92 protein-coding genes (1 of these 92 running past the window's edge) are annotated in these 115,343 nt (G+C 53.1%); 42 read left to right on the top strand and 50 right to left on the bottom strand.

Annotated elements, in window-relative coordinates:
- Positions 1-381: 381 nt before the first annotated feature.
- Both F7231_RS08570 and F7231_RS08575 read left to right on the top strand, forming a co-directional pair.
- Positions 382-1,635 (top strand): exonuclease SbcCD subunit D C-terminal domain-containing protein, encoded by a 1,254-nt coding sequence (locus F7231_RS08570; protein WP_166691620.1) that lies wholly within the window; start codon positions 382-384, stop codon positions 1,633-1,635.
- Positions 1,607-4,693 (top strand): AAA family ATPase, encoded by a 3,087-nt coding sequence (locus F7231_RS08575; protein WP_166691621.1) that lies wholly within the window; start codon positions 1,607-1,609, stop codon positions 4,691-4,693. Before F7231_RS08570 ends, F7231_RS08575 begins: the two co-directional genes overlap by 29 nt.
- An 82-nt stretch (positions 4,694-4,775) precedes the next feature.
- Here F7231_RS08575 and F7231_RS08580 read toward each other — a convergent pair whose 3' ends face one another.
- From F7231_RS08580 to F7231_RS08595, 4 genes are all read right to left on the bottom strand, one after another.
- Entirely contained in the window at positions 4,776-5,582 is an 807-nt protein-coding gene (locus tag F7231_RS08580; RefSeq protein WP_085410655.1) for an enoyl-ACP reductase FabI, read from the bottom strand.
- A 129-nt stretch (positions 5,583-5,711) separates the two neighbouring features.
- Positions 5,712-6,617 (bottom strand): hypothetical protein, encoded by a 906-nt coding sequence (locus F7231_RS08585; protein WP_085410656.1) that lies wholly within the window; start codon positions 6,615-6,617, stop codon positions 5,712-5,714.
- A 49-nt stretch (positions 6,618-6,666) separates the two neighbouring features.
- On the bottom strand, positions 6,667-7,674 hold the full coding sequence (locus F7231_RS08590) for an alpha/beta hydrolase (protein ID WP_166691622.1): 1,008 nt from the start codon (positions 7,672-7,674) through the stop codon (positions 6,667-6,669).
- A 125-nt stretch (positions 7,675-7,799) separates the two neighbouring features.
- Positions 7,800-9,212: a methyltransferase RsmF C-terminal domain-like protein gene (locus F7231_RS08595; RefSeq protein ID WP_166691623.1), complete on the bottom strand. Its 1,413-nt coding sequence runs from the start codon at positions 9,210-9,212 to the stop codon at positions 7,800-7,802.
- 114 nt (positions 9,213-9,326) lie between these two features.
- Here F7231_RS08595 and F7231_RS08600 point away from each other — a divergent pair, with 114 nt between their 5' ends.
- Positions 9,327-9,833 carry a KdsC family phosphatase gene (locus F7231_RS08600; RefSeq protein WP_085410659.1) on the top strand — a complete coding sequence of 169 codons (507 nt, stop codon included), beginning with the start codon at positions 9,327-9,329 and terminating at the stop codon, positions 9,831-9,833.
- A 2-nt stretch (positions 9,834-9,835) separates the two neighbouring features.
- On the opposite strand, the gene F7231_RS08605 is transcribed toward F7231_RS08600, so the two are convergent.
- Positions 9,836-12,061: an efflux RND transporter permease subunit gene (locus F7231_RS08605; protein WP_166691624.1), complete on the bottom strand. Its 2,226-nt coding sequence runs from the start codon at positions 12,059-12,061 to the stop codon at positions 9,836-9,838.
- Between the two features lie 100 nt (positions 12,062-12,161).
- On the opposite strand from F7231_RS08605, the gene F7231_RS08610 reads away from it, so the two are divergent.
- Genes F7231_RS08610 through F7231_RS08620 form a run of 3 tightly spaced genes read left to right on the top strand, consistent with a single transcriptional unit; the run spans position 12,162 to position 16,686 of the window.
- A complete protein-coding gene (locus tag F7231_RS08610; RefSeq protein ID WP_166691625.1) occupies positions 12,162-13,070 on the top strand; it encodes a UbiA prenyltransferase family protein in 909 nt (302 codons plus the stop codon).
- On the top strand, positions 13,067-15,640 hold the full coding sequence (locus tag F7231_RS08615) for a PEP/pyruvate-binding domain-containing protein (RefSeq protein WP_166691626.1): 2,574 nt from the start codon (positions 13,067-13,069) through the stop codon (positions 15,638-15,640). The genes F7231_RS08610 and F7231_RS08615 overlap by 4 nt, the downstream gene beginning before the upstream one ends.
- Entirely contained in the window at positions 15,637-16,686 is a 1,050-nt protein-coding gene (locus F7231_RS08620) for a hypothetical protein (RefSeq protein WP_166691627.1), read from the top strand. The genes F7231_RS08615 and F7231_RS08620 overlap by 4 nt, the downstream gene beginning before the upstream one ends.
- 13 nt (positions 16,687-16,699) lie before the next feature.
- On the opposite strand, the gene F7231_RS08625 is transcribed toward F7231_RS08620, so the two are convergent.
- The 4 genes from F7231_RS08625 to F7231_RS08640 are packed head-to-tail and all read right to left on the bottom strand — an operon-like array spanning position 16,700 to position 21,269.
- Positions 16,700-17,869 carry an aminoglycoside phosphotransferase family protein gene (locus tag F7231_RS08625; RefSeq protein WP_229369807.1) on the bottom strand — a complete coding sequence of 390 codons (1,170 nt, stop codon included), beginning with the start codon at positions 17,867-17,869 and terminating at the stop codon, positions 16,700-16,702.
- Positions 17,859-18,977: a DUF3419 family protein gene (locus F7231_RS08630; protein ID WP_166691629.1), complete on the bottom strand. Its 1,119-nt coding sequence runs from the start codon at positions 18,975-18,977 to the stop codon at positions 17,859-17,861. Before F7231_RS08630 ends, F7231_RS08625 begins: the two co-directional genes overlap by 11 nt.
- Positions 18,978-20,411 carry an AMP-binding protein gene (locus tag F7231_RS08635; protein ID WP_166691630.1) on the bottom strand — a complete coding sequence of 478 codons (1,434 nt, stop codon included), beginning with the start codon at positions 20,409-20,411 and terminating at the stop codon, positions 18,978-18,980.
- A 33-nt stretch (positions 20,412-20,444) separates the two neighbouring features.
- Positions 20,445-21,269, bottom strand: coding sequence for an aminotransferase class IV (locus tag F7231_RS08640; protein WP_166691631.1), 825 nt, complete (start codon positions 21,267-21,269; stop codon positions 20,445-20,447).
- 258 nt (positions 21,270-21,527) lie between these two features.
- Here F7231_RS08640 and F7231_RS08645 point away from each other — a divergent pair, with 258 nt between their 5' ends.
- Both F7231_RS08645 and F7231_RS08650 read left to right on the top strand, forming a co-directional pair.
- Positions 21,528-22,004: a YsnF/AvaK domain-containing protein gene (locus F7231_RS08645; protein ID WP_166691632.1), complete on the top strand. Its 477-nt coding sequence runs from the start codon at positions 21,528-21,530 to the stop codon at positions 22,002-22,004.
- A gap of 41 nt (positions 22,005-22,045) precedes the next feature.
- The gene (locus F7231_RS08650; protein ID WP_166691633.1) at positions 22,046-23,122 is read left to right on the top strand and encodes a YsnF/AvaK domain-containing protein; all 1,077 of its coding nucleotides are present in this window, start codon (positions 22,046-22,048) and stop codon (positions 23,120-23,122) included.
- 70 nt (positions 23,123-23,192) lie between these two features.
- Here F7231_RS08650 and F7231_RS08655 read toward each other — a convergent pair whose 3' ends face one another.
- Together F7231_RS08655 and F7231_RS08660 are read right to left on the bottom strand one after the other, a co-directional pair.
- Positions 23,193-23,966, bottom strand: a complete 774-nt coding sequence (locus F7231_RS08655) for a LytR/AlgR family response regulator transcription factor (RefSeq protein WP_166691634.1) — start codon at positions 23,964-23,966, stop codon at positions 23,193-23,195.
- 42 nt (positions 23,967-24,008) lie between these two features.
- Positions 24,009-25,094 carry a sensor histidine kinase gene (locus F7231_RS08660; RefSeq protein ID WP_085410671.1) on the bottom strand — a complete coding sequence of 362 codons (1,086 nt, stop codon included), beginning with the start codon at positions 25,092-25,094 and terminating at the stop codon, positions 24,009-24,011.
- A gap of 263 nt (positions 25,095-25,357) precedes the next feature.
- Here F7231_RS08660 and F7231_RS08665 point away from each other — a divergent pair, with 263 nt between their 5' ends.
- Complete coding sequence (locus tag F7231_RS08665; RefSeq protein ID WP_085410672.1) at positions 25,358-27,931, top strand: TonB-dependent receptor; 2,574 nt, start codon at positions 25,358-25,360, stop codon at positions 27,929-27,931.
- 202 nt (positions 27,932-28,133) lie between these two features.
- Positions 28,134-30,485 carry a T9SS type B sorting domain-containing protein gene (locus F7231_RS08670; protein WP_166691635.1) on the top strand — a complete coding sequence of 784 codons (2,352 nt, stop codon included), beginning with the start codon at positions 28,134-28,136 and terminating at the stop codon, positions 30,483-30,485.
- A 34-nt stretch (positions 30,486-30,519) separates the two neighbouring features.
- On the opposite strand, the gene F7231_RS08675 is transcribed toward F7231_RS08670, so the two are convergent.
- Complete coding sequence (locus F7231_RS08675) at positions 30,520-32,388, bottom strand: ABC transporter ATP-binding protein (protein WP_085410674.1); 1,869 nt, start codon at positions 32,386-32,388, stop codon at positions 30,520-30,522.
- 290 nt (positions 32,389-32,678) lie between these two features.
- Here F7231_RS08675 and F7231_RS08680 point away from each other — a divergent pair, with 290 nt between their 5' ends.
- From F7231_RS08680 to F7231_RS08690, 3 genes are all read left to right on the top strand, one after another.
- Entirely contained in the window at positions 32,679-34,028 is a 1,350-nt protein-coding gene (locus F7231_RS08680) for a thioredoxin family protein (protein WP_166691636.1), read from the top strand.
- A 105-nt stretch (positions 34,029-34,133) separates the two neighbouring features.
- Positions 34,134-35,528 (top strand): thioredoxin family protein, encoded by a 1,395-nt coding sequence (locus F7231_RS08685; RefSeq protein WP_166691637.1) that lies wholly within the window; start codon positions 34,134-34,136, stop codon positions 35,526-35,528.
- Positions 35,529-35,652: 124 nt separating this feature from the next.
- On the top strand, positions 35,653-36,894 hold the full coding sequence (locus F7231_RS08690; protein ID WP_166691638.1) for a BamA/TamA family outer membrane protein: 1,242 nt from the start codon (positions 35,653-35,655) through the stop codon (positions 36,892-36,894).
- 12 nt (positions 36,895-36,906) lie between these two features.
- Here F7231_RS08690 and F7231_RS08695 read toward each other — a convergent pair whose 3' ends face one another.
- The 4 genes from F7231_RS08695 to purE all read right to left on the bottom strand — a co-directional run bounded on the left by F7231_RS08695 (position 36,907) and on the right by purE (position 41,479).
- Positions 36,907-37,950 carry an adenylate/guanylate cyclase domain-containing protein gene (locus tag F7231_RS08695; protein WP_085410678.1) on the bottom strand — a complete coding sequence of 348 codons (1,044 nt, stop codon included), beginning with the start codon at positions 37,948-37,950 and terminating at the stop codon, positions 36,907-36,909.
- A 249-nt stretch (positions 37,951-38,199) separates the two neighbouring features.
- Entirely contained in the window at positions 38,200-40,032 is a 1,833-nt protein-coding gene (htpG, locus tag F7231_RS08700) for a molecular chaperone HtpG (RefSeq protein WP_166691639.1), read from the bottom strand.
- Between the two features lie 232 nt (positions 40,033-40,264).
- Positions 40,265-40,981 (bottom strand): LysM peptidoglycan-binding domain-containing protein, encoded by a 717-nt coding sequence (locus F7231_RS08705; protein WP_166691640.1) that lies wholly within the window; start codon positions 40,979-40,981, stop codon positions 40,265-40,267.
- A gap of 18 nt (positions 40,982-40,999) precedes the next feature.
- Positions 41,000-41,479, bottom strand: a complete 480-nt coding sequence (gene purE / locus F7231_RS08710; protein WP_166691641.1) for a 5-(carboxyamino)imidazole ribonucleotide mutase — start codon at positions 41,477-41,479, stop codon at positions 41,000-41,002.
- Positions 41,480-41,703: 224 nt separating this feature from the next.
- Here purE and F7231_RS08715 point away from each other — a divergent pair, with 224 nt between their 5' ends.
- Positions 41,704-42,798: an endonuclease/exonuclease/phosphatase family protein gene (locus tag F7231_RS08715; RefSeq protein ID WP_166691642.1), complete on the top strand. Its 1,095-nt coding sequence runs from the start codon at positions 41,704-41,706 to the stop codon at positions 42,796-42,798.
- Positions 42,799-42,838: 40 nt separating this feature from the next.
- On the opposite strand, the gene F7231_RS08720 is transcribed toward F7231_RS08715, so the two are convergent.
- Positions 42,839-44,320, bottom strand: a complete 1,482-nt coding sequence (locus F7231_RS08720) for a tetratricopeptide repeat protein (RefSeq protein WP_166691643.1) — start codon at positions 44,318-44,320, stop codon at positions 42,839-42,841.
- Between the two features lie 213 nt (positions 44,321-44,533).
- On the opposite strand from F7231_RS08720, the gene F7231_RS08725 reads away from it, so the two are divergent.
- Entirely contained in the window at positions 44,534-44,743 is a 210-nt protein-coding gene (locus tag F7231_RS08725; protein WP_166691644.1) for a hypothetical protein, read from the top strand.
- 2 nt (positions 44,744-44,745) lie between these two features.
- Here F7231_RS08725 and F7231_RS08730 read toward each other — a convergent pair whose 3' ends face one another.
- A complete protein-coding gene (locus F7231_RS08730; RefSeq protein ID WP_085410685.1) occupies positions 44,746-45,588 on the bottom strand; it encodes a DUF481 domain-containing protein in 843 nt (280 codons plus the stop codon).
- A gap of 69 nt (positions 45,589-45,657) precedes the next feature.
- Here F7231_RS08730 and F7231_RS08735 point away from each other — a divergent pair, with 69 nt between their 5' ends.
- The gene (locus F7231_RS08735) at positions 45,658-46,653 is read left to right on the top strand and encodes a Gfo/Idh/MocA family protein (RefSeq protein ID WP_085410686.1); all 996 of its coding nucleotides are present in this window, start codon (positions 45,658-45,660) and stop codon (positions 46,651-46,653) included.
- A gap of 83 nt (positions 46,654-46,736) precedes the next feature.
- Here the strand turns inward: F7231_RS08735 and mscL are convergent, their stop codons facing one another.
- Complete coding sequence (mscL, locus tag F7231_RS08740) at positions 46,737-47,117, bottom strand: large conductance mechanosensitive channel protein MscL (protein WP_166691645.1); 381 nt, start codon at positions 47,115-47,117, stop codon at positions 46,737-46,739.
- Between the two features lie 216 nt (positions 47,118-47,333).
- Here mscL and F7231_RS08745 point away from each other — a divergent pair, with 216 nt between their 5' ends.
- Positions 47,334-48,521 (top strand): AIR synthase-related protein, encoded by a 1,188-nt coding sequence (locus F7231_RS08745; protein WP_166691646.1) that lies wholly within the window; start codon positions 47,334-47,336, stop codon positions 48,519-48,521.
- Positions 48,522-48,580: 59 nt separating this feature from the next.
- Positions 48,581-49,855, top strand: a complete 1,275-nt coding sequence (locus F7231_RS08750; protein ID WP_166691647.1) for a T9SS type A sorting domain-containing protein — start codon at positions 48,581-48,583, stop codon at positions 49,853-49,855.
- Between the two features lie 2 nt (positions 49,856-49,857).
- On the opposite strand, the gene F7231_RS08755 is transcribed toward F7231_RS08750, so the two are convergent.
- The 5 genes from F7231_RS08755 to mdh all read right to left on the bottom strand — a co-directional run bounded on the left by F7231_RS08755 (position 49,858) and on the right by mdh (position 56,274).
- A complete protein-coding gene (locus tag F7231_RS08755; protein WP_166691648.1) occupies positions 49,858-51,300 on the bottom strand; it encodes a S41 family peptidase in 1,443 nt (480 codons plus the stop codon).
- A gap of 96 nt (positions 51,301-51,396) precedes the next feature.
- Positions 51,397-51,852: a hypothetical protein gene (locus tag F7231_RS08760; protein ID WP_085410691.1), complete on the bottom strand. Its 456-nt coding sequence runs from the start codon at positions 51,850-51,852 to the stop codon at positions 51,397-51,399.
- A 123-nt stretch (positions 51,853-51,975) separates the two neighbouring features.
- Positions 51,976-53,295, bottom strand: coding sequence for a signal recognition particle protein (gene ffh, locus F7231_RS08765; protein ID WP_166691649.1), 1,320 nt, complete (start codon positions 53,293-53,295; stop codon positions 51,976-51,978).
- A gap of 644 nt (positions 53,296-53,939) precedes the next feature.
- Positions 53,940-55,130, bottom strand: a complete 1,191-nt coding sequence (locus tag F7231_RS08770) for an aldose epimerase family protein (protein WP_166691650.1) — start codon at positions 55,128-55,130, stop codon at positions 53,940-53,942.
- A gap of 214 nt (positions 55,131-55,344) precedes the next feature.
- On the bottom strand, positions 55,345-56,274 hold the full coding sequence (mdh, locus tag F7231_RS08775) for a malate dehydrogenase (protein WP_085410695.1): 930 nt from the start codon (positions 56,272-56,274) through the stop codon (positions 55,345-55,347).
- A 196-nt stretch (positions 56,275-56,470) separates the two neighbouring features.
- On the opposite strand from mdh, the gene F7231_RS08780 reads away from it, so the two are divergent.
- Entirely contained in the window at positions 56,471-57,103 is a 633-nt protein-coding gene (locus tag F7231_RS08780) for a peptidoglycan DD-metalloendopeptidase family protein (protein WP_166691651.1), read from the top strand.
- A gap of 95 nt (positions 57,104-57,198) precedes the next feature.
- On the opposite strand, the gene F7231_RS08785 is transcribed toward F7231_RS08780, so the two are convergent.
- Positions 57,199-58,386: a phosphoglycerate kinase gene (locus tag F7231_RS08785; protein WP_085410697.1), complete on the bottom strand. Its 1,188-nt coding sequence runs from the start codon at positions 58,384-58,386 to the stop codon at positions 57,199-57,201.
- A 139-nt stretch (positions 58,387-58,525) separates the two neighbouring features.
- Between F7231_RS08785 and F7231_RS08790 the strand changes: the two genes are divergently transcribed.
- Positions 58,526-58,912, top strand: coding sequence for a nuclear transport factor 2 family protein (locus F7231_RS08790; RefSeq protein ID WP_085410698.1), 387 nt, complete (start codon positions 58,526-58,528; stop codon positions 58,910-58,912).
- A gap of 228 nt (positions 58,913-59,140) precedes the next feature.
- On the opposite strand, the gene F7231_RS08795 is transcribed toward F7231_RS08790, so the two are convergent.
- The 3 genes from F7231_RS08795 to F7231_RS08805 form a co-directional block, all read right to left on the bottom strand.
- Complete coding sequence (locus tag F7231_RS08795; protein WP_166691652.1) at positions 59,141-60,202, bottom strand: hypothetical protein; 1,062 nt, start codon at positions 60,200-60,202, stop codon at positions 59,141-59,143.
- 221 nt (positions 60,203-60,423) lie between these two features.
- Positions 60,424-61,599, bottom strand: coding sequence for a hypothetical protein (locus tag F7231_RS08800; RefSeq protein WP_085410700.1), 1,176 nt, complete (start codon positions 61,597-61,599; stop codon positions 60,424-60,426).
- A gap of 36 nt (positions 61,600-61,635) precedes the next feature.
- A complete protein-coding gene (locus tag F7231_RS08805) occupies positions 61,636-62,604 on the bottom strand; it encodes a DUF2157 domain-containing protein (RefSeq protein WP_085410701.1) in 969 nt (322 codons plus the stop codon).
- 128 nt (positions 62,605-62,732) lie between these two features.
- On the opposite strand from F7231_RS08805, the gene F7231_RS08810 reads away from it, so the two are divergent.
- Positions 62,733-64,412 carry a VRR-NUC domain-containing protein gene (locus tag F7231_RS08810; RefSeq protein ID WP_085414976.1) on the top strand — a complete coding sequence of 560 codons (1,680 nt, stop codon included), beginning with the start codon at positions 62,733-62,735 and terminating at the stop codon, positions 64,410-64,412.
- A gap of 48 nt (positions 64,413-64,460) precedes the next feature.
- Positions 64,461-64,868 (top strand): PaaI family thioesterase, encoded by a 408-nt coding sequence (locus tag F7231_RS08815; RefSeq protein WP_085410702.1) that lies wholly within the window; start codon positions 64,461-64,463, stop codon positions 64,866-64,868.
- A gap of 63 nt (positions 64,869-64,931) precedes the next feature.
- Here F7231_RS08815 and F7231_RS08820 read toward each other — a convergent pair whose 3' ends face one another.
- Together F7231_RS08820 and F7231_RS08825 are read right to left on the bottom strand one after the other, a co-directional pair.
- Positions 64,932-65,675 (bottom strand): class I SAM-dependent methyltransferase, encoded by a 744-nt coding sequence (locus F7231_RS08820; protein WP_166691654.1) that lies wholly within the window; start codon positions 65,673-65,675, stop codon positions 64,932-64,934.
- A 39-nt stretch (positions 65,676-65,714) separates the two neighbouring features.
- Entirely contained in the window at positions 65,715-66,632 is a 918-nt protein-coding gene (locus F7231_RS08825; RefSeq protein WP_166691655.1) for a cation diffusion facilitator family transporter, read from the bottom strand.
- Positions 66,633-66,698: 66 nt separating this feature from the next.
- On the opposite strand from F7231_RS08825, the gene F7231_RS08830 reads away from it, so the two are divergent.
- From F7231_RS08830 to F7231_RS08845, 4 genes are all read left to right on the top strand, one after another.
- The gene (locus F7231_RS08830) at positions 66,699-66,968 is read left to right on the top strand and encodes a hypothetical protein (RefSeq protein ID WP_157510525.1); all 270 of its coding nucleotides are present in this window, start codon (positions 66,699-66,701) and stop codon (positions 66,966-66,968) included.
- Between the two features lie 134 nt (positions 66,969-67,102).
- Positions 67,103-67,489, top strand: a complete 387-nt coding sequence (locus F7231_RS08835; RefSeq protein ID WP_085410706.1) for a hypothetical protein — start codon at positions 67,103-67,105, stop codon at positions 67,487-67,489.
- Between the two features lie 135 nt (positions 67,490-67,624).
- The gene (locus tag F7231_RS08840) at positions 67,625-69,955 is read left to right on the top strand and encodes a TonB-dependent receptor (RefSeq protein ID WP_166691656.1); all 2,331 of its coding nucleotides are present in this window, start codon (positions 67,625-67,627) and stop codon (positions 69,953-69,955) included.
- A 5-nt stretch (positions 69,956-69,960) separates the two neighbouring features.
- Positions 69,961-71,169, top strand: coding sequence for a sialidase family protein (locus F7231_RS08845; protein ID WP_166691657.1), 1,209 nt, complete (start codon positions 69,961-69,963; stop codon positions 71,167-71,169).
- 96 nt (positions 71,170-71,265) lie between these two features.
- On the opposite strand, the gene F7231_RS08850 is transcribed toward F7231_RS08845, so the two are convergent.
- Positions 71,266-72,645 (bottom strand): M20/M25/M40 family metallo-hydrolase, encoded by a 1,380-nt coding sequence (locus F7231_RS08850; protein WP_166691658.1) that lies wholly within the window; start codon positions 72,643-72,645, stop codon positions 71,266-71,268.
- 245 nt (positions 72,646-72,890) lie between these two features.
- On the opposite strand from F7231_RS08850, the gene F7231_RS08855 reads away from it, so the two are divergent.
- Positions 72,891-73,745 (top strand): SdiA-regulated domain-containing protein, encoded by an 855-nt coding sequence (locus F7231_RS08855; protein ID WP_310589296.1) that lies wholly within the window; start codon positions 72,891-72,893, stop codon positions 73,743-73,745.
- A 91-nt stretch (positions 73,746-73,836) separates the two neighbouring features.
- Here the strand turns inward: F7231_RS08855 and F7231_RS08860 are convergent, their stop codons facing one another.
- Complete coding sequence (locus F7231_RS08860) at positions 73,837-74,379, bottom strand: hypothetical protein (RefSeq protein ID WP_157510526.1); 543 nt, start codon at positions 74,377-74,379, stop codon at positions 73,837-73,839.
- 118 nt (positions 74,380-74,497) lie between these two features.
- Here F7231_RS08860 and recO point away from each other — a divergent pair, with 118 nt between their 5' ends.
- Together recO and F7231_RS08870 are read left to right on the top strand one after the other, a co-directional pair.
- Positions 74,498-75,190 carry a DNA repair protein RecO gene (gene recO / locus F7231_RS08865; protein ID WP_085410710.1) on the top strand — a complete coding sequence of 231 codons (693 nt, stop codon included), beginning with the start codon at positions 74,498-74,500 and terminating at the stop codon, positions 75,188-75,190.
- Between the two features lie 111 nt (positions 75,191-75,301).
- A complete protein-coding gene (locus tag F7231_RS08870; RefSeq protein WP_166691659.1) occupies positions 75,302-76,096 on the top strand; it encodes a hypothetical protein in 795 nt (264 codons plus the stop codon).
- Positions 76,097-76,194: 98 nt separating this feature from the next.
- Here the strand turns inward: F7231_RS08870 and lptB are convergent, their stop codons facing one another.
- Both lptB and recJ read right to left on the bottom strand, forming a co-directional pair.
- The gene (gene lptB, locus F7231_RS08875) at positions 76,195-76,929 is read right to left on the bottom strand and encodes an LPS export ABC transporter ATP-binding protein (RefSeq protein ID WP_085410712.1); all 735 of its coding nucleotides are present in this window, start codon (positions 76,927-76,929) and stop codon (positions 76,195-76,197) included.
- 130 nt (positions 76,930-77,059) lie between these two features.
- A complete protein-coding gene (gene recJ, locus F7231_RS08880) occupies positions 77,060-78,829 on the bottom strand; it encodes a single-stranded-DNA-specific exonuclease RecJ (protein ID WP_166691660.1) in 1,770 nt (589 codons plus the stop codon).
- 63 nt (positions 78,830-78,892) lie between these two features.
- Between recJ and F7231_RS08885 the strand changes: the two genes are divergently transcribed.
- The 5 genes from F7231_RS08885 (at position 78,893) to F7231_RS08905 (ending at position 84,531) form a co-directional block, all read left to right on the top strand.
- On the top strand, positions 78,893-79,309 hold the full coding sequence (locus tag F7231_RS08885) for a DUF2141 domain-containing protein (protein ID WP_085410714.1): 417 nt from the start codon (positions 78,893-78,895) through the stop codon (positions 79,307-79,309).
- Positions 79,310-79,402: 93 nt separating this feature from the next.
- A complete protein-coding gene (locus F7231_RS08890; RefSeq protein WP_166691661.1) occupies positions 79,403-81,424 on the top strand; it encodes a M1 family aminopeptidase in 2,022 nt (673 codons plus the stop codon).
- A gap of 78 nt (positions 81,425-81,502) precedes the next feature.
- Positions 81,503-82,486: a 3-dehydro-L-gulonate 2-dehydrogenase gene (yiaK, locus tag F7231_RS08895; protein WP_166691662.1), complete on the top strand. Its 984-nt coding sequence runs from the start codon at positions 81,503-81,505 to the stop codon at positions 82,484-82,486.
- Between the two features lie 106 nt (positions 82,487-82,592).
- On the top strand, positions 82,593-83,045 hold the full coding sequence (locus tag F7231_RS08900; protein ID WP_166691663.1) for a VOC family protein: 453 nt from the start codon (positions 82,593-82,595) through the stop codon (positions 83,043-83,045).
- A 295-nt stretch (positions 83,046-83,340) separates the two neighbouring features.
- Positions 83,341-84,531, top strand: a complete 1,191-nt coding sequence (locus F7231_RS08905) for a glycosyltransferase family 1 protein (protein ID WP_229369750.1) — start codon at positions 83,341-83,343, stop codon at positions 84,529-84,531.
- 81 nt (positions 84,532-84,612) lie between these two features.
- On the opposite strand, the gene F7231_RS08910 is transcribed toward F7231_RS08905, so the two are convergent.
- On the bottom strand, positions 84,613-86,244 hold the full coding sequence (locus F7231_RS08910) for an NFACT RNA binding domain-containing protein (RefSeq protein ID WP_166691665.1): 1,632 nt from the start codon (positions 86,242-86,244) through the stop codon (positions 84,613-84,615).
- 79 nt (positions 86,245-86,323) lie between these two features.
- Here F7231_RS08910 and F7231_RS08915 point away from each other — a divergent pair, with 79 nt between their 5' ends.
- Positions 86,324-86,560 (top strand): hypothetical protein, encoded by a 237-nt coding sequence (locus F7231_RS08915; protein ID WP_166691666.1) that lies wholly within the window; start codon positions 86,324-86,326, stop codon positions 86,558-86,560.
- An 87-nt stretch (positions 86,561-86,647) separates the two neighbouring features.
- On the opposite strand, the gene F7231_RS08920 is transcribed toward F7231_RS08915, so the two are convergent.
- Positions 86,648-88,897, bottom strand: coding sequence for a S9 family peptidase (locus F7231_RS08920; RefSeq protein WP_166691667.1), 2,250 nt, complete (start codon positions 88,895-88,897; stop codon positions 86,648-86,650).
- A gap of 22 nt (positions 88,898-88,919) precedes the next feature.
- A complete protein-coding gene (locus tag F7231_RS08925) occupies positions 88,920-90,017 on the bottom strand; it encodes a cytochrome-c peroxidase (protein ID WP_166691668.1) in 1,098 nt (365 codons plus the stop codon).
- Between the two features lie 265 nt (positions 90,018-90,282).
- Between F7231_RS08925 and F7231_RS08930 the strand changes: the two genes are divergently transcribed.
- Positions 90,283-90,705, top strand: a complete 423-nt coding sequence (locus tag F7231_RS08930; protein WP_085410723.1) for a LytR/AlgR family response regulator transcription factor — start codon at positions 90,283-90,285, stop codon at positions 90,703-90,705.
- 84 nt (positions 90,706-90,789) lie between these two features.
- Here F7231_RS08930 and F7231_RS08935 read toward each other — a convergent pair whose 3' ends face one another.
- A complete protein-coding gene (locus F7231_RS08935; RefSeq protein WP_166691669.1) occupies positions 90,790-92,484 on the bottom strand; it encodes an AMP-binding protein in 1,695 nt (564 codons plus the stop codon).
- A gap of 265 nt (positions 92,485-92,749) precedes the next feature.
- Between F7231_RS08935 and dinB the strand changes: the two genes are divergently transcribed.
- On the top strand, positions 92,750-93,805 hold the full coding sequence (gene dinB, locus F7231_RS08940; RefSeq protein WP_208295568.1) for a DNA polymerase IV: 1,056 nt from the start codon (positions 92,750-92,752) through the stop codon (positions 93,803-93,805).
- A gap of 92 nt (positions 93,806-93,897) precedes the next feature.
- Entirely contained in the window at positions 93,898-94,161 is a 264-nt protein-coding gene (locus F7231_RS08945; RefSeq protein ID WP_166691671.1) for a hypothetical protein, read from the top strand.
- Between the two features lie 18 nt (positions 94,162-94,179).
- Here the strand turns inward: F7231_RS08945 and F7231_RS08950 are convergent, their stop codons facing one another.
- The 9 genes from F7231_RS08950 to F7231_RS08990 all read right to left on the bottom strand — a co-directional run bounded on the left by F7231_RS08950 (position 94,180) and on the right by F7231_RS08990 (position 103,735).
- Positions 94,180-94,881 carry a VIT1/CCC1 transporter family protein gene (locus F7231_RS08950; RefSeq protein ID WP_166691672.1) on the bottom strand — a complete coding sequence of 234 codons (702 nt, stop codon included), beginning with the start codon at positions 94,879-94,881 and terminating at the stop codon, positions 94,180-94,182.
- A 43-nt stretch (positions 94,882-94,924) separates the two neighbouring features.
- The gene (locus F7231_RS08955) at positions 94,925-95,398 is read right to left on the bottom strand and encodes a hypothetical protein (protein ID WP_166691673.1); all 474 of its coding nucleotides are present in this window, start codon (positions 95,396-95,398) and stop codon (positions 94,925-94,927) included.
- A gap of 116 nt (positions 95,399-95,514) precedes the next feature.
- Positions 95,515-96,366: a TIGR01459 family HAD-type hydrolase gene (locus F7231_RS08960; RefSeq protein ID WP_085410729.1), complete on the bottom strand. Its 852-nt coding sequence runs from the start codon at positions 96,364-96,366 to the stop codon at positions 95,515-95,517.
- A gap of 117 nt (positions 96,367-96,483) precedes the next feature.
- Positions 96,484-97,524: an aminoglycoside phosphotransferase/kinase family protein gene (locus tag F7231_RS08965; RefSeq protein ID WP_166691674.1), complete on the bottom strand. Its 1,041-nt coding sequence runs from the start codon at positions 97,522-97,524 to the stop codon at positions 96,484-96,486.
- A 110-nt stretch (positions 97,525-97,634) separates the two neighbouring features.
- Positions 97,635-99,011: a glutamine synthetase family protein gene (locus F7231_RS08970; RefSeq protein ID WP_166691675.1), complete on the bottom strand. Its 1,377-nt coding sequence runs from the start codon at positions 99,009-99,011 to the stop codon at positions 97,635-97,637.
- 137 nt (positions 99,012-99,148) lie between these two features.
- Complete coding sequence (gene sppA, locus F7231_RS08975) at positions 99,149-100,936, bottom strand: signal peptide peptidase SppA (protein ID WP_085410732.1); 1,788 nt, start codon at positions 100,934-100,936, stop codon at positions 99,149-99,151.
- Positions 100,937-101,126: 190 nt separating this feature from the next.
- Positions 101,127-101,768: an inorganic pyrophosphatase gene (locus F7231_RS08980; protein WP_085410733.1), complete on the bottom strand. Its 642-nt coding sequence runs from the start codon at positions 101,766-101,768 to the stop codon at positions 101,127-101,129.
- Positions 101,769-101,952: 184 nt separating this feature from the next.
- A complete protein-coding gene (locus F7231_RS08985) occupies positions 101,953-102,927 on the bottom strand; it encodes a glycosyltransferase family 2 protein (RefSeq protein ID WP_085410734.1) in 975 nt (324 codons plus the stop codon).
- 64 nt (positions 102,928-102,991) lie between these two features.
- Positions 102,992-103,735: a tRNA1(Val) (adenine(37)-N6)-methyltransferase gene (locus tag F7231_RS08990; RefSeq protein ID WP_310589297.1), complete on the bottom strand. Its 744-nt coding sequence runs from the start codon at positions 103,733-103,735 to the stop codon at positions 102,992-102,994.
- 423 nt (positions 103,736-104,158) lie between these two features.
- On the opposite strand from F7231_RS08990, the gene F7231_RS08995 reads away from it, so the two are divergent.
- Positions 104,159-105,058, top strand: a complete 900-nt coding sequence (locus F7231_RS08995; RefSeq protein WP_166691676.1) for a type III secretion system effector protein — start codon at positions 104,159-104,161, stop codon at positions 105,056-105,058.
- A 64-nt stretch (positions 105,059-105,122) separates the two neighbouring features.
- Here F7231_RS08995 and F7231_RS09000 read toward each other — a convergent pair whose 3' ends face one another.
- Entirely contained in the window at positions 105,123-108,602 is a 3,480-nt protein-coding gene (locus F7231_RS09000; protein ID WP_166691677.1) for a methylmalonyl-CoA mutase family protein, read from the bottom strand.
- A 172-nt stretch (positions 108,603-108,774) separates the two neighbouring features.
- On the opposite strand from F7231_RS09000, the gene F7231_RS09005 reads away from it, so the two are divergent.
- A complete protein-coding gene (locus F7231_RS09005; RefSeq protein WP_229369753.1) occupies positions 108,775-109,683 on the top strand; it encodes a TraB/GumN family protein in 909 nt (302 codons plus the stop codon).
- Between the two features lie 112 nt (positions 109,684-109,795).
- Here the strand turns inward: F7231_RS09005 and F7231_RS09010 are convergent, their stop codons facing one another.
- Together F7231_RS09010 and F7231_RS09015 are read right to left on the bottom strand one after the other, a co-directional pair.
- Positions 109,796-111,040 (bottom strand): ABC transporter permease, encoded by a 1,245-nt coding sequence (locus F7231_RS09010; protein WP_166691678.1) that lies wholly within the window; start codon positions 111,038-111,040, stop codon positions 109,796-109,798.
- Positions 111,041-111,164: 124 nt separating this feature from the next.
- Entirely contained in the window at positions 111,165-111,740 is a 576-nt protein-coding gene (locus F7231_RS09015) for a DUF4136 domain-containing protein (protein ID WP_085410739.1), read from the bottom strand.
- A gap of 292 nt (positions 111,741-112,032) precedes the next feature.
- Here F7231_RS09015 and F7231_RS09020 point away from each other — a divergent pair, with 292 nt between their 5' ends.
- Positions 112,033-115,017: a TolB-like translocation protein gene (locus F7231_RS09020; RefSeq protein ID WP_166691679.1), complete on the top strand. Its 2,985-nt coding sequence runs from the start codon at positions 112,033-112,035 to the stop codon at positions 115,015-115,017.
- Positions 115,018-115,252: 235 nt separating this feature from the next.
- Positions 115,253-115,343, top strand: the start of a protein-coding gene (locus tag F7231_RS09025) for a PepSY-like domain-containing protein (RefSeq protein ID WP_166691680.1). Its footprint extends 734 nt past the window's final position; only the first 91 of its 825 coding nucleotides appear in the window; the start codon lies at positions 115,253-115,255; its stop codon lies beyond the right edge, outside the window.

A 115,343-nucleotide genomic window follows, 5' to 3' on the forward strand; every position in this document is an offset into this window, starting at 1 on the left:
TTTAATTTTTGTACTCTGCCGGGATGCTGACCCTGTGCCGTCCTCAGTAAAAGCGGCGATTTTGCTGTTGCTCCACCGCCGTTGTTCCTGATTGGGACTGCAAAAGTAGGGCAACATTTGCCCCGTGTCAAGACCCTGTTGAAAGTTTTTTCATTGAATAGAGGCTGCAAAAGCCTAATTGACTGATAAACAGAGAAAAAACGACCGAAAAAAGTTTAAACTATTTATTCACGTCGCTTTTGGTAGTTAGAGTTACCTACAAAAATTGTACTTTAGCTAGTAACACCTGACAGGAAGTATCATTGAAACGGCCAGCCTACAGCTGTCCTTTATGTGGGCTAGACATTATATAACAAAAGAAAGTTAGCCCCCTTATTCATTATGCGGATCTTACACACAGCCGATTGGCATCTAGGCAAACGATTATACCGTTCCGACCTTCGCGAAGACCACACATTGTTTCTTAATTGGCTTATTGAGGAGGTGGAACGCCGTGAGATCGACGTATTGCTGATTTCTGGCGACATTTTCGATACAACCAACCCAAATGATGGGTCTATGCAGTTGTATTACCAATTCCTGACCCGATTGCTTCCGTTATCTGTCAGGATTGTCATTACGGGCGGCAACCATGATTCGGCTACCAAACTCAACGCTCCCAAAGAACTGCTCCGGCATCTCAACATCCATGTGGTAGGCTGTACGAATGGGAACTGTCCCGATGAAGTGATCCGGTTTGCCAATGGCTCCTCTGACCTATTAGTAGCAGCAGTGCCTTATCTGCGCGATGCTGACCTGCGTCAGTCTATTTCCGGACAAACCTATGAAGACCGGGTAGAGGCACTACGAATGGGCATCCGGAACCACTACGAGCGAATCGTGGATCATTGTCATAGCGAGTATAGAGACGTACCCGTACTGGCGATGGGTCACCTCTATGTAAATGGAGCGTCGGTTTCGGAAAGCGAACGCGAGATTCACGCCGTAGGTGGTCAGGCGGCTTTTTCGAGCGAACACTTCCCCGAGGGCTTTACCTACGTAGCGCTTGGTCATATACATGTACCGCAACGGGTGGGCGGCAGCGAGGCAGTACGTTATTGTGGATCGCCTATTCCGTTAAGCTTCGCTGAGCGTGATAATGCGCATCAATTACTGCAGCTGACCGTAGAGAACGGGCAACTCGTGGCAATTGAGTCGGTACCGGTACCGCAGGCCCGTCCGTTTCGGCATATAACCGGTACACTCGACGAGGTGCGGGAACGGCTAAACCAATTGGAGATGACGCACGCCTTGCCTGCCCTGGTGGAAGTACTGGTAGAAGAGGATGCCGAAAGTCTTAGCACGCGCATGCATTTCGACCAGTTGCAGCGCGACTATAAAGATGCTCCGTTTATCCTGACCAAAACCCGGCTTCTGTTTCGGAATAAGCGGAAGAACCTGGAATCGTTGTTCGATGCCGATACCCATCTGGCCGACCTGACGTACCTGGATGTTTTTGCGCAACGGCTGGTGATGGCGCAGGTAGACGATACCCAGCGCGACCAGCTTATTGATACCTACCAACAACTTTATACAATGGTTACGGAGCAGACGGCTCCGCTACAGCATGAAAATTCGCCAAATCCGGTTTCGTAATATCAATTCGTTTTATGGCGAACACGAGCCTATTCAATTTGCCAGCGGCCTCCTCGGCGACACCGGTCTTTTTGTGATCTCTGGCCCAACGGGCGCTGGCAAGTCGACGCTGCTCGATGTGATGACCCTTGCTTTGTTCAACCGGCTTCCCCGATTAAATGGGGCTATCTCGGGCACGGCTATTACTGACGATGGCCTGATAGTAAACCGGCAGGCGGCGGCAGAGCCTAATACGAGCGCTTATGCCGAAGTAGAATATGAAGTCGATGGCAACCGGTACCGGTCGCGCTGGTCGATTCGCAAAAACAGGAAGAATAACTGGAACAACTACGAAATGGAAGTTGCCCGACTGGCCGACGATAAGCCAGAGGGTATTCTGTTTCCTATTAAAGACCTCCGCGATTTTCCGAAGAAGAACGAAGAATTGATTGGCCTTTCGTATGAACAGTTCATTAAGTCGATTGTGCTGGCACAGGGCGCATTCGACCAGTTTCTGAAATCGAAGGCATCGGAACGGAGCAAGATGCTCGAGCAATTGACCGGTACGGAAATCTACCGGCAGTTGAGCCGCAAAGCCTACGAGCATACCAAGTACCTCGACGAACAGATTGATATTAAACGGGTGGGCATCGGCTCGATCAGGATGCTGAGTCCCGACCGGGTGACCGAGCTGACCGATCAACTAGTGCTGGCCGATACCCAACTGGCCGAGGTAAAAGCGCAGATCAAGCTGTTTGAAGCCGAGAAGAAGTTTGTCGATGACGCCGAACGGGCCGAGAAGGTCTTGGCAAGATTAGCCGCAACCGGCGAAAAACTGGCCGAACGAACCGCTTCCTTTACCCCCGACCGCGACCGCCTGCTGCTGCACAACAAGGCCACGCCGCTGGCTGGCCTGCTTACCGAACTGGCCGGGGCCGAACGCGCTATACTGAAAGCACGCCAGGATCGGGCAACCGTAACAGCTGAATTAAACCGGCTGTCTGAACGGCTCAACAACCTGGTGGCCGAGGCAGTCGCGTTTGTGGGTACGCCAGGATTAACCTCAACTGCGGCCGGTGCAGCTATCGACGCATTTCGGGAACGGCTAACCACCTTACAGAATCAGCTTACCGCCGAGCAAAACGCCGCTGCACCCCTGCTTCAGCGCATTCGGCAACAGGCAACCACTGAACCGGAACTGCGTAGCAGTCCACTACATCAGCTTACGCTGGACAATGTGGCTAGTTCTCTGGTCGACCTGCAGGCAGACCGGGCAGGCGTGCAAACACGGATTGACACCCTGTTGGAAACGTACCCGGACGTTACACCAGCTACCCTTCCCGAGCGTAGCCAGCAGGCTATTGACCGCGACAAGGTGCTGGGCACTTTGATTCTGTTGGAAGAAGAACAACGCGACCGGATTCTTAAAGGGCAGAAGCTGGCCGAGCCGATTGAGGCATTGAAAAGCCAGATTGAATTGCTCCTGCCGTTGCTGGCCGCGGCCCGCGAGCGCGAGCGCAGTGCCGAAGAAACCGTCAACCAGCTCGACGCTGAACAACGTCGGTTAAGTGCCGAGGTGAACTTAACGGAATTGCGCGAAGCTCTGGTCGATGGTGAACCTTGTCCGCTATGTGGCTCACCGGAGCACCCCTATGCCACCCACTACATCAATCAGCTGGGTACAGTAGCCGCCAGGCTACTGCTGGTGAAGGATGAGTTTCAGAAAGCCCGAACAACCACGAGGGGGCTGTCGGATAAGCTGATTGCGCAGGAGGCTCAACTAGCCGAGGCAGAACGTACCCAGCAAACCCTTCGCGATCAGTTTCGGGGAAAGCGTGATGAGATCAACGCACTGCGCGAAGCTAACCAACTGGCCGAAGACGCAGGGCCGGAATTGCTCAGGAGCGAACAACGGGAGTTAGCCACTACACAGGCCGACCTGAAAACGCTGCGTTCGCTTTGGGAGAAACAACGCACCATCGATCTCCTGATTCAGCAACTGACCGAATTGCAACAGCACCAACAAGCGATCAACTCCCTCACGCAGCAGAAACAGGCGCTCTATGCCAGTGATGACTGGCCGCAGCGGGCAGGTACGTTGCTGAAGAACCTCGCCGATGTGCAGAGCCGCATAGCCACACAGACCGGACTTCAGCAGAAGACGGAAGAGGATGAACAGGCAGCCCTAACCGACGAGCGGCGCATTAGTACAGCACTCGTGCCGCAACTGAAAAAACAGGGCTTCGATTCAGCCGACGTGGCCCGGCAACTGTTACTGGACGTACCCACTTCGCAGAAGCTTCAGAAACAACGCGACGAACTGGACCGCGATCGAATAGAGCTCGACCAAAGCATTGCCGACGAACAGAAACGGCTGGATGCCGCTCATAAGGCCCGCAAGACAGCGTTGACGCCCGATGAGGTAAAAGCCACGTTTGATACGGCCCGAAAGAAACACGAGAAACTGTTGACCGACTCTGGCTACGCACGTAGCGAACTAGACACAAACAAGAAAAGCGTGACGGCGCATCAGAAAGCCATTGCCGAGCTGGCGAGGATGGAGGCGGACGTGATGCCCTGGAAAGAGCTCACCAAACTGATTGGCAGTGCCAAAGGCGATTCATTCAGCAAGTTTGCCCAGAGCCTGACACTGGCCCAGTTGATTGGCCTGGCCAACCGGCGGCTGAAAAACCTGACGGATCGCTACCTGCTGCTGTCGCCCCGCGAAGAGCAGGACGAACTGTTTGTGGTGGATTTGTATCAGGGACAGGCCGAACGAACAATCACCAGTCTGTCGGGCGGCGAAACGTTTACGCTTAGTTTGGCACTGGCGCTGGCCCTGTCTGATCTGGCGTCGCAGAACGTGCAGATCGATAGCCTGTTTATCGACGAAGGGTTCGGGACACTGGACCCGGAATCGCTCGATACGGCGATTGTGATGCTGGAAAAGCTCCAGCAGGAAAGTCAGAAAACGATCGGCATCATCTCGCACCGGCACGAGATCAAGGAACGCATCACCGTTCAAATCCAGGTTGAACGGGGCATCGACGGGAATAGCCGGTGCTACGTAGTCAGCTAAAAGGTTCTCCGTCTTCTGTTGCGCTGCATGCTACCGGTGGGTACGTTGCCTGGCAATGCGACAGAAGACGGAGAACTTCGTTTTATCGTCCTTCCATTACTTCCATCGACACGCCGGTATTGACGAAGCCGCCGTCGTGGAAGAGGTTTTGCATGGTCACCATGCGGGTCAGGTCAGAGAACAGCGTGAGGCAATAGTCGGCGCACTGGTCGGCTGAGGCGTTGCCTAGTGGCGCCATTTTGTCGGCAAAATCATAGAATTTATCAAAGCCACCAATGCCCGATCCGGCGGTGGTGACGGTGGGCGACTGTGACACGGTGTTCACCCGCACTTTCCGGTATTTACCGTAGTGATAACCGAAGCTACGGGCAATCGATTCGAGCATCGATTTTGCTTCGGCCATGTCGGTATAGAAGGGGAACGTACGCTGAGCGGCCATATACGTCAGGGCCACAACCGAACCCCACTCGCTGATGGCATCCTGCTTATAGGCCGTTTGCAACATCCGGTGCAATGACAGCGCCGAGATATCGATGCTCTGCTTGAACCATTCGTAGTTCAGGTCGGTGTAAGCGCGGCCTTTCCGGATGTTGGGGCTCATGCCGATGCTGTGCAGCACGAAGTCAGCTTTTCCACCCAGAATTTCCTGCGATTGAGTAAAGAGTTTCTCCAGATCTTCGGTCGATGTAGCGTCAGCGGGGATGATTTCAGCGTTGCAGTGTTGGGCCAGCTCCTTGATAGCACCCATCCGCATGGCGATTGGCGCGTTGGTGAGCACAAACGTGGCACCTTCTTCGTGGGCTTTAAGCGCCACTTTCCAGGCGATTGATTTTTCGTCGAGGGCACCCGAAATGATGCCGCGCTTTCCGTTAAGGAGTCCGTAAGCCATAAGTTAGAATAAAAAGAGTAGAATGAGAATGACCAATGAGGCGCCTAACAAACCGTACCGTCTGCTGATTATACTGTCGGCAGTAGCCATTCAGGGAGCGCAAAAGTAACTTAATTCAGTATCTACAGGCTACCTCTGTTGGGTGCTGACCCCAAATTCTGTTTCCAGATACTGCCGGGCAATCTCTTCTTCCGCATCGTAAATGGTACGGTCGGATAGCGCCCGATGGCCATTATTTAGGGCATTAACCCAGCTGTGCCGGGCATATGGATCATAATCAAAATTCACGGGGTGTTGCCCACGCTGATTGACAGACCGAAACCAGTCGGTGTTGAGGTCTATGTAGCCAAACAAACAAAAGGGAAGTGCTTCACCTTCAGGCATAGTCATTGGACGGGCCACGTCGAGATTCACCATACAGGCGTACTCATTGAGCCGACATTCGGGCAAAGGCCATCCTTTACCATCACTGATCATATTCCGGTAGTTGCCACCGCGCGGATCGCCGTGTTTCTGATAAAGTGCTTCTACTTCAGCGGCCTCTGGGCGATATGTCTGATAGCGATCTCCATCACACAGTCCTTCTTTGTAAGCAGGGCAGTTCCAACATTGGCCTACTTTACCAATACCAATGGCATCACCTATGTTTTCAAGGTATGCCTTTACTAGATCATCGGTATAAAGCACATCGTTATGCGTGACGAACAGGTATTTCTTATCCGATTTCTCCCAAGCGTATTGGTATCGTACTGACTGCCGAAATGGGGGTATAGCCAACAGATGCCGCCGTTTATCGGTTCTCATGTTCCGATAACCATAGTGAATCCAGGGACGGTAATAAATCGTTTTATAGGGCTTAAGTAATTCTCGGAGCGGCTCTAAATCGGTGTTGGCTGGCTGCTCACGCTCTTCAATAAAATAAATCGTGTCGATCCACTGACCAGATTGTTTCAGTAACGAAAGCAGAGTGACAGCCGTTAAATACGGCTTTCCATAAACACTGATGGCTACATCAACGGACTTAGGTTGAAGCATTTTTGATTGAATTAATGAAGTAACAAAACTACACCAACTTAATTGACCATCAACGTGCCCGACGCCGTACCAATCGTATGGTGTTGGTCAGGAACTGCTCGGTAGCCCGATACACGCCGTCGAGATCACCCGAGGTGAAGTGCGACGCAATCACGTGCTCGCCCGCTTTCGGGAAAGCTACCTTCTCCTTTTTATCGGCCAACGTACCCAGTTGCTCATACATCGTCAGCATGGCCGCTACCGACACGACTTTGTCCTGATGGTCTTCGTCTTTATAGTAATAGCCCATAAACAGGGGCTGCTTCACCTTCGCAAATTCGTCGGGCGTCATATACTCGTCCAGCATCGTTTGCAGCGTAATCAGGCCGTTGATATGGTACCTCGTTAGCCAGTACTGCGCGCGATCAGGTTTGTAGGTAGTCACCGTCACGTGTTCACCGTTTAGCACCTGCTTCATGATCTGCGCGCCCCAGGGCCTGGTCGCCAGTTTCAGCGCCGGATTGGCCACCTCAATACAGGGCGAGTACAGCACCAGTCCAGCAATTTCCGGGTGGCGTTGGGCCAGATAGAGCGTCAGCATTCCGCCCGCTGAAGTGCCGATTACCACAACCCGATCGCCCAGGGCTTTCCCGATGGCCAGCGCCCGCTCAGCCGATGCCTTGTACTTGTCGGGCGTGAGGCCTTTGAAGGCGTCGGGCGAGGTAAGGCCGTGTTCTTCGGGGCGGGCCAGATAGAGATTGCAGCCAAAGTGTTTCGCCAGCTTTTTATGAATCGGATCGCCCTCGGCCCAGGTTGCCCCAAAGCCGGGGATGTAGACCATACTGACGGGTGTCTTTACTTTCCGGGTACTATCGGCCCAAACAATGCGCGCTTCATTGTCGGGCTTCAACCCCGCCCGCTTTTCCGACTCGGCGATGGTTTGTTCGAGGGTAGCCAAATCAGTTACCGGCAATTCTGTCTGAGCAGGCCCGAGCGCAAATTGATGCCGGGGACCGAGTGCATACCCCAATGCCAGCACCGCCAGTAGACCCGTTACCGATACTAAAATTCGTTTCATAGGATAGTGGGAATAGGCTGTAAAATGAGCAGGTCAGGTTAATTTACACAAATTCGCTACTTCCTCTTTCGTTGTCATTCACCTTCCCGAAATCAGGCTCAATCAGCTTGATTTGCCTGCCCCCATCAAAATTCGGGAATTTCCATGCGGATGCGCCAATCTTTCGGCAGGTAATTGTTAATGCGCGACCCGACACCTTTCATCCAGCCCAGTGGCAAGCCTTTGTAGCGAGCCAGTAGCCACCCTCTGGGTACGTCGGGTAATACCAGGTTTTCCTTTTTGAAATAGCGAAGGGCATCGTCCAGACTTAGCTCTACACCCGGCAGATCGGTAGCCAGCTCGGTGCTTAACGCCAGGGCATGGGCAGGCATGAAATCGGTCCCTTTGAACACGCCAAGATCTAACCCGAAGCCCTTGTTGCGCAAAACGGTATCAATCAGCACCAGTTCTTTTTCTATGCCCAGCGGAACCGCAATGACATCGCCATTGGGTTTTTCCCAGTACGAAAACGCATCCGGGTTTTTCAGGAACGGCCGCAACGTACCCAGTTGTTTGCGGTGCACCGGCCGGGCCGATTTGAAGCCCCGGTTTCGGGTGACGGGGGCCGTAGCGGCTGCTTTTCGACGGAACACGCTGATGAAGAAGCCCTCGCCACGTACCCGGTGCGGATAGCACTGGTACCCCACGGCATCGCCAACGGTACGGGTTTCAACACCCCAGTCAGCGGGCAGGTCGAGCGGGCGGTTCGTAAATCCGTTTTCGCTCAGGAAACGGATCATTTCCAGATTTTCGGCGTCATTGTAGGTACAGGTGCTGTAGATGAGCCAGCCACCATCGGCCACGAGCGGGGCTGCTGCCGATACAATACGTTTCTGCCGCAACGAACACATCTGGACGTGATCGGGCGACCATTCATTCACGGCGGCGGGGTCTTTACGGAACAGCCCCTCACCCGAGCAGGGCGCATCGATCATGACCAGATCAAAATAACCGGACAGGGGCGCAAACTCGTCAGGATCGTGGTGACTGACGACGACATTGGCATAGCCCCATTTATCCATGTTCTCGCGCAGGATGGGTATCCGGGTACGTATCACTTCGTTGCACACCAGCAAATTTGGCTCAGGTAAAGCAGACGCCAGCAGGGTGCTTTTCCCGCCCGGCGCGGCACACAGATCAAGCGCTCGAACAGGAGGCTGACCAGCATAAGGCTTACGTTGCCCAATTGTTTGCCGAACGGCCTCGGCCAGGAGCATCGATGAGGCTTCCTGTACATAATAAGCGCCCGCCTGAAATAGTGGATCGAGCGTAAACACAGGTCGTTCGGGTAAATAGTAAGCGCCATCGCACCAGGGTACAGGTGTAGCCTGCTCCACCATCGTGGGGCTGCTGGCTACGTCGAAACCGGGTTTACGCGGATTCAGGCGAATGCTTACAGGGGGCGACGTACTCAGTGCCGCTTCAAAAGCGGCAAATTCAGCACCGAGTTGCTGTTGCATCTGCTGCCGAAAGGCCTCAGGCAGTTGAGTAGGATTCATACTGTAAAGGTACAGGTGAGTTTGTGGTTTACTGTTGCTCCACAATTTGACAATTCCGGCAGCGCCGCAGTAGACCACAACGTCAAACCACAAACCTACCTGTACCTTTGCGGTATGACAGACCGTTTCAAACAGATCAAAACCTTTATTTTCGATGTCGACGGCGTAATGACCGATGGCAGTGTCAACGCGCTGGCTTCCGGCGAAATGTACCGGACGTTCAACATCAAGGATGGCTACGCGATTGAGCGGGCTATCAAGTCGGGCTATAACGTGGCCATTTTGTCGGCTGGCAACCAGGATGGGGTACGTAAACGACTGGCTTTCTTGGGCATCAAAGACGTTTTCATGGGCGGACCAACCAACCACAAACTCGATGTTTATCTGGGCTTCCTCAAGCGCGACAATCTGGTTGAAGCGGAGATCCTGTACATGGGCGACGACCTGCCCGACTACCATATTCTGAGCCGGGCCGATCTGCTAAGCACCTGCCCCGCCGATGCCGTCGACGAAATTCAGGCTGTCTGCAACTACATCTCGCCTAAAACCGGTGGCCACGGAGCCGTTCGCGATGTGATCGAGCAGGTCATGCGCGCACAGGGAACGTGGATTATTCCGTAGCACTACGCTTCCCGGTCAAACCGCTCCAGCACAAGTGGAAAGATAACGAGTTCGCCGTAGAGCGCCCCGACGATAGACACCGCCGTTAACAGACCCCACAGTTGAACGGTCACCAGCGAGCCAACTATCATCAGGATGTAACCCGAAAATAGCACGAAGGCGGTCAGTACAATGGCCGGGCCGACATGCGTTATGGTAGCCAACCGGGCCAGGTCGGGGCGTTTCCCGGCCTGGCGGTTTTGCCGGTACTTGTAAATGAAATGAATCGAGTCGTCGACGCAGAAACTTAGTACGATAGCGCCGATACTGGCCGTAGCTGTGTCGAGGCGAATACCCAGCCAACCCATTATGCCCATCATCACCACGACCGGAAACAAATTGGGAATAACCGTCAACGCCGCCAGTTTAACATCGCGGATAAACAGCCAGACCAACACGAATATCAGCCCAAACGACATCAGCAGGCTATTGACCTGCGACTCGGCCACGTAGTTGACAATACCGGCATACATGGGTTGATAGCCCGCTGGTTTCACGCTGGCCACGCGCCCCAGCGTGGCGTCGGCTATGCGCATCAGCGTATCCATTTTACCGGTTAGCTCGCGGGCAGAAAGCATAGTCCCTGACACGGTAACCCGTCCGGTATGTGAGGGGTCGTGGATGAACATACGGGCCAATTCAGGGGACCGGTTCGCCAGTTGTTCGTTCGCCAGTTTCAGCGCAGACCGACTTTTTAATGCGTTGCGACTCTTGGCCCCGAATTGTGCCTCGAAAACACTTTGATACAGTGAATAGAAGCCGAAGACCGGCCCCACGCCCGGCAGCGTTTTGGCCGAATCAGAAAAAGCCACCGCTGCCTGCACCACAGCAGGACTGAACAGCGATTGACCAGCTCTGGGCTCTACCAGTAATTCAAGCGGCATATACGGTCCCCAGGCAGCTTCCATGCCGCGATGATCCTGCACGACCGGGTGACTGTCGGGGAAATAACCGAGCGTGTAGGTATCCGTTTTCAACTGGGTTATGCCTAAGCCGAAGACGAGAACAAGCGCCCCCGAAAGCAGCTGAAACCAGGATTTCTTCGCCATAATCCGCCCCAGCAAGTGCGCCAGTCGATCTCCGGTCAGCGTTGTTATTGTCCGGGACGGCTGAGTTAGAGGCAGGAGTATTACCCCAAGCAGATAGGTGAAAAACAGGCACAGCCCGATCCCGATAGCGGCGAAAAGGCCAAAATTCTTCAGAATAGCCATCGGACTGGTTTCCAGTGCCAGAAAACCCGCCGCGGTCGTAAATGTCGTGAACAGACACGGTTTGAACACTGCCGCCAACGCCTGTAGGGCACTCTCGCGGTTATCTGCTCCTGCTTCACTGAGCTGGTTTCGCTCATTGATCACGTGAATGGCGTCCATGATACCCAGCAGCACAATAATGATCGGCAGCAGCACCGTCATCAGGTTGATACGATAGCCACAGGTACCATACAGACCAAGCGTAAAATAGGTTGACAGGGCCACCAGACCGATGGTATATAGCAACAACAGGGGCTTGCGATAAATCCACCAAAGCAACACGACCATGATCAGGTAACCGACGCCCAGAAAGAATCCGAAATCCTGTTGCGACAGGGCATTCAGCCCGGCGTAAATAATACCGACGCCACCGAAAAAGACCCGTTTATCTGGCAACTGTTTTTCTACCGTTGCTTTGATCGTGTCCAGCACCTCAGCTCGCCGCAAATCAAAATCGGGCCTGTTTTTCAGCGTAACCAGAAACCGGGCAGTGCTATAGTCATGGCTGAATAGCTGCTCGCGGATTGTTGGTTGAGCAGCCAGCCTGTTTCTAACGTCGGTAGCGGTCGTATTGGCTGCGAGCAGGGGAATCAGGTCCATGCCCAGGGGCGATTTTGTGGGGATGTTTGTGTTGCCTGGACCAATGACGCCCGCCACATCAGGCAAGATCTCCAGGGCATTGGTGACCGCCGTGAAAGAGGCAAAATAAGCCGGATTCAACAGGCCCTGTGCATCGTTTACCATGACAATGACCACTTCATCATTACCAAAACGCGCCTTAAACTGCTGGTAGGTGACCAGCGCAGGATCGTCGTCCAGAAACCAGACGGTTAAGCTGTTATCAACCTGTAGCGCTGTTTGCACACCCGGCCATAGGAACGTACCCAGCACTACCGTCAGGAGCAGCAGCCAATACCTGGCTTTGTAAAGAATGGTCATCCAGTAAGGTATACATAAACAGGCGGTTGATGTCTACCAAAAAATCAATCCAACTGCATAAACGTATCTGCTTAGCAGGTATTTCCGCTATTTTCGGCGCATGAACGTACCCAGTTTTATCGCTTACCTGAACCAGCGGTTTCCCGTCGTAAATATGGCCCTGTTTGCGGTTCTTTTTCTGACGGTTTACTCAGTGGCGACATACACTTGGCCAACGTTCACCACGGACACCTTCAGCTGGCGCGATAGCCTGGGTATCATAGCGGTCATTTCCTTCTTTTTCCGCCTGCGGGTGTTCGACGAGCATAAAGACTACGCGCTGGACGCCATTAACCATCCGGAGCGGGTCTTGCAATCGGGCCGGGTCACACTGAGCCAACTTCACTATACCTCACTGACTGGCGCTGGTATCGAACTGGTCTGGTCAGTGCTGATGGGCGTACCTACGCTGGTTTGCTGGCTGCTGGCGGTGGGTTACAGCTTACTGATGCGCTACGAATTTTTTGTCGGCAACTACCTGAAAAAACGCCTGCTACTCTACGCTATCACCCACATGCTCATCATGCCGCTGGTCATTGCCTGGATCTGGTCGGCTTATGTACCAGCCTATGCTCTATCGGGTGGGTTTTACTTACTGGCGGCGCTCAGTTTACTCGGTGGCTTTGCGTTCGAGATAGCCCGTAAGCTACACGTACCCGAGGCCGAGCGCCCCCTCATCGATTCGTATTCGAAAGCAATGGGGTACGTACCTGCCATCACCACTGTCATGCTGGTGCTGCTCGTTAGCGTTCTGGTACAGGGCTACCTGCTTCATGAGCTAAATGCGGGCTTGTTTCCGCTCTGCCTCATCGGTTTGTTGTACTTGGCCACCGTTGGCATTTACCTTAGTTCGGTGACCAACCCGCGGGAGAAAACCCTGAAAGTAGCCGAGTTACTGGTTTCACTCGCCATGCTGGTCAGCTATCTGTCCATCATTCTGGTTGTCAATTTCCGAATCGGTACGCGATGATCTGCTACGGCCCTCATGCCCCCAAAACCGGCACCATTGGCGGCAAAGCAGCCGGCCTATATCGGTTGCAAACGCTGAACATAGCCGTTCCCCCGTTTCTGGTTATTTCTGCCGAAACGTTTGACCCCGTCCTCGCCGGATTACCAGCCGATGAAACCGCAGTCGCGCTTCGCCGACAGGCCTTATTAGGTACTAGCCTGTCAGCAGCCGATCAGGTAGGTATTGCCCAGATTCTGGCCGAGTGGGGCTTTCCCGCGCAGGCAGTGGTGGTCCGTTCATCAGTAGCCGATGAAGATGGTATGTCCCACGCTTTTCCCGGCATGATGGACTCCTTTCTGAATCTGACTACCCTGAGCGATATCTACAGCGCCGTATTGAGCTGTGCGGCCAGTGCCTATACCGATCGGGCTATAGCCTATCGAAGGCAAAAAGGGCTGCCCCTCAACGCCCGGCCAGCCGTCATTATTCAACAACAAATTACCCCCGTAGCCAGCGGCGTGCTATTCACTACCTCTCCCGATTACCCGCAGGAGATGGCGGCTCATGCGCTGTTCGGTTTCGGCGAAGGAGTAATGACCGGTGGGCTGGATGCCGACGAGTTTTACTGGCTGAAACAGTCAGCGCAGGTTCATCGGAAGGTCATTGTCCATAAAACACAGCAGCTGGTCCCCGGTAACGGACCTGGCCTTTACCAAACACCGATTAGCCCGGACAAACAGGTAATTCCCTGCCTGACCGACAGCCAGTTGAATGAACTTTTTCAGGTAGGCACATCGCTGGAAAAAGCGTTTGGTGGCCCGCAGGATGTCGAGTTTGTGGTGACGGATGACCAGCTTTTTGTGGTGCAGTCGCGGCCCATCACCCAGGCAATCCCAGACGTGGTGGTGTACGATAATTCAAACATTCAGGAGAGTTATTGCGGCGTGACGACCCCACTCACATTCAGCTTCGCCAGCCGTGCCTATGCCACCGTGTACCGCCAGACCATGCAGACGCTGGGGTTACCCAAAGCCACGATTCAGGCCCACGAAGCAACGGTCACTCAGTTGCTTGGTCTGGTGAAGGGACGCATTTACTATAACATCAACAACTGGTACAGGGGACTGCAACTCCTACCGTCGTTCAGGCAGAACAAAGCCGATATGGAACGCATGATGGGTCTCGACGAACCCGTCGAATTTGTGCAGGATACCAAGAAAACAACGCGCCAGAAACTGGTCATGCTGCCCCGGTTGGTAGTCAACCTCGCTCGGCTGTTGTGGGCTTTTTCACGATTAGGCAGGTACGTACCTGCTTTTCATACCCATTTCCTCAACCAGTATAACCGCTTTTACGGGCTGGATCTCAATAAATTAACCAGTACCGAGCTGATGCGGCAGAAGACGACACTCGACAACGAACTACTCGGTAATTGGACCACGCCCATCATCAACGATTTTTACGTAATGATGACCAATGGCAGTGTGGTCAGGAAGTTAACGCAAGCAGGCGTTGCCCAACCCGATGAGTTTTTGAGCCGATACCTGTCGGGCGATAAGCAAATCGAAAGTACGCAGCCCGTCAGGGCCATGATTCGGCTGGCCGGTCAGGTACGTCAGCAGCCAGATTTGCGGGCGCTGATTCTTGCCAATCCGGCCGATTTGCCTGCTCAGGTACACGCCAAATTTCCAGCCTTCTATGCAGCTGTTCACCAATTTATCGATCAATACGGCGATCGGACAGTGGGTGAGCTGAAACTGGAAACCGTCACGATGCGGCTTGCTCCTACCGTCTTTTACCAATACCTGCGGAATTACCTCACGGCCGATCTGATCACCAGCGCGCTGACCGAAACGACTACCACATCGCACACAAACGCCGCCGCCGAACTAACGCAAGTGCTGACAAGCCAATCAGCCTTTTTTCGACGGTCAGTTTGGCGAAAATTAAGGCAATTGCAGCAGGCAATCCGTTACCGGGAGGCCCTTCGGCTCGAACGTACCCGGCTCTTCGGCATGTACCGAAGCCTGTATCTTGCCCTAGGCAGCAAACTGGTTATGGCCAACAAACTGACCAGTCCACGAGACGTTTTCTTTCTGACAGAAACCGAACTTATGGCCACCGCTGGTACCGCTAACGTACCTGATCTTATTGAACTCGTAGCAAACCGACAAGCCGAATTTGCCCGATACGCCACCGAAGACGTACCCAGCCGGGTAGTTATTCCATCGCCGCCAATGACAGACCTCCCCCCTGCTGTGCGTCAAGACGGGGTGTTACAGGGAACAGGCTGCGTACCGGGCGAGGTAATGGGCGAGGTCATTGTCATCACTGACCCACGCGACAACCTCGACGTGACCGGCAAGATCGTGTGTGCGTTGCGAACCGATCCGGGCTGGGCGGTGCTGTTCCCAACCTGCCGGGCGGTGCTCATCGAAAAAGGGTCGTCGCTTTCGCATTCCGTCATTTTGCTGCGCGAACTGGGCATTCCAACCATCATTAATGTGCCGGGGCTAACCAAGCTGATTGAAACCGGGCAGCGGATCACTATGAACGGACGTACCGGCGAAATTCAGTTGCAAAATCCATGACCTTGATTGACCGGATTCCTTACGATGGCCCGCTGCCAGATCGCTTCTTCTCCGTTGCCTCTGCCAGCGATGACGATCCTGCCCTAATCGAACAGCTTTTTCAACTGGAAGCCGACCGGAACGAGATCATTTTGTATATCGGCGAGCCGACCATCAGGCTGGTCGGTATCTTTCCCGAGCGGTCCAACGAAGCCTACTTTGGTTTCTGGGAAACGACCAATGACCTTGCTCTGAATCAGCAGGCATTTACGTTGCTCTATGCCGATGCCCGGCAACGGGGCAGACAGACCATAGTGGGGCCGCTGAATTTTAACACCTTCCACAACTACCGGCTACGCCTGCATGAACCGCCTTCGTGGGGCCGATTCGACCGGGAGCCCGTCAACCCGACGTATTACCCCCGACTGCTCGAGCAACTGGGTTTTAGTGTCAGAAGCCAGTTCGAGAGTCGGCTCATTCGCCACAATGACATACCGATTGCCTACATCGATAAGCAACAACTCCTGGCTGGGCTGTCGCACATCCCGTTTGATTTTATTCCGCTCAACCCCGACACCTGGCTACAATATGAAGATGAACTGGCTGACCTGGTTCATCAGGTTTTCAGCGCAAATCCGGCTTATAAGCCCATCTCCAGGGCTCAGTTCCAGTTGCTGTATAATAAGCAGTTCGCTGAAAAGCTGTGTCCACATTCGTCGGTGCTTTTCCGCGACCGACAATCGGGGCAGTTGGTGGCCATGAGCTTCTGTATGCCTAATTACCAGTCGCTGGCGTTGGCTCCTGGCGAAACGCCCAAGTTCGTCCGTGATTTTCCTCGCCTTGACAGAAAGGTATTGCTGGTTAAATCGGTGGGTGTTCATCCATTGTATCGAAAGCAGGGCTTAATGTCTTACATCGGCGCTTATGGCATGCTGCGCTTTCAGGAATTTTACGATGACGTTATCTTTTGCCTGATGCGCTCCGACAATTTTTCACTGCATTTCTCCGACACTCTCCCCCACGAAACCGCCCACTATGCGTTGTTCGAGAAGCCGGTTACGGATTAAAACTTGCTTCGGGTTAACCCGACGCAAATGACAGCGTATCGAAATAACTGTTCACCACGCGGGGGAGAAACGGATAGGGGCTAATCGTGTGTGCCATCATGTACAGGCCGAGCCGATGCAGCCCGAAGTCGAACGCGGCCAGTTCGAACCCACACCGAAACGCTTGCGCGTCGGCGTAGTGGCCAGTCAAGCTATGCAAACTGTGTTGGTAATAATCCAGGTACGTTTGGCGCAGGGCATAGCGATCTTCATCCAGCACAAAACACAACAGTTCCACGACATCGTACTGCGGTATATGAAACGTAGCCAGCTCCCAATCATACACGCACAAAGACAGCCCACCGGCTACGGTCTTGAAGCAGGTGTTCCGGGGATTGAAATCGTTGTGAACAAGCGTTTTAGGCAGCCGCTCCAGTTCTCGCCAGTAGTCTGGAATAGCTTGAATCACTTCCGCCAGTGTGGCTACCCGTTTGGGTGTATACAAATCAGGAAAAGATTCGGCCGCATTGTGGAGCAATGCCTTCCACAACGGCGTCAGCTTCAGCATATAGTCTCGCGAAGGGGCATCTGTCCAGTAAACGGTATTAATCGGGAGTTGCCTGTTCAGGTGCTGGGCGTGCCAACCGGCGAGTTGGTCAAGCGCCTGCCTGATAGGCTCGTCTGTCCAGGATTCGGGCGACATCACCGAGTTCAGCAGCGTTACCTCGTCGAGGTATTCCATTAGAATCAGGTACGTTCCGTTCGGCTCGTCAGCATAGACGCCGAAAATGTCGGGCTGAATATCGGCAGGTACGTGGCTGTATATCTCCAGCTCACGCCCGTGCGAATGGTAAAAGCCAGTCAGTTCGGCATAGGCTGGATAGACTTTGGCCAGTTGACCACCACAGGCTACGGCCAGCCCATACAACATAGCGGCCACCTCGCCACCGTGTGGCTTTATCTTCATCACCATCTTCCGGGTCTGACGTTGTCCATCTATGTCGACGTCGACGGTTAGGCCAAAATGCCCAATCGGCTTGTCGGAGACACCAGCAGTTAACACAGCCAGAATACTGGCCGAATTATCAATGCTGAATGGCTGGCAGTCGAACACCTGAATGGCTTTTTCAGGCGCATGCTGTTGCATCAGGCGCTCAACGAAAGGCGGGCTGAAATAGGTCGAGACAGTCATCTTAAACAGCATCTGGCGCACTAAAGCGCGTGTTTATTGGCTCCATCACGCGTACCGATTTAAAATAAAAGCAGGCGGTATCCGTCAATGACTGGTCGGTAATCTGTGCGTTTGGCCACGCGTCAGTAGCTGCTCCCTGCTCCTGAAGCAGATTCCAGAACACAAAACGGAGCGGTATTCGGTTGCTGCTAGCCGTCAGCAGACTACCCACCCGCCTAAACTCTTCCTGACTGGTATATTCGAAAATATTCGACATACTGGCTTTCGTGATCACTTGCCCCTCCTCCGACAGCAGGTACTCAACCGCCTCCCCATCAATACTGGTCAGCTTGTGCAGATTAGCACGCAACTGCGCGTAGTGTACCTCGCGGTAACAGGGAGGCAAAATTGCTTCAGGTAGTTGTGATGGCCCGAAAAAGAAAAAGCGGAAGAAGAAATTATGCCGTACCGGCGTGGTGGCAATCTGGCGACACAAACGGTTATAAAACGCCTCTCCCCCCGACTCCTCGGCATAGGTGAACAGCCTGGGGTCGCGACCTTTGCTGAGGTTAGCCTCGTCGAAATAGTGAATGAATTGTTCCTGAAAAGATGTATCGTGCAACTGATCGCCAAAAAACGCCCATTGCGCGCCGACGTGGTCAAACTGCACAAGCCGACGTAGTTTCTGCTGCGTATCAGCATCCAGCGTGTCTAGAAAGCCCGTTATGTACGCTTCCAGCTTTCCAGCCAACAGAATACCTTCGGGGTGACTGTCGAAAAACGTGCGCCAGTATCCCAGATCGTCGGCGGGCAGTGTCGTACGGAGTTCGGCAAAAGCCTTGACTACACTATCAGGGCCATCGAAACCCAGCAAGCCCCGAAAAGCAGCATGGTCATGGTGCCGAATGACATGCATTTTCAGTCGCAGCAACCTGTTTTGCACCGGATTCAGATCAATGGCGACAACCCGTCGGGGATTTTTCAGGAGCATATTGAGGGCATTGCAGCCCGCTGAGGTAATCACCAATACCTCATCGTCTGGCTGCACATCAAGGGCTGTGCAGAGCGTCACGCTGTCTTCCCAAACAAGCGAATAGCGCAGGCGATCCAGCGCCACAGTATAAAACTCGGATTGCATCATCTAGGAGAGCTGTTCGTAACGAATTTTCGACAGGTGACGGGCATCAACGGGTAGTTCCGCCCTGAACTGAATGGTGGGACAAATACCGGCCGGGAAATGCTGATCCAGCACGTACCTGATGGCTGCTTCGGTGGCAGTTCCCTGCACGTAAATCGTAAAGTAATTTTCGCCGGAACGAGCCGCCACGCGTTCAACACCAGTGACTGCTGATAGCATGTGTTCGATCTGGTAATGCTGCACCCCCTGATGAATGCGCTCATTTCCCCGACGGCCGGTAAGGATGAACTGATTAGTTTCGTCGATATACCCAAAATCACCTGTCGCCAGCCAGTCGTTTCCGTTACTGGCCACATGATCACCTCGTACCTGGATTTCACCGACAGTATAAGACGTACCATTGGGCAGCGTAAGCAAGCCTTCTGGTCGGATAGTAACCTGGATGGCCGGATGTACGGTACCCACCGGATAGCCCGACCGGGGCGTTACGGACTGCTGCCGGGTATTACGGACAGCGATCGGTTCTGCCTCCGACGAGCCATAGATAACAAATAGGTCGGCCGCAGGAAAGTAGGGTTGCAGGCTATGTATCAACGTGTCGGGAACAGGTGACCCACCGATGCCAACAGCCCGGACATGAGTTATTTGCGCTGGATGGTCATTTAAGTAACGCAATAGATGCTGGAAGTAGTAAACATTTCCAGTAAGCGTATGTACCTGCTGACGAACCAACTGCGCCACAATCCGGGCCGGGTTCATCCGAGCCAGGCTGAACCCCGGCAAATCGGGCAGCACACTGACCGTACCAACCGCCAGGTTATGCAACAGAATATTGGGAAATAGGGGAAAATCACGCTGACCGACCCAGGGTGGAAACGACGCACTCAGGGCGTGATGTTGGGCCGTCAGGACTCGATGGCTCCGCCGAATTGCTTTCGGTTTGCCGGTTGACCCCGAACTATGTGAAATCAGTGCGGGTTGCTCGGGATCAACCAGTTGCGGCGGCAGGTACGTACCTGACCATGCCTTAAGCGGCGCTACCGGCACAAGTTGTAGCCGCAACAGCCTGGCCAGCCCGGCTAATAAAAGACCGGGCGCTTTTTGCACCATCACGCCCCTGATACCCGTCTGTTTCAGCAATGAAACAAGGTCGAACCGGGAAGCGTTGGCGGGCGGCAACACGGGAACAGCACCCTGCGCCATGATGGCCAGCAGACTACAGATCAGGTCGAAGGATACGGGCATAGCCAGCATCACGGACTGCCCCGGATGGATTCCCCGCTCCGTCAACTCATGACGAATCGCCGAAACACGCTCCAGTAGGGCGGCGCCCGTGTAGGTACGGGCCGACCCGCCTGCTTCAGTCCAGACGATCAGCTCCTGCGCGGCGTTTTCCAGCAGCTTGTCGTACAGGCACCCAAAAAAATTAGTTATCATCACGGCCGGGTTAACCCTGGTACTGAACAACGCCTACTGCTTACCGGTAAACGCGTGGAAGCGGGCCAGCAGCTGCTTCGATACAGGCCCTACCTGTCCGTCGGCAATTTGCAGATCACCGATATGCACAATGGGGAGCACTTTTTTATTAGTGCTGGTAGTGAATACCTCATTCGCTTCGTACAGATCAGAGAGCAGCACGGGGCGCTTTTCAAGCTGAAAATCAGCTTTGGCCAAGTCGAGGATTGTGCGGCGGGTTACACCATACAAAATGTTCCGGTTTGGCGTAACCAGCCGATTTCCTATGACCAGGAAGATATTGCTGCGGCTTAATTCGCTGATCTCGCCGTCTTTATGATACAGCACATCCTGCGCCCCCGCTTCCCGAATCGTACTGTTCAGCAGCATTACCCGCTTGTAGTCCGTCGATTTCACTTCGGCCATTTCACGCACGTACTCATCCAGAATTACCCGGATACCGCGTTCATACTGCCAGTCGGGCGTGGGATGAATGGGCTCCGAGAGAATAAGCAAGTTCGGTGTAACAATACTAATGCTGTCGGGCGCATAGCCACCCGTCATCAAAAACCGAAAGGCCACGTCAGGTTGCCCCGAACGCGCCAGCAAATCCATCAGGATGGGGTACGTCTGTTCTTTCGTTAAAGGCAACGGCAAGTTCATGCGCTCGGCCGACCGCTGAAACCGTGCCCAATACAGATCCCATTGAAAGGGTTTTCCACCATAGGTCAGAAAATAGTCGAACAGACCGTAGCCTCGCAATAAGCCGAGATCCGTAACGCCTACCCCAATCTGGTCGACGGGCGTAATGACTCCATTAAAGTAACCGTAGTAAGGCATCAGACAGGTAGGTTTGGCGCAGCGGACAAGAGCTGTTTTACACGACCAAATATAGATAGATGCACGGAGTAGCCAATTTTGGCCCACCGATAAACAGTGGATACCGGTATTTCACAAAAATTTAACGTTTAGTCAATACGCAATCAATCAATCGATTATCATATATAAGCCACCGTGATTCTGTAGCCTAGCCTGTATTTTAATAACTATCACAGCAATCGACTGTTATTAACACTAACTCTATCGAATTAATAGTTAATGTTCCCAACGAACTCATACACCACTCCGACGACTAAGCCATTGGTTGATGACGGGCCCCTGGCAGCTTCATCATCGACGGTTGTTATTCCAATCATCGAGGAGCAACTACAGGTCCGCACCGAGTGGGTTGAGACGGGACGGGTACGAGTTAGTAAAGAGGTGCACGAAGAGGTGCAAACTGTTGACGTGCCTGTTACACACGAAGTTGTTGATGTGCAGCGCGTGCCCATTAACCGGGTAGTCGACGCGGTACCTCTTTCCCGGCAGGAAGGCGACACCTTGGTATTACCAGTAGTTCGGGAAGAAGTAGTGACCAGCATTCGGCTTGTCCTGGTTGAGGAAGTTCGCATCACTCGCAAGCAGGAGCAGACTACAGACCGACAAACCGTTACTACGCGACAAGAGACCGTATCAGTCCATCGAATTAGGGGCGAAACGACCACCGATTCCGCACAAACAAAAGAGATTACCTAACGCTTTATCCAATTTTTCTTTTCATTTAACTCAACCCGATTATGGCACTCACAGTAGTAGGCGTATTTGATAGCACCAGCGATGCACAAGATGCAGTAGAGGCGCTGGTAAGCGACGGCTTTTCGCGCAACAGTATTGACCTGTCAACTGCCAGGGATGATAGTTACACCGACGGAAACTATGCGTCGAACACGGGTGATACATTTCCGGATCGCCACCAGAATACGAGCGGCACAGTTGCCGAAGAGGTGGTCGATGATACCAGAGATGTGACCTCACGAGTAGGAAACAGCATTCCCGACCGGCACCGCAATACCAGCGGTACCGCGGCCGAAGAGGTTGTTGATGATACCAAAGATGTTGGTAGCAGCATTGGCAATTTTTTCAGTTCACTGTTCGGTGGCAACGATGATGCCGACCGGTACTCTCGAGTTGCTGAGCGGAGTTCGATCGTCACGGTTCATGTTCAGTCGGAAGACGAGGCAGAACGAGCTGCCGATATTCTGGACGACAACGGTGCCGTTGATGTTGATGAGAAAGATGCCCAATTCAGTAATTCATATACGGGTCCTACCGACTATAGCGGTGCCTCTACAGTTGGCAATGGCTTAGGTGTAGCCGACCCAACCCTAACCACAGGTCGTGTCTCAGACGATGTGGTTCGTGACGGAGAGACCCTGTCTGTACCCGTTATTGAAGAAAACCTGCGAGTTGGTAAAGAAACCGTCGAAACAGGAGGTGTCCGGGTACGTAGCCGGATTGTTGAACGCCCTGTAGAAGAAAACGTACGGCTTCGTACCGAGCGTGTAGTTGTACAACGTAACCCGGTGGATCGCGCCGCGACCGATGCTGATTTTACCGCCTTCAAAGAGGGTGAAGTTGAATTGACTGAACACGCCGAACGCGCTGTGGTAGCTAAAGAAGCCCGCGTCGTGGAGGAAGTGACCGTTGGCAAGACTGTCGACGAGCACGACGAAGCGATCCACGACACCGTTCGCCGCACCGACGTTGAAGTTGACCAGTTGAATCCAACGTCAACGGATACCTACAGAACCACGGACGCGAACACGTCGGATCTGAATACTACGCACCGTGACAATGACGTTCGTACTTTATAATGCCGGATTTCGTATCCAAACCGTAATGCAGCCAGCCTCACTTGTGGGGTTGGCTGTCTTTTTTTTAAGGCTATTGCACCCCGTACTGCCGTTCAAACTCATCGACATAACTGCTGCCCACCGGTATTTCCTGCGTACCGATGAAGAGCCGGGTACGTTGAAAAGCGGTGATTTTAGGCAGTGCCACTATGAAGGATTTATGTACGCGACAAAAGAGTTTCTCAGGCAGTTTGGCTTCAATAGCTTTAAGCGTCAGGCGGCTTAAAATAGGCCGTGCCTGGGTAGTTGTGTAAATTTTCACGTAATCTTTCAGCCCCTCCACGTACAGCACATCGTCGTAAAAAATACGGATCTCCTGGTATTCAGAAAAGACGAAGAAGAAGGTTTGCTCAGGAGAAAGTGCCTCCTCAGCCGGTTCTTCTACGACCTCTGCTACGGCAGGCGGCTCAACAGGTCGATCCTGATGAACAACCTGGGTACGTCCCTGTCGCAGCAAAAACAGATCATATGCTTTAGAAACGGCCTTTATGAACCGTTCGAACGGAATCGGCTTCAGTAGGTAATCAACGACATCGAAGGTATAACCGTCCAGGGCATATTCTTCGTAGGCTGTCGTTAAGACCACCATCGGCGGGTTAGTCAGGGTGCGGAGAAACTGCAGCCCAGTTAACGTAGGCATTTGAATATCCAGAAAAATCAGGTCGACCTGACCCCGACGAATCAGGTCATAGGCGTCGAGCGGATTGCTGAACTGCCCCACCAGATTCAGAAACGGGATCTTCCGGATATCGTCGGCAATCAGTTCAAGCGCGAAGGGTTCATCATCAATGGCAATACAGCGCATTTTCAACGGTCAGTTAGGGGGTTGACTCCGTAAAAAGCGAAGCTACTTAAATACGCTGTAGTTTACGGCCGATGTGGCTTTTGCCTGATGCAGTTGCAGCACGATATGGACATGGAACTTCCCATCTTTGACCCCATACTCCAGCGTATGTCGATCCGGGTAGTGCAGTGCCAGCCGCTGTTTTACGTTGGCGATACCGATACCTGAATCTTCTGATGAGGCACCTGACGCCGCAAAAAGCGGGTTTACGACCGAGAACGACAGCGCAGATTCGCTTACATCCAGATCGATCTGAATGTGGCTGGCTTCCTGCCCGTGCAGTCCATATTTAAACGCATTCTCAACGAACGGAATGAAGAGCAACGGTTCAATCAATAAGCCATTTACCGGGCCATCGACGGTAAAATCGACCGTTTGCCGGTCGTTCAACCGCATTTGCTGGAGATCGATGTAATGGTGCAGATGCTCGATCTCTTTGGTCAGCGATACGTGGTCGCGCTGCGCCTGATAAAGCATGTACCGCAACAGTTGCGACAATTTCACTACGGCCTCCTCAGTCTGATCGGCCTTTTTGCGGGCCAGCCAGCGAATGTTGTTCAGTGTATTGAACAGAAAATGGGGACTAACCTGTAGTTTAAGCATGGCTAGCTCGGCCGATACTTTACCGAGAATCATTTGCTGCTGCTGGTCACGTACCTGGGCATGGTGCCGTCCCAGCGCAATGAGTGAGCTGAGCAGCATGACAAAACCAAACGACATAGACGCACTGAGCGCACCCGGCCAGGGACTGAATGACCGGCGCCGACCCTTGGGCGAATAATGAACGCCTGTATAGAAGGTATAAAAACAGGCCAGCTTCACGAGCACTACTACGAGTAACATAGCCAACAGTGTTACTACGAAGCGATTTACCTCCTGTTTGTTCAGCAGATTGGGCGTCAGTCTGTGCAGGTTATAGTAGAAGCAGCAGGCGATAACAATACCGGTCAGTAATTGAGACGTGCCAATACTAATGAGGTCTTGCTGATTCCAGAGGAAAGAGGGTAACGTAAGAAATGGCAGGCCAGCAAAGATGGCCCAACCTAATGCATGGAGCCAACCCTGATGATAGCGTTCGAGAACTTTCATAACGGAAGGTACACGTTTCTAATCAGTTAAATAAGAGCTGTCGACGTAGCGGTTTGATGTGCCGACAAGACGTACCTCACCCACGGTTGCGCTCCCGCGAAATGGGGTGCAATGGGCCGCAATCTGGTTACTACAGTACATTGCAGGGCAGGGCTGGGTGTTCGTTTGTCTTGTCGGCACAATACGGCTTTGTCTCTACACTCCTTTTTTGTAGTCAATTCGTGTAGCAACCTTTGTTGCATCAATTACACAATACGTTGACTATGAATCGTTTTATACATTCTCTCTTACTTCTCGGGATCCTTTCGCTCCCAACGCTATCAAATGCCCAGTTCGGCCCACCGGGTGGCGGCGGCATGGGCGGCGGTATGGGTGGCTGGGGAGGAGGCCAGCGCGGACAGCAGGACGACCGTAAAAAGAAAGAATTTGTACCGGGTGCCGACACTCCGGAAGCACCGAAGGGCTCAGGTAAAGTGAGCGGCGTACTAACCGACTCCACTACCGGCCAACCCGTTGAATATGCCACCATAGCCCTGATCAACGCTACAACCGGTAAGCCTGTTGATGGTGCCATCAGCGATGGTCGCGGTAAGTTCACGCTGAAGAATTTGCCCGAAGGCGAGTTCAAATTACAGTATTCATTTATTGGTTACCAGACGCGCAACTCAGCTCCGATCAAACTGGCCAAAAATGCCGACCTGAATTTAGGATCGGTGGTGCTGGCTCCCGACGTGCGGCTGCTGGGTGAAGTGACAGTAACGGGCCAGCGCGCCATGATTGAAGAAAAAGTGGATCGCCTGGTGTACAATGCCGAAAAAGACCTGACCGCACGGGGTGGCGACGCAGCCGATATTCTCCGGAAGGTGCCCATGCTTTCGATCGATCTCGATGGCAACGTGAGCCTCCGTGGCAGCAGCAATATTCGCGTACTCATCAATAACAAACCCAGCACGATCGTGGCGGCCAGCGTAGCCGACGCCCTCAAGCAACTACCCGCCGACCTGATCAAAAGTGTCGAGGTAATTACGAGCCCTTCAGCCAAGTATGATGCAGAAGGATCGGCTGGTATCATCAACATCGTTACCAAGAAAAATACGCTACGCGGCCTCACCCTTACCGGCGACGTCGGGGGCGGCACCCGGGGGTCGAACCTGGGGCTGAACGGATCATACCGGCAGGGTAAACTTGGCCTCACGCTGGGTGCCTACGGACGGGCTATGTACAACCGGGCCTCATCGACGCTTGACCAGACGACGCTGACCTCAGCGGGCCTGCAACGTACCATACAGCAGGGCAGCGCCAATGACCGCCCTCTGTTTGGTTCTTATTCGCTGGGTGGTGATTACGACCTGAAACCAAACGAATCGATTTCGGCCAGCCTCCGTTTTGGCACCCGGAATTTCGTGCAGGATCAGAATCAGCTCACCGACATGTACCTGAACAACGTGTACATGAACCGCACCAACCGCGATGTATCAAGCAAAAACCTGTCGAGCAGCATCGACGCTAACCTGGATTTCCTGCATACGTACAAACCGCAGCAGGAGCTGAGCCTGTCCGTACAGTTTAGCACGGCCGACGTAACTAATAACTTCACGGCCAACTTCCTGAACAGCGGCAACGAAATTCTGCGTAGACAGCGAAACCTGAATGACAACACCAACAAGGAAATGGTGTTCCAGGCCGATTACCAAACCCCACTGGGAACTCGTCAACTGTTGGAGATGGGCGGTAAAGCCACCATTCGTCAGGTCGACAGTGAGTTTGAGTACCTGGCCGCTACGGGCAACAGCGATGTATTCATCCCGGTATTGAACAACCCGGCCGGCTCACTCAATTACCAGCAGGCCGTTGAAGCCGGTTATTTCTCCTATACCTACGCCAGCCGCAGCAAATACACGGTAAAAGCAGGGGTACGTTACGAGCACACGGATATTGATGCATTTGGCAGCGATGGCAAACGGCTCGCCATTCCGGCCTACGGCAACCTAGTACCAAGCATCAACCTGTCGAAGCCAGTAAGCGCGAACACGACGTTAAAAGCCGCCTACAACCGGCGTATTCAACGTCCGGGTCTACAGCAACTGAACCCGAACGTAAACGCGGCCAACCCGCAGGATATCAACGTAGGGAATCCCTTGCTCAGCCCGGAATTAACGGACAACCTGGAGCTTAGCCTGAGCACGACGATCAAGAAAGTGTACCTGAATGCAAGCGTATTTGGTCGCCAGAGTACCAACGCCATCAATCAGATCCGCCTCCCATCCGATTCTATTCCCGGCGGTATCGTGACTACATACGGCAACGTTGGTCTGGAGCAAACAGTCGGCAGCAACGTGTTTGCCAACGTACAACTTACCGCCAAATGGAGCATCAACGGCGGCGTGGATATGTACTACCGGAGCATGGAAGGCCAGGTAGCTGGCCTCGACGGTCGGTCGATTACACAAAAGAACTCGGGCTTTGTACTGGGTGGACGTCTGATGACACAACTCATTCTGGGTAAAGGCTGGGGCATGCAGGCCAACAGCTTCGTCAGCGGCCCACGGGTGCAGCTGCAGGGGCAGCAGGGCGGTATGTACATGTATTCGCTGGGTGTACGGAAAGACTTCGCTAACAAGCAGGGTAGCATCGGTCTGGCAACCGAAAACTTCCTGGGTGGTGTACAGATGACCTCTACGTTCTCGTCACCGACGCTACAGCAGGAAAGCGTTACCCGCCGGTACAACCAGAATATTAAGCTGACGTTGAACTACCGCATCGGTAAAATGACCTTCGAACCCCGCAAACGGAAGAAAAACAACGGACCTAGTCAGGAAGACGACATGGGCCAGTAGCCTTATTCTTTTCTATCCCTCCTTATCGACCCCGCCCGGCCCCTTTTGTGCCGAAGCGGGGTCGAATGTTTTATACCCTATTTACTCCGTCTTTTCAGAACAACAGGTAGCCTTTACTGGTATTGTAGTACATTGACATACAAAGCGTTTACCCGCTTAGGCAAATTCGAGTAACTTAATGGGGTAGCTGACTTACTAGCCTATGGCCAGATTGTTCTACAGTCTTTTTTTGTCGTTGCTGCTGCCACTGGCTGCCTGGGCTACTCACCAGGTTGGCGGCCAGATCGAGATGCGCGCCGTTGGCGACGTACCCGGCCATTTTATCATTACGGTTACCAATTACCTCGAAGACAACAGCCGGGCAGCCGCCGTTACCTTTGCTCCACTGGGCATTTATCGCAAACGGGATAATAGCCAAATGGCCACGTATACCGCTTACGAAACAGGTCGGCGATCATCTATTATTTACGCCAACGCTTTTTGTGCAACGCAACGAAATCTGCGGTTTATTACGGCTACGTTCAGCGTCGATGTTCAGTTGGCTCCGTCGCAATATACCGACTCAGAAGGCTATTACATTTCGTACCAAACCCGCAACAGAAACGGAGGTATCGATAACATCATCAATCCTCAGCAGACTGGTTTCACCTTTTATATGGAGTTCCCGCCGCTGACTACTACCGGCAAGTACATCAATAATTCATCGCCCGAATTTGTACCGGTCAACGGTGAGTATGTGTGCCGGGGTGAGGCGTTTACGTATGCGTTTGGCGGTACTGACCCCGACGGCGACGAGTTGCGATATAGTATGTCGATTCCGCTTACACCCCGGAACAACAATGCCGTTGCGGCAGGGCCTTATCCAAATGTATCGTTTGCTTCGGGTTTCTCGGCCGATAATGCCATTCCGGGAAGCCCGTCGCTCCACATCAACGCACAAACCGGCCAACTTTCCGTTACAGCGTCTCAGGTTGGGTTATTCGTATTTGCCATTCGCGTGGATGAATACCGAAACGGGCAGAAGATTGGCGAGGTACGACGTGATTTTCAGTTGCTGGTCGTCGACTGCCCATCTGCCCAAAAACCGGACCCAACCGCTCAGATCCAGGGACAGCCGGTTACGGCAACCAAGGCTACACTCTGCCCCGGCGAATCGGCCACGCTGGTTTCGTCGTTGAACCCCGACTGGAACTACCAGTGGCAGCGTAACGGCGTAAACCTTGCCGACGCGACTAATAACAGCCTGATTGTTCAGGAACAGGGCGAATACACCGTGCGCGTTTCGCTGAAAAATGCCTGCACGCAGGTAGGCAGCGCCCAGAGCCTGACCATCAACTCGCTGAACACCGCTCCCATCCTGACACCCAAAGGACAGTTGTGCGCTACCGATGGTTCGGCCAGTCTACACCTGTCGTACGTACCCGACGTGCGCTATGAATGGCTCCGTGATGGACAACTTGTTCCGGGCGAAACCAGGGATTCGCTCGTCACGAACCAGCCGGGGGTTTTTCAGGCCCTGCTCACCCACGTTACGCTGGGCTGCCAGGTCAAAAGCGATCAGGTTAGGCTAGCCCGTGCACCAGCCGTGTTGGCTACCCTTGAAACGGGCAGCGGATTCAACCGGATTTGCCCTACTGACCCTGTATTACTCATCGGTAACGGCGGCATTCTCTACGCTTGGGCGCGAAACGGCTCACTAATCTCCGGCGAAGCAGGTGACCGCTACTCAACCCAGCTGACCGGTACTTACAGCCTCACGGCTACGGATACAAACGGGTGCAAAGGCACCGCATCTCCCCTTTCCCTGAGCGCCGTGCCACCTGTCAGACCCACCCTCGACAGCCTGCCTCCATTTTGTGGCACGACAGCCACCGCCCAGCAGCTACGGGGTAGCCCGGCTGGCGGTATCTACGACGGTACAGGTGTAGGGGCCGGCGTATTCTCGCCCGCCAGTGCCGGCATCGGGCAGCATACCGTTGCGTACATTGTTCGGCCCGCCCCCGAATGCAGTCCGGTCGTGGCCACCCGGCGGGCAATCGTATATCCGATTCCGACCATTGATCTGGCCGACGGTTTATTGACCTTCAGGGGTAACTCGCTGACCTTATCGCCGACGTTAACTGGCGGGCCAACTCAGTTTGTCTGGTCGCCGGGTACGTACCTGAAACGCACAACAACGGCCGAGGCCGAGATAGAATCCATTCAGAAGAGCATCACTTATACACTGCGTATTGCCAATGACGGGCGGTGTTCGGCCACCGACTCGATCCAAATCGATGTCGTTGACCGCCTCTACGTACCCGACGCATTCACCCCCAACGGTGATAACATGAACGACCGCTGGCAGCTGACCAATATTGAGGCCTATCCATTCGCCGACGTTACAGTCTTCAATCGCTGGGGAACCGTCATTTTCCACGCTCAGGGGACCGATCAACCGGTCTTTGATGGTCGGCTGGACGGTAGCGACGTACCTGATGGCGTGTATACCTACATCATTCGCCCCGACCCGAGGCTCCCTGCCCTGAAAGGCCGTTTGCTGCTTATGCGATGAGCGAACATTGTAGAAGAACCGGGCAGCCCTTACTTTACTGATACCCCCGCGCCTGTAGTGCAAACAGTTCGGCATAGCGCCCTTTCTGAGCCAGCAATTGCTCGTGCGACCCTATTTCGAGCAGCTTTCCGCCGTCCAGCACCAGAATTCGGTCGGCCATCCGGACGGTGCTAAAGCGGTGCGAAATGATGACTGACGCCTTACCCCGCGTTAAATCGGCGAACCGCTGAAACACATCGTATTCGGCTCGGGCATCAAGAGCAGCGGTGGGTTCGTCCAGAATGATCAGCTGCGCATCGCGCATATAAGCCCGACCCAGCGCCACCTTCTGCCATTCACCGCCCGACAGTTCAACGCCCTTATTGAAACTCTTACCCAATTGTTGCTGGTACCCGCCCGACAGCTTGGCGATTACTGAATCGGCCAGACTCCGCTGCGCCGATACCTCGATGCGCGGTTGATTGGTTCGCTCGTCGATGTCGCCCACCGCAATGTTTGTTCCCGCCGACATCTTAAAGCGGATATAATCCTGAAAAATAACACCGATGTTTTGTCGTAGATCGGCAAGGTCGTACTCGCGCAGGTCGTACCCATCGAGCAGAATACGGCCTTCGGCGGGGTCATAGAGGCGGGCCAGCAGCTTCACAAGCGTAGTTTTACCGGCTCCGTTCTCGCCCACCAGTGCCAGTTTCTCACCCATATTCAGCGTAAACGACAACCCACGCAATGCCCAGCGATCGGAGTTGGTGTATTTGAAGCCTACATTCTCGAAGGTAAACCCGTCGCGAATCGGCCGGGGAAACGGCAGCGGCGTTTTGGGCGAATGAATGGCCGGTTGAATGGCGAAGTAGTCGAACAGATCCTGCAGGTAGATGGCTTCCTGCGTCAGGCTGCTGAACTGGAGCAGAATGCCTTCCAGCGAACCACGCACCTGCCGGAACGAACCCGCCAGAAACGTAAGGTCACCCAGCGAGATTTGCCCTGTAACGGCCCGTTGCACAATCCAGACATAAGCCCCGTAATAACCCGCCGTGCCCAACGCCGTGAGCAACGTACCCCAGCCCGCCCGGCTAATAGCAATGGCCTGATTCTTTTTCAGGTATTCGTTCGACAGCGTGCGGAACCGATCGACAAGAAAGTTCGACAGACCGAATATCTTCACCTCCTTGGCCGTCTCGTCGCTGGCACCAACGTACCTGAGGTAATCAAGCTCACGGCGTTCAGGCGTCCAACTTCTTGATAACGAATAGCTTTTTCGGTTGAAATAATTGTCACCGATGAATGAAGGCGTCACGGCAATAGCAATCAGCAGCAACAGCCAGGGGTTGTATACGGCCAGGCCGACCGCCAGAAAACCAATGGAAATAACTTGCTGTACCTGCCCAAAAACGCCCGACAGCAGCACCGTACGGCCGGTGGTCTGTCGGCGGGCCCGTTCGAGTTTGTCGTAAAAAGTGGCATCTTCAAACTGCTCCAGGTCCAGCTCGGCAGCGTGTTCCATGATCCGGACCGAAGTAGCATTGGCAAATTTATCGCCCAGCAATCCGTCCATCAACGACACCGCCCGACCAATAGCCGTTGAGATAATGGCCAGCGCAAATTCGGCCGCCACCAGTTCCCATAGGTACGTTGTGTCACCGGTGCCTGCTACTTTGGTCAGATTTACCACCTGATCGATAATCAATTTGCCCACGTAGAGCGACAGGGCCGGAATAGCCGCCTGAATCAGGCGCAGCAGTGCGTTACCTACAAACAGCGCAGGCGACGTTTGCCACACAAGCCTGAAAAAGGCCGGCAGGTTGCCCAGTGCTGCAAAGCGTTCACGCCACGAAATATCTTCTTTTTTGTCCGTCGGCCCGGCGCCAGTCGGGCGGCCCGATGGGGCAGTAGTTGTTGGTATCATCTATAAAAAAGACAAGGCCAGTCCGGTATTGGTTCACCCCCGTTTTCTACTGGTTTAACCAGCCGCACCTGGAGCAGCCGATCCAGGTAAGTTGTACCACACTTGTGTAGCGAATACGCCAGTGAACCGGTGTCTGTAGACTGATCTGCCGTTGCGGGTGCCTTGTGTCAGGGCGTTTCATCTTCGCTCTGGTTGCCTACAACATAACCACTTACACAATTATAGTCAGCCAATTATGGAACATGGAGCCTCCTGGCATCATAGCGAATCAACAGCGCAAACTCACTGGTATGAAAAAACAATTCGCCTTCGCCCGGCTAGCGTTCATGTGGAGCCTCATTCTCGTTATCAGCCTGGCAGGTTGCAGGCAATCGCCGACGAGTGTTCAGTTTTTTACTGGTACGTGGAAAGAACTGCTGGCCGAAGCCCAAAAGCAGGAAAAGCCCATTTTCGTCGAAGTGCACACGGTTTGGTGCGGTCCGTGTCGGCAAATGGAACAACAGGCCTTTCCGAACCCGGAGGTAGCCCGCAAATTCAATGAGAATTTTATCAATTACCACATCGATATGGAACAGGGCGAGGGCCCGATGCTTCGAAACCGATATGCCATTACGGCCGTGCCCACGCTACTCTACCTCTCGCCAGACGGCACGCTGGTTTACCGCTCCTCCGGCTACGACGATGTTGCCGCCCTGCTAGCCGATGCAGATAAGGGCATCAAAGCGGCGGAGAACTCAGCCCAACTTTCGGCCCTGGAGACTGACTATAAAAACGGCCGCCGCGACACGCAGTTTCTGCGAACGTACCTGATGCAACACACCCGAATGGGCCAGCCCGCTCCCGAAGCGCTGGAGATTTACATGGCCCGGATTCCGGCAAGAGACTGGGGGTCGACCGAAAACATCAGGTTGATGACCAGAAATAATACGACGTCAACAGCGCCCACATTCAACTGGCTGCTGAATTTGGTCGACGGACTTCACACCGATCAATCAAAGGCCAGTACTCGCTGGGCCATTATAGAGATGGTAAACCGGGTAACGACCGATGAACTGGAACGCGCCACAACAAAGGCAGAGGTAGCGGAAGCTATTGCCCTCCGTGAACGCTCCCTAGGACCGCTAAGAGCCGATAATAAAGCGTTTCTGGCCAACCGGATCTGGATGGACTTCTACAAGCGCACAAAAGACCAGGACGGGTACCAAAAAATCGCCTCGCCCATAGCTAAGCAGCTGATGGCAAAATCGATCGACTCACTTCGGGCGGCTGATATTTCTTCGGCAGCCCAGGACGAAAAGCGCGCCAAACTCGTACCCGCTTCACTGAAAAGGGAAGCAGCGAAACTAGCCCAGTATGGACCTCAGTCGGGGTATGTTGCCAGTGGACTGCATAAAATCACAAGCGACTACCTGCTGATAATGACCTCTCCTGCTGATCTGAAACAGGCATTGGTCTGGTCTGAACGTACGCTCGAGCTTATGCCAGTCTATGTGTATATGGATACGCACGCACAATTGTTGGGCAAGCTGGGGCGTAAAGCAGAGGCTGTACAAACCGAACAACGCGCTATCGAGCAAGCCAAAACTGCCGGTGAACCAACAGCCCCTTATGAGAAAACGCTGTCTGACTTGATGCGGTAATGGCCCTGGCAACGACCGCTTAAAAAAGTAACCCCATCAACTACAGCATTAGTTAGCGTCAATTGGTACCTTGTTCAAGCGTATTCATCTAAACTCGTTTCAGTTATGAAAGCCCTATTTTCGCTCCGCCACGTCCGGCTAGTTGCGTTACTTGCCGTTGTGCTCGCCGCCAGACTGACCTACGCCAGTGCACCCGCTACTGAGGACCCGATTGGCATCCGATTTTTCACCGGCTCCTGGAAAGACGTACTGGCCGAAGCCAAAAAGCAGAACAAACCCGTCTTTGTCGACATTTACACCGACTGGTGCGGCCCTTGCAAACTGATGGCAAAACAAGCGTTTCCTGATGCCAAAGTGGGTGAGAAATTTAACGCCAACTTCATCAGCTACCAGATCGACGCGGAGAAAGGCGAAGGTATTGAACTGGCCAAAAAATATGTCGTCACCGCCTACCCAACATCACTCTACGTATCAGCGAGCGGCGAGCTTATTCATCGGGCTATTGGTTATGTGGGCATCAAAGGACTTATGGACGAAGCCGACAAAGCCATCGTCGCGGCCAACGACCCCAACCCACTGTCGGTGATGGAGAAGCAATATGAGGGCGGACGGCGCGACGCTGAGTTTATGAAAACGTACCTGGTAAAACGGGCTAAACTAGGTATGCCCAACGCCCAGGCGCTGGAAACCTACCTAACCCTTATCCCCGAATCGGACTGGACAACGACCGACAATATTGATGTGCTGAGTGGTAACCTGACCACATCGAAATCGAAAGCCTTTTATGCCTTGCTTAAAGTGGCTAAAGAGCTGCGCGAAAACAAAGACCAGATGATGCGCTTTCGGACGGTTATGCAAGCAACCGGCACAGCGATACAACGGGACGAACGGCAGGCAAAAACAGAAGCTGAACTGGACCAATTGATCAACAATCGACAAAACATGAACACCATGTTGTCGATCAGGCCTGTATCGGATCTCGATCAAAAAGCGATGGCCAATGATATTCGTACTGCATTCTACAAGCGCACTAAAAATGTGGCCAAATACCGTGAGTTGACAACCAAAACGGGCAACGACTTGCTGGCTATTTCTAATGACTCATTGCGCGCTAAGGACGCCGCTTCGTACCAACGTTTCATGAAGGAATCAGAAGTGGTACCGGATTCGATAAAGAAGAGTCCAAATTTTGTGCGGTACGCAACGGTGATGAAGACTATTGAGACCCAGCAGATGGCGAACAAACTGAACAGCCTGGCCTGGTCTTACTTTGAAACAATGACCGACCCCTCCGACTTAAAGAACGCATTAGCCTGGTCGGGGCGGTCGCTCGAGCTTGATCGTTCACATATGCTTCTGGATACTTACGCCCAGTTATTAGGCAAGCTAGGGCGTAAGGCTGAGGCCATTAAATACGAAGAAGAAGCACTGGCTAAAGCAAAGGCAGCCGGTGAAGACACCGCCGATTACGAAAAAACGCTGGCTGCTCTAAAGAAGTAGCAACGTACCTGATTACCCATACTCGTTTTGCGGACGCTCAACCACCGCTTATACAATCTGTGAAACGGTAACGAACCGTTTGGCGTAGCGGATAGTTAACCAAGTTGACTATCCGCTACACTGAATGAGTCTACCATTACGTTACAGTCTTTCTTTTCTGGGTTTATTGCTGCTACCAGGCGCAGCTGTGCAGGCTCAAGCTGATGCTGACAGTCTGAATCGCCCGGCACAGGTTGACGCCTATGACCTGGCCAAAAAGTGGTTCAACCTATCGCTGTCCCCCACATCTGATGCCGGACTGGGCACCAAACCGCAGTGGGCCGTCTTGCCTTCGCTAAACTACCAGCCAGCTACGGGTATTGCCGCCGGGGTTATTCTTACCTCCTCGTTCTATCCGAAAGATACACCACGTACCCGCCTGTCGACGGTTCATCTATATGGTGGTTACTCGCAGTTCAATCAGGTGTTGGCGACAGCGCTGGGTAACCTCTGGACTAAAGAGCACCGATTCAATATACAATTGGACTGGCGCTTTTATAATTTTCCTACAACAACCTACGGGCTCGGCAACTACTCGCAGCTAGCCAACGCCAGCGATGTCGATTACAATCATGTCCGGTTGCACCAAACAGTGTACAAAGCCATCTCCAGCGATTACATGGTGGGGATCGGCTACATGCTCGATCGCCATTTCGATGTCCTGAACCCCCAGCCGAACGGGCTTGTCACTGATTTTGCCCGGTACGGGTTGAACCGGCAGTCTACATCGTCGGGTCTGGTAGGCGGCATACTGCGCGACCGACGCAACAACCCCAACAACCCCGAAGGCGGGTCGTACCTGCTGGCTCAGTATCGAGTGTATCCTCATGAGTTGGGCAACACAACTACGTACCAGGCGGTGTATGTCGACTACCGAAAATACATTCCGCTGGGCGGACGACTGGAAAAGCAGGTAGCGCTCTGGAGCTTCAATTGGGTCACTTTCGGAGGAAACGCCCCTTATCTGGACTTACCCTCGACGGGTTGGGACACGTACAACAACACAGGCCGCGGCTATGCGATGGGGCGGCTTCGTGGTCCATCGATCCATTACGCCGAGGCTGAATACCGCACTCAGCTACTGGCGAATGGCTTACTGGGGGCGGTCTTCTTCGCTAACGCCCAAACGATCGGCCCGTGGCCCGACAACGCGCCAGCGGGTTTCGAAACCAACACACTGGCTCATCAACTGCACGTGTGGCCCGGCGTTGGCGGCGGCCTACGGGTAAAAGTCAACAAAAACGCCCGCACCAATTTAGCCATCGATTATGGCTTCGGCGCGGGCGGATCAAAAGGGTTGTATTTTAACCTGAATGAGGTGTTCTGAGCAGGTACGTACCTACGCCATCACGTTCCAGAGGCGGGCGGGGGCCTGCTTATTCTTGAGTTTGTGCTCGCCCACGCTTTCGCACTGGAACGACTCTTTCACTTTTTCGTAGCACACTTCGGTGATCAGAATCTGCCCTGCTTGCGCAGTTGATTGGAGACGGGAGGCTGTGTTTACCACGTCGCCAATCACGGTGTAGTCGAGGCGGCGCAACGCTACCGAACCGATATTTCCTGACACCACTTCGCCGCTATTAATCCCAATCGACACTTCGGGCTGATACGGTTTCCCTGACAACTCTTCCTGGATGTTCTGAATTTGGGCGCGGATAGCCAGGCTGGTTTCAATGGCCCGGTCGAGGTGGTATTCGCCCTGGAAAACGGCCATAACAGCATCACCCATGAACTTATCGACGTACCCACCCTGGCCCAGGATTTCCTTCACCATCACATCAAAATACTTGTTGATCAAGCTAACTACAGTAGCTGCCGTTTCACGCTCTGCGATGGCGGTGAAGCTACAGATATCGACAAACAGGATGGTGGCGGTGGTGGTTTCAGAGGCGGTCAGCGATTGCTCAAAACCTGATTTGGTCATGAACTTCAACACACTTTCGTCTACGTACATGCGGAGGATGTTGTTCTCTTTCACCGCCTGCACGGTCTGCCGCAGGTCACTTACATGCTGAATGGTCTTCAACATGGTCAATTCAAGGTCTTCAAAATTAACGGGCTTGCAGACGAAATCGTAGGCACCCCGGTTCATGGCCATCCTGATATTCTCCATATCGCCATACGCTGACACCATTACTGCTTTCAAAATAGGGTTGAATTCCGCCATTTTGACCAGCAGCGTCAGCCCGTCCATTTCGGGCATATTGATATCAGCCAGTACTACGTCAATGTCGGGTTCACGTTGCAGTACAGCCATGGCCTCATTGCCATTATGGGCAAACGAAAACTCGTATTTCTGTTCACGAATCTGCTTCCGAAATTTCTGCTTGATCAGCAGCTCGAGATCGGGTTCATCATCAACGACAAGGATTTTTGCTTTCATGCAGCAGGGCGTATTCGTTTCGTTGATAAAGTTAATCAGTAGGAAATAAATTCAACTCCAAACGCGCAAAGGATAACGCAAAGGGCGCTTTAGCGGGATGAATGGCACGTAGCGACGAGCATTAATAAGGGCTATAACCCGGCACTATATGCAGAATCACGGCAGTACAGAAATAGCGAACTAAGCTCTGTATACCGCCGTGATTCTGCGTATAGCGCCGGGTTATAGCCCCTGTCTTCTTATAACACCTTATAACCCAGCCACGGTGCGTTTCACAAATGCGGTAAGGCTTGGTCCGGTCAGGCGATTTTGTGCCAGCAGGGCCAGATCGTACAATTGCTTAGCCAGGGTCTGCTGCGCCTCCCCTTCCAGGTTCAATACTTTCTGAGCCAGTGGGTGGTTAGCGTTGACGACCACGTTGTAGCCACCCGGCAGGTTACCGAACATATTCGCTTCGCCCGACAGCGCCGACATATCCTTCATGCGCCGCATGAACTCAGGCATAGTGATCGATACCGGCAGTTCGTCTGTCGGCAGCGATTCTACGTTCACCATCAGCGTCTTGTCATTCAGCGTTTGCTCAAACGCCTCCTTCAACTTCGTTTTTTCGTCATCCGACAATACACTCTCATTGGCAATACCCGTATCGATCAGTTTATCGAGCGTATCGGCGTCGACCCGCTTGAAGGTGGTTTTTTCCAGCTTCGATTCGAGAGCGTTGATAAAATGTGCGTCGATGATCGTATCCAGCAACAGCACATCGTAGCCCCGCCGCTTTGCCGACTCGATGTAGGCATCCTGCTGGTTGCGATCGGTTGTGTAAAGTACCACCACCTGCTCGCTCTTGTCGGTCTGGTTAGCCTGTACATGTTCGCGGTACTCGTTCAGGGTGTAATACGTACCTTCTGTGTTTTTTACCAACACAAAGTCTTTCGCCTTCTCATAGAACTTGTCGTCGCTCAGGATGCCATATTTAATGAACAGCCCAATGTCGTCGAACTTGGCTTCGAAACCGGCGCGATCAGCCTGGAACAGTTCGTTTAGCTTGTCGGCTACCTTCCGGGTAATATACCCGTTGATCTTCTTCACATTACTATCGGCCTGCAGGAAGCTCCGCGACACGTTCAGCGGAATGTCCGGCGAGTCGATAACGCCGTGCAGCATCATCAGAAAATCAGGCACTACGTCTTTCACCTCGTCGGTGATAAACACCTGCCGGCTATAGAGCTGAATCTTCTCCCGCTTCATCTGGAACTTGTCGTTGTCCAGTTTAGGGAAGTAAAGCACACCCGTCAGGTTGAAGGGGTAGTCGACGTTGAGGTGAATCCAGAACAGCGGCTCGGCCGACATCGGGTATAATTCCCGGTAGAAGGTTTTGTAGTCTTCGTCGGTCAGGTCGTTGGGTGATTTCGTCCAGATGGGCGTGGCCCCATTGATCAGCGTCCCGTCAAACTCAACCGGAATAGGCAGGAACCGACCATATTTCTCCAGAATACCCTGAAGGCGATACTTGTCGAGAAATTCCTCCGAATCGGGGGCGATGTGCAGAATAATGTCTGAACCCCGGTCTTCTTTTTCTGCCTCGGTCAGTTCATACTCCGTTGAGCCGTCGCATACCCAGCGCACCGCCTGCGCGCCCTCTTTATATGACTTAGTGATGATCTCAACGTTCTCGGCCACCATAAACGCCGAATAGAAACCCAGGCCAAAATGGCCGATGATGTTGGTCTCTTCGCCGGTGTTCTTATCCTTGTATTTCTCGATGAATTCAGTGGCTCCCGAGAAGGCAATCTGATTGATGTATTTCTTCACCTCCTCGGCGGTCATACCAATGCCCCGGTCGCTGATGGTGATCGTTTTGGCTTCGGGATCAACCGACACCGTAATTTTCAGTTCGCCTATTTCCTGGCCGAATTCACCATAGGACGCTAGTTTCTGTAGTTTCTGGCTGGCATCGACCGCATTGCTGACCAACTCCCGCAGGAAAATCTCGTGGTCGGAATACAGGAATTTTTTAATAATCGGAAAGATATTTTCCGTGTGGATCGAAATCTGACCTTTCTCGTTTTGTAATGTCTCCATGCTCAACGTGCGTTCTGAGTAACGGGTAAACTAAAGTGTATATAGTGTCTTCCAAAAGGCGTTCCAGTCGGGCGCGGTCTGTCAGATTGACAGCAACTAGTTCGTGAGTGGCCGGTCAGGTTAGTGGGAACGTACCTAGTCTAAATCAACAAATGACACCGTTGGCAGCCTTTATCACAGGATATGCCAACAGTGTCATTTGAATTTACTGGTACCAGTACCGGCTTACCGGCTACTCTTTGCTTGGTAACGGAATAATGAGTTTTTCGCCCCGGGTGGCAATGTCTTTCGTTTTGTGGTTGGCTTTCATCAGGGCTTCTTTGCTCACCCCATATTTATCGGCCACTACGCGCAGCACGTCGCCCGCACCAACGGTGTGAACGGCTTTCACTTTGACCCGTAGCTTCGTCACCCCTGATTTAACGCTGTTTTCGTCGACATCAGGATTCAGTGCTTTCAGGGTGCTCAGCTTCATATTCAACCGGTTGGCTACTCCGTAAAACGTCTCGCCATCACGCACGGTATAGGTCGACGAAGAGCCGCCCACCTTGGGAGCATCCGGTTTCTTCTCTGGCTTCACCTCCGGCTTAGCATCTTCTTTAACCGGCTTCTCGGCTTCTGCTACCTCTTCTTTACCTTCATTCTTGGCAACAGGCTCATCAGCGACATCCTCATCGGGTGGTGCTGGGGCCTGCGACAGATCGACGGGGGCTGGTGTGGTACTGGTGTCGGCAAGCAGGGTTTCGGGGTTGTTATTCATGCCCGCCAACGCCTGATCGGTTGTATCGAGTGGTACGCTCGTCAACTCTTTGGCATTACCCGTATCATCAGCCAGGCTATCATAACCAATGTAAAGCAGGGCGGCAATTAGCCCCACCAGCACTACCAGCGTAATCAGCGGCAACGATGTGCTGGCTTTTTGTCGTTCATTTTGAGATGTTTCGGGCATAGTACACTATAGATAAGGTCATTTTAACTGCTCGCTCATCTGGGCAACTTTCTCTTTCAATTCCTCTTTATACTCGGCTAGCCGCTTGGCAACGGCTTCGTCGGCCGTGGCGATGATCTGAGCGGCCAAAATACCAGCATTCTTAGCTCCATTGAGGGCTACTGTAGCTACAGGTACACCACCAGGCATCTGCAAAATTGACAATACCGAGTCCCAGCCATCAATTGAGTTACTTGATTTAACAGGCACCCCAATGACAGGTAATATGGTCAATGAGGCCACCATACCGGGCAGGTGGGCAGCCCCACCAGCGCCAGCCACAATGACACGTATCCCCCGGTCGCGGGCCGATTTGGCGTAGTCAAGCATTTTTTCGGGCGTGCGGTGAGCCGATACAATATCCATCTCCCAGGCTACCCCTAATTCCGTCAGCGCATCGGCGGCTTCCTGCATCACCGGACGGTCGGAGATGCTACCCATGATAATTCCTACTTTCATTTACTGCGAAATAACGGACTTTACAGGCATTTAGGGCGTTTCTGGCTAAGTTTTTACTCAACGACTGGTAAGTGATGGCGCTTAACTGCCAAACAGGTATGACCAGTGCACTTTATTGCCTGAAAATAGAAGATTTAAACCAGCAGGTAGCCTTATGTCTCTACCCTACTAACCGATTAATACCCTATTAAAACCTGTAGGCAGAAACTGTAGTTTAACTTTTCATGACAACAACTGAGTGGGGCTGGCTGCTTTATGGGGTGCTGATAACGGCCCTTTCCTTTATTCATCTACTGCGCATCGAATACTGGTGGGTACGTATCTGGGATTTTCCACACACCCAACTGGCAGCACTAGCTGTTGTTGGTCTCATTGGCTGGGGCGTGTTTGTGCAGGTATATACCTGGCCGCTCTGGCTGGTACCAGCTGGTCTCACCGCCGCCCTGCTTTACCAGGCGTGGCTATTTTGGCCATACACCTTTCTGCATCCCAGGCAGGTTGTCCGGCAGCAGTATCCGCGCGGAAAACGTGCGCAGGCCAAAACTGACCCCAATACGATCACACTACTGACGGCCAATGTGTTGATGACCAACACACAGTGCCCTAAAGTGCTTGACCTGGTACATAAGCACGATCCCGATCTGATCATGATCCTGGAAGCAAGTGCCCACTGGAAACAGGAGCTCTCACCCTTGGAGACCAGTTATCCATATCGAATCCTGTATCCGCAGGAGAATACCTATGGCATGCTGTTTTACTCGAAGTTGCCATTTAAACACCATGAACTACGTTTCCTGGTCGAAGAAGATATCCCCTCCATTTATGTACAGCTGGAGATGGAATCGGGTCAGTTGGTACACTTCTACGGTGTCCATCCGCAGCCACCCAGCCCAACTGAGCATTACCGGTCAACTGAACGCGACGCCGAACTTGTACTGATTGGGCGGGAGGCCCGAAAGCAAACTGGTCCCGTGCTGGTAGCGGGCGACCTGAACGATGTAGCCTGGTCGCACACAACCCGGCTTTTTCAGCGTATCAGTGGTCTGTTCGATCCGCGTGTGGGCCGGGGATTGTACAGCACCTTTCACGCCCACTACTTCTTTCTGCGCTGGCCACTTGATCACGTCTTTGTTTCGCATCACTTCCGGCTCCGTACCATCCGTCGATTACCCGCCTGCGGGTCCGACCACTTTCCTATTCTGGTTTCGTTTGTTTACAACCCTGACCCATCCCGCATTCAGGCTATTCCGGAACCAGAGGGTGATGATCAAAAAGAGGCCCAGGAGATTGTGGAGAAAAGCCGGGAAGCAACTGAATAATCCGGTAGAACTGAGTTATCAGTGATGTGGGTAGACTCCGTCACTGATAGTTGCTCAGCGCCGCTCGTGCCTTGTTATCAACGCTGTTTTTGTATTCGTGACGCTTATAGCTAAGGGCTTTTTCGAACGCCTGTTTAGCCCTGGGTACGTTGCGCTGCTGCTGGTAGAGATACCCCAACTGCAGCGCCGACGTGGCGCCGAACGACAGTTGACCGGGATCACTGAGAGCAATCGACCGTTCGAAGGCGGTAATGGCCGTGGGTACGTTTCCCAGGTGTTGATGAATCCGGCCCAGTCGATAGTGGTACTCCGCCCGCTCGGCCACGGTCTGAAAAGTTGCTTCGCTGACTGGCTTCAGGATAGCCAGTGCCTGGGACAGAAAACCTCCGTCAGATGCCAACCGGGCCTGCATCAATACACGCTGGCGTTCGGTTGGAAATTCCTTCAGGTACGTTTCCGCCATTTTTTGGGCAGCTTTATCGGCTTCTACGGTAGTACGACCTGCCGCCAGCACACGAGGTAGTTCAGCTCGGGCGCGCGTATCATCCCCTCCCAGCCAGTAGCACAGGAATCGCTTGTAATGACTGTCTTTTAGCAAATTCTGACCCCGATACTGGCTTAGAAACTGACCATAGTGAGTCAGCGCATTGGCATAGTTTCCTTTTTGAAGGTAAATATCCCCCAATAGATTCTCGACAACGGGCAGCCCCACATAGGCAGCGCCATTGGGACGAGTGGTCAGCCAGGCCAGGGCCTTTTCAGAATCAGCGTTTTTCATGGCCGTAGTAGCGGCAAAGAACCGGACCAGAAGATTGTCGGGCGAATCGGCCACAAACTGACTTAGGCTTACTTCGTCGGCTTTGGTGAAGCGAAGCACATACGCCCGAATCAGCAACTCAGCCAGACGCGCCTCGGTGCTGAAGGTTGAGTCGATTTGGGCACGTTGCAGGTTTGCTACCCCTTCCTGAATACTGCCACGCAGCCCCAGCAGGCGCGGCACCCAGGCATAACTGTCAGGCACCGACCCAATCATGACCTGCAACACCCCCAGCGATTTGTAGGTTGGCAGAAACGACGGAAATAACCGCTGATTTTCAGCCAGCAGCTTATACGCCTTAATGACATCCCAACTGGCGGCGGTTTCTTTTCCAAACTTGAGTTTAACGAACGCCCAGTGCAGCCGTACCTCAGCCAGTAGCAGGCGCCGATACGGCGAATTCCCGTCGAGTTCATCGATTTGGTCGAGCCGTTCCGCCTGTCGGGGTGTTAGCTGTTGCAACAGTTGGTCGTTGTCGGAGCTGAGCAATGCGATCATGTCAGCGTAATCAGAAACGAAAATCTGCAGCCCGTTGACGGGCGATCCCGGCTCAGCAGCCAACGCCTGACGGGCCGTGTGTACCCGGCCTTTAGTCAGGTCGGAATACGCCCGCCGTACGCCCGGTGTCCATCGGAAATCCTGCGTATACCCCGACAGTGGCCCAACCAGCAGCAGTACCAGGCTTAACAGCAATTGTTGCATCATAGCACAAATCTACACCTGTATTACGCCGGATTTCTCCCTCAGTTTACCAGCCTCGTTTTGTTACTTAAGCCGAACAAATCGTCTCAACAGGAACAACGTACCTGTATTTTTTCAGTGCTTTTGGCTCACTGAAGCCGGCCAGATCAACATGCGACTATACTTACTTATTGGTTATATTTGTCAAATACGTACCCATCAGATCAATTAACGTACATGAGTTTTTACCTGATTTTTTACGGGTTGCTAGTGTTCTTTTACGATTTCCTGGCACTCATTGGCCATACGTCTTTATTGGGTATCAGTCAATTCCGTCGCATTCAGCAACAGATTGGCGATCGTCAGGCCCACTGGGTGCTTCGACTGTTGGCTTTGTTGCTGGTTACAGCAGGCCTCAGCGTACGCTATCGGTACCACCTGCCCTAATTTTATTTGCGTTCATACGTCATTCCTACCGTCAGGCGCAAGTCATTATTGACCCGCCCAGGCACCACGATTCGTTCATACGAATTAGCCAGTGTGGTGCGGAAACTCAGGTACGTGCTGAATTTATATTGAACGCTCACATTCCCATTCCAGCGAATATTGAACGGTTGCCCCTCTTGCCGACTCAAGGCGGGCTGATAGAATACAGTATGTGACACCGTCCAACGGTCGTTATCGAAGGTATATTCGCCAAAGAGGCGGGCCGAATTACGCCAGATGTTTACGTCGCTTAGTTCAATAAAGTCGGTGTATTCACGCATCAACACGTTGGTAATCGACAAATACGCTCGTTTTCGGGCTAGTAATTTATAGCCAAACCCGGCGGCCGCTGTATACCGGTGCGAAATCTGGCGCAGGTTACTGCGTTCGTAGGAGCCAAAAGCCAGGTAGTAAAGCCGATTTTCGTGGAACATCGTCAGACGGGCATCCCCAAAATATTCACGCTCAGCCAGTAAGCCACTTTGGCGACCAAACACGAATGAAGGCGTGGTTGACAATTTGGCAATTTTGCTCACCTCTACATCAAAGGCGCTGACGATCTGTAGCAGCGACCGGTTTACATTACCGCTGGTGAAGGTGCCGTCGGTGGTAAGGCGAAAGCGGTATGTAGGCCTGAACGATCTATTCCGTTGGCGAGTGCTCGAGTCAGCAGCCATTCGCGTTGAATCGGCTGCGACCTGGGCACTGTCTGGTACTGAGGGGCGTAAGGGGTCGGGCTGTTCTGTATTCTGGGCCGATAGGGTGTATATAGGAAGAAACAGCAGGAAAAGAAGGAGAAAGCGCATACCGTTGTTTTTACTGAAAAGACACAATGATTTTCGCAAAAGTCGCTTCATTGCGCTAAAAATAGAATTATGTCAACCAAAACCCGCTGGGCCATCCTGGGCTTAGGCCGTATTGCCCACAAGTTTGCCTCCGACCTGGTTACCCTCGCCAATGCCGATTTGGTAGCCGTAGCGTCGACCGATCAGGGCCGCGCCAATGAGTTTGCTGCCCACTATCCGCGACAGGACGGTACGCTACCCCGTGCGCTGGGTACGTATGAGGCGTTGCTGGACATGGCCGATGAAATAGACGTGGTGTATATTGCCACCCGGCACGTGTACCACCGCGCCAATACACTGCTTTGCCTCAACGGCGGGCTGGCGGTGCTCTGCGAAAAACCATTTGGCATGGCCATCGGCGATGTCAATCAGATGCTGAGTGTGGCCGAAGCACGACAGACCTTTCTGATGGAAGCCCTCTGGAGCCGGTTTATGCCTACCATACTGCAAGCAAAGGCGTGGCTCGACGAAGGAGCCATCGGAAATGTACTCACGATCAAAGCAGATTTCGGCTTTAAGGCAGAGTACGACCCCGGCAAACGACTGTTCAACAAGGAGCTAGGTGGAGGGTCGCTACTCGACATCGGGATTTACCCGCTGTTTATCAGCTACCTCATCAACGGCATGCCAGTGAGCATTACTGCCGCTGCTACCCTGGCACCAACCGGAGCTGACGAGCAGTGTGGTATGATACTGACCTACAGCAACGGAGCAATGGCTGTATTGAACAGCACATTTATGGCTAATACCGAGAACTTGGCTCTTATTTACGGTACGGAAGGGACCATCCGCATTCATGGGCGATTCCATGAATCGACCGTAGCAACGCTCGAAAAACCAGATGCCGAGCCAATCACCAAAACGTTTGACCGCACCACCCACGGTTACGACTACGAAGCCCAGCACGTGATGGATTGCCTGAGCGAAGGGTTCACCGAAAGCCCGCTCTGGAGCCACTCTGATAGCCGTAATCTGATGACCCTGCTCGACGACGTTCGTAATGCCGCCGGCATCGTGTACGAATAAAGACTGGCATTTACTAGCCCGAACAGTTGCCTTACCGGTACCTGTTCGGCTAGTAAACGCACAGAAATCGGTACCGAGACAAGCTACACTGGTCGTTTACGTAATTCGTCCCGGATGTCGGCCAAGAGTTGCTCAGTTGGCGTAGGCCCACTCACTGGCGAACCGATTGAATTCCCCGTCAACCGATTGTAAATGCGCACTACCCAGAAGATGACGAAGGCAGTTATCAGAAAATTGATGAATGTCTGAATGACCGCCCCGAATTTGATGAGTGCTTTATCGGTTAGGGGCACGATCAATGAGTCGCTTAAATCGAAACCGCCCAATGCAACGCCAATGACGGGCCCAAGCAGGTTGTCGGTCAATGAGGTCACAACATTGCCAAAGGCTGCGCCTATAAGCACGCCAATGGCCAGGTCAAGGGCATTTCCTCGCCTGATAAATTCGCCAAAATCCCGGATCATAACGATTGGCAAGTAGGTAAAACTGTTTTCCTATTAAGTATATAAGCAATATAGGAAAATCTTGATAACCAGTCACCGTTCACTCAGTAAGCCTGCACTGAGCAAACTGACATGAAGTATGTCTGTCTATTTGTTGATACCCAATGACAGAAGGCTTCCGTATGTAACGTGCCTGTTGAGCAGTGACTGACCGCGCCGCGCCTTATCTTTGCACGCATGACTGACCGCTATGCCCAACGGGGCGTTTCTGCCGACAAAGAAGACGTTCATAACGCCATTGCCCGCCTTGATAAGGGCCTGTTTCCAAAGGCTTTCTGTAAAATCGTGCCCGACGCACTAGCTGGCGACCCTGATTATTGCACCATCATGCACGCTGATGGCGCTGGTACTAAATCATCGCTTGCTTATCTCTACTGGCGCGAAACCGGCGACATGAGCGTCTGGAAAGGCATTGCGCAAGACGCCGTAGTTATGAATACCGATGATTTGTTATGCGTTGGCGCCACTGGCCCCATGCTGCTTTCGTCGACGATCGGGCGCAACAAACACCTGATTCCAGGTGAAGTCATCGCCGCACTTATCAATGGTACTGAAGAAGTGCTGCAGATGCTGCGCGACCACGGTATCGACATTCATAGCACCGGTGGAGAAACCGCCGATGTAGGCGACCTGGTACGTACCCTGATTGTGGATAGTACTGTTATTGCCCGCATGCCTCGGGCCAGCGTCATCAGCAATGATACCATCCGGCCCGGCGACGTTGTGGTTGGCTTAGCCTCCTATGGCCAGGCTACCTACGAAAGCGAGTATAACGGCGGTATGGGCAGCAACGGGCTGACTTCTGCCCGGCACGATGTACTTGCCCATGACCTGGCCAACCAATACCCCGAAAGCTTCGATCCGGCTGTAGACCGTAGCCTGATCTATAGTGGCAGCATGCAGTTGCAGACGCCGGTTACGATTGGCACCGGACCAGACGGAAATCCGCAGACTGTTCCGGCGGGCAAGCTGATTCTGTCGCCAACACGTACCTACGCCCCTGTCGTGAAAACATTGCTCGATCAGTTACGCGGGCAAATCCACGGAATGGTACACTGCTCCGGTGGTGCACAGACTAAAGTGCTGCACTTCATCGACAACCTGCACGTAGTGAAAGATAACATGCTGCCGGTACCTCCCCTATTTGAGCTGATTCAACAGGAAAGCGGTACATCGTGGCAGGAGATGTTTAAGGTCTTCAACATGGGGCACCGGCTGGAGGTATACCTGGCTCCGGAGCATGCCCAGACCGTTATCGATATTTCCGAATCGTTCGGTATTGCGGCTCAGGTAATTGGGCACGTAGAGGCCTATGCAGGCAAAAAAGTCACTATCACCCATAACTCAAGTACTTTTACTTATTGATATTTTTGTAAGCGCTCGAAAAGGTAGTAGCTTGGTAACGGATTACCCCACCGGATACCATGAAAATTGCTTTTTTCTTTTGCTACTTCTTACTGGGAAGTTGGTCGACTCATGCCCAGGCAGTCCTGTTTCTACAGAACTTCTCAGCTGGTAACTCAATATCAAATTACGTAAGCAGCAACCCGGGAATCGGCGAATTCAACGCCATCAGTGGGGCTACTATCACCAACAATACCATCCAGTTCGATCGATCAGCAGGAACCGGTTCAGGGCATTTCTCCAGAAGTACGGACTTAGGCTCGTCTATCAATTCGCTCTACGTACAGATGGACTTTGAAGTGGTTTCGGCTACAACAGCCGCGGGCAGCAACGTGGTCGATTTCTATGTGGGTAGCGCCTTCGACAATACTGTTCAGAACCCTGCTAACGCCGATGTGTACGCCCGCTTTGGATTTAATTTCACCAACAACGGTCATCAATTTTCGGTAAGGCATATTCCTGCCGGAGGGACTGGTGCGTTTGATTCACCAGTATTTACGGGTAAGCAGACGCTGACATTTGTACTAAACAACAGCGGCCGAACAGTAACGTACCTGCAGCCGGGCGGGGGCACCCAAACCCTTACCAACGATACTTACGACCTGTGGGTAGGTACAACTGAAGTATTCAACAGCCTGCCTGTACTAACCCCAACCCAGACGATCGCGAATTTCAAGCTAAGGCTCACCAGTAATGTGTACGCTGCTGTTTTTCAATTCGATAACCTCCTGATTCGCGATATCAACAATGCGTTGGCGGTGTCGTCCGTCGCAGATTTCAAGGCAGCTCCTGCCGGTTCGCGGGTTGATCTTAGCTGGCAGGTATACAAGTCGGTAGAGACCTCATTCGTCATTGAACGGAGTTTCGACGCCTTATCGTTTACGCCGATAGGCAACGTACCTGCGGCCAGTTTCGCAGACGGGCAACGTACCTATATCTTCAGCGATTCTGCACCGGGAGTAGGTTCGAATTACTACCGGCTCCGGCAAACTGCCACCGACGGTTCGCCGGTATTTAGCAAGATAGTGGCAGCTATCGTTCGCTCCGACTCACCTGAATTTGCCATCCTTGACAACCCCACTTCGGGACTCGCCATCCATCTGAAAACCGATAATTTGCCTGATGCTACCTACCAACTGTCGGCGCTGACGGGACAGAATATCAGCTGCGAACAACGCAAAACGCCCGATGGGCAAGTGACGCTGCTCCTGCAACATCCTCTCCCATCGGGCGTCTATTTACTCACTGCCACCAGCGGAACTGCGAAAATTACGCAGCGGCTGCTCATGCAGTGAGCTTATTTCAAAGCGGGTATATCCACAAACATATTGTTACCGCCTGGTTTGAAATCGTCGGACGAGCCGACTGTCAAATCTGGTTTAGCGGCCAACCGGCCACCAGTGAGTCCTTTCATATGATTTATAGCGGCTGCTAGCATAGGATCGCGCAAATCCCCCAGCGGCACCAGCGACCCATACGGTTCATTAACCGTGATTAGGGGCGCAAAGCCACTTGTGTAATCAGACTCATTATTCTTGTTGAAAATCTTCAGCACGATGGGCTGCATCCCCCACTTGTTGGCGGTGTTTTTCGTGTCGGTAACGGTAATTGAACCAACATTCTTACCAACCGTTGTTGTACCAATCGTATTCACCGTCATAAACGGACGCAAGCCATTGATGACCAATTCGCTTGCAGACGCCGTACGGCGGGTAGTAACCACGTACAGTCGAGACAGCTGATTGCCTACGTTGTTGGCTTTAGTTACGAAATAATCGTTGAAGAAATCAGTGCCGTATTGTTTCTGAAGCTCAGGCGTCAGCGTACTGTTGTATTCCCGGCGGGAGAAGGGCACTTTGGCCTGTGCATTCACACCCTTCACAATCAGGCTTGCCAGTTTAGTAGCCGAGGTTACAGCGCCACCACCATTGTAACGCAGGTCGAGAATCAGCTCATTAATGCCCTGAGCTTTGAATTTACCGAAAACAGCGTCGAGACGATCGTCATACGCGGTGCCTGTTGACCCGTTCGGACCAGGAACAAACTGATTGTAGAGCAGGTAACCGATCTTCCGGTTACCATCGGTATAAACGGAATCTTTGAAAACAGGATTCTCCTGAAACACAACCGGTGTAACGGTCTTAGTCGTACTCGTTTTTACGATCGCGCCGTTCTGAACAGATGCAATTCCATACGCCTGGGTAACTGATTCATCGGCAAAAGCCTTGTTTAGTACCGCTTGATCGGTGGTTAGGTTGATCCCGTTTACGGAGTAAAATAAGTCGTTACGCTTCATGCCTGCCAGATCAGCGGGCGAACCGGGCAACACATACGTTACCACACCAACCACATCGGTTGACCCCTCTGCCGTACGAACCAGCGTAAAATCAATACCAGTCGTTTTGGTTTCGCCACTCAGAGCGGCGGTCAGTTCAGCAGCACTCTCCTGAATCCATGAAAAACGGTCGCCCTGCGGGTTGGTCGTTGCGTTGTACTTATAAAGGATCGAGTCGAAGAAACTGGCTGGTGCCAAAGACTTGTCGGGGTTTGCCGGAATCTTATCGTTCCAGTAATACAGGCTCCGCATATTGTCGAGGATCCAGTTATTGACAGTCGCGTCAGCAGCAGTTGTGCCAGTTGGATTGACCTCGACGGGGTCTTTTTTACAGCCCGTTAGCAGCAACGTGCCAGTGGCGAAAAGCGCTAGAGCAGTGCGAATTGGTTTTGTTGATACGTTCATAGAAAGTGTTGTAGACTCTACAGTACTTAACGCAAAAAGCCCGGCAACCGTGTCATTGCCGGGCTTAAAAATATATGAAAATCGGGATTTATCAGGCTACTGTTCAGCGCGTTTACGGAAGTGCCAAACCAAACCCAGGTACGAATAAAAAACACCTGATTTAAAGTTGGAGCGAGCCGATGGCGACAGCTCAAAAGCGATGCGCAGGTTGGGCAGACTGGCTAGCGGTGCCGCCCGAACGCCCACGTGCAACGAGTAGCCTTCCAGAATTTTATCGCCGTTGACTGCATTCAGCGCATTGATCTGAATGCCTGGCCCCACATAGTAGTTTACCCGCTCGGTCCGGCTCACGTTGACCATAGGGCAAAACGTGGTGCTAAGCTGTTCAAATAGCGAGTTAGTTTGTAACCGGCTATCCAGCCAAACGAGCTTATCCGGATTGGTACTAACCGTGAACAAACCAAAGCTATTAAAAGGGTAGTACCCCACCGACGCCTGCGAAAAAACAAGTGTAGGACAAGCCAGCAAAAAGATCAGGAGAAGTTTTTTCATAGTGTGAATGGGGAGAAAAAGGGGTTCGACACGGAGAAGCACAGAAGTACACAGCGTTTTTCTATCAATTAGAAATAAAACGTTGTGTACCTCTGTGCTTCTCCGTGTCGAACCCCTTTTTCTCTATTTCATCATTTTCGCCAGTTTCCCCGACGACTGCATGTTGTTCATCTTTTTCATCATCTTCCGCATCTCCTCAAACTGCTTCAACAGGTTGGTCACTTGCTGAACGTCGGTGCCGGAACCAGCCGCGATGCGCTTCTTGCGGCTTATATCAATGATTTCAGGACGAGCACGCTCTTTTGGCGTCATCGAGCTGATGATCGCTTCAATGGGTGCAAACGACTTATTATCCAGATCGAGGTCTTTCACCATCTTGCCCATACCCGGAATCATACCGATCAGATCTTTGATGTTACCCATCTTTTTGATCTGCTGTAACTGGCTCAGGAAGTCGTCGAAATCGAACTGGTTCTTCCGCATCTTGGCGTTGATGCGGCGGGCTTCGTCGTCGTCGAACGCCTGTTGGGCGCGTTCAACCAGCGAAATCACGTCACCCATACCTAAAATCCGGCTAGCCATCCGGTCGGGATAGAATACGTCGAGCGCATCCATCTTCTCGCCGGTGCTCATGAACTTGATCGGCTTGTTCACCACCGCCCGGATCGACAGGGCTGCACCGCCGCGCGAATCACCGTCGAGTTTGGTGAGTACGACACCGTCGAAGTTCAGGCGATCGTTGAAGGTCTTGGCTGTATTCACCGCATCCTGCCCGGTCATCGAGTCAACAACGAATAGTGTTTCGGCCGGATTTAGCGCTAGTTTCACCTGCTCAATCTCCTTCATCATGACCTCATCAACCGCCAAACGACCGGCGGTATCTACGATCATCACTTTCTTGTTAGTCCGCTTGGCGTGGGCCAGCGCATTCTGCACAATCGAAACCGCGTTCTTATTCTCGGGCTCGGCAAACACCTCAACACCAACCTGTTCACCCAGCACTTTCAGCTGATCAATCGCGGCGGGGCGGTAGATATCGGCAGCAACCAGCAGCACGTTTTTGCCCTGCTTTTTTATGTACGAAGCCAGCTTACCCGAAAAAGTGGTTTTACCCGACCCCTGGAGGCCCGCAATCAGGATGATCGCAGGATCACCTTTAAGGTTGATCGGTTTCGCTTCGGTGCCCATCAGTTCGGTCAGTTCCTCCTGCACGATCTTCACGAACAGCTGTCCGGGCTCAACGGCAATCAACACCTTCCGGTCAAGGGCTTTTTCCTTTACCCGGTCGGTTACGTCTTTAGCCACCTTGTAGTTAACGTCGGCATCAGTCAACGCGCGGCGAACTTCTTTAATGGTGGCGGCAACGTTGATTTCAGTAATGCGGCCTTGACCCTTCAGGGTTTTGAAGGCCTTATCAAGCTTACTCTGTAGGTTCTCGAACATAATGTGTACACGTAGTATCAGCAAAGATAACGGATTAGCGCGCAGTGGCCTATAGCTGCTTCAAAGGCATTTCAGTAGGAAGCCTGGCAGTAAAAGAAGAATTCAATTGCTATGATTTCTATAGAGATAAATAAATATAATTTTTCCGGCAATTTTAAGCCAACTCTTTCGTCTAAAATTCATAGATTGCCTGATAGTACGAATGATCGCTTGACCAACTAATCATACCAATACCTCGTATATGAACAGGAATACTGTATCATTTGTCCTCTCATGTCTCGTTGTAGCCTGTGTTCTGACTTCACCCGCCGAGGCCTGCATGACACAGCAACCTGTTGACAAAACGGCCAGCGAACCAGCAGCCAAGACCCCAACCCGAAAATCGAGAGTGAAGGCAACTAAACCGGTCTCTTCAAAAACGATTAGTACCACAACGCCGCCCAAATCGACCTCAACGGCAACGGCTAAAACGAAGGACAGACCTGGTAAACGCTTCTGGTCCAGGATCATGGACGCCTTTAGAGACGTACACTCCGTTGAAAAAAAGACAAATAAGTAGGTTTTTGCTTCAGTCATAAAAAAGCCTCAACATCACCAGTGATGTTGAGGCTTTTTTATGACTGAAGCGGTTGGGCTAGCCCAGATTACTTCTCAAACCGATACGACGTGGTTTGCGTATAAGTTTGCCCTGGTTTCAGGATCGTGTTCGGGTACGTTGGTTTGTTTGGCGAGTCGGGGTAGTGTTGCGCCTCCAGGGCAAAACCACCCCGGAACTTCGTTACCAGACCATACTTGCCTTTGTCGGCACCCGTAAAGAAGTTACCGCCGTAGAACTGCATGGCAGGCTCAGTGGTCAATACCGACATCTTGATGCCTGACTTGTCGCCGGTGATTTCAACAACTTTATCGAGCGACCCCATTTTGTGGTTCAGTACCCAGTTGTGATCGTATCCACCGCCAAAGGTGAGTTGCTCGTCTTTCTGATCAACCCGCGCACCTACGGCTGTTGGCTTCCGGAAATCGAACGGTGTGCCTTCTACCGAAGCGGGTTCACCCTGCGGAATCAACCCTTTGTCGACTTTCGAGTACTTGTCAGCATCGATCATCAGCACGTGGTTATTTACCGTACCGCTACCATCACCGTTGAGGTTAAAGAACCCATGGCTGGTTGGGTTGTAAGGCGTTGGCTTGTCGGTCGTTGCTTTGTAATCGATTTTCAACCCGCTATCACCGTCAATCGAGTAAGTTACGGTGGTTGTCACATTGCCAGGGAAACCGCCCTCGCCGTCTTTCGACAGGTACGTTAGCTGCAGGGTTTTATCATCCACCTGCTTGGCATCCCACACCTGCCGGTGAAAGCCATCCGGACCACCGTGAAGCGTATTCCCATTGTTGTTCTGCGCCGTTTTGTAGGTCTTTCCATCCAGCGTGAACTGAGCTTTACCAATACGGTTGCCAAACCGGCCTACTACCGGGCCAAAAAACTCAGCACCGGGTGCTTCGTATTCTTTCAAACTGCCGAAGCCCATTGCCACATCGACAAGTTTACCCGTTTTGTCGGGGACCAGCAAGCTCACGATACGAGCGCCATAATTGGTAATGGCCACCTGAATATTGGAGCCTTTAAGCGTATACAGCCCCGTTTTTTTTCCGTTGATGGTTCCCTCGAACGCTTTTGGATCGGGCAATTTGTAATTGACAGCAGTGGTATCGGACATAGCGGTTGAGTCAAGCTGCGCGGTGGCACTGTCGGTGTCTCCCGACTTTGTCGATTTTTGACAGCCGGCGGCCGACAGTATTGCCAGCAATGCAGCAGGAATAATGATGTTTTTCATTTTGGAAAGGTGATAGATCCGGTTTAACAGGCACAGTGCAAAGAACGTAGCTAGGTTGACTTACTACAAAAAAATACGTCGACCAGCTGGCCGACGTGTTTTCTCATTACTAACCTATGATGAAACAAGTTCATATCAGCTAAAGTATACACCTGGCGATATCTCACCATGTATAGATCAAGAGTTACGAATTAAGCGTGATCATGCTTAATTCTTACAGCGTCTTTAGCACTTCGTTCATGTTCCGAACGGCCTCTGCCGACTTGTTAAACGTAGCCTGTTCTTCATCGGTCAGTTTGTAATCGATGATCTGCTCCCAGCCGGTTTTGCCGATTACAACGGGGACACCCAGGCAAATATCTGACTGGCCGTATTCGCCTTCCAGCGCTACGCAACAGGGAAAAATGTGTTTCTGATCGCGCACAATGCTTTCAACCAGCTCTGCTACAGCCGCACCCGGTGCATACCAGGCCGACGTGCCGATGAGTTTGGTCAGCGTAGCTCCGCCTACCATGGTATCGGCCGCTACTTTCTGCAGCGTCTCGGCATCGAGAAACTGGCTAACAGGCACACCGTTGCGCGTAGCCAGACGCGTGAGCGGAATCATGGTCGTGTCACCATGACCACCAATTACGGCCCCGTGAATATCGTTGGGTGGGCAATCCATCGCCAGCGACAGGTACGTCTTGAAGCGGGCCGAGTCGAGAATACCGCCCATACCGATGATCCGGTTTTTGGGCAGACCCGATGCCTGCAACGCCAGTTGGGTCATGGTATCCATCGGGTTCGACACGATGATGATGATGGCCTCTGGCGAGTGTTTCAGGATATTTTCGGTTACGCCCTTCACGATATTGGCGTTGGTACCAATAAGGTCTTCGCGGGTCATGCCCGGTTTACGCGGAATACCCGACGTGATGACAACCACGCCTGAACCAGCCGTTTTGGCGTAATCGTTGGTGCTTCCGGTGATTTTAGTGTCGAAACCACACAGCGTGGCCGTCTGGAACATGTCTAGGGCTTTGCCTTCACTGAGGCCCTCCTTAATGTCGAGTAATACGACCTCTTCGGCCAGTTCACGACGGATAATGTTGTCGGCACAGGTAGCCCCTACGGCGCCTGCTCCTACTACGGTAATTTTCATGCGAGAATCGGTTTTTAAAACGGGTAATGACGTTGGCTGTAAAGTTCAGGTACGGGGGTGAGCAAAACAAGGAACCACTAAACACGTATCTGGTTAACAGCCATAGATTTCGGACATTGGACTGGCTCCGAATAGCGGTCCGACCGTTCTTTGTACCCCCAACTAACCTCATCTACAAGTGTTAAAGCCATTAATCATGCGTTTACTACCCTTCGATTTCACCCGCGACACGTACCTATTACTCGACTTTACGGCCAATAATCCTGATCTGGTTACGCTTGATTTGACCGACATCGGTACGTTCGACCAGTACGTGAAGAGAAAGCTGCGCGAAGCGGGGGCGGTCGTGGGCGTAGGCGGGTATGGCGAAGACCGGGTCATCTACCGCAATAGCGGCCATTTCACGCCGTCTGATGAGGAGCCACGCACCGTTCATCTAGGCGTCGATTTCTGGGCCGAGGCAGGTACGTCGGTGTTTGTTCCGATGGATGGCGTAGTGCACAGTTTCGCCGACAACGCCGGTTACGCCAATTATGGCCCCACCCTTATTTTGGAGCATCAGACCACCGGATTTCCGCGCTACAGCCTATACGGGCATTTATCGCAGGTCTCACTGGCGAACTTGTATGAAGGAAAAGAAGTAAAAGCGGGCGAAAAACTGGCCGAGCTTGGCCCTTACCCCGAAAATGGCGACTGGCCGCCGCACCTGCATTTTCAATTGATGAACGACATGCTGGGCCTTCGGGGCGATTTTCCCGGTGTGTGCCGTGCCTCAGAACGCGATTATTGGCTGGGTCTATGCCCCGATCCGAACCTGTTTATTTTTTAGTTTAACTTTGCTATTTGTGGTTTGACGTTGCCTTGCTAACTCACCATCCGGCGATAAGCAAGGCAACGTCAAACCACAAATAGCAAACGTTAAACCTATTGTAATGCCGCTACGCCGGGTAGCACTTTGCCTTCCATGTATTCGAGCAGGGCACCGCCGCCGGTCGATACATAACTCACACGATCGCCGTAGCCAGCGCCGTTGATAGCCGAGGCCGAGTCACCGCCGCCGATGAGCGAGAACGCGCCGTTTTCTTCGGTCGCTTTCACCACAGCTTCAGCGATAGCGTTGGTCCCTGTGGCAAAATTCGGAAATTCGAATACGCCCATCGGGCCGTTCCAGAGAATGGTTTTCGAATTGGCGACGATCTCTTTGAACAGCTCTACCGACTTAGGGCCAATGTCAAGACCTTCCCAGCCGTCGGGTATTTGGCCCGTAGCCACCACCTGACTGTTGGCGTTATTCGAGAAGTCGTCGGCGCAAACGTTATCGACCGGCATCACGATTTTCACGCCTTTAGCTTCGGCTTTCTTCAGAATTTCGAGCGCCAGGTCCTGCTTATCGGCTTCGAGCAATGATTTACCGATGTTGCCGCCCTGCGCCTTCGTGAAGGTATACGTCATACCGCCACCGATGATGAGCGTATCGACCGTGTCGAGCAGGCGTTCGATGATCAGGATTTTGTCCGAGATTTTAGCACCACCCATGATTGCCGTGAATGGGCGTTCAGCGTTGTTCAGCAGCTTGTCGGCGTTTTCTATTTCGGCCAGCATCACGTACCCACATACCCGGTCTTTGAAGAACTGACCAATTACAGCGGTAGAGGCGTGGGCGCGGTGGGCGGTTCCGAAGGCGTCGTTTACCCAGACATCGCCGAGTTTTGACAGTTTTTCGGCAAACGCAACGTCACCTTTCTCTTCTTCTTTGTAGAAGCGCAGGTTCTCGAGCAGCAGCAATTCACCCGGCTGTAGGCTGGCGGCCAGATCGGTAGCTGATTGACCAATGCAGTCGTCGGCAAATTTCACCTCACGGCCAAATGTTTCTGACAGGGTAGCTACCAGGTGCTTGAGTGAATATTTCTCGGTAGGCCCGTCTTTCGGACGACCCAGATGGGACATCATAATGGCGGAACCCCCATCGGCCAGAATCTTATTGATGGTCGGAATTGTCGCTTTGATCCGGGTGTCGTCGGTAATGGTATAATCTTTATCGAGTGGCACATTGAAGTCGACACGAACGAGGGCTTTTTTACCGGCAAAGTTGTAGGAGTCTACGGTCTGCATAGAGCGTCGGAAGGTTATTTCTGATTTAGATTGAGGCCCAAAAGTAAGCTAATCCTGATGTGGGGAGGTCAACTGTGTGATAGTTTGCCTAAATTTCCCCTATTTCAGGGACAAATTACCAAACCGAAGTTCCACCCGCATGACTGGTATTGAAGAAGCGAACGTGCAAACAGTCGTCGCTTACGTTGACGCGTACAACCGCAAAGATATTGATGGCATGATGGCCTGTCTGGCCGACGATGTCATTTTCGAGCACTTAACCAACGGTCATCCTGTGATGACGCTGGCCGGAAAACAAGCGTTTCGCGAGCAGGCAGAGAAGGCCGCTCAGCTGTTCAGCCAACGCGAACAAACCCTCCGCGACCGCACCGTGGCCGATGATGTGATCAGTGTGAAAATCGATTACTCAGCTACGCTGGCGGTAGACCTGAACGGCATGACGGCTGGCGAAACGGTTAATATGCAAAGTCATTCCGTCTTTGTACTGCAAGACCGCCTCATCAGCAAACTGATTGATATTCAATAAATTGACCGAAGTCTAACCACTTGCAGATTACCTGTTGCCAGTCAAACAACCGGGCGCAGGTGTACTGGTTGCAGTAGCCTGCCGATTAGGCTATTCGGAACGGATTCAGACCGGACGACTGTGCTTTGCACGTACTTGCCGAGTCCTGACAAACCGATCGGTGGTGAAGCTGATGCCGTGCCGTTTGTTTATAACCTGCCCTTCCTTCAGCCAGGCTGTAACAGCCGGTTAACTGGTCACAGGGGTTCGTGATTGAACTGCTCGTTCTGCCACAACAGCTCCCTGCGGTGCCTGCTTCCGGGTGATACGAACAATGTACCCGCAGGCAGTTAAAATAAGCACACCAACCAGCAACGCGCCGAAAGGGGTAGTCTTGAACCGACCATTGATGGCGAAAAGAAAGGAATTGCTCAAGATTAAAAAAAGCAGGGTGTTACTGCCTACTGTCAGCAGCAGTGCCGACCGGAACCCACGATCGACCAGCCGGCTTACGAGCAGATACAGGCCATATAAAATACCCCACGAGCCGCATATCCAGACTGTGGCGGGCGGGAACCGAGCCGGTAACTCGCCAGTGTAATTGTAATAGAGCAGGAAAGCAGACGTACCCAGCATAGATACCACCGCGATTGGCCAACGCCAGGTAACGTTGAAGCGCGCAAAGTAAATGCCGGCAACGTAGAAGCAGAGATACTGCACCAGGGGGAATGACGCGTAATTGCGACTACCGATCAGCAAACCCAGCGGGTTATCAATAAACAGATCATAGGGAATCAGCAGAGTTGACGCAACCGACAGACTGCCCAGTATGATCAAGGTTTTACTCGATTGGGCGGCGGCTGATATATACCTGAAAAACAACAGGTTGATCACCGAAATCAAAAAGTAAGTAAGCAGAAATTCAGAGAAGGGCGCCACATATTGCAGCCGTAACACATCCCACACATCGCTGAGCGCCACTTTCTGGCCAGTCCGGCCTGGAATAGGCAACAACACCACTGCGAGTAGCGCCGACAGATAATAGCCAATTAGCTGGTTCTTAGCCGTTCTGATCAGATTAGGCTTGACTGTTTCGTAGCTTTTAGCGAGGTATGCGTGGTAAGACGCGTAACCAAAGCAAAAAATAAAGCCCGAAAAAATGGTGAGCTTGCCTAGTACTGACAGAAAATAATATAACTGGCTGTCTAATTCGCCCGGTGTGAGCGTTCCCACAAACGTAAAACTGTGGGTGAGAACCATTGTAATGACTAAAATAGCCTTAATGTACTCAATAGATAGTTTACGATGCATAGGGAAATAATCAACCACTTAAACTATATAATAAGTATACTTAACTAGCAATTATGCCAGGCCGGGGATGGATGCTAGCTAGTACGAACGGATTGTGGTCTTGCTGTTATGCGAAAGTACGGCTACATCCGGCTAACATTTATGCATTAATGTATGAACATAGCCAATGGTCCTTAGTCACCAGTTTTTACAAGTTGGTGTCAGTCACCCGCATTACAAAGTTAATAGGGCTCGCCAGCGCCGCCCCCACCGAAATCGCCGCCCCCAAAACGGGGTCCTGCTGGCTGACTTTGCGCGTTGGTAGTTCCCTGTATTGTAGTCAACAAGCCAAGGTGCTTCAACAATTCGAGGGGTGGCTCTTCATCAATAGCATCTGTAAAGCCATGGGCTGGATGGCGCAAAAGGCGTATCAGCAGGATAACCAGTCCAATCACGATGCCGCCATGCAGGGCCAGCGTAACCGAGAGCGGCCACGTACCTGCGTAATGATAAACGGTTGCTATGGCTCCAGCTATACCCAGCACGGCCACGATGAGTAACATCCGGCTACGCTGACGAAAACCGATTAGGCCATATCCGATTGGAATAAGAAAGGTGGTAACCCAAAAAAAGCCCCGTAATCCAATCTCGGGCGATCCAATATGGCGAGTTTCGAGCAGCACTGCGTTCAGTTCCCGCACCACATAATAGTTACCCGCCGCCATGCCAATCAGCAGCGACACCCATTGAACCAGAATGAGCACGTCGGTATAATATACCGCATTGGCGGTTGATTTGCCCAGCCAGGTTACTAACCAGAACAGGCCAGCCGACGCGGCCATGAGCACAAACGGCAGCGCGGCTTTTCCTCCCTCGCTATCAATCAGGCCATCGAAGAGAGCACCGTAGAAAGCGGTCAGCGCAAAATAAGCCAGAATGGTGTCACCAGTAAAGATGAGATACGCCAGCAGCACAGGCAACGCAATCAAACAAACCTCCCAAAACGGCGGAAACACGTCATTACGCTGAAAAAAGACCAGCACCAGTCCCCAAACCGCTGACAAGGCCGATACTAGCCACAGCGCATTGTCGATGCCATTGCGATAAAACTGGTTTGACCGAATAGCAAAAACGGCCGCCGCAAATGTACCGCCCGCCATCAGCAGCGACACCACCCCCGACCCCTGCGAGTTAGTATCCAGTGTTATGCTTAACAGGCCGTACAACGCCAGTGCCGCCAGCAGCGTAAATACAAACGACCCAATTTCTAGCGCCATTCCCGTTTGTTTGAATCGAACGGGGTATGCCTCCCGAACGGCTTCGGCCTGTTCATCGGTCAGCACTTGCTGCGCATGCCAGCGGTCGGCCTGCTGTCGGATATCACGCTCTTCGAGCCAAACCAGATTATATGCTTTCATAAAGTTTCGGCTCAGGTATTCTGATAGAATAACGCCTCAGCTACGTTTACGGTAGCTATGTGTTAAATAGAAGACGGCGCCTGCTCCGGTGGCAATGAAGTAGATCAGGTAGACTTCTGTGGGGTAATGCATGCCGTCGAGAATTTGGAAAAACAGCAAGTACGTAATGCCGATATAGCCGTAGACAACGCCCATCAGCCGGTACAAGAATACCTGCTCGCGCCGTGCCAGCCAATCAAAAGCGGCACACACCCCAAATAAAGGGATCGCATAGAATAATCGTCGCCCGTCGAAATTAAATACCCCTGCCAGCAACGCAAGCAACAGAAGGTTACCCGCAAACGTGAGAATAGTATAGGTAAAGTGGGCCTTTATTGGCTTTCGTTCCAGCCAGAGGGCTGCACCAATGAGCAACGTACCCAGCCCAATAGCCGCCAGCACAGTTGGTTCGTCAAAAAAATTGGTCCGTAGCCGGAGCTCCAGCGGTCGCACTGTTACGCCTACCCACGACGCCAGCGCTGTTAGGCCCATGCCCAGCACGCCACGATGATCGAATCGATAGGCCAGCCCAATAAACAGCACCGCCGGCAAGAACGTGACTAATCCGTAACGCGTCCCGAACAGGTTGAACCGATACTGTACGTAGCCTTCCAGCGACAGGAACAGCAGGCAGGCCAGCAATAATGCATAGTCGCCAAACACGGAGCGATTCCTGGCCTGTTCTGTAGAAAGCGGCGGGCGGTTTTTCCAGGCGTACAGAAAGGCAACGGCGCATAAACCAACCATGCCGCCAACAATGGCCAGGTCGCCAATTTCGTCGTAGTGTTCGTAGATCAACAGGCCCAGCCCGCTGGCCAGCAGCAAAATGCCGACATACAACGCAGCCCGCAACTCATGATGCACCGATACAGGTCGTTTCTGCTCAAAATCAGCCAGTGCGTCGGCTTGTCCAGGCGAGAGTATGTTTCGCTGTTTCAGGGCCGTCAACACATCAAATGGGGACATAAACGGGTGATATTTTGTTGTAACTAAGCAGGAATTTGTGGTTTGTCGCTTGCCGTTTATCGTTGCGTTACTCAGGTTAAAAAGCAGCGTAGCGGCACTAGGCAAACAACAAACTGCCAACCACTATGATGCAGAAAGTCATTCTTCAACCCCGCTATTATTGGCATAATTTCCGGTATGTGCTCGACTTCGTGCGGCGACTCTACGGAGGGCTGCTCAACGAAGCCGAAACCGATTTTATGAATCGATTCGATGCGCTCAGCATCGATGCGCAATGCCTGTACGTGCGGGTCAGTAATCGCAAAGGTGTCTTCTTTCGGGTCAATAAACTCAATTATCGCGAAATAAACGATTTGCCGGTTGCCCTGGGCGAACTGCTCAACGCCGGCTTCGTTGACCGGTTGCAGACGCGCCACGAGGGCATGGGCCACGAGGCTCTCGACATCTTCACGAAGCCCGATCTGATCGACTTGCTGCCGCTCGAACCCGACGAGGTACGTGCCTTGAATAAGCTCAAAAAAGATGAAGTCGTCCGCTACGCCCTTAATGAACTCGACTTTGGCGAAATAGTCACCAGCCTTACCACGCGGGAAACCGTGGTGAAGGTGAATTTCGAGCCGGAGGTTATGATGGTGAAATTCCTGTTCTTCGGCAACCGTGGCTCCGATATGACCGACTTCGTGATGCGCGACATGGGCATGATGAACTTCGAGCAGTACGACGAAAGCAAGATGACGGCTCGGTTCCGCACCCGTAAGGAGGTGGAAGACAAACTGTTGATCTCGTTGACAAACGAAGCGTTCTATGAGCAGAAAGAAGCCGAGACGCCGCCCGAAGCCATCTACAACTGGTTTCTGAACTGGAACGAAACACGCCCTGAGCTGACGGAGATTGCTTTTCCGGGGTACCAGAAGCTGGTTTGCCGCGTGGGCGCCTACCTGGAACGGCAAAAACTGCCCGACCAAGCACTGGCCGTTTACGAACTGTCAGACCGGGTACCTGCCCGCGAGCGCCGCGTACGTTTGCTGTTTAAAAACGGCCTCGTCGACGAAGCCCTAGCCTTAATTGACGAGATTGCCGTAACGCCGCAAAACGCTGAAGAACGCTATTTCGCCACCGATTTCCGGGAGAAAATTCTGGGCACGGCCGCGAAGAAACGTACCCGGAAAGCCACTACCCGCTTCCTGTCCGACGCCGAAAGCGTTGACATACCGGCGGCTTATCGGCATCATGTAGAAGCGGGCGTGATGAACTACTACCTGGAAGAGGGGTACGACGCCGCCTTTACCGAAAATTACCCCTGGCGCGGCCTATTCGGGCTGGTGTTCTGGGATGTGATCTACGATGCTAACGTAGCGGCCATTCATCACCCACTGCAGCGCGCGCCGTCAGACTTTTACCTACCCGATTTCTACATTCGCCGCGAAGAGCTACTGAAAAAACGCCTGACCGAGCTAACCACCAAAGACGAGTGGCGACGCCATGTAGGACGTACCTACAATGCTAAATACGGCGTCACCAATGTACTCGTCGACTGGAATGACGAACTGCTGGGGCTGGTCAATCAATTGATCGAACTGCTGGATCTGGAACAGCTACGGCTGATTTTGCTCGAAATGGCCCGCAATGTACGGGAGCACACCCGTGGCTTCCCTGATCTGCTGATCTGGAATGAATCGGGCGAATACGAGTTTGTAGAGGTTAAATCCCCAACCGACCATCTGGGGCCGCAGCAACTTCACTGGCTGGAATATTTCCAGACTATCGGGGTGCACGGTAAGGTTGTCCGGGTCATCTGGGCGATGTGAGCTGGAAGTTAGCCGCGAACTCGGTAAATTGGCTTGAAATCTCTGCTTATGGAAATCCCTGAAGGCTTCGAGCCTATTTTTCGTACCAGCCCGTTTCTCGAAACGGCAGGCCCTCTCTACAGTCAACAAGTTGGCGATGAATTGATTATTGGCATGCTGGTGCTCGACAAGCACGTAAACGGACGTGGCCTCACGCACACCGGCGTGTATTCTACCCTGGCCGACGTGGCTATGAGCTACGCCGCCGCTTTCTCACAGAAACCGCCCGTGCCACTCGTAACCGTTAGTCTGTCTACCGATTTTGTAGGCAATTCAAAAGTAGGTGACTGGATCGAGGTGCACACCGATATTCAGCATATTGGCAATGCCGTGGCGTTCGTCAACGCCTTTATCATGAAAGACGACGAACGGATTGCGCGGGTAAGTGCCGTGTTCAACGTACTCCAGAAAAAGTAACGGGCCGGGGGCTTAGGGCAAGGGGTTAGCTCTGGTATACCCTTTGACCTAAGTCTCAGCTGTCTATTTTTTCATTCCCAGCCGCAGGAAGATAGGGAAACAGACATCGCGGTCACCGGTTCCCCAGAGCTGCCTGAATTCGGGCTCAAACTGGTCGATGGGGTCATAGCCATGCTGTTTCTGGAAACCCTGTACCGCCGACCAGGTGCGCAGGTAATTCATGTACCAATCGACGGGCCACGCGCGGTGGGCGGTAAACCGGGCCTGTTTCACCTCGGCAAAATCGAAAGGAAGGTGCTGGTATTCGGTTTCGATGTGCCGCCGCATAGGGTCCCAGAAGAAGCCTACTACGTCACTGTATATAAACCGGACCAGTTCATCGATCGGCGGAGTCACCTGATTAAGACCGTAGCCCCACTCGGCAATAATTCCGTTTGGCTTAAGTACCCGCTGTACCTCCTCATGAAACACAGGTACGTTAAACCAATGCAGGGCCTGTGCTACCGTGACCAGATCGAACTGCTCATCGGCAAAGGGGGGCGCCTCGGCGGTGGCTACCCGATACGTAATGGTTGGCAACTGAACAGCGTTATCCAGTTGTCGTTCGCTTAGGTCGGTCGCCTCCACATGCTCAAACAGCCTGGCTAACGCCGCGGCTACCTGCCCGTTTCCGGTGGCACAATCCCAGGCTCTCTGCCGGCCAGGTACGTAGGTGAGCACGTAGTCGTATACCTCATCGGGATAATCGATCCGGTAGCGGGCGTAATCGGCGGCATGGCCAGAAAAGCGGTCGAGTGGTACAGACATGGTTGTGGTTGGTTGAGTAGCGAAGAACGATTGAGTAGCTTACGTATGATCGTGTAGTACGGGACCGGTTTCCTCCGTGTTTACTTCCAGCGTGGCGTGCTCGATACCCAGGTGTTCCAACTCATGCCGCACCTCTTTTTTGACAATCACGATCTGATTATTGGTCAGGTCCGATTTTACTGTCAGGTGGGCGGTCAACGCATTTTCGGTCGTGCTCATGGCCCAGATATGCACATGATCAACGGCCAGTACACCCGGCACGTCGCTAATAATTTGCTGCACGTTGGTCAGGTCAATCCCCATCGGAACGCCATCGAGGGTAAGCCGAAGACTATCCGACAGCAGGCTCCAGGTACCCGACAAAATTACTACCGCCACGATGATACCCATAGCCGGGTCGAGCCATAACCAGCCAGTATACCCAATCACCAGTCCGGACAACACAACGCCCACCGACACGAGTGCGTCGGCCAGCAGATGCAGGTACGCTCCTTTCATGTTAAGATCATGCTCTTTATCCCGAAAAAACAGGAATGCCGATGCAGCATTTACCACAATACCCAACCCGGCTACCCAAGCTACTGTGTTACCCGATACAGGTTCGGGATGACGAAAGCGCTGAAAACTTTCGAGCAGAATACCGCCAACGGCCAGCAGCAACAGCACTGCATTGACCAGCGATACCAGCACGGTGCTTTTGCGCAACCCGTACGTAAATCGCTGGTTCGACTTCACCCGCGCCAGCCGGAACGCCAGCAACGACAGCAGCAACCCCGCTACATCCGACAGGTTATGGCCCGCATCGGCTACCAACGCCAGCGATTTGGTTTGCAGCCCCATCAAAAACTCCACTACAACGTACACAATATTTAGTACGGCACCGATCAATAAGGTACGCGTTATGGTTGTAACGGTAGGCGAATGGGCGTGCGAATGATCGTGCGCATGGTTACTCATTTTCGTATCTTTAAACCGGTTAGTCTACAAAGCAACGCAGTAATCACAGAGGACATGAAGAAATCGATGAAAACCTATGTTACACCTGACGGACGCGTTGTGAGTTGGCGGTGGTTTCGGGTGCCAGCGGTCTTATGGCTTATTGTGATTGGGTCAACCCTCACCGCCCTTACGCTGGTTGGCCGCATTGGTTACCTGTTAGCCCGTCGTGGCCCTATTCAACCCGGAGATGACTTTAACTTAACCGTTTTCACCTTCCTGCTCAGCGGAGTGGGGGCACTGGTATTTAGCCTGGTCATTTATATGCTGGCCCGACCCGAAGAGCCCGAGATGTAATTGGTTACCTTTACAGACAATAAATAAACAAGCTGTAGCACCTTTCGGCACACTTTGCTGGTGAAAAGAGGGGCAACGTTATACCACCTGCAAAAAACGCTGCCTACTTTTGTGCGTCAACTCCGGTAAAAGGCATGATTCGCCAACTTCTGACATACACCCTGATCGCTTCACTCCTGCTGCAACTATTCAGCCGGGAAGCGATTGTGATGTCGTTTGAGCTGAATCGTGATTTCATCGCCAAAAACCTCTGCGAAAACCGCAACCGGCCCCAGCTCAACTGTGATGGGCAGTGTTTTCTGGCCAAAAAGCTAAAAGCCCAGCATGACCGCGAAGACCGCGAAACAACCGAGCGCATTCAGAATATGCCGGTTCTGACGCTGTTCTGCGCCGATTTGTTCTCCTTCACCTTTGCCAACTCAGCCGAAGACGCCTCGGCCGACACCCTCATCTCCTACCGTCAGCAATTGCCCTACGCCGCACCGCTGCACGGTATTTTTCAGCCCCCACGCATCGGGTAACTAGTTTGTTTAGTGGCATGGGCATGTTTGTTTGCCCTGCCTGACGCCTGTCCTCGATTCCGCAGCGACAGCGCATTTCCTCATACTCAACAGTCTCAGTTATTCGATTTCGGGCGGTTTCCGTCCGCATACCTCATGCGTATTTTTTTCTCACTACTCCTGCTGATCATCGGCACAGAGAGTATGGCCCAGTCTGTCAGGATGGGTCAGGTTTATGACGCTCAAACCAAAGAGCCGCTCCCCGGCGTCACCCTGTCATGGGATAAGGGCAAGTCGGGGATCACATCTGATGCCAACGGGCATTTTCCACTCAGCGAATCAGCATCGACCCTTACCGTATCGGCCATTGGCTACCGGCCACAGACTATCCCACTTATAGCCGGGCAACCCGTTCGTATTGCGCTCGAACCCGCCATTGAAGATTTACAAACGGTGGTTGTAACAGGCAATCGCGAAGCGGCACTACGTACCCAGACGCCCATTGCCATTTCAAAGCTGTCGCCCAGACTGATCGAAGAAACAAAACCGACCAGCATTTACGAGGTTATCAACAAAACGCCGGGGGTGCTGATGGTCAACCTCAATAACGAACAGCATTCGATGGCGATCCGGCAACCAATGACCACCAACGCTTACTTTCTGTATATGGAAGACGGCGTGCCGATCCGGCCAATGGGGGTGTTCAACCACAATGCCCTGCTCGAACTAAATCAGTTCACGGTCAGCTCCATCGAAGTAGTCAAAGGTCCTGTATCGTCTATTTATGGTCCCGAAGCAGTGGGTGGGGCGGTCAATTTCATTACGCAACGGCCAACGGCGGTCCCCACCGCCCGCATCGGTATCCAGGTCGACCAGTGGGGTTACCAGCGGATCCAGGTTGGGGCCGGGGCGCGTCAGGGAAAGTTCGGCCTGTACGTAGGCGGACTTGTTTCCCGGCAGCGTAACGCCTGGCTGGCCAGTTCCGATTACGACAAGTCATCGTATTTCACCCGGCTCGAATACGCCTTCACGCCGCGCACCCGGCTCACTGGTACGGTGTCGTTCAATGACTACGATTCCCAAACGAGCGGCAGTATAGACAGTACCGCTTTCTACGCCCGGCAATACGTCAGCACCACCGATTTCACCTACCGCAAAACCGTTTCGTTCCGCAGCCGTCTCACGCTCGAGCATGACTGGACGGCCAACGCCCAATCGTTCATCACGGCGTTTGTCAGAAACAACAGCGTGGGGCAAAATCCCGCCTACTCGATTCGGTGGACCAGCGGGTCGGCAACAGCAACGGGGCAGATCAACAGCAATGACTTCAAGAGTTACGGCGCCATTGCCCAGCATACCCAACGGCTTCTATTTCTGAACAGCAAACTCACTGCTGGCGCCACCGTCGACCTGTCGCCCAACAGCTACTACGCCTACCAGACCGAGCTGGCCGCCGAGTTACGAGCCGACAAAAAATCGGTCATCCGATACACGCTGCTTCGTGAACGCCCTGACCTTCAGTTGGCTAATTACCAGGCGCACATCCACAACCTGGCTACCTATGTGCAATACGACCTGGAGCCACTGGCCAAATTGCGCATCTCGGCTGGGGTACGCTACGACCGCATGGCCTTCGATTATACCAATGCGCTGGATAATACGACTGGCGAAAAGGTGTATGGTCAGGTTACGCCCAAGGTTGGCGCAACCTACGATCTGGGCAAAAGCAAAGGGTTGTATGCCAACTATGCCCGGGGTTTTTCACCACCTGCCCTAACCGCTATTTTCCAGAAACGAACTACCCCCACACCCACCGGCGATTTATTTTATTATAACCTGCAACCCGCCAAATTCGACAATATAGAATTGGGCGGCTGGGCCGCGTTATCAGGCAACAAGGTCTACATCGATGCGGCGCTGTACCAGATGAACGGCACCAACGAACTTCTTAACATTCGCCTGCCCGATAACTCTACCGATTACCAGTCGGCGGGTAAAACCCTGCATCGGGGCGTTGAACTGGGGATTACCTACCGGCCTTCCAAACAAGTATTCTTCCGGGCGGGCGGCACCCACGCGGTTCATCAGTTCGTTGAGTTCACGCTGAGCCAACGTACCTCCGACGCGGTACAGAACGTAAACGGAAACGATATGCCTTCGGCCCCGCGTACGCTCTGGAACACTGAGATCAGTTACTACCCGTCGTGGCTGAAGAACTTCCGCTCGTCGGTAGAGTGGCAGCATGTGGCCGGATGGTACCAGAACCAGATCAATACCGTTCGCTATGACGGGTATAACTTCGCCAATGTGCGGCTAGGCTATCAGTGGAAAGGTATCGAACTGTACACCAATGTATTGAACGCCACCAACGTATTGTTTGCCACCAACGCCACGCGCGGCAACAATGCCACCGACCGCACCACTTTTACGCCTGCCGCCCCCCGCACCGTAGTAGTTGGGCTGCAGTACACCTTCACCGGAAACTAATCGTTATGAAAACCATAGTAACACTCCTGCTTGCCGGCCTTGCGCTGCTTGAACAACCTGTTCGGGAAACAACAATCTCGAACCCGACCCATGCCGGTTCTACACCCCGTTTCACCACCGATCAGCAGGGTAACCCGGTATTGACCTGGGCCGAAAAGACGGGCGACAAAACAGCCACGTTCTACTTCGCCCGCTCGACCGACGGTGGCGAAACATTCGGCACCAAGATGCGTATTCCGGTTCCGCCGGATTTATCTACCCATGCCGAGGGCATGCCGAAGCTGGCCGTGAAGCGGAACGGCACCCTGATCGCCCTGTTCGAGGTGTCGCGCCCCACGGCCGATTCACCCTTTGCGGGCAACCTGTACTACATGACCTCGTCGAGCGGCGGCCAATCGTGGACCGACCCTAAACCCGTTCATCGGGACACGACACCCGGCAAAAGCCATTCATTTGGTGACCTGACCCGCCTTCCCAATGGCGAGGTTGGATTGATCTGGATCGATGAAAAGCTGGGCAGCAACGAAGGGCGCAGTATCAAATTCGTGCAGACACAGCCACAGGGTGGTTTCAGCGACGAAGTGATTGTGGATAGTAACGCCTGCCAGTGCTGCCGGACCAACGTTTTCGTCGACACAAATAAGCAGATTCACCTCACCTACCGCGATTTAATTCCTACTGGAAACAAAACTCCCGCCGCCCGCGACATCAGCCGCGCTACGTCGATCGATGGAGGCAAAACCTTCAGCAAACCGCAACGAATCTACGCCGACGACTGGCGGGTAGCGGCTTGCCCACATGCGGGTTCGAGCGTGGCTCAGGTTGGGAACGCCTTGTATACAAGCTGGTTCTCAGGCAAAGAAGGAAAAGAAGGTTTGCGATTAGCTAAAGCTGGTCAGGCCGACCTGGTGGCTGGTATTCTGTCAAGCCGGGCCAAGCACCCGCAGGTGCTGAGTTACCGTGACCAATTGGTGTGGCTGTGGGATGAAGCCGTCCGTCTGCCCAACCAGCCTGCCGATGAAGTTATGCCCAAATTCACTCAACGAATTGCCCTGCGCACCTCGCCAACTGCCCCGGTAACGTACCTGACGGCCGAGTCTACCAGCGCAACGTACCCAGCCGCTATCGCCACTCCCAGAGGGCTATTGGTTGCGTTTGAACAAACAACCGGTACTCAAAAGCCCGTGATTGTTACCCAGCTAATTGCCCTTTGAGCAGGCCCCTGCAAAAACGAAGCAGTCATTGATTAGCTGTCGGAAAGACTGCGACAGCTAATCAATGACTGCTTTACAAGGTGACTATATGGTTTGTTACCGCAGGTTTGGCGATGGCAAAACGGGGATGCTCTCGTTCCCATCATCAGACACCGCCTGAACAGCGTAGAAGTAATTGTCTTTCGAGTACGGCAAGGTCATCCCCAGTTTATTCGTGAAAAATTTCTTCTGCCAGTAGGGCATGTGTGTTTCGCGCATCAGCACGTAATAACCTTTGGTTTTACGGCTGGCGTCGGTTTTGGGGGCCTGCCAGTATAGCGCCGTGGAGTTGGTCAGGTTGCGTACTTCAATAGTCACCTGCTGAGGCGGCGCGGGGGCTTTTGCCAGGTTAGCGAGCGTAGCAAGATTCACGGCGGTGTTCTTTTTCAGGTAATCGAAGTCCATGAATTTGGCGTAGTCACCATACTCTACGGCGGCCGACCCAGTGCCTTCTGTACGTAGATCCTGATGCTGGTGATCGTAGTTTTCGTTCATCTCGGTGAGGCGAACGGCCGCGAAGCCGCGTTGTACGTACGGAGTATGGTCACCACCGCGCAGGTACCGGTCGTTGCGGTACACGGTGATGATCTCCAGGTTGTCGACATAGCGTTCGCCGAGTTCTTTCACGTACCTGGCCAGCGTGCGTGCTTTGCCGTCGTTCTCTGACCCAAACTGCCGGATGTTGGCCGCCCGGTCGCTGAGCTGATACGCGGGTAGTCCTTCGCTGAATACCCGAAGCCGCGTGTTGTCGATGATGCGCGTTTCGTTGGAGTGGTTGCTGCCCATGATGTCGTTGTTCAGCACCGCTTCTACGTTCCATTTCTCTTTCACGGCGCGTTCGCTGAGGTGTTCAGCACCCAGCAGGCCCTGCTCTTCGCCGGTCAGCGTCACAAAAATGATCGTGGCCGGAAATTTCGATTTGCTCAGTACCCGGCACAGTTCAATCACCGCCGCCGTGCCCGACCCGTCATCGTTGGCTCCGGGGGCATCGCTTTCGCGGTTCATTACGTTGGTAACGCGGCTGTCCATATGTCCTTGTACAATAAACACGCGGTCGTCGGTTGGGTCGGTGCCTTTGAGGGTTGCCATGACGTTACCTATCTCCGAGGCTTTATCGATACGACGGCCATCGGCGGCCAGTGTCCAGGAGTCGAGCCCGGTAGTCATCCGGCCACCCGACTGTTTGGCGTACTGCTGAAATTTTCCCAAAATCCACTGGCGGGCCGCGCCAATGCCTTTCTTCGGATCGGTGGTCGTCGACAGTGTATGGCGTGTACCGAACCGAACCAGCCCGTCGACATGAGCCCGGAGGCTATCCGGCGAAATCTGACTTACTAAATCAGCGATGACGGGGTCACGCTGCATGATGGTTTGGGCGAAAATGGGGGATGTGAGCATCCCGAAAAGGAGTAACAGAGACGATGTTTTAAACGACATGACAGGTTGTTGATTTGGCAGACGAAACTACGATAAAAAAGCGCAAACCGGTGATCCTGCGCCTATCACGGCACGAAACGGGCTATTGCGAGCGACCCACATCCAATAGTCAACTACGCCTGTGCGTAGGATAAGCCCGATAAAAAGTGAGCTGATTAGGTGTTCTTTCCCCGGTTCACTGTACATTGACGGCTTCTTACCTGCCCGGTAAAAACACAGTTTTCATACTAAAATCTGTCTGTTCAGTGCGCCCTATTCTCTTTTCCTTTCTGCTGTTAACTGCCCTACTTGCCTGCCAGCCCGGCAAAAAACAACAAGCAGACACTGTTGAGCAGGCAGCCGAAACCACGCCCGTCCCCTACGACCTCGCCAATCCGTCTGAACGCCATAAATTGCCTGACGACCTCCGCGAAGTGTCGGGCCTGAGTTATTACAAACCCGGCCGGCTTGCCTGTGTGCAGGATGAGCTAGGCGTTGTCTTTATTTATGACCTAAGCAGGAAAGAGGTAGTCGATGAGCACGTTTTCGGCAAAAGCGGTGATTACGAAGGCGTAGAATATGTCGGTAAGCAACTGTATATCCTGCGCAGCGATGGTGAAATCTACCATATGACCCCTACCGATGGCGTTAAGATGCTGGGCGGTGGCGCCGAAACAAAGCATATCAAGATTGACCTGCCTGGCAAAAACGACATGGAGGGCCTGGGCTATGACCCGCAACTGGACGCCCTGCTGCTGGCAACCAAAGATGGTAAGGGCACCGATAAGATCATCTATTACTACAGCCTCAAGAACAAGACACTCTTTCAGGGTATTGTGCTCAAGCAAGCCGGTCTAAAGGCACTAGACGGGTCGATGGGCGAGTTTAAACCATCGGGCATTGCCGTGCACCCTACCACCCGCGACTACTACGTACTCTCCAGCGCAGCGCATCGATTGGCCGTTTTTGCTCCCAACGGAAAGGCAAAATCGCTTGTTCCGCTGGATGACAAAGCGTTACCCCAACCCGAAGGCATCTGCTTTGCCCCCGACGGTACCCTCTACATCGCCAGCGAAGGCGACGGAAAGAAAGGCATCATTCTTGAGTTTAAGGGAAAGTAAGTGACTAGTTTCAAGTGCGTTGCTCGTCTACTAAACATGGGACTGACAGCGCCGCTTGAATCCTGAAACTTGACGCCAGTAACTCGAAGACCTACCTGATCGTCAACGCGCCGCCCACGCCTACAACAGACGTACCCAGCGGCGTGGGGGTGTAAGCAGCACCTACGCGCAACACGCCGCTGGGTACCTGCCGGAGCATGGTATTGTAGCGACCTACCGCTTTGTTTACCTGGGCATTGGCAATGATCACCGTACCAAGTGCGAGCACAACACTACCGCCATAAACTGTCCAGTACTGGCCGCTCCTACTGGTAGATCCGGTTGTAACAAAATACGCCAGCGACGCCAGGCCCGTAAGTCGGCTAATTGTAGTCCAGGTGCGGAAACTCCTGAAATGCTGGTTTACCTGGGGATCATTGAGTTCGATAAATGGCACCTCCAGCGAAAAAGGGGAATTCAATTTTCTGCCGCCATAGAAATAGACGCTTCCCAATGCCGACGAACCCACGGCGCGTTCAATCGGGCGCAGATGAGCCGGAACGGGTGTTTGCCGGTAAAACGACGTATCACGCTGGGCATAACCGGTTAGCGATAGGAGTGCCAGCAATAGGCCGAGGGTAAAACGTGCGATCAAGGTGACGGGTGAGCTTATGGTGTAATTGTTTCTCAACGCACGAATAGGGGCGTTTGTTATCCGGTACTTTTTTGACGCCAGCCTTGTTATAGAGACAGGCGTATTTACTCCTTTTTTCATGCTGCATAAAACCCGGGGTATTACCCTCAGCTACATCCGTTACCGCGAATCGTCGATCATTGCCCGCGTTTATACCGAAGATTTTGGGCTGCAAAGCTACATTGTGAACGGGGTACGGTCGGCAAAAAACAAGACCAACAAAATCGCGCTTTTCCAGCCGTTAACGCTGCTCGACATGGTCGTTTATTACCGCGACGACCGTGATTTGCACCGGCTATCGGAAGTGAAAACGCCCTACCCCTTTCAGCATATTCCGTTCGAGGTAGCCAAGTCGAGCATGGCGCTGTTCATGACCGAAATATTGAGCAAAACGTTGAAAGAAGAATCCGGCAACCCGCAATTATTCCGGTTTTTGCTTACGTCGATCGTATACCTGGAAGAAGCTACTGAGCAGTACGAAAACCTGCATCTGGCCTTTTTGCTTCAGCTGGCGGCTTACCTGGGCTTCGGCCCCGAAAACGCGCAGGAGTTCGAGAATCAGCTCCGCGAACGCTCAGTCCCCTACATGGCCGACGATGCGATGAACGACGCCCTGACCACGCTTATGAGCCAACCCGTCGACACGCCCGTTCGCCTGACACGTACCCAGCGCGCCGACCTCCTTGATGCCCTAGTCTCTTACTACCGCATCCATTTCGACAACCTCGGTGAGGTAAAATCGTTACCGGTTTTGCGGGAGGTATTGGGGTAACCCAACGTCATTAAGGCAATTTAACAACCCGTTGGCAACGGTCTATCGGGTCGCACGCGTATGGAGGAATAAGAGCGGCTTTTCGCTCGGCAAACCATTCATTCCACTATCATGCGCTTATTCATCGTTCTTGTCGCGCTGTTATCAGCCACGCTTACCTACGCTCAGGATAATATCATCCTCCGAAACGGAGAAGAGATTCCGGCCCGAGTGCTTGAGGTAACCCAAGCAGAGCTTAAATACCGAAAAACGGCCAATCCGGATGGGCCAATCTACACATCGTCTCTGCGTGATGTCTTACTGATCAAATACGCCAACGGCACTAAAGACACTTTTGGCGCTGACCGGCCCACGCTGCGTAATCAGGCTGAACGACGCGAACGGCCAGCGCTGGAACCAATCGACAGACGGGCGCTACGCCCTGCGCCCGGGGTAGGTCTCAATGGACTACGTTACCGCCGGGGTTTATTCAGCCGGTATTATGTAGGCGGAAACGGAGAGCAAATTAGTCTATCAGCCGCCAACTCGCTGTTCTACAACGCACCCGAGGCGATGAACGCTTACGAAAGAGGTCGTTCGCTACGCACCTGGTCGACCATAACGGGTATATCGGCCGTGGCACTGGTTGGCGTGGGTGCAGGACTGGCCATTGGCAATGGCGGGCGCAGAGACCATCGTGACAATATGATGGGATTAAACGGGCCTTTCGGGCGTGGACAGCACATGGGCAGGGCAGGTGGTGCTCTGGCGGGCGGCGGTCTGCTACTCGGCTTAACCTCGCTCTGGCTTGATCATCGGGCTACCGTACAGTTTCGCCGGGCCGCCGACCGATTCAACAACCGGCAGCCAGCCTCACTTCGCTTCGCTCCCGGCCAAAACGGCGTCGGTGCTGTGCTAACCTATTAAGGTCGTTCTGCGGTGCAAATTGCTTTTGCGGTAGGCCCTTCAACAGGCTCGGCGCTCCCGGCTCAGGGTGACAGGCCTGCCGCAAAAACTACTTTCAACTACACAAACTTTCGCTTCAGCTCGAAGTTCTGGCCGAGGTACAGGCGACGTACCTGTTCATCACTGGCGAGTTCTTCAGCGGTGCCCTGCTTCAGGATTTTCCCCTCGAAGAGCAGATAGGCCCGGTCGGTGATCGACAGGGTTTCGTTTACGTTGTGGTCGGTAATCAGAATCCCGATGTTGCGGTGTTTCAGCGTAGCCACAATGCTCTGAATGTCCTCCACCGCAATGGGGTCAACCCCCGCAAAGGGTTCATCGAGCAGAATGAATTTTGGGTCAACAGCCAATGCGCGGGCGATCTCTGTCCGGCGGCGTTCACCACCCGACAGCACCTTACCCGGGTTTTTCCGCACATGGCCGAGGTTGAATTCCTCAATCAGGTCTTCGGTGCGCTGTCGCTGTTCGGCTTTGGGCTTGTTGGTCATTTCCAGCACCGCCAGAATATTTTCCTCTACCGTCAGGTCACGAAAAATAGACGCTTCCTGCGCTAAATAGCCCAGCCCGAGTCGCGCCCGTTTGTACATGGGCAGGTCAGTAATGTCCGTATCGTCGATGTAGACTTTACCACTATTGGGTTTCACCAGCCCTACGGCCATGTAGAACGACGTGGTTTTACCCGCCCCGTTTGGCCCCAGCAAGCCCACAATTTCGCCTTGTGCTACCTGATACGACACATCGCTGTTGACGAATCGGCTACCGTATTTCTTTACTAAATGTTCGGTTCTAAGGATCATACTTGAGTATGGGTGGATTATGGCACATGGACCAAAGAGATTCAATCACTTGAGATGGCCTTTTAGATTAAGCCCGATCACTCGGCTTGAATCCGCATAGACGAGCGCCAACCGCCGAATCGTGTACTACTTACTCCGCGATACGAATGTCTTTCAACATCAGCTGAATCGTCGACTGATCTCGGAAATGATTCATATCGATGGAATAGCAGATCGAGAAGGGTTCGTTGGCCTGCAAGTGGCTGGCCCACTCGGCCATGCCGAAACCAACGGCCACGAAGCTGCGGCCCGAACCCAGTTGCTTGCAGGTAAACTTGAGGTGCTTCTCTTTCATAATTGTCGGTTCACCTACCAGCACCACGTCCTCTGTACAGAAAACAGGCGCTAGGTTTCTCGGACCAAACGGCGACATCTGCTTCATAATCCGGTAAAACTTCGCGTCGATCTCACTAAAATCAAGCGGAATGTCAATATCGACTTTCGGAATCAGATCATCGGCCAGAATCCGGTCAGCTACCACCTTCTCGAACTTCTTCTGAAACGCCTCAATGTTTTCGACCGGCAGCGTTAGTCCGGCGGCAAATGTATGGCCACCAAACTGCTCGAGCAGGTCTGAACACGCCTCAATAGCTTCGTATACATCGAAGCCCGCCACCGACCGCGCCGACCCCGCCGCTTTGTTGTTCGACTGGGTCAGAATAATCGTGGGGCGGTAAAACCGCTCGATGCACCGCGACGCCACAATACCAATAACGCCTTTATTCCACGTTGCGTCGTACAGAACTGTCGATTTAGCGTTTTTTAACCATTCGTCGGCCTCGATCATCGCCAGCGCCTGCTCGGTCATGTCCTTGTCAAACTTCTGGCGGTCAGCGTTGTGTTTATTTAGCTCGTAAGCAAAGTCTTCGGCTTCATGATGGTGTTCAGCCAGTAGCAGGTCTACTGCCGCCCGCGCGTGCTTGATCCGCCCCGCCGCGTTGATGCGCGGCCCCAGCCCAAACACCACGTTTGTTACGTCGAGGTGCTTGGCGGGCGATGGGCAGAGTTCGTTTGGCGCTACAAAACCGGCAATTCGGAGCAGTGCGCACAGGCCGGTTCGCGGCGACGAGTTCAGCTGTTTCAGGCCGTAATAGGCCAGTGCCCGGTTTTCGCCCGTGACCGGCACAATGTCGCAGGAAATACTGACGGCCACCAGATCGAGGTACGGCCAGAGTGTGTCGGCCGGAATGCCCCGGACCATGCACAAAGCCTGCAACAGTTTGAAGCCCACGCCGCAACCCGTCAGCTCATCGTAGGGATAGCGGCAATCATCGCGTTTTGGGTCAAGCACGGCCACCGCAGTGGGAATCTCATCGCCGGGTCGGTGGTGATCGCAGATAATAAAATCGACACCCAGCGCAGTGGCTTCGGACACCCGATCGAGCGATTTGATGCCGCAGTCGAGGGCGATAATCAACGAGAAACCGTTTGCGGCCGCATAAGCAACGCCTGCCTTCGAAATGCCGTATCCTTCGGAATAACGGTCGGGAATGTAGTGGTCGAGCCGGTCGTAGATGGTACTCAGAAACCCGTACATGAGCGCCACCGATGTGGTGCCATCGACGTCATAATCACCGTACACCAAAATTTTTTCACCTTTCGCCATCGCCAGCGTTATTCTGTCGACGGCCCGGTCCATATCCTTCATCAGGAATGGATCGTGCAGATGGCCGAGTTCGGGGCGGAAAAACGTGCGGGCTTCTTCGTAGGTTGTCACCCCGCGTTGCACCAGCAACGTAGCCAGGAACGGACTGATGTTCAACGTCTGGACCAGCGACTCGATCGCCTCTGTCTGAGCGGGGGCATCGGGAAAAGGCTTGTAGAGCCAGCGTTTGGCAGCAGGTGAAGAACGAACAATCATACGGTCGGTTAGCAAAGCATCAGTACGCAAGTTAATTTCGTTTCAAAGAAAACAGTTTCGCTTATGCTCATTTTCCTGACACTGCTTCACTTCCTGACAACCCCTATTCTGACTCCCACGAGCAAAACCAAGTTCACCGTGGAGATACAAAACGTACAAACAGCCACGGGAACGGTTGAAATAGGTTTATACAAACCCTGCAGCGGGTTTCCCGATAAGTGTAAGCCGTACGAAACCAAGCAGGTAAAAGCAGCCAAAGGCAGTGTGCACGCTATTTTCGAAGTTGATCCGGGCGACTACGCCCTCGCGATTTACCACGACGTGAACAGCAATGGAAAAATTGATATGCGCTTTATGATTCCCCGCGAGCCTTACGGCTTCAGCAACAATATCCGTCCCCGTTTTTCGGCACCCAAGTTTCAGGAGTGCCGGGTGCAGATCGGGCATGAAGCGAAAAACGTGAGCATCCGCATTGAGTAATGACGCCTCGGAACGGAGCGCAAACAGGCTTCGGTACACAGCTATCCTCTACTTTATCCTACCACCGGCGCCTTGGCGCCGGGCTACAGGCTTATGAAACACCTCTTCTTCTTATTGACAACCTGGCTGTGGCAGACAGTCGTCTATGCACAATCAGATCAGCCGGAGGCAATCAGGCCCGGAGCCGACGTTTGTGCCGAAGGCAAGGTGCGGTATTTTGGTAAACTCTTCCAAACGGGTCAGGCGTCGGGTCGGCAAATGGCTCCTACCGTACAGGCCGTTGGCGACTCAACCATCGACATTACCTACTATGGGTTAGACGTACAGGTCACCACCGCGCCCAACTACCTACGCGGCGCAACCACCGTGGGCCTGAAAGCAAACGTACCCAGCCTGACCCAGTTTTACCTGGATTTCAACACCAGCATGAAGGTCGACTCGGTGCGGGCGGGCACGCAACGCCTGGCCTATACGCATCAGAGCAACCGGCTCACGATTACGCTGCCACAGGCCATTGCGCGGGGACAGGCGGACCGCGTTACGGTCTATTACCAAGGCCTGCCAACTACCCCAAACGCGGGGTTGACCGAGCAGGCGTTTGTGTTCAGCACCCACGAAACTACTTCCGACCCACTGATTTACACCCTTAGCGAGCCCTACGGCGCGTCTGACTGGTTTCCCTGCAAAGATACTCCCGCCGACAAAGCCGATTCCTCAGCGGTCAACATCACCATGGCTCCGTTCTTCGTGTCGGTGTCAAATGGCCTGCTGCAGGGGGTAACCACCAACGCCGACGGCACAAAAACGTACCGCTGGAAAAACAGCTACCCCATTGCCCAGTACCTGATCTCAATTGCCGCTTCGAACTACAGCCTCTACGACAACCCGTTCACGTATCAGGGCGTTACCATGCCGGTGTCGCACTACGTTTTCCCCGAAGATCTGACCAGCGTTAGAGCAGCCCTGACCGAGACCAACAACATGATTAAGGTCTTCTCTGACCTGTTTGGCACGTATCCGTTCATTCGCGAAAAATATGGCCACGCTCAGTTTCGCTGGGGAGGCGGCATGGAACACCAAACGGCTACCTCGATCATTAAGAGCGCCATGAACCGCGACGTAATTGCGCACGAGCTGATGCACCAGTGGTTTGGCGATAAGATCACTTGCCGCAACTGGCAGAACATCTGGCTCAACGAAGGATTTGCGTCGTATGGCGAGGCTATTTATCAGGAATCGATCAACGGAAACGCCACATACCGCAGCTACATGAACAACTTCATGACCCGGGCCCGGTCTGCTTCAGGTACGTTGTATGTGCAGAATGTAAACGACATCAACCAGATTTTCAGCAGTACGCGTAGCTACGCCAAGGGCGCAGTGGTGTTGCACATGCTACGCGGCGTTGTGGGCGACAGTACGTTTTTTAAAGGTATGCGCGCCTACGCGAGTTCACCCGTTGCCTATAGTACTGCCGTGACCGAAGATTTCCAGAAAGTGATGGAAACTACATCGGGCCGGAACTTGGGCTACTTCTTCCGCGAATGGGTCTACGGCGAAGGGTACCCCACCTACAGCTATTCGCTGAGCCCTGTTACCGGAACAAACCGGGCCGTTTTACAACTGCGTCAGACGGTGGGCTCTAACCCAACCTCGTTTACCATGCCGGTGCAGGTAACCCTTCAGTCAGCGGCGGGCGATAGTATTATTACTGTGTTCAACGACCAACCGGTTCAGTCCTTTACCGTCACGGGCCGGGGTGCAGTAACCAACGCAGTCATTGACCCAAACAACTGGATTCTGAAGGCGGCAACTGTACAGCGCATCGCCGTTGACCCAACGGTTCTGGCCACCGAGGAATCCCTGCAGCTACGCGTTTTCCCGAACCCAGGCAACGACTTGCTCACGGCCGAGTTTACGACCCAAACAGCGGGACCGCTTACTGTTTCGCTGGTCAATCTGTTTGGCCAGGCGGTATCTACGCAGACCGAACAGAATGTACCTGCAGGCAACCAGGTGCGCTCTGTTTCGCTGAAAGCCCTGCCAGCCGGTAGGTACGTACTCCGTCTGCAAACTGCTGATGGCGTAAAGAGCGCGGCGGTACTGGTAAAGTAACTTGTAACGCCGAAGCGCCAGCTTCGGTGACATAAATCTAGCCCTAACTATTGAAGCTGGAGCTTTAACACGACACATATGCGAATTCCCTTCGACCAGCTAAAAGCTGAATGTAAACGGGTACTTCTGTCTCTCTCGTTTGAAGAAGAAAAGGCCGACTTGTGCGCGCAAATCTTTGCCGAAAACAGTCGCGACGGTGTGGAGACCCACGGTCTCAACCGGTTTCCGGTTTTTGTCAAGTTTGTGAAGGAAGGGCTGATCAACCCCAACGCCGAACCCATTGTTACGGCAGGTCTGGGTGCCGTTGAACGTTGGGACGGTAATCTGGCTCCGGGCATGTACAACGCTTCGCTATGCATGAACAGAGCCATGAAACTGGCCGATGACAATGGCATTGGCTGCGTAGCCATCAAGAACACCAACCACTGGATGCGTGGCGGCACCTATGGCTGGCAAGCGGCCGACGCGGGCTACATCGGTATCTGTTTCACCAACACCATCGCCAATGTTCCCCCCTGGGGCGGCACCGAACCCAGGCTGGGCAACAACCCTTTTGTGATTGCCGTACCCCGAAAAGAAGGCAACATTGTGCTGGACATGGCCATGTCACAGTATTCGTACGGCAAAATTGGCCAGTACGCGGCCGACAAAAAGCAACTACCCATGCCCGGCGGCTACGACACAGCCGGTAACCTGACCACCGACCCGGAGGCCATTCGGGAAACACAGCGGGCCTTGCCAATCGGCTTCTGGAAAGGCGCGGGTCTGTCGATGATGCTCGATGTGCTGCTAACGGCCCTGACCGGGGGACAGTCGGTCGCCGATATTACTAATAGCGGCAACGAATCGGGTGTGTCGCAGTGTTTCATCTGCATCAAAAACCCACATATGCACGATTCGCTGATCGAGGAGCTCATCAATTTCACCAAAACCAGCGCGTTGGTCGACCCTGGAAATCCAATCAGGTACCCCGGCGAGAGCACGCTTGCTCACCGAAAGAAAAGTCTGGACATCGGCGTTCATGTAAATGAGCGTTTCTGGCAGGAGTTGCTGACCATGTAGCAATTGGCTGGTTCTACCAGTGATCAGTCAGTAGGAAAGCCACCACAGCCAGTTTACTGATTACGACGTACCTGCAGCAAACAATGACAATCCGTCTCTTTATATCATGAAACGAAGCATTCACTTTCTCCTTCCGCTTTTATTGCTGGCTCAACTAGCCGTTGGTCAGGACAAACTCGGTATTGTCGGGCATAACCACCTGGCGCTGCATGTGAAAGACATGGCCATCAGTACGGCGTTTTTTCGCGATGTAATGGGTTTGAAACCGATTCCGGTACCCGACAATCTGAAAGCCATCCGGTCGTGGTTCGACTTGGGCAATGGGCAGCAGATTCACCTCATGGCTGGCCGCACGGAGGAAATTATTCACGACAAAAACGCCAGCCATATTGCCCTCTTCGTCGACAACATCGAGAAGTCGGAGGCCTACTTAAAAGCGCATAATCTAACCTTTCACAAACAGACTCGTTTTGATGGGGTAGTACAGCTCTATTTCTCTGATCCTGACGGGTATCTGTGGGAATTGAACCAGGGAAAAGTCGTCACAAAAGCGTACTAAGGACTCACTAGTCGCTAAAAAGGGCGGACCATTGCCTAAGTATCACCCAAGTATCACCTGGGGTGGTTAACATTGTGTGTCAACGCGGGTTTTTGTTGTACACGCCGCCGGTAGGCCGTTTGTCAATCAATACGTTTCCAGGTCTAATTGCTAACTCTACGAGCGTCTGCCTCGCTTCGGTTAGCCGTGTGCCCTGCCCGAACGAGTTTGGCCCTTTGTTAACCGTTTCCGTCGCTTTCTCATGAAACTTAGTGACTACTCTGCGTCTTCAACAGGCGTATCAACAAATGAACAAATGTCGAATACATCATCGATTAATAATCTGGTGGCTGCGACAGACCTGAGTAAAGCCAATAAATCAGCCTTCGTATCGGACGTAGCCGGTAAGCAGACGGCATTGCCTGAGCATCTTATTTGCTTTTCGCACCTACGCTGGAACTTCGTTTACCAGCGCCCTCAACACCTGTTGAGCCGGGCGAGCGAGCAGTTAACGGTTTGGTTTCTGGAAGAGCCGATCTGGGGGTCCGATCTGCGGATCGAGGTACGTTCGGAAGGTGACAACCTCAATATTGTAGTGCCACATATTCCCCACGGAACACCCCATGAGGAGGTACTGGCCTATCAGCGGCGAATGGTCGATCAATTGATCGAATCAGAACGTATAACTAATTACGTTGCCTGGTACTACACTCCTATGGCTTTGCTGTTCAGCGACCACCTGACGCCCGACCGTACAGTTTATGACTGTATGGATGAGCTATCAGCCTTCTTGGGTGCGCCACGGCAATTGCTTGAGCTTGAAACAAAACTGATGGGCCGGGCCGACCAGGTGTTCACCGGCGGTTATAGCCTCTACGAAGCGAAACGGACACGCCATGCACACGCTCATGCGTTTCCAAGCAGCATCGATTTTGCTCACTTCTCGAAAGCCCGCCGCAGTCAGACAGACCCGGCCGATCAGGCACAGATTTCGCAACCGCGTATCGGTTTCTCCGGCGTGATTGATGAGCGGTTCGACGTTGATTTGCTTCGCGATCTGGCGCAACGCCGCCCTGACTGGCAGTTTGTTATTATTGGTCCCATCGTGAAGATCGACCCGGCTACGTTGCCCCATACGTCAAACGTTCATTACCTGGGCATGAAATCGTATAAGGAACTGCCTGCTTATTTCAGCGGCTGGGACGTAGCGATGTTGCCCTTCGCCCTGAACGATTCAACAAAATTCATTAGTCCAACCAAAACGCCCGAATACCTGGCTGCTGGTTTGCCTACCGTATCTACGCCAATCCGTGATGTGGTACGTACCTATGGCGAAATGGGCTTTACACAGATTGCATCGACTGCCGCTGAGTTTGAAGCAGCCATCGAGAAAGCACTCGCGCATGAGCATCCAAAAAATTGGGAAGCCGTTGACAAATTCCTCAACGAAAACTCGTGGGACAAGACCTGGCAAGACATGAGTGCATGCATTACTGTTGAGAAATAAGCGACAAGCATCGCGAACCAAGAGAGGCTCCGCTAATTCACCATTTGTGAATTAGCGGAGCCTCTCTTGGTTAACAACTCTTTATTCCTTCGGAACAACCAGCACTACATCCTCTTTTTCGACCACGACCTGGCCCTCAGCCAGGCCTTTTGGTTTACGGACGAATTTCTTGGGAGTTACAATCACCGGGCACAAGCTATCGGTTCGGCGTTTCGAGTACCAGGCGGCCAGTTCAGCCGCACGTTCGATCACTGTTTTCGGAAACGGCTTGCCCGCCTTGTATTTCACCACCACGTGCGACCCACTAACATCGCGGGCGTGGAGCCACAGGTCATCTTTATAGGCATATCGCTGGGTAAGCAGATCGTTGTTTTTGGCATTACGCCCAATCCGGATTACGAAACCTTCGTAAACAACTTCCTTGAACAATTCGGCGGGGTCAGTGCTGGCGGGGGCATCGCCCAATAGGCCATGCTGTTTCACGTATTTCCGTAGCTCCTTCAGCGAGACCATCAGTTCAATAGCCGCCCGGTGCGCCTGTAGCTGTTCGATTTCGCCTTCCCGGTATTCGATCTGCTGGGTCAGGTGCTCGCTTTCGATCTTTTCGTTTTTCGCTTTGCGGTAATACCCCTCCGCGTTGCGTTGCGGGGTCTGGTCAACCTTTAGCCGGATAGTGACGGGCCGGTTGTCGCGGTAAAAATCTTCGACAATAATCGTCTCCGGCGAGCGGCCTCCGGGCAATACAGGTACGTTGTGCAGATTGGCCATCAGCAGGTTGCCCAACTCTTCGTGACTTGGCCCATCGTCGCGGCTGATGAGGCGCTGCAGGTTGGCATCCATCAGCGCACGCGCCCGTTTCAATCGCTTGTCGATCAGGCGCAAGACTTCGGCTCGCTCCCGCTCAACAACGTTCTGCCCGTTGTAGGAAACAAAAAAACCGTTTGTTGCCTCGATCGGGTCGGCCCAGGTACGTATCGGCTCGGCAATGGGCACGAGTGACAACGCCGGCCGGTGCTCGAACTGCACCAGTGAATAAACGGGCTGATCAAGCTCACGCAGTATATCCTGTAACAACGCCCAGGTAACGCCTGAACCAGCCTCCTGCGCCCGCTTCTCGACGTAGGCTCGTACTACTTTGCCGAATGTGGGAAACAGCTTCCGGTAGTCGCCCCCCGCCACCGTAAAGGCCGCTTCGCTCTGATCGATTGGCCGGTCAATGCTGTCGAGCGTCAGGTTTTTGTCGGCGACGAGTTTGCTATTGAACAGGTCCTCGACTTCGTTTCCGTTGAAAATAAGCAGGTTTGGCCGGTTACCGAAGAATTTAAACAGCAAGGTGTAGCCATCGGCCAGGTCAATAGCCAGACAGCGTTCATTCAGAAACGAACGCACCCCAAGCACCGCTTTGCCGGGTGTTTCCATGCCGGGCCGGTCGGGGTCGTCGCCGCCTTCGTTGCCTGTCAGGTTATTGAACAGATCAACGCTATTGGTACGGGCACGCCGTACATCGTCAGAGATGAGCAAGCCCGAAAAGTCGGGACGGAGTGTAGCTTTGACAAAAACCGGCTTATAGTAATTGGCTTTCCCCCGCGCCTGTGCAAACGCCAGAATCACTTCGTCGCGATCCTGACTGAAGCATTCCATGAAATAGAGCCCCTGCAAGCGGGCCTGAAGCACGGGAGCCAGTTGGCGCAAAAAATAGTAATTGGTGTGCATGCGTTGGGTGAACCAGTGAATCGTCAAAGGTAAACAACCCACCGGGGATAGGGGTTATTCATTATATACGAACAACGTTATGAGCAAGCAATCAACCCAACCAACCGTTCGCGAAACCGCCGACGATACCAAGAAGCACGAACTGAATACCAATCTTCCCGACGAAGCACAAGGCAAGACGTCGCGGGGTGTTCACAAAACAAAACAAAGCACGGAAGACGACCACTCGCCAGAAGGCCGGCAGCAAACACCGGGTGGTAAGACCAAAACCGAATTGGCTGATGAACGTGGCCCGAAAGGAAACGGTAACAAGTAACCAGTAAATAAAGAGTCTATTAAACGCAGCGGAGACAGAGCAAATTTAAACTTGCTCTGTCTCCGCTGCGTTTAATAGACTCTTTATTTACTTCACCAGCGCACCGTTCTCACCTACGAATCGTTCAAAGAACTCGTAGATACGGAGCAGGCGGTCGATGCGCTGACGAACGTTACCGGTACGGCTCAGTTCGTGGGTAGCACCGGGCATACGCACATACTCGACCGGGCGACCCAGCACTTTCAGACTCTTGTACATCATTTCTGACTGGATAATACCCGTGCGCAGGTCATTTTCGCCATGCTTGATGAGCAAGGGCGTTTTGATGTTCTGCACAAATGAATAGGGCGAATTGGCGTCCAGAATAGCCTGTGTACCGGGCTCCCAAGGCAGGCCAAAGTAGTTAGGCACCAGGCCCCAGGCGTTGCCTTCGCCCATAAACGTGGTGAGGTCATACACGCCCCGCTGCGCAAACGCCGCCTTGAACCGGTTATCATGCGCCACAATCCAGGCGGTGAGGTAGCCCGCATACGAACCACCCGTAATAACCTGCCGCGTGGTATCGACCCACGGCTCGCGGGCGGCAGCGGTAGCCGCAGCCAGTACATCTTCGGCCGGGCCGGTGCCCCAATCGCGGTAGTTGGCCGCCTGAAAGGCCTGTCCGTAACCGCCCGACCCGCGTGGGTTGGCATACACTACGCCATAGCCCTGCGCACAGAGGTATTGTAGTTCGTGCCACATCGAGGGTTCGCCGGGGCCCCACATAGCCGTTGGTCCGCCGTGCATGTTGAGCACCAGTGGGTACGTTTTACCCGCTGCAAAATTGGCGGGTTTCATGATCCAGTAATCGACAGCCTGCCCTTTCGAGTTTATGTAAACCGCTTTTTTAGGATAGCTCAGTGTTTTTCCGGCCAGCCAGTCGGCATTGGGTGATGCGATCTTTCTGGACGACGTAGCATCAGGCGAGGCAGTGTACAGGGCCGATGGGTCAGCTACTTCCGTTTTGGCGAAGACCAATTCAGTACCGTTTACGTCGAAGCTCGTCACGCCCGATTCAGGCGTAGTGAGGCGGTCGATGGCGTTGGTGCGGGTATTGAGCCGGAAGAGCGGAATGCCCCCGTCGGCGCTGGCGGTGAAGTATACGACCAGTTCACCCGCTGACGACGTGGGTGCTTTTTTAGCGCCACGTGCCGCTTTGGCCTCAGGTACGTTGGCCCAGACCAGGTTACCAGCTGCCCGGTCGAACGCGATCTGTTTTGCGTTGCTGACCGTTGTTCCGTTCAGGTCGGCCAAGGCCAGGCTTGAGAAACCAACGCCCCGCGAATTACCGACCAGATAGGCCAGCTTTTGCCCATTGGGCGATGGATTTGGAGCACCAAACGACTTACCGGCTTCGCTCAGGACCGGCGTTACTAGACCCGGCACGTCGGTCGAAACAGCTACGATGGCATTATCGACCTCGCGGTCGGGGTGATTGGCCGGGTCGCGATCGGTTACGGCCAGTACCGCCTGCCCGTTTGGCAACCAAACCGCCGCCTGATACGACGCAAACCCACGCGTGATGGCCTTTGGTACAGCACCTTCGCGCACCTCGATCACGTACAGGTGGGCAAAGCTCATTACCGGCTCAGTAGTTGATTCACCCTGAAAATTCAGGCGGGTAATTACTTTTGCTTTGTTGTCGGCAACGTCTTTAGCCAGGTACGCTCTGATTTCGGCCAGCGACCCGTCGGGATTGGCTTTGGGCGCGTCTTTTTTGGGCAGCAGATCGGCCGTTGTCATCCCTGGTTTTTCGAGCGACCAGAGCGGCCCGCCCCGACCCGGATTCAGGGTAGTGTCGGCCATAAGCTCGGTAAACGATACGGAACTGCTAAACAGAATACGTTTGCCATCCGGCGAAAACACCGGGCTACCAGCTCCGTAGGCAAGCGAAGTTAGCTGATAGGCCTCCCCCCCACTGACGGGCATCACAAACACCTGCGATTTGCCCCTTACACTCCGAACGAAGGCAATCTGCTTACCATCGGGCGACCATACGGGCTGCCGCGCGCTTTCGGCACCACGGGTCAGGGCTTTGCTGTCGCCGGGTTGGCCGTTAGTCAGGTAAATGTGCGTGCGGTAGTCGTACTCGAGTGGTTGATCGGGAGTCGGCTCGGTCGTCGTGAGCGTGTAGAGTGCCTGTAGCTGACTCGGTGCGCTTTTTGGCGAGAGCTGTATCCCCCCAACCTGCTTGATGCGGGTCAGGTCGCTAACCAGTACTTTGGCGTTTGTCTGGGCAACGGCACAGGTCGCCCAGACTAAAACTAGTGGAATCAGGAGGAGTTGACGGTGTTGCATGCCCGCAAGATAGGCAAGAAACCTACCGTAGCGGTTGCAGGTCGGGGTTGCTGATAAACGAATAGTCGGTCAGCGTAAAGAGAAACGTGATGATATCGTTTTGCTCTTGCTGGGTCATTGGAATACCCAATTGGCCGTTTTGTTTTAGTAGCGGATCGAGTTGCGGCGAATCCTGCACCCCGGTCGCATAGTGGCGCAGCACCTGTTGCAGCGTGCTGAACCGACCGTCGTGCATGTAGGGCGGCGTAAACTCGACGTTGCGCAGGCTCGGTACCCGGAATTTGTACTTGTCAGCGGTCTGACCCGTAATGGCACCCCGCCCCTGATCGTCGACGCTAACCATCGTGCTTTTGCCCAGCCCGTTGTTGCGGAAGCTCTTATCGGTGAAAAACGGTTCTTTATGGCAACTGGCACACTTAGCCTGAAACAGGACCAGACCACGTTGGGCGGCATCGGGCAGCGCAGCATTGGCCTCTTTCCGGACAAACTTATCGTAACCCGAATTGGCCGACACCATCGTGAGCATGAACTGCGCTAATGATTTCAGAAAGCGCTCCGACGTGATGGAGTCAGTTCCATAAGCGGCTTTGAACAAGGGGCGGTAGCGGCCGCTGGTACGCACTTTTACCAGCACATTAGCCAGGGAATCGCCCATTTCGATGGGATTCTGGATGGGCGCAACGGGCAGGCCATTCAGGTCCGGGATACTACCATCCCAGAAGAAATTGGTGCGCCAGGCCATATTGAAAATGCCGGGTACGTTGCGGAAGCCAACCTGATTGCGGATACCGTGGCTAACGGGGTGGTCAGTGTGCGAAAAGGCCGTTGCGGGCGAGTGGCAAAACGCGCAGTTGATGGTGCCGTCTTTCGACAGCGTGGCGTCATAGAAGAGCGTTCGGCCCAAGGCTACCCCTTCTTTCGTCAGAGGATTAGCGGCGAAATCGTAATTCGGCTCGGGAAAGTTGGCGGGGGTTGTCCAAACGTAGGGTGTGCTACCAGACGTAGTAGGCGGCGGATCGGGCGTTACATCACCACTGCTACCGCCTTTCGGACCGCACGAAGCCACCCAGCCCCAAACGGCCAGACTGAACAGAACAGCACAGAATCGAATAGAGGTCAAAATAGTAGTCAGCGGGTTGTTTTTAGGCGAGTAAACAGAAATGTATAGCCTACTAGTCAGTTAATATGCCTGCCAAATTAACGCTGTAACAGGCGAACATGTTGTCTGACATTCCTGGTTTCCGGCTCGATCGGAGGGGTTTATCCGTGACCAACTATTTACTGAACGGCAGGTAACATACCTCAAAGAGGGCATTGACAATCAACGACTTTTGACGAAACTTGCAGTAGTAATTTTATCTATCCACATTATATATTATAACATCATGAACGCGAATTCTTTCGCTTCGGTTTGCTCAGGCATTGCCCCCGAAGCGCTTACCCGCCTGTTTGATTTATCAGACGTTACCCTCCCATTTTGGGGCTACCGCAAGGCCATGCCCATGCATAAGATTGTGCGCCTTGAAGGAGAAGGAAATTACACCGTGTTTCACTTCAGCGACGGCACCCGGCTGATGGTTTCGCTCACGTTGAAGAAGTTATCAGACCGGCTGGCACCGGGCGTGTTTGCGCGTCCTCACAAGAAGAATATTGTAAATATGCTGTATTTGGAGGAAGCGCACCCCAACCCACATCAGCTCACCGTGCAGTTAACCAATGGCGACCGCATCGACGTGTCGCGCCGTAAAGCCAGCTGCTTCTTCCGCCAGCTTCAGGGCTTTCAGCAGAAAGTCCAGGAATTGGCTTAACAACTAAGTGTCAAGTGGCGCTGCTCATCTACCGAATGTAGAAGTAGCAGCGCCACCTGATACTTGAGACCTGAAACGTGAACCTTATTTAAGCTTCGCTACTTCTTCGTCGCGAAGCGGACGGCGGAGAATTTTACCCACATTTGATTTGGGTAATTCGGTACGGAATTCTATTTGCTTCGGTACCTTATAGCCCGTCAGGTTCTCCTTACAATACGTCGTGATCTGGTCTTCAGTCAGGTTTTGGTCTTTCTTTACCACAAACACTTTCACGATCTCACCCGACTTGGTGCTTGGCACGCCAATGCAGGCTACTTCAAGCACACCGGGGCACTGCGATACCACTTCTTCAATCTCATTGGGGTACACATTGAAGCCCGATACCAAAATCATGTCTTTCTTCCGGTCCACGATTTTGAAGAAACCGTCTTCATTGACCACACCGATATCGCCGGTCTTGAACCATTCTCCTTCCATCACATTGGCCGTTTCTTCTGGACGGTTGTAGTATCCCTGAAATACCTGTGGGCCGCGCGCCCAGATCTCGCCCGGTTGCCCCTGTGGAGCTTCGGTGCCGTCTTCCAGCATACACTTCATATCGGTACTTGGCCAGGGCACCCCGATTGTGCCAACCCGCGACGTACCATCCACCGGATTTGAGCACAGAACGGGCGATGTCTCAGAGAGGCCGTACCCTTCGGCCGGGATACAGCCGGTCATTTTCTGCCAGCGATCGGCCACGGATGTTTGCAGCGCCATACCGCCGGCCGACGTTACGCGCAGGTGACTCCAATCTACTTCGTTGATGCGCGGATGGTTGAGCAATCCATTGTATAATGTGTTCAAACCCGTGAAGGCCGTGATCTTGTACTTCTTCAGATCGTCGATAAAGGCGTTCAGATCGCGCGGGTTTGTGATAAGCAGGTTCATATCCCCACTTTTCAGGGCCGCCATGGCGTTGGTTGTCAGGGCATACACGTGGTAGAGTGGCAACGCCGCTACGATGATCCCCTGCCCTTCCGGAATGCCTGCTGGTGCCATCCAAACATATTGACCCTCCACATTCGACAGAATATTGCGGTGCGACAGTACGGCGCCCTTCGATACACCGGTGGTACCGCCTGTATACTGAATAAATGCCCGGTCGGCCCCTTTGATGGCTACCGGTGTCATAGGCTGGCGATTACCCCGACTCAGTGCTTCGTTGAACGAGATCGCATTCGGCAGGTTGTAAGCCGGCACCATCTTCTTCACGTATTTTACCACCGCGTTTACAAGCTGCTTTTTGGGAAAGCCCAGCCGATCACCCACTTCAGTGACAATTACGTGCTTAATATCGGTCTGGTCGATGATCTTCTCCAGGTTAGCCGCGAAGTTGGCCATGATCACGATGGCTTTGGCACCGGAGTCTTTAAACTGGTGCTGCATCTCACGGGGCGTATACAATGGATTTGTGTTTACGACCGTCATGCCCGCCCGTAGAATACCAAACATGGCAATCGGGTATTGCAACAGGTTAGGCATCTGAATCACCACCTGATCGCCGGGTTCAAGCCCCAGATCATGTTGCAAAAATGAAGCGAATTGCTTCGATTGCTCATCCAGTTCCCGATACGTGATTTGCTTGCCCATGCAGGCGTAGGCAGGACGGTCGGCAAACCGGCGGCAGCCATCTTCAATCAACGCGGCGAGTGATGGGTACGTGTCTGGATTGATTTCGGCAGGTACACCTTTTGGATAAAATTTAGTCCAGGGGTGGGTGTTAGTCGTTGATTCCATGGTAGGTCATGCACGTAACAATGCGCGCGGCGGTTTACGAGATTGTAAGTTATATAGCAAAAATACGATTTAAGCCAGAATGGTTTTCGTTCCTGCTGAAAAAGACCCCGACGCCGACTGACTGCACCAATTCGGTTAAGAGTAACTTCTGCCCTCGACCAACCAGTAGGTGGTATTGGCACTTTTTGGGACCAATCCTTATATTCGTGTTGTATTATAGCGAACGGGGGTGGAACAAACGTACCGAAAAATCATACACGTGGATATGGACGCTTTTTATGCGTCGGTAGAGCAGCGCGATGACCCGGCTTTACGGGGAAAACCTATTGCCGTGGGGGGTTCTCGGGAGCGAGGCGTCGTAGCCGCCGCCAGCTACGAAGCCCGCGTGTTTGGGGTACGTTCGGCCATGCCATCCAGCACGGCTCGCCGCAAATGTCCGGAGCTACTCTTCGTAAAACCGCGTTTTGAGGTCTACAAAGCCGTTTCGCAGCAGATCCGATCTGTGTTTGCCGAATATACGCCACTCATTGAGCCGCTCTCGCTTGACGAAGCGTACCTGGATGTAACAGATAATCTGAAGCAACTGGCCTCGGCTACGCAGATTGCCCGGCAAATCAAAGACGCCATCAAAGAGGCAACGGGACTGACTGCCTCGGCGGGTGTTTCCTATAACAAGTTTCTGGCAAAACTGGCTTCTGATTACAGGAAACCTGACGGACTATTTGTGATTAAACCTAGTCAGGGCTTGGCTTTTGTAGAAACACTGCGGGTAAGTCAATTTCACGGCATTGGTCCGGCCACGGCGGCAAAAATGAATCAACTTGGCATTGCCACGGGCCTCGACCTGCGCCGACAAACCGAAGCATTCCTGGTCCGGCATTTTGGCAAGGCGGGCCATTTTTACCACGCCATCGCCAACGCCATCGATGACCGGCCCGTGCGGCCCGATCGTGAACGGAAATCGATTGGCTCTGAAACCACTTTCAGCACCGACCTGAGTGACTGGGATGACTTGATCGACGGGTTGCACGGCCCTATAGCCGATCTATGGCAGGATTGTCAGCGCCTGAAAAGTACGGGACGTACCCTGACGGTGAAAATCAAGTACGCCGACTTTCAGCAGATTACCCGCAGCCGGTCATTCGGTTCCCCGATTGCCAGCGAGTCCCAGCTAACGTACCTGGCTCACGAGTTACTCCAGGCGCAAATGCCGTTCCCCAAGGGGGTACGGCTATTGGGTGTCTCGCTTTCCAATTTGGAGTCGACCGATGGCACCATATCTCGTTCAGAAGTTGGGAAGCAGCTCGAAATAGGGTTCTGACAAGGCCATTTCCTCACTTTAACTTGCCGTATACAGCTACACCCTTATAGTATGTTAGTTAGAGCAACCTGATCAGTAATCACAATAAAGCCATGGAAGGACCCCGATTCATCTATGAATTACTAGGCCTGATCATCGCCGCCAGCTTTCTGGCGTTCCTGACGCGCCCAACGGAAACAGAGTTTAGCCGCCGATCGCTCGCCCGTTACAGACGGCGCCAGAGCCGGAAGAAGCACCATACCTTGACCGTACGCCCTGAGTCTACGCTCCGGGAACCGTGGGGCACCAGCAGGAATGCCCCAGCTAAGCCCATAACAGACTGGTCAACGGATGCGACGAGCACTGACGATGACTGAGGCGCAGGTATTGTGAGCTCACCCAACTAATCGGGCAACCCCAAAAGCCGCTGCGGCCGCCAAAGCGCCGATAAGCATCACTTTGATGGCCCCACCAACTGGTGGTTGCCCGGTTAGCTTACTTTTGAAGTAGCCGAAGAAAAACAGGCAGACCAACGTAACCACGCACGAATACAACAACGCATCGGCAGGTACGCTGACCAGAAAATAGGGCGCCAGCGGTACCAGTCCGCCCGCCACATATGACAGGCCAATAGTCAGCGCACTCTTAGTAGCTCGGTTCGGGTCTGGCGCATCGAGCCCTAATTCGTACTTCATCATGAAGTCGACCCACTTGGTCTTGTCTTTTGCCAGTTCATCGGCAATTACATGTTGCAGGTCAGGAGCCAGGCCCATCTCGGCAAATACGTCACGTACTTCTTGTTTTTCACGCTCGGGAACGGTCTCTACTTCCCGAACTTCACGCCGACGCTCCGATTCATAATGATCAGCCTCGGTGCGGCCTGCCAGGTAACCACCTAGCCCCATCGCAATTGATCCAGCCACAATTTCGGCAATTCCCGCCGTCACTACCAACGTCGAATTGGCCACAGCACCGCTCAGGCCAGCAGCCAGGGCGAACGGAACGGTGAGACCGTCGGCCATCCCAATCACGATATCAGAGATAAAATCAGAGCTGTGGAGATGCTCTTCGTGGTGCAAGTGACCGGTGTCGCTCATCGATTTAGTGGTGGGACTAAGTTAGCCTGGCCGGCAGGTACGCTCATTTGGGCGGCTGGGTGACTGTGGTTGCTGTAGTCTCTCTCAGTTCCCGGTGCATGATTAAGCCGCCTAATCGGCCAACATTAGCCATTAATCCAAACGTAATAAGAGAAAGCACAAAAACCAGCATTGGCAACCAGGCCCATTGTTTAGCCCGTTGCCAAACCAATGCCAGCAACGAGAGTAAACCCGTCAGGTACATGCCTATGTTGGCAATATCAGCAGCCTCCTCGTGTTCATGCAACCGGACTCTATCCAGCGCGTTAATCGATTTTAGATAATGCTCGGCACTCTCGCCTGTCTGGTTCGTAATAGCCGTACATACGCTAATGAGCAAAAACAGCCCGAAACCAAGGTTGACAATAGCGCCATTACGGCGAAACAGGCCGAAGCCCAGCACAATAGTTGCCAGTAAACCGCCAATAATTGGAAAATGATTAACCAGCAGATGCCAGTCTGCGCCGTTCATTGCCATAGTGAGCCACGTAAATAATGAAGAGATGGAGCTTGATCAATTGTGACGAAGGCCACATACTAAACAACAAATCAGCATTCTATGTAGCCCGTAAACTTATCCTCAGGTCTACGCATTTACACTGCCGCCGACTCGCAAACGTAGGTTGGAATGATACCTGTGGCTTTGATGCGAAGGTCAACATCTTCGGCGGGCGTATTGCCGGTGAGCACCAGCGCCGTATCGAAACCAAATTTGTTACCGCCCAGAATATCACTTTTGAGGGTATCTCCCACCATCAGGATCTCATTTTTACCAATAGGTGCGCGCTCACTGGGCGAGTCACGCAGTAGATCGTAGGCGAACATGAACAGCTGCGCATCCGGCTTCCCGAAACGGATAAACTGCTTACCCACAATGCGTTCGAGCATATCAGCTACCGCGCCAATAGCTACCGCCACACGATTGCCCGATACGGGGTACGTGGCATCGGTGTTGGCCACGATTACGGGAATGTTGCGCTGCCGGAGCAGGTTAACTGTCTTATTGAGGTCGGTGTTCCAGTCAAATCCCTCATCGTCGAGCAGCACCAGAGCGGTGATATCGCCCGCATTGTTGAGGTCTACCTCACGAATCGGCAGGGCGTGCAAGTCGGCGTTTTCAATATAGTGTGCCGATGTATCAGTACCCAGGTAAGCAACCGTACCATGACTTACTTTCAGTTGCAGGTATTCCCTCGCCAGCATGCCTGACGATACGATGCGGTCGGCGGTAACCATTGGTAATCCCAATCGGGCATATGATTCGGCCAGTTGGTCGGGGCTGCGCGAGGCATCGTTGGTGAGTACGTAGAATGGCTTTTCGGTCTGGATCAACGCGTTAATGGTCCGATCAACACCGGGAATTAGCCCGTGTGCATTTTTCAATACACCATACGCGTCAAAGAAAACAGCTTTGTACTGGTCAATCAGGGAGGCGAAAGAAGTCATTCGTAGATAGAGTTTCAGGTTTGTCGTTTATGAGTCGACGGTGCGCTGACAAGTGATCAATGTATATAGAGCGACGCAATGCCAACTGGCAAACCATAAACGGCAAAGGACCGCACGTTAGAGACCCAATCGCTCTAGAATGGGCGTTACGTCGAAGTGTTCAATGGATGGGAAATAAATGTCGTAAGCTTCGCGCTGAAGTTTGGTAGCGTAGGTGCGGTGGAAAAAATACCGGCCATACTTGATCACGTAATTCAGGATAAAGAACCGGTATGCTTCGGGCAGAAACTCGATCTCGCGAGCCGTCAACGGGTAAATCTTGTGATACTCTTCCAGAAACCAGCCGAACCGCTCTTCGGCCATTGGGCCAATGTAGTACGAAAATACCGTACGATCGCCCGCATCGGAGCAAACACGGCTAAAAAAGTAGAAATCCATTACCCGGTAGCTAATCCGGAACCAGTCGTAATCCCAGCGGGAGAACAGTTTCTGGTCATCGGTCACTGAGAAGTTGCCGATGTTCCAGTCCACGAAAACGGGCATGGTTTCCACCCGCTTGTCGACTAGCCGCTTCCGATTTTCCAGAAAAAGCTGGCACTGTTTACGCAACGTACCTTCGTGCATGCGGTGCTCAAACTTCCCGGCATCGGTATCCAGCAAGTCGAGTAGCCCCTGCACGTCGGACCGGAGTGTTTTGGAGTACTTCGGCAATACCGACGATGCCCGCGCGCAAGCCAGATGGAACTTAGCAATTTCGGCTCCCAACTTGCGAATATGCGTTTCATCGAGCCGACGCGGCATCCGATCCATCGTTCGGATGGGGTTGTAAAAAACCACCCAGGCGTCGACCGTTTCGCTTTGATGACGGTAGATGAATACCTGCCCGTTTTTCATCAGTGACTTGGCCAGCACATTTTCGAACGGATACAAGAGGTTGTTCGCCAGGGCATGAATGATGCGATGGTCTTCTTTGAAGTGCTCGAATTTGCCGAAGTACGATAGTTTCGCAATCACGCGGTCGCCTGAGTCGAGCGTTATGCGGAAGACGTGGTTTGTAGAGACTTTGGCACTAATGTCTTCTACGGTCTGCACCGTTTGGCTGGGATCAAACGCCGCCCATGCCTGGCGGATTATGGTAGGGTAGTCGATAAGACGCATAACAGCTGTTCGCTGAGTACAGTCTATTACTTGCTGTTTCGCTGCCAGTGGGCAAGACATGCCTGTGCAGCAAAACAGCTAGTAATAGACTGTACCCGGTAAACCTTTATTCAAATGAGTTCAAAATACCGTTTCAATTCCCAGTCGCTTACCTGACTGGCGTACTGCCGGTATTCCCAATCGCGGGTTTGGCAGAAATGGTTAACGAAGCCCTCGCCGAAAAGTTCAGCGGCCACCGGCGAATCACGCATCAGGTGCGTGGCATCGCGGAGGTTGGGCGCCAGCCGACCATTGGTTGCATTTTCGTAGCCGTTGCCCGTTGTGGGGGGTACGTCGAGCGAGAGGCCGTGCCGAATACCGTACAGACCCGACGCCAGCGCTGCGCCCATTGCCAGATAGGGGTTTGTGTCTGATCCGGGCACCCGCATCTCCACACGGGTGTACGTTTCGGTATGGTTCAGCACCCGCATAGCTACCGTTCGGTTGTCGAAACCCCAGGTAAGCGTAGTGGGCGCCCAGGCCCCTTCAACCAACCGTTTGTAGCTGTTGATGGTTGGGGCGTACATAGGCAGAATATGGGGCAGGCAGTAAAGCTGGCCGGCGATGTACTGGCGGGCCAGGGTACTCAGCTTATCGGGGGCAGCCGGATCAAAAAACAGGTTTCGCCCCGAGTTGGGCGCGCCATCGGGCGACCATAGGCTCTGATGAATGTGCCCACTGCAACCCGGCAATTCGGCATTCCACTTAGCCATAAACGTAGCTACCACACCATGCCGATACCCGATTTCTTTAACCGCTGTTTTGAACAACACGGCTTTGTCGGCGGCCCTCAGGGCCGAATCGTGGTGGATAGCCGCCTCATACACGCCGGGACCGGTTTCGGTATGTAGCCCTTCGAGCGGAATACCAAACTGACCCAGCCACGTGAACAAATCATCGACAAATTGATGCTCCATCGACGGGCGCAGGATGGAATAGCCAAACATACCCGGCGTCAGTGGCGTCAGATTTCGGAAGTCTTTCTGCTGGAGGGTTTGAGGCGTTTCGCGGAAGTTAAACCACTCGAATTCCTGTGCCATTTCGGCCCGGTAGCCCATTTCGGTCGCCTGGGCAACTACCCGTTTCATCAGCGAACGCGGACAGGCGGGTAGGTCGGCACGCCCGGTATCGCCCCCACTAAAGTCGGCCAGGAAAAAAGGCAAATCGTTTTCCCACGGAATTTGCCGGAACGTACCCAGATCAATTCGCACGGGCCGGTCGGGATAGCCGGTATGCCAGCCGGTGACGGTACCGTTATCGTACGCCACATCGGTACTGTCCCAGCCAAACACGACATCACAAAATCCGTAACCGTCGGCTAAGCCTGCGCGAAATTTCTCGCGGCTGATCACCTTTCCGCGCAGGATACCGTCGATATCGGCAAAGGCAAATTTAACTTTCGGAATGTCGTGTTCGTCGAGGTAGGCGAGTAATTGTGTAGCGTCCATGCGCGTTGAGCGAGGTTGGTCAGGAGGCTAAAGATAAAGAGTGAACCGGTGAAAGAAATAAAAGGGACAACGTGAAAGAGCGCTGTTACTGATCATTTCGACCTGTAGCAGCGCTCTTTCACGTTGTCCCTTTTATCTTATCGAATTTCCATCTCGAACGGCAGGCGTGCCTGAACTCCCTGTAACGTCTGCAGCTTTTTCATCTGCTTTACCACCGGCGCTAGCGGACCAAGCGCAGTTTGCACGCGGGTGTTGTCGTCATCGCCGTTACCGAAGAACTTCATCACTTTCTTGAAGGCATCCTCCTGCACTGGGTAATACCGAAGGCGGTAATCACCGTCTTTCAGCTTTGCTTCCGTAGCAGCCACTTTAACTGCCTCATCAAGCCCACCTAGTTGATCGACCAGACCAATGGCTTTTCCCTGCGTACCGGTCCAGACACGACCGCCCGCAATGGCTTTCACACTGTCGACCGAGAGTTTACGGCCGTCGGCCACTTTCTTGGTGAAACTGGCGTAGATGCGGTCAACGCTGGTTTGTAGCACTTTCCGGTCAAAATCAGACAGGGGTTTAGTCGCGCTGGGGAAATCGGCATGAGGGTTAGTCAGCACACGGTCAAACGTAACACCGAGCTTGTCTTTGAACAGGTTCTCGGTATTGAAGAGCAGGGCAAACACGCCGATTGACCCCGTGATGGTGTTGGGTTGGGCTACGATCTTGTTGCAACCCATAGCCATAAAATAACCTCCCGATGCGGCATAATCAGAGAACGAAGCGATGATGGGCTTCACCTTACGGGTCAGCTGTACTTCACGCCACATCACGTCAGACGCCAGCGCGCTGCCACCACCCGAATTGATGCGCAGCACTACGGCCTTGATTCCTTCGTTTAAACGTGCCTTGCGAATTTCGCCCGCGATTTTATCTGAGCCGATGCTGTTTTCATCGCCATCACCGGTGTTGATGTCGCCATTGGCAATGATAACGGCAATACGGTTTTTGCTCAAAATCTTGCTGTCATCGTCATCATCATCGTCGCTGCTTTCTTTTTCCGCGTCTTTGTACTTGCCAACGCTTACGTACTCAATCTTTTTCTTGTCGTCGACTTTCATGGCTCGCTTCATTTCGGTTTCCAGTTCGTCGAAGTAGCCCGTGTTGGTAACCAGTTTGAAGCGCAGGGCGTCGGCCGGTGTCTGCACGCTCAGGCTGTCGGCATAACCGCGTAACGTACTGGCAGGAACACCCCGGCTTTTAGATACGCCCGTCAGGAAATGATCGTTGATCGAGTTCAGAAACGAAGCCGTTTGTAGCCGATTCGGATCGCTCATTTTATCGAGCAAAAAGGGTTCTACAGCGCTTTTGAACGTACCCACCCGGAAGATTTCGGGTTTCAGTCCCAGTTTCTCGAGCGTACCTTTGAAGAAAGTGAGTTCAGCGGCAATGCCATTCCACTCCAGATCACCGGCGGGGTTCAGGTATACCTTGTCAGCTACCGAAGCGATGTAGTATGCTTTCTCGGTCATGACTTCGGCATACGAGTACACGAATTTTTTCGACGTTTTAAAGTCAATCAGGGCATTTCTGATTTCTTCGAGTGTAGCCCATCCCGCTTGCGGGTTCTGGGCATCGATGTACACGCCTTTAATGTTGTCGTCGTCTTTCGCTTTTTTCAGTGCCTCTTTAATCTCGATCAGGCCCAACACATTGGCGTCACCACTCCCACCGAACGCCGCAAACGGATTTTCTGAACTGCGTTCACGAATAGGCTCGTTGATGTCAAGTTTGAGAACTGAGTTTTTGGCGACGGTAGTTTGCTTCTTAGACGATGCTGCACCGATTACACCTGCAAAAATGATAATTCCCAGAAACGTAAAGATGAATAGCCCCAGCAATGTGGCCAAGAGGTATTTCAAAAATTGGCGCATAAGCTCTGTTACCTGTTAATTGTATATACACCAAAAATAAAGGCCCACTGTGTGAAGTGAGCCACTTTTTGGTTGAATGCGCAATATGGGGGATGAAAGGGAAATAAGTTACTGGTTTAAGGTACCAAGTCCCCCACAGTACTGCCAGGTTGACTAGAAAAGCACTGACGGAAACCTGGCATCTAAGTCCTTACAATTTCTTGTAGTCTTCCATCGCCATAAGAATAACCTCGTAAGCTTCTTCGCGACCGTAGATGGTGGCCAGCTCCATAACTGTTGGTTGATCGGGCAGGTTCTTGTAAGTCAGGAAGTAATGCTGCAACCGGTCCACTACGCTTTCGGGCAGTTCTGACAGGTCATTGAACGCATCGTACATCGCGTCGCCTTTCAGCACGGCAATGATCTTGTCGTCAGCTTCTCCTTTATCGATCAAACGGAAACCACCAATCGGACGGGCCTGCAACAGAATGTCACCGTGGGTAATGGTCGACTCGGTCAGTACGCAGATGTCGAGTGGGTCGCCATCACCTTCAGGAATACTGCGGCCCGTTTTCTCCGACGCCAGGTTAGCGATGCCTTCGCCACAGTAGGTCTGTGGAATAAAGCCGTACAACGACGGAATGATGTTTGAATACTTTTGCGGGCGGTCGATTTTCAGGTAACCCGTCTGCTTATCGATTTCGTATTTAACCGTGTCTGACGGTACAATCTCGATGAAGGCCGTTAGCATTTGGGGAGCAGCGTCGCCAGGGGTAATGCCGTGCCAGGGGTGAGCTTTCGACTGCGCCTTGACAACGGTGTCAATTTCTTTGGTTGAGAATTCAGCTTCCATAATTGGTAATTGATAAACTTGTACTATTCCGCGAAACTGCGAGGTTATAAATGACACATCCCGGCAATCAATATCTTTTTTTCAGTGCCGAACTGATTAGATATTGACTACCGGGACGACCTTGATCAAAACACGGTAAATGTGTCTGTCAATGTGATAACACAAAGATAAGACGGTAGTTACGCTAAACCGTCACTGTTTCCGAAAAACCTATCTTTCGGGCAATTTGGTACTCAGTGGTCTTTCCCGACGACTGTCGGATATATAGCTCGGCGAGGAAGCCAGCCAGGAAGAGTTGAACCCCTAAGATGATGGCAATCAGACCAAAATAAAACAGTGGATTGTCTGTTGCATTTCGGTACGGTAACCCTTGCAGGATATTGTACTTTTTCTGACCAACGATCACCAGCGCCATCATCATTCCGAAGAAAAACGACAACGTACCCAACCCGCCAAAGAAGTGCATCGGCCGTTTACTGAACTTGTTAACGAAGGCGATGACAAGGATATCGAGGAAGCCGTTTACGAATCGTTCGAGGCCAAACTTAGTCGTACCATATTTGCGTGCCCGGTGCTGCACCACCTTCTCGCCGATACGGCTGTACCCGTTCCAGTTGGCTATGATCGGGATATTACGGTGCATATCGCCGTAGAGGTTCAGCGATTTCACCACCTCCTGCCGGTAGGCTTTCAATCCGCAGTTGAAGTCGTGCAGCTTTACGCCCGACACCCAGCGCGCCACACCGTTGAACAGCTTGGTAGGCAAGGTTTTCGTAATGGGATCGTAGCGTTTCTCCTTCCAGCCCGATACCAGATCATACCCGTCTTCGGTGATCATCCGGTACAGTTCGGGAATCTCGTCGGGGCTATCCTGCAAGTCAGCGTCCATCGTAATCACAACCCTACCACGAGCGGCTTGAAATCCGGTTTGCAAGGCAGCCGTCTTCCCCGAATTTCGCGCAAACCGAATGGCCCGCACATGGGAGTTACGAGCCGCCAGTCCTTCGATGACGTCCCAGGAACGGTCGGTACTGCCATCGTCCATGAAGAGCAGTTCGTAAGAGTAATTATGTTCCGTCACGACCCGAACGATCCAGTCGTGCAGTTCAGGCAGCGACTCGTCTTCGTTGTAGAGCGGAATCAATATGGTCAGTTGCATGTGATGCTATGCTTGAATAGGAAATCAAGTATTACCTGATAACGAAGTCAAAGTTCGGAAGATTTCAGAATATCAGGTAGTAGGGTTGCAATAAGGCTTGAAATTCGGCCGTATAAGTCCGCCCGTCCAGTTCATGGATAGCCAACTGTTGGGGCGTGAGATCAGACGGGGCATCGGCAAAGCGAAAGGCTGTCAGATGGCGGAAAATCGGCTTTTGCGCATGATGCCGTAAGTACAACTGCCTGAACGGGCGCAATGCCTGTTCTCCCTTTGCTGCCAACTGACACAGCCGATCCGACTCAGGCGGGGGCAACAGCACCCACCACGTACCTGACAGACGGAGCAACCGCCGAACGACCACGAGTAAGTCAGCAAATGGCAGATCGTCAGTATGCAGTGCCCGGTTCACGGCCTTATCAGGCGATCGCAACGAGTTGGTGTAAAACGGCGGATTGGTCAGAATACAATCATAGACCGGCTCGGGTACGTTGCCTGCTTCTGCGTTCAGGTACGTTTGAATCGGCGTATTCCAGACACGTACCTGACTGGCGAACGGGCTGGCCCCCACGTTCTCCAGTGCCTGACCGGCGGCTACTTCATCCAGTTCAACGGCATCGATCTGCGCGGTGGGGTTTCGCTGGGCGGCCATCAGGGCCAGCAGTCCGGTACCGGTGCCAATGTCGAGCAGCCGATTGCCCGCTACGTCGGCCCAGGCACCCAACACACAGGCGTCGGAGCAGACTTTCATAGCCGTGCGGTCTTGCTGAATGGTGAATTGCTTGAAGCGAAACATGGCTGTATCGGCCATTTAGGTAATAGGAGCTGTAGCCGTATCTGGCGTTAAAAGCACCCCGTCAAAATTAGTTATTCCTACACCATTGGCCTGCCTCCTTTCGGCTTACTACGCAACTTTCTGTTAGTTCAGCTTCATAACCGACTTGTAGGGCGTCTTCTTTAGCCATATGCCAGACACACGCTTCAACAAGTACCTAAACAGGGATATCAATATCAGGCAATTGTCGGGCAACTCTCCTATCACATACGCTTCATCCTATACCGATGAATATAGAAGCAGAAAATCTCCTAATCGGCACAACATATTGAAAATCAATTTTTTAAACAATTTATCAGGTAAGTTTTACTAGAAACTAATTAAGTCGATAATTATTATATACTATACAATTTCCTCATATTTAGTTGATAACCACAACTGTTTATATCGCCCCACTATATGGCACAGCAACCTTACGGTCGATTCCCTGCAATCGGTGTAAACGATTCCAGACCTTTTCATACTAAAGTCGTTAACTTGCTGGATACCATAGCGGGTACCGCAGTCGGGCAGGCGATGCTTACGCAAATTCAGCAATCGGGTAAACGGGTGGACATTACCATGCTGAGGCCGGGCACAGACACAGGTAATAAATGTGTAGCGCATAACATCAAAAAATTTGTTCGCCTTCGTCAGGCCTTTACCAGTGGGCATGACCCGGCTCATGTATCGCTCAGAGAAGAACTACAACATACCCTGAGCCAGGCTGAGGCAGCCGGACATAGCAGGCTGTTTATTTGTAAACAACTGGCGCAGGGCTTGACTCCTGCAACGGTACGTACAGCCAACAACCTGACCCATGTACCACATAATCTAACCCGCACAAACGTTGCCGATAACGCCTGGGCAGTGGCGCAGATACTCGAAAAAATTACCAGGGGCACCATACGGCCGGATGAAATTCCAACGACAAGAAATGCCGAATATACCCTTGTTGACAACCTCATCCGCATTCTGAAACCTTGGCTACGTCCCGGAGATGGGAGTAATTGTGGAATTTACTTTGACCCGGATAATCAGGCTAGTTGTGCGGGTGATCGCGGCATGGCCTGGCGGCCACCGGGGATAGGGTTAGCGCACGAGCTTTGCCATGCCTGGCGGAACGTAACAGGAAATCGCCTGTTCGACGATGCGCAGGCTTGCGGACTTTCTGATGATGAAGTCATGACAACCGGAATTCCTCCCTACAATGCAGAGCCGTTCAGCGAGAACAGGTTTCGGTCTGTCTGGACACTCTCAAACTGGGAACGCTGGCGTCATTGGATCAACGAGTTACCTATGCGAGACAGCTATCGGTAACCTATCCAGAAAGTAGTTGATCCGCAGCCATGTTATGTGGCTGCGGATCAACTACTCTACGTACCTACATATTCCGGCGGTACTGCCCGCCAACAGCATACAGTGCTTGCGAAAGTTGACCCAGCGAACACACTTTGGCGGCTTCCATCAGGCTGGCAAACAGGTTCCCCCCTGTCAGGGCCGTCTGCTGCAACTCGTGTAACGCGACCTCGGCTGCATCGGCGTTTCGCTCCCGGAAGGCCCGCACGTTGTCGACCTGCGCGCGCTTCTCTTCATCGGTACTGCGAATTACTTCGGCGGGGGTAATCGTGGGTGATCCGTTGGGGTCGAGGAATGTGTTGACGCCAACGATGGGCAATTGGCCGTTGTGTTTCAGTGTCTCGTAATACATCGACTCTTCCTGGATCTTGCTGCGCTGGTACATCCGTTCCATGGCTCCCAGCACACCGCCGCGCTCGTTCAACGCTAGAAATTCCTGATAAACCGCTTCTTCGACCAGGTCGGTCAGCTCTTCCACGACAAACGACCCCTGCAACGGATTTTCGTTTTTAGTCAGGCCAAACTCCCGGTTAATCACCAGTTGGATAGCCATGGCCCGCCGAACCGACTCTTCCGTTGGCGTGGTAATGGCCTCATCGTAGGCGTTGGTATGCAACGAGTTGGTGTTGTCGTAAATCGCCAGTAAGGCCTGCAACGTGGTGCGGATATCATTAAAGGCGATCTCCTGCGCGTGCAAACTCCGCCCCGACGTCTGGATATGGTATTTCAGTTTCTGACTCCGGTCATTGCCGTTATACTTGTGCTTGATGGCTTTGGCCCAGATGCGCCGCGCTACCCGGCCCAGTACCGTGTATTCGGGGTCCATGCCGTTCGAGAAGAAGAACGACAGGTTTGGCGCAAAGTCATCGATGTGGAGGCCCCGACTCAGGTAGTACTCCACAAACGTGAAGCCATTCGAGAGGGTAAACGCCAGTTGGCTGATCGGGTTGGCCCCGGCTTCGGCGATATGATACCCGGAAATGGACACCGAATAGAAGTTCTGTACGCGGTTCTGCGTGAAATACGCCTGAATATCGCCCATCATGCGCAGAGCAAATTCAGTCGAGAAAATGCAGGTGTTCTGCGCCTGATCTTCCTTTAGAATATCAGCCTGCACCGTTCCCCGCACCTTCCGCAGCGTATCGGCTTTGATCTGCTCATACACCTCAGCCGGCACGACCTTATCTCCGGTCGTGCCGAGCAAGGCCAGTCCCAGGCCGTTATTACCGTCGGGTAAATCACCGACATAGGCCGAGACAGGACTTGCTGACGGGGTGTAGGTACTACTAGCCGCCTCATGATTTGCTTGTATCCATTTTTCTACCTGCTGATCAATCGCGGCGTTCAGGAAGAAGGCCAACAACATGGGCGCGGGACCGTTGATGGTCATTGACACGCTGGTAGCAGGGGCGCAGAGATCGAAGCCGGAATACAGCTTCTTGGCATCGTCGAGGGAAGCGATGCTGACACCGGAGTTGCCTACTTTACCAAAAATATCGGGGCGCAGGGCCGGGTCTTCACCGTACAGCGTCACTGAGTCGAAGGCAGTCGACAGCCGCTTGGCGGGCATTCCCTTCGAGACGTAGTGGAATCGGCGATTGGTACGTTCGGGGCCACCTTCACCGGCAAACATCCGCGTAGGGTCTTCTCCCTCCCGCTTTAGCGGAAACACGCCCGCCGTATAGGGAAACTCGCCAGGTACGTTCTCGCGCATGAGCCAGCGCAGCACATCACCCCAATCTGAATACTTCGGCAGGGCCACTTTCGGAATCCGCAGGTGCGAGAGCGTTTCGGTATACAGCGGTTGCCGAATCACCTTGTCGCGCACTTTGAACTCGTAAAAATCAGCTGTGTATCGCTGCTGCATCTCGGGCCAGCGGGCCAGCAATTTTTTGGCGTCGGGGTGAAGTTGAGCAGTGAACAGGTCGTGAAGGTCCTTTACCCCAGCCCCTCCCCTTACCGAAAGGGAGGGTAGTTGCTCTACAGAAGGCTCTGCTACTAGCGAAGCATTTCCCACCTCCCTTTCGGTAAGGGGAGGGGACGGGGGTGAGGTGAGCATCGCCAGTACGCCCTCCAACTGATACAGCTTCGTCGCCAGCGTGGCCTGCTCGTTTACGAACCGATCATACCGCTGGCTCTCCTCCACAATCTCGGCCAGGTAACGTACCCGGTCGGGAGGGATTATGGAGGTAGATGGGACAAACGGAAGAACAGAAGAACGGGCGGCTGAAGGCGTGTCAGCTACGTTGGTTCCTTCCTCCTTTTCTCCGTTACTGCTTTCCTCCAGTAATGCCATCACGCGGCCGAACAGTTCGTTCATGCCCGCGTCGTTGAACTGCGACGCCATTGTGCCAACGATTGGCAGTTGCTCGTCGGTGGTATCCCAATTGTTGTGGTTGCGGCGGTACTGTTTGCGCACATCGCGCAGGGCATCGAGCGAGCCGCGCTTATCGAACTTATTGATGGCAATCAGATCGGCGAAATCGAGCATATCGATCTTCTCCAGCTGCGTGGCCGCACCGTATTCGGCGGTCATTACATAGAGCGTCTTGTCGGCATGTTCAGTGATCTCGGTATCAGACTGACCAATGCCCGACGTTTCCACGATAATCAGGTCGAAGCCCGCACTTTTACAGATATCAATGGCGTCCTGCACGTGGCGGCTCAGGGCCAGATTGGCCTGCCGCGTAGCCAGCGACCGCATATATACCCGCCCCTGACTCACCGCCGGGTTGAGCGTGTTCATCCTGATCCGGTCGCCAAGCAACGCGCCACCCGTTTTCCGTTTCGACGGATCGACCGAAATAATGGCCATCGTCTTGTCGGGGTAGGTTCGCAGGAACCGCAGAATCAGTTCATCGACCAGCGACGATTTACCAGCTCCACCCGTGCCGGTTATACCAAGAACGGGCGTAGGGTGTATAGCCTGGGGGGTAGCACGTATGGGTTGAGGCTGGCCATTTTCGGCTAGGGTAATAAGCCGGGCAATGGTTGAAAAATCAGTCAGGTCAGGTTGAATTGCGGAGTTATTCTCCTCGACCCGTGCCTCTCGGCAGCGCGCCAGCAAGTCATCGATCATACCCTGCAAGCCCAGCGTACGGCCATCGTCGGGGCTGTAGAGGCGGGCGATGCCATAAGCGTGCAGTTCCTCGATTTCGCGGGGTAAAATGGTGCCCCCGCCGCCGCCAAATAGCTTGATGTGACCTGCGCCGCGTTCCTGGAGCAGGTCGTACATGTATTTAAAGAACTCGATATGGCCACCCTGGTAGCTGGTAATGGCAATACCCTGCACGTCTTCCTGAATTGCACAATCCACGATTTCGGCCACTGACCGGTTGTGACCCAAGTGAATAACCTCGGCTCCTGACGACTGTAACAATCGCCGCATCAGGTTAATAGCCGCATCGTGCCCGTCAAAGAGCGAGGCTGCGGTAACCAACCGAAGCCGGGCCGTCGATACAGGTACGTTGGTAGTGAGTTGAGTAGGTTCTGATGAAGTTGTCATAGCAAGAGTTGTATCGAATAGGTGGTGGGCAGTAGCCCGCTACGGTTGGCCAAAGATACCGGTTTCGTCCCATCCTTTCTGCCGTTTATCCCAAACTATGAGCCAGTGAAACAGCATCTCGCCACATAGGATTACCTTTGCCCGTACCACGGACTTCAGCCCGGACTTACCCATGAAACGGACTAAAGTCCGAAGTACGGATGGAACAAACTCATTCTTTATGAAACTAGCCGCCACGCTCCTATCGGCTCTCTTTGCGCTATTTACCAACGCCTTTGCTCAGCCAGACAAGGCCCTGCTCTACGAAGTAACGGGCAAAAACCTGACGGCCCCCTCCTACCTCTACGGTACATTTCACCTGGTTTGCCCGGCCGATCTGGTGATAACTGACGCGATGAAAAAGGCTGTTACCGACACCAAGCAGTTGTATCTGGAGGTAGACATGGACGACCCATCTCTGCAAGCCACCATGATGCAGGGCCTGATGTTCACAAATGGCAAAACCATCAAGGATTACGTATCACCAGCCGATTACACATTGCTGGACACGTACCTGCAAAAAAATTCGGGCATGAGCCTGGCCGCACTCACAGCAATAAAGCCCATTGGCCTGTACTCGTTTCTAACCGTAAGCGCCCTGGGTTGCCAACCGGCTTCTTACGACATGACGCTGATGCAACTGGCCAGTAAGGACAAGAAAGAGGTATTGGGGCTAGAAACGATCCAGGACCAGATGGCCGTTTTCGAAAAAATTCCGATGGAAAAGCAGGTGGCCATGCTGGTCGAGATGGCGCGTAAGCCCGACGAGGCTAAACAGGAATTGGCAAACATGCTGGCTGCTTACAAAGCGCAGGACCTGGCTTTGATGATGAAGCAGATGAAAGACAGCAAATACGACGGCCTGGAGGATTTTGAAGCCGACCTGCTGGAGAAGCGCAATCAGAACTGGATTCCGGTCATCGAAAAAGCCGCTACTGCCAGACCCACCTTCTTCGCTTTCGGAGCTGGTCACCTCGGCGGCGACAAAGGCGTCATCGCCCTTTTACGTAAGCAAGGGTACAGCGTAAAGGCAGTACGCTAATTCTGGACCGGGATTTACTTGATTTGTAGGATTTATGGGAGTTACAGCTTCGGTTGTTCCTTAAGCAGAGCCTCCTGACAGGCTTACAAATCAAGTAAATCTCAGTTCAGGATCATTTCTTGAACACCAGTGCCTTCACCGGATCGATACGGTTAACGATGAGGGTGGGAATCCACAAGGCTACGGCGATGAGCGCTACAATGGCGAGGTTGACGAGGCCGATAACAGGCCAATCCCAGACGATGGGAACGTAGTTCATGTAGTAATTTTTGGCGTCGAGCGGGATGAGCTTATACTGGTATTGCAACCAGCAGAGACCCAGCCCAACGGCATTGCCGATAAGTAGGCCCCATACCACGATGTTCAGGCCCACGACCACGAACATGCGTCGGAGCAGCGAGTTGGGGCTGCCTAGGGCTTTGAGTAAGCCAATCATCGGGGTACGTTCCATCATCAGCACCAGCAGAACCGACCCCATATTGAAGCAGGCTACGAACAAAATCAGCGCAATAAATACGGCAGTGTTGCGATCGAGTAAGACCATCCAATCGAAAAGCATACCGTATTGATCGGTCACCTTGATAACCCGCATCTCGGGTGGCACCTGATTCCGCACGCTCACGAACGTTTGCTCGAGTTGGGCAAAGTCACGTACAAACACTTCGTAACTTCCTACCGAATCGGCACCCCAGTTGTTAAGGCGCTGAATAAGTCGCCGGTCGCCAATCACAAACGTTTTATCGCCTTCTTCTAGCCCCGTTTCGTAGATCCCTACCACCGTCATCTTGCGCGGTCGTAGTCCGGTTGCGCCTTCGCCAAGGCCTGTAAAATTCAGGATGGCCGACTGCCCTACGTCGAGCCGTAGCTGATTGGCAATAGTGCGGCTGATCAGTAGTTGCGTGGAATATCCATTGGTGGCGGCCGAATCAAAATTAGGCAGCTTACCCGCTACCAATGACTCGCCAAACAGTTTCCAGTCGTAGTCTACGCCAACGCCTTTCATCACCACCCCCGACAGGTCATCGCTGGTTTGCAGAATGCCCGCTTTAGTTGCTACCCCCTGCACATGTCGCACATCGGGTAATGCCTTGATTCGGGCAAAAGCGGGGTCGGCAATAGAGATGGGCGGCGCATCGTAGGAAACATTGCCGGAAAACTTTACGATCTGCACATGGGCACCAAACGCGAATATCTTTTGCTGTATGGTCCGCTTGAAGCCAAACAGAATGCCAAACGCCACAATCAACACGGCTAACCCAACGGCCACGCTGGCAATACCCACCCGCGTAACGGTGGCCGAAAAGCTGCCTAGCGGCGCATTACGCACCCGGCTGGCAAGAAAAACAGGGAGATTCAACTGGTAAAAAAAGTTTGAGGTTTGTTGTTTGGTGTTCGCCGTTGCACTGCTTCGGCCAGCTTTTCACCGACTAGCAACGCCACTACACGCACCAAACTACAAACCTCAAACTAAAAACTTAGATTCAACCGCGAATCTGCGGAAACTGCTCCACAATACGTTCAACCTGCTTAGCCAGATTCTGGCTGATTTTGGTTGGATCGCTCACGGCGTTCTGTACAGCACCACGCCAGATGAGGCGTTTGGTCCGTGAATCAACCATGTCGACTACTACGGTACCTGATTCATACTTTTCCTGAGTGTACTGTGGGCCACCGAAGCCATTCCAGCCTGGTCCCCAACCAGCATAACCCCAACGACCCCAACCGGCAAACGGACCATAAAAACCGTATGGGCCATTATTAGTCGTCACTGTGCGGGTCTTCTCTTCAACAAAAAAGTGATAACCTAGCAGCAGGTCTGGCCGACGAGTTACCTCTTTCAGTCCTTTCTTGGCCAGTTCAGCAGCAACCGTGTTTTCAACCTGCTCGGTGGCCAGTTGATTGTAGTAAACCGGGTTCTGCGATCCCTTCACGTCCGAATCCATCCAGGCGAAGGTGCGGTATTTCGAAAAATCGACGTTTGCCTTGTCTACCGCAACACGCGGCGCACAGGCGCTGAAGCCCACCACAACAGCGAGCAATAAGAGTGCATTTTTCATTAGTACGTTGAGTCTTGTTGTTTTATAGACTAACAATACTTTCACTGAAAAGGTTGGCAGACAGTGTAACAGAAGGCTATTAGCTAAAGCAGATGGCAACCAGCCCAAAAGCCTCATACACCTGCCACCACCGAAGCCTCAAACGGGACTTGAAATTCATTATCGTTTGCTCTGGCTAGCAGTGGCGCGGCAACAAATCAAGAGTTTTTCGGAGCGGTCAATGGCGGTTTACTGAAACTTGCAATTCGTTCTTATCTGCTTAGCTGACGGCTTTTTTTACGTACTTCGCTATATGCAATTCCGCCTTCTTGTCGCTGCCCTTTTGGCAACCTTGTCAGCCACGGCCCAGACCTTACCAATTCTGCCGCAAAACCCGACTTCGCTTCACTGGTATCGGGTGCAAACGCCTCATTTTAACGTACTTTATCCCGAAGGGCTGGAGCAACCTGCACGGCGTACGGCACAACGTCTCGAGCAAGTCTACGAGCCCGTTAGTGCTGGGCTCGACCGGCGGCCACGGCCCTTATCGGTCATTTTGCAGAATCAGACCAGCGTTAGCAATGGGTTTGCCACGCTTTATCCACGACGAAGCGAGTTCTTCACCGCTCCACCACAAGACCCTTCCTTGCTGGGTACGTTGAACTGGCTCGACCTGCTGGCGGTACATGAATACCGGCACGTGGTGCAGTACGAAAAAGCCTTACAAGGTTATGGGCGAATTCTGTACACGCTGCTGGGTGCGCAGGGGCTTGGTTTTCCTTCGCAGATTGTTACGCCGGGCTGGTTTCTGGAAGGTGACGCCGTAGGTACCGAAACCATCCTGACCACTGGCGGTCGGGGGCGGCTCCCGGCCTTTGAACTGAATACCCGGACTAACCTGCTCACCCGTAAACCTTTCAGCTACGCCAAAGCGGTGGGTGGGTCGTTTCGCGACAACGTACCTAACCATTACGAGCTGGGTTACTTCCTGACTACCAAACTGAAGCGTACCTATGGCCCCGACGCCTGGAGCAAGTCGCTGAACCGGATCTACACCCAGTTTCCTTTTTACCCCTTCTCTTTTTCGAACGGGTTAAAACAGAGCACTAAATCGGCGGAAAATCCGAAAGGCACACGGGTCGATGATCTATACAACGAAACGGTGGCTGACCTGATCGACACCTGGACGAAAAAGCGGGAATCTCTGACCATCACCCCAGCGACAACGTACCCGGTTTCGGCCGAAAAAGCTGCCACACCCCGCCCCGTTTTTACCAATTACCGTAACCCGCAATACCTGACCGACAGCACCATTCTCTGCGTTAAGAGCGGCCTCGGCGACATCAGCCAACTGGTGTTGCTAACCCGCAACGGACAGGAAAAGCGCGTGTACACCCAGGGGCTTATCCTTGAAAGTCCGGACCTGCTGTCGGCCACTCCGCAAAAAGCCTGCTGGATCGAAAACCGGATTGACCCACGCTGGGGGCAACAGGTATTTGCCGAAATCAGGGTGCTTGATCTGGAAACGGATAAACTGACTCGCCTGACCCATCGCAGCCGCTACAAGACCGTTGCCATATCGCCCGACAACAGTAAGCTCATTGCCGTTCGTAATGAAACAAATGACCAGACCCAACTGGTGGTGCTCGACACCAAAACAGGCCGCGAACTAACGGTACTACCCAATCCGGCTAACAACCTGTACATTCATCCACGCTGGTTCAACAACGACGCCATCGTGACCGTGACGCTCTCCAGTGAAGGCAAAACCATTGAACTAATCGACACGCGAGACGGGCAGAAACGGGCGCTGCTGCCTGTCTCAAATTCGAACCTGAGCCATCCGCAGCCCTACACCAATGCCTTTATTCTATATAATTCCTCGCAGTCGGGCATCGATAATATTTATGCGGTAAACGTCGCTACGGGGCAGACGTCGCAGGTAACCTCACGGCCATTTGGCGCGTATCACGCCGCCATCTCGTCGGGCAGCGCAAGGGGACAGTGGATCGCCTTTCAGGATTTCGACACGCACGGATTCCGTGTTGCCGAAATGCCTCTCGACCCCGCTACCTGGCCACCTGTAGCCAAGCCCGGCGCGGCGCCTGACCAAACCACCCGCTATTTCGGACCGCTGCTCAAGGCTGGTCCGCAGACCATTCCCCCCATCGCCTCCGATTCGGTGGCTCCTTCGCCAGTATCGGCCCCCGAACGGTACCGCCGCCTGTCGCACCCGCTGAACATCTACAGTTGGGGACCTGCTTTTTCCTCGAATGGGCAAGCGCTGAACGTCGGTCTTCAGTCGCAGGATTTGCTGGGCACCACACAGCTTACGGCAGGTTATACCTACAATCAAAGCGAACAAGTAGGTGCTTTTGCGGCAAACCTGAGCTATCAGGGCCTTTACCCCGTGTTTGATCTGGGCTTCCAGGCTGGCAACCGACGTACCTCGTATTACCTCGACCGCGCAAATCCACTTGATAGCCTGCGCACCGATACGTGGCGGTATAATCAGGTATCGGCGGGTGTTCGGTTACCGTTCCAACTCACCCAATCGCGGTTCAACCAGAGCGCCAACCTGTCGGCTTATTACGGCTTTCTACAGGTCAACGGCTATGATTTACCGGGCCGACCATTCACCGAATCGGGGAACGGCTACCTGAACACAGCCACATACGGAGCCAATTACGCCCTTACCCTCCGCCAAAGTCGCCGCGATGTGGGCCCACGGATGGGTTTTGCCGTAAGCACGCAGGTACGTCATACACTCTTCGCCCAGCCGGGTGAACTCACTGGCATGCAGTGGGGATCGGCCCTGAACGTGTATCTGCCAGGTATTGGTAAGCACCATTTCATGCAGCTACGGGGGGCGTATCAGTACCAGTGGGGCACGCCAGACGCTCAAAAACTGTACCGCTTCCAGGCAAGCGTCCTGTACCCGCGTGGTGCGCCTTACATCCCGTTCGACGACCTGGTGGTCGTGGGCGGCGACTACCGGCTCCCCCTTGCCGACATGCACCTGTCGCTTACCCGGTTGCTCTATATTCAGCGCATAAAGGGTGGTATTTTCACCGATTACGCCCGGGGCAACAGCAAGCTGGTACAATATGACACACGGGGCGTTGCGCGCGCCCTTGTGCCCTTCAGTTCCTATGACTGGACCGTTGGGGCTGACCTTTCGTTTGTCTTTAATCCACTACGCCTCCGCACCCCACTGGAGTTGGGGCTGCGCACCACATACAGCATCCGGACCGGGTACTATCTGTTGCAGCCGCTGGTGCTGGATATTGGGTTTTAGTAGTTGACTCAGGTTGTCATCACTTCCAACTTCGACTCTGAGGACAAAAAGTCAACTAACTATTATTCAAACACTTAACTAAAAATCGATCACTTTTTATAGGCTATACGACGGCTGGCGGGCGCGATAAAACGTAGTGAATTCAAAAAAATTGTGTCTCAAAAAAAAGTGTAAATCGCTGCAACGATCGAAATAAGACCGTCGTAATCTGGGCTATAATCAACGCATTATACCAATGAAAACGACGTATTTTTTTAGCCTCATTGCCCTACTGGGCCTTACACTCTGGGGTTGCAACAACTCGCAGGTAGTTCCCGAAGACAGCA

This window comes from Fibrivirga algicola, assembly GCF_011742925.1.
Lineage (GTDB): Bacteria > Bacteroidota > Bacteroidia > Cytophagales > Spirosomataceae > Fibrella > Fibrella algicola.

Coding starts and splice junctions, on each gene's coding strand:
- F7231_RS08570 (WP_166691620.1), top strand. CDS start 382: ATGCGGATCTTACACACAGCCGATTGGCATCTAGGCAAACGATTATAC.
- F7231_RS08965 (WP_166691674.1), bottom strand. CDS start 97,524: ATGCGTCTTATCGACTACCCTACCATAATCCGCCAGGCATGGGCGGCG.
- F7231_RS08850 (WP_166691658.1), bottom strand. CDS start 72,645: ATGTCGTTTAAAACATCGTCTCTGTTACTCCTTTTCGGGATGCTCACA.
- F7231_RS08960 (WP_085410729.1), bottom strand. CDS start 96,366: ATGACTTCTTTCGCCTCCCTGATTGACCAGTACAAAGCTGTTTTCTTT.
- F7231_RS08830 (WP_157510525.1), top strand. CDS start 66,699: ATGAAAACCTATGTTACACCTGACGGACGCGTTGTGAGTTGGCGGTGG.
- mdh (WP_085410695.1), bottom strand. CDS start 56,274: ATGAAAATTACCGTAGTAGGAGCAGGCGCCGTAGGGGCTACCTGTGCC.
- F7231_RS08640 (WP_166691631.1), bottom strand. CDS start 21,269: ATGCCTTACTACGGTTACTTTAATGGAGTCATTACGCCCGTCGACCAG.
- purE (WP_166691641.1), bottom strand. CDS start 41,479: ATGAAAGTAGGAATTATCATGGGTAGCATCTCCGACCGTCCGGTGATG.
- F7231_RS08920 (WP_166691667.1), bottom strand. CDS start 88,897: ATGCAACACCGTCAACTCCTCCTGATTCCACTAGTTTTAGTCTGGGCG.
- F7231_RS08660 (WP_085410671.1), bottom strand. CDS start 25,094: ATGAAAGTTCTCGAACGCTATCATCAGGGTTGGCTCCATGCATTAGGT.
- lptB (WP_085410712.1), bottom strand. CDS start 76,929: ATGATCCTTAGAACCGAACATTTAGTAAAGAAATACGGTAGCCGATTC.
- F7231_RS09005 (WP_229369753.1), top strand. CDS start 108,775: ATGAAACGGACTAAAGTCCGAAGTACGGATGGAACAAACTCATTCTTT.
- F7231_RS08685 (WP_166691637.1), top strand. CDS start 34,134: ATGAAAGCCCTATTTTCGCTCCGCCACGTCCGGCTAGTTGCGTTACTT.
- F7231_RS08715 (WP_166691642.1), top strand. CDS start 41,704: ATGACAACAACTGAGTGGGGCTGGCTGCTTTATGGGGTGCTGATAACG.
- F7231_RS08590 (WP_166691622.1), bottom strand. CDS start 7,674: ATGAAACGAATTTTAGTATCGGTAACGGGTCTACTGGCGGTGCTGGCA.
- F7231_RS08800 (WP_085410700.1), bottom strand. CDS start 61,599: ATGAAAGCATATAATCTGGTTTGGCTCGAAGAGCGTGATATCCGACAG.
- F7231_RS08945 (WP_166691671.1), top strand. CDS start 93,898: ATGGAAGGACCCCGATTCATCTATGAATTACTAGGCCTGATCATCGCC.
- F7231_RS08585 (WP_085410656.1), bottom strand. CDS start 6,617: ATGCTTCAACCTAAGTCCGTTGATGTAGCCATCAGTGTTTATGGAAAG.
- F7231_RS08665 (WP_085410672.1), top strand. CDS start 25,358: ATGAATCGTTTTATACATTCTCTCTTACTTCTCGGGATCCTTTCGCTC.
- F7231_RS08995 (WP_166691676.1), top strand. CDS start 104,159: ATGGCACAGCAACCTTACGGTCGATTCCCTGCAATCGGTGTAAACGAT.
- F7231_RS08755 (WP_166691648.1), bottom strand. CDS start 51,300: ATGAACGTATCAACAAAACCAATTCGCACTGCTCTAGCGCTTTTCGCC.
- F7231_RS08885 (WP_085410714.1), top strand. CDS start 78,893: ATGCTCATTTTCCTGACACTGCTTCACTTCCTGACAACCCCTATTCTG.
- F7231_RS08845 (WP_166691657.1), top strand. CDS start 69,961: ATGAAAACCATAGTAACACTCCTGCTTGCCGGCCTTGCGCTGCTTGAA.
- F7231_RS08795 (WP_166691652.1), bottom strand. CDS start 60,202: ATGCATCGTAAACTATCTATTGAGTACATTAAGGCTATTTTAGTCATT.
- F7231_RS09015 (WP_085410739.1), bottom strand. CDS start 111,740: ATGAAAAATGCACTCTTATTGCTCGCTGTTGTGGTGGGCTTCAGCGCC.
- F7231_RS08635 (WP_166691630.1), bottom strand. CDS start 20,411: ATGATAACTAATTTTTTTGGGTGCCTGTACGACAAGCTGCTGGAAAAC.
- F7231_RS08935 (WP_166691669.1), bottom strand. CDS start 92,484: ATGGAATCAACGACTAACACCCACCCCTGGACTAAATTTTATCCAAAA.
- yiaK (WP_166691662.1), top strand. CDS start 81,503: ATGCGAATTCCCTTCGACCAGCTAAAAGCTGAATGTAAACGGGTACTT.
- F7231_RS08705 (WP_166691640.1), bottom strand. CDS start 40,981: ATGCCCGAAACATCTCAAAATGAACGACAAAAAGCCAGCACATCGTTG.
- F7231_RS08770 (WP_166691650.1), bottom strand. CDS start 55,130: ATGAAAAACATCATTATTCCTGCTGCATTGCTGGCAATACTGTCGGCC.
- recO (WP_085410710.1), top strand. CDS start 74,498: ATGCTGCATAAAACCCGGGGTATTACCCTCAGCTACATCCGTTACCGC.
- F7231_RS08805 (WP_085410701.1), bottom strand. CDS start 62,604: ATGTCCCCATTTGATGTGTTGACGGCCCTGAAACAGCGAAACATACTC.
- F7231_RS08930 (WP_085410723.1), top strand. CDS start 90,283: ATGAACGCGAATTCTTTCGCTTCGGTTTGCTCAGGCATTGCCCCCGAA.
- F7231_RS08780 (WP_166691651.1), top strand. CDS start 56,471: ATGCGTTTACTACCCTTCGATTTCACCCGCGACACGTACCTATTACTC.
- F7231_RS08915 (WP_166691666.1), top strand. CDS start 86,324: ATGAGCAAGCAATCAACCCAACCAACCGTTCGCGAAACCGCCGACGAT.
- F7231_RS08985 (WP_085410734.1), bottom strand. CDS start 102,927: ATGCAACTGACCATATTGATTCCGCTCTACAACGAAGACGAGTCGCTG.
- F7231_RS08990 (WP_310589297.1), bottom strand. CDS start 103,735: ATGGCCGATACAGCCATGTTTCGCTTCAAGCAATTCACCATTCAGCAA.
- F7231_RS08645 (WP_166691632.1), top strand. CDS start 21,528: ATGTTCCCAACGAACTCATACACCACTCCGACGACTAAGCCATTGGTT.
- F7231_RS08655 (WP_166691634.1), bottom strand. CDS start 23,966: ATGCGCTGTATTGCCATTGATGATGAACCCTTCGCGCTTGAACTGATT.
- F7231_RS08695 (WP_085410678.1), bottom strand. CDS start 37,950: ATGAAAGCAAAAATCCTTGTCGTTGATGATGAACCCGATCTCGAGCTG.
- F7231_RS08600 (WP_085410659.1), top strand. CDS start 9,327: ATGACAGACCGTTTCAAACAGATCAAAACCTTTATTTTCGATGTCGAC.
- F7231_RS08950 (WP_166691672.1), bottom strand. CDS start 94,881: ATGAGCGACACCGGTCACTTGCACCACGAAGAGCATCTCCACAGCTCT.
- F7231_RS08870 (WP_166691659.1), top strand. CDS start 75,302: ATGCGCTTATTCATCGTTCTTGTCGCGCTGTTATCAGCCACGCTTACC.
- F7231_RS08595 (WP_166691623.1), bottom strand. CDS start 9,212: ATGAATCCTACTCAACTGCCTGAGGCCTTTCGGCAGCAGATGCAACAG.
- sppA (WP_085410732.1), bottom strand. CDS start 100,936: ATGCGCCAATTTTTGAAATACCTCTTGGCCACATTGCTGGGGCTATTC.
- F7231_RS08760 (WP_085410691.1), bottom strand. CDS start 51,852: ATGAAAAAACTTCTCCTGATCTTTTTGCTGGCTTGTCCTACACTTGTT.
- F7231_RS08625 (WP_229369807.1), bottom strand. CDS start 17,869: ATGCTGTTTAAGATGACTGTCTCGACCTATTTCAGCCCGCCTTTCGTT.
- F7231_RS08680 (WP_166691636.1), top strand. CDS start 32,679: ATGAAAAAACAATTCGCCTTCGCCCGGCTAGCGTTCATGTGGAGCCTC.
- F7231_RS08835 (WP_085410706.1), top strand. CDS start 67,103: ATGATTCGCCAACTTCTGACATACACCCTGATCGCTTCACTCCTGCTG.
- F7231_RS08810 (WP_085414976.1), top strand. CDS start 62,733: ATGCAGAAAGTCATTCTTCAACCCCGCTATTATTGGCATAATTTCCGG.
- F7231_RS08910 (WP_166691665.1), bottom strand. CDS start 86,244: ATGCACACCAATTACTATTTTTTGCGCCAACTGGCTCCCGTGCTTCAG.
- F7231_RS08980 (WP_085410733.1), bottom strand. CDS start 101,768: ATGGAAGCTGAATTCTCAACCAAAGAAATTGACACCGTTGTCAAGGCG.
- F7231_RS08970 (WP_166691675.1), bottom strand. CDS start 99,011: ATGGACGCTACACAATTACTCGCCTACCTCGACGAACACGACATTCCG.
- F7231_RS08605 (WP_166691624.1), bottom strand. CDS start 12,061: ATGACCATTCTTTACAAAGCCAGGTATTGGCTGCTGCTCCTGACGGTA.
- F7231_RS09000 (WP_166691677.1), bottom strand. CDS start 108,602: ATGACAACTTCATCAGAACCTACTCAACTCACTACCAACGTACCTGTA.
- F7231_RS08890 (WP_166691661.1), top strand. CDS start 79,403: ATGAAACACCTCTTCTTCTTATTGACAACCTGGCTGTGGCAGACAGTC.
- F7231_RS08745 (WP_166691646.1), top strand. CDS start 47,334: ATGACTGACCGCTATGCCCAACGGGGCGTTTCTGCCGACAAAGAAGAC.
- F7231_RS08580 (WP_085410655.1), bottom strand. CDS start 5,582: ATGGCTTACGGACTCCTTAACGGAAAGCGCGGCATCATTTCGGGTGCC.
- F7231_RS08670 (WP_166691635.1), top strand. CDS start 28,134: ATGGCCAGATTGTTCTACAGTCTTTTTTTGTCGTTGCTGCTGCCACTG.
- recJ (WP_166691660.1), bottom strand. CDS start 78,829: ATGATTGTTCGTTCTTCACCTGCTGCCAAACGCTGGCTCTACAAGCCT.
- F7231_RS08650 (WP_166691633.1), top strand. CDS start 22,046: ATGGCACTCACAGTAGTAGGCGTATTTGATAGCACCAGCGATGCACAA.
- F7231_RS09020 (WP_166691679.1), top strand. CDS start 112,033: ATGCAATTCCGCCTTCTTGTCGCTGCCCTTTTGGCAACCTTGTCAGCC.
- F7231_RS08815 (WP_085410702.1), top strand. CDS start 64,461: ATGGAAATCCCTGAAGGCTTCGAGCCTATTTTTCGTACCAGCCCGTTT.
- F7231_RS08750 (WP_166691647.1), top strand. CDS start 48,581: ATGAAAATTGCTTTTTTCTTTTGCTACTTCTTACTGGGAAGTTGGTCG.
- F7231_RS08905 (WP_229369750.1), top strand. CDS start 83,341: ATGTCGAATACATCATCGATTAATAATCTGGTGGCTGCGACAGACCTG.
- F7231_RS08615 (WP_166691626.1), top strand. CDS start 13,067: ATGATCTGCTACGGCCCTCATGCCCCCAAAACCGGCACCATTGGCGGC.
- F7231_RS08825 (WP_166691655.1), bottom strand. CDS start 66,632: ATGAGTAACCATGCGCACGATCATTCGCACGCCCATTCGCCTACCGTT.
- F7231_RS08840 (WP_166691656.1), top strand. CDS start 67,625: ATGCGTATTTTTTTCTCACTACTCCTGCTGATCATCGGCACAGAGAGT.
- mscL (WP_166691645.1), bottom strand. CDS start 47,117: ATGATCCGGGATTTTGGCGAATTTATCAGGCGAGGAAATGCCCTTGAC.
- F7231_RS08620 (WP_166691627.1), top strand. CDS start 15,637: ATGACCTTGATTGACCGGATTCCTTACGATGGCCCGCTGCCAGATCGC.
- F7231_RS08730 (WP_085410685.1), bottom strand. CDS start 45,588: ATGCGCTTTCTCCTTCTTTTCCTGCTGTTTCTTCCTATATACACCCTA.
- F7231_RS08955 (WP_166691673.1), bottom strand. CDS start 95,398: ATGGCAATGAACGGCGCAGACTGGCATCTGCTGGTTAATCATTTTCCA.
- ffh (WP_166691649.1), bottom strand. CDS start 53,295: ATGTTCGAGAACCTACAGAGTAAGCTTGATAAGGCCTTCAAAACCCTG.
- htpG (WP_166691639.1), bottom strand. CDS start 40,032: ATGGAGACATTACAAAACGAGAAAGGTCAGATTTCGATCCACACGGAA.
- F7231_RS08575 (WP_166691621.1), top strand. CDS start 1,607: ATGAAAATTCGCCAAATCCGGTTTCGTAATATCAATTCGTTTTATGGC.
- F7231_RS08790 (WP_085410698.1), top strand. CDS start 58,526: ATGACTGGTATTGAAGAAGCGAACGTGCAAACAGTCGTCGCTTACGTT.
- F7231_RS08900 (WP_166691663.1), top strand. CDS start 82,593: ATGAAACGAAGCATTCACTTTCTCCTTCCGCTTTTATTGCTGGCTCAA.
- F7231_RS08690 (WP_166691638.1), top strand. CDS start 35,653: ATGAGTCTACCATTACGTTACAGTCTTTCTTTTCTGGGTTTATTGCTG.
- dinB (WP_208295568.1), top strand. CDS start 92,750: ATGGACGCTTTTTATGCGTCGGTAGAGCAGCGCGATGACCCGGCTTTA.
- F7231_RS08820 (WP_166691654.1), bottom strand. CDS start 65,675: ATGTCTGTACCACTCGACCGCTTTTCTGGCCATGCCGCCGATTACGCC.
- F7231_RS08725 (WP_166691644.1), top strand. CDS start 44,534: ATGAGTTTTTACCTGATTTTTTACGGGTTGCTAGTGTTCTTTTACGAT.
- F7231_RS08720 (WP_166691643.1), bottom strand. CDS start 44,320: ATGATGCAACAATTGCTGTTAAGCCTGGTACTGCTGCTGGTTGGGCCA.
- F7231_RS08675 (WP_085410674.1), bottom strand. CDS start 32,388: ATGATACCAACAACTACTGCCCCATCGGGCCGCCCGACTGGCGCCGGG.
- F7231_RS08610 (WP_166691625.1), top strand. CDS start 12,162: ATGAACGTACCCAGTTTTATCGCTTACCTGAACCAGCGGTTTCCCGTC.
- F7231_RS08785 (WP_085410697.1), bottom strand. CDS start 58,386: ATGCAGACCGTAGACTCCTACAACTTTGCCGGTAAAAAAGCCCTCGTT.
- F7231_RS08735 (WP_085410686.1), top strand. CDS start 45,658: ATGTCAACCAAAACCCGCTGGGCCATCCTGGGCTTAGGCCGTATTGCC.
- F7231_RS08630 (WP_166691629.1), bottom strand. CDS start 18,977: ATGATGCAATCCGAGTTTTATACTGTGGCGCTGGATCGCCTGCGCTAT.